The organism is Ramlibacter sp. MAHUQ-53 (assembly GCF_052600055.1).
In genome coordinates this window covers 112414-224812 of sequence record NZ_JBQWTS010000008.1, presented here as the reverse complement: position 1 = coordinate 224812, position 112399 = coordinate 112414, and the positions used below count along the sequence as shown (strand labels likewise).

Genomic DNA, 112399 nt, shown 5'->3' with positions numbered 1-112399 from the left:
GGGCTGTGCTCGCACAGGTAGACCACGCTGCGGGCGAAGGTCTCGTCCTCCAGCCCCGGCATCGCGATCAGGAAATGATGCGTGAGGTTCATGGGGGAGGCGTCGGCGGGCATGATCGCGATTTTACGCACCCCGTTCGGTTCCAGGGCATGCACGACAAACCCCACGACAAGCACTACCCCGCCGGCCTGGTCTGGCTGCGCCGCGACCTGCGCGCGCACGACAACGCCGCCCTGTACCGCGCCCTGCGCGCCTGCCGCAAGGTGCACTGCGCCTTCGTCTTCGACACCGCCATCCTCGACCCCCTGCCCCGGGCCGACCGGCGCGTGGAGTTCATCCGCGAGTCGCTGGTGCAGCTGGACGAGGCCCTGCGCGCCCTGGCCGGCCGCGAGGCCGCCGGCCTGATCGTGCGCCACGGCGTGGCGGCCGCCGAGATCCCGCGCCTGGCCCGCGAGCTGGGGGTGCAGGCGGTCTTCGCCGCCCACGACGACGAGCCCCCCGCCCTGGCGCGCGATGCGCGCGTGCGCGGCGCGCTGGCCGACATCGGCGTGGCCCTGCACACCACCAAGGACCATGTCATCTTCCAGCGCCACGAGGTGATGACCCAGGTCGGCAAGCCCTACGCGGTGTTCACCCCGTACAAGAAGGCCTGGCTGGCCAAGGTGGACGATTTCTACCTGAAGTCCTACCCCGTCGAGCGCCATGCCGGCGCGCTGGCGGACCGGCCCGAGGCGCTGCGCCTGCCGGTGCCCGCCCTGGCCGACATCGGCTTCGAGCCGACCAACCTCGCGCAGCTGCCCCTGCCCGTGGGCGCCGCCGGCGGGCGTCGGCTGTTCGAGGAGTTCCTGCACCGCATCGACCATTACCAGGAGGCGCGCGACTTCCCCGCAGTCAAGGGCCCGAGCTACCTGAGCGTGCACCTGCGATTCGGCACGGTGTCGATCCGCGAGCTGGCGCGCGAGGCCCACGCCCGGGCCCGGGCCGGCAGCGCCGGCGCGCAGACCTGGCTGTCCGAGCTGGTGTGGCGCGACTTCTACTTCCAGGTGCTGGCCAACTTCCCGCACGTGGTGGACGAACAGGGCGGCAGCCACAGCTTCCGGCCGGAGTACGACAAGATCCGCTGGGAGCACGGCAAGCCGGCCCAGGCGCTGTTCGCGGCCTGGTGCGAGGGCCGCACCGGCTACCCGCTGGTGGACGCCGCCATGCACCAGCTGAACCAGACCGGCTACATGCACAACCGCCTGCGCATGGTGGTGGCCAGCTTCCTCACCAAGGACCTGGGGCTGGACTGGCGCTGGGGCGAGCGCTACTTCGCCGAGAAGCTCAACGACTTCGACCTGGCCGCCAACAACGGCGGCTGGCAATGGGCCAGTTCCTCGGGCTGCGACGCGCAGCCCTATTTCCGCATCTTCAACCCGGTGAGCCAGAGCCGGAAGTTCGACCCGGAGGGCAGGTTCATCCTGCGCTACCTGCCGCAGCTGGCGGGCCTGGCGCCGCAGGCGCTGCACGAACCCTGGGCGGCGTCGCCGCTGGAGCTGGAGGCCGCGGGCGTGGCGCTGGGACGCGACTACCCGCTGCCGGTGGTGGCGCACGACGAGGCGCGCGAGCGCACGCTGGCCCGCTACGCCGTGGTCAAGAAGGCCGCGGCGTAGCCACCGCCTCGCCGGCCGCGTCCGCGGCGTCCGTGGCGTCCGCTGGGCCCGCTGAGGCTGCGGTGGCTGTGGTGGCTGTGGTGACCCTGGCGCCGCCGGGCTCGGCGCCGCGCGCGGCATAACGCCGCACCAGCCCGAGGAGCTCGTCCTCCGCGTAGGGCTTGCCGAGGTAGTGGTTGACGCCCAGTTCGGCCGCATGGTCGCGGTGCTTCTGGGCGATGCGCGAGGTGATCATGACCACCGGCAGGCCGGCCCAGCGCGGGTCGCCCCGCAGGTTGCGCACCAGGTCGAAGCCGTCCATGCGCGGCATCTCGATGTCCGACAGCACCACCGCCGGCGCCTCCTGCGCCAGGCGCTCCAGCGCCTGCAGGCCGTCGGCCGCCAGCGCCACGCGGAAGCCCTCGCGCTGCAGCAGGCGCTGGGTGACGCGGCGCACGGTGATGGAGTCGTCGACCACCAGCACCAGCGGGGCCTGGGCCGGCGCCGCCAGGGGCGTGCCCGCGACCGCCTCGCCGCCGCCCTGGCCCCAGGCCTGCGCCGCGGCCCCGTACACCGAGGCCAGCGCGACGGGGTTGTAGATCAGGACCACCGCGCCGGAGGCCAGCACCGTCATGCCCGCCAGCCCCGGCAGCCGGGCGAGCTGCGGGCCGAGGTGCTTGACCACCACTTCCTGGTGCCCCAGCACTTCGTCGACCCGCACCGCCACCCGCTGGGCCGCGCTGCGCAGGACCAGGACCGGGATCGAGCGACCCGGAGTCTCGGTGCTGCCCTTCGAGGCGCGCAGCAGCGCCCCGCCCCAGTGGAACGGCAGGGGCTCACCCCCCTGCAGCAGTCGGCCCTCGCGCGCGGCCTGCGCCACCTCGTCGGGCGTGGCGCGGTGGATGATCTCCACCAGGTGCGCCGGCACGCCGAAGGACAGCGCGCCGCAGCGCACCATGACGACCTGCGTGACCGCCGTGGTCAGGGGCAGCACCAGCCGGAAGCGCGTGCCCTCGCCGCCGCGCGAGGCGGTCTCGATGCGCCCGCCCAGGGCCTGCACCTCGGCGCGCACCACGTCCATGCCGATGCCGCGGCCGGCCAGCTCGGTCAGCGCGCCGGCGGTGGAAAAGCCGGGCGTGAAGATCAGGCTGGCGGACTCCTCCTCGCCCAGGGGCGCGTCGGCCGGCCACAGGCCCAGGGCCACGGCCTTCTCGCGGATGCGCTCGACCTGGAGGCCGGCGCCGTCGTCCTCGAAATCGACCGAGACATCGTTGCCCTCCTGCGCCAGCGCGATGCGGATGCGGCCCACCGCCGGCTTGCCCGCCTGCGCGCGCTGCGCCGGCGCCTCGATGCCGTGGGCCACGGCGTTGCGCAGCAGGTGCTCGAAGGCCGGCGTCATCCGGTCGAGGATGCCGCGGTCCATCTCGATGGTGCCGCCCACCAGCTCCAGGGCCACCTGCTTGCCGGCATCCGCCGCGGCCAGGCGCACCACGCGGTGCAGGCGGTCGGCGATGGACTCGAACTCCACCATCCGCGTGCGCAGCAGGTCGCGCTGCAGCTCGCGGGTCTGGCGCGCCTGGGCGGCCAGGCCGTCCTCGGCCGCCTCGACGGTGCGCTGCAGGGTGCGCTGCACCGTGGCCACGTCGTCGACGGACTCGGCCATCATGCGCGTGAGCTCCTGGACGCGGGTGAATCGGTCGAACTCCAGCGGGTCGAAGCCGGCGGTGTCGCGGGCGTGGGCCAGGCGCGACTGCATCTGCAGCTCGGCCTGCAGCTCCACGTCGCGCAGCTGGCCGCGCAGGCGGTCGAGGTTGCCCGTGAGCTCCTGCAGCGCGCCGCGCAGGTGGCGCACCTCGGACTCCAGCCGCGAACGGGAGATCATGACCTCGCCGGCCTGGTTCATCAGGCGGTCCAGCAGCTGCGAGTTGACGCGTACCGCGTGGCCGGGGGCGCGCGCCGGCGGCGTGGTGGCCAGCGGCGCCGCGATGGGTGCGGGGGCCGGCTCGGCCTCGCCGGCGGCCTCCGGCGGCGCCTCGGGCTCGGGCTCGGTCGCGGCCGCCGCGCGGGACGGCTCGCCGGCGGGCTCGGCCGGGACATCGGTCCGGACATCGGCCGGTGCCAGGCGCAGGGCGTCGAACGCCGCCTGGAGCTCGTCGAAGGCCTGCAGCAGGGGCTGGACGTCGTCGGCTGTGGCGTCCTCCTCGAGCGCCTCGATGCGCGACTCCAGCGCATGCGCCTGTTCGCCCAGCGCCAGCGCGCCGGCCAGGCGGGCGCCGCCCTTGAGCGTATGCAGCAGGCGCAGGGCCTCGTCGCGCGGGCCACGCCGCTCGGGCTGGCCGTGCCACTGGCGCAGGACGCTGCCCAGGGCGGGGAGCAGCTCCAGGGCCTCCTCCTCGAAGAAGGGGAACAGGTCGCGGTCGGGCGCGGTCCGGCCTCGCGCGGTGTCGGGATCGCTGTCGGCGCGGGCGGGCTGGGCGCGCGCGGGAGGCGCGGCCAGGGTGTCCAGCGCGTCCAGGGCCGCGGCCACCTCGGGCCGCGCCGCGGGCAGGAAGCCGGCCGCGAACTGGTGCAGCAGCCGGCGGATTTCCTCGGCCGCGTCGGTCCAGGCCTGGGCATGCGGGGCCGCGGCGCAGGACAGGGCGCGCGCCGCGTCGAACGAGGACTCCAGGCGGCGGGCCAGCGCGGACAGCGCGACGAAGCCGACCGTCGAGGAGCTGCCGGCCAGCGAATGGGCCAGGGCAGCCAGGGTCGCGGGCACCGGCTGCTGCGGGTCACGCGCCCACTCGGCCAGCGACGCCTGCAGGCGCAGGGAGCCCTCGTCGGCCTCGCCGAGGTAGACATTGATCAGGGCCGGGGACGCGGATGCGGGCTCGGCGGGCGCGCCGGGTTCGAAGGCCGCGGCGGCCGCCTCCGCTTCGGCGGCGCCGGCCGGCGCCGGGGACTCCCGGACGTCGAAGGCCTCGGCGACCTCGCCCCCCTTGGCCGGATCCATCGAGTCCACCGGCTCGGGAACCTCCACCGGCTCCGCGACCTCCGCGACCTCGACAGCTTCGACAGCTTCGACAGCTTCGACAGCTTCGACAGCTTCGACAGCTTCGACAGCTTCGACAGCTTCGACAGCTTCGACAGCTTCGACAGCTTCGACAGCCTCGACAGCCTCCATGGGTTCCACGGACTCCACCAGCGCGGCCGCCTCGGCATCGCCGGGAAAGCGCCAGCGCACGGGCACCACACCGTCCCGCCAGGCCTGGGCGGGCGACTCGAACAGGGACGGCGACCAGCCCGGGTCACGGCCCGCGGCGATGTCGTCCGCCCAGCGCGCCAGCCCCTCCAGGCCACGGCCGGCGAAGCCGCGCATGGCGTCGCTGGCGGGCTGCTGGTCCGCCAGCCAGGCGTTGAGGACCTGCTCCATCGCCCAGGCGCCCTCGCCGAAGGCCTGCAGGCCGACCATGCGCGAGCTGCCCTTGAGCGTGTGGAAGGCGCGGCGCAGCGTGGTGAGCGCGGCGAGGTCCGAGGGCTCGGCCACCAGCACGTCCAGGGCCTCGCGGCCGGCGGCGATGACCTCGCGGGCCTCCTCGAGGAAGATGGCCAGCAGCTCGGCCTCCTCGTCGGCAGGGTCGACTTCCACGACCTCCACCGCCTCCAGCCCAGCCCAGGCCGGCACCTCCTCGACCTCCAGGGAACCGGCCGCCCGCTCGGCGCGGAAGGCCTCCATGAGGTCGGCAGCGCCGTCGGCCTCGACCGCCTCGATGGCTTGGATCCCCGCGACCGCCCCAGGCGCCTGGATGCCTGCGGCCGCCTCCGGCGCATCCACGGCATCCACGGCTTCGGAAGCCTCGACCGCGTCGGAAGCCTCCGCGGCGGCGGTGCTCCCGGCCGCCTCCGCCACCGTGGCCGGCAGCGCCCCCTGCTGGGCCAGCGCCTGCAGCTCCGGCAGGTCGGACAGCTCCGGCAAGGCCTCGGCCAGGGCCGCCTCCAGCGGCGGCTCGGGCTGCACGGCCGGCGGCGCACTGATGCGGCCCATGAGCGGGCGCAGCGCGCCCGCCACGTCATCGAACACGAACAACTGGCGCGCCAGCGCGGGCTGGTAGCCCAGCATGTCGACCAGCAGGCCCAGCGCGCCCAGGTTGTTGCCCAGGCGCTCGACGCCCGGCGGCGGCTCGTCCGGCGCGCTGGCGAGGATGGCCTGCACCGCCTCGCGCATCGCGGCCACGGCCTGGACCGCATGGTCCAGCCCCAGGACCGAGAGCACGCCCCGCATCTGCGACAGGTGGCCCGGCACGCCCCCCAGCGGGGTGCGGTCCCGCGGCTGGCGGAAAAAGGCGTCCAGCGACTTCTCGAGCTCGCCCAGCGTGGCCCGCAGTTCGCCGACCACGCTACCCATGGACTGGCGGTCGCTCACCTGGCGGTACAGCGTTTCCATCCAGGGCTCGAGCGGCCCGGGAGCCCCGCCGTGGCGCACCTGGTCGAGCCGCTGCGCGAGCTGCTGCGCGCGCTGGGCCAGCGCCTCGTCGGACGGGTCGAATTCCTGCAGCAGGGCCTCGAGGAACAGGATGGCAGTGGCCGCCTCCATGGCTTGCGCCGGGGGCGGCGCCTCGGCCACCACCACGGCCTCGCCCGCCACGGCCCCCAGGGCCTGCGCCAGCGGCGCCAGCGGCGGATGCAGCCGGGTGAGGGCCTCGCCCAGGCCGGTGAACAGCTCGCCGGTGGTGCGCAGGCGGCTGGTGTCACCGCCGGCCAGGGCCGACCAGCCTTCGCGTGCGGCGGCCACGCGCTTGCGCACCTGGGCCAGCAGCCCGGGGTCGTAGCGGCCGTAGCGCTCCTGCTCGTAGTCGACCGGCGCATGCTGCTCCAGGCGCCAGGCCCGGCGCACCGCGGCCAGCCGGGGCGCCCGGCCCGCCTCGGCCGGCGCGGCCTGGGCGCAGAAGAAGGCCAGGTCCTGCGCCAGGCGCTCGGACACGCCGGCCTCGCCGCGCGCCAGCTGCGCGTACTGCAGCAGCACCCGCGAGGCGGCGCGCTTGGCGTAGACATCACCGGACAGCAGCCCCTGCGCCAGCGCCTCGAAGAAGCCGGTGGCCACCGCCCAGAAGCCGCGCACCTCGCGCGCACCCGGCGCAGCGGCCAGGGCGGCGCAGATGCCGGCAAGCTCGCCGGCCGCGGCCGGGTCGGCCGACTTGACCACGCGCAGGACCGACTGGTCCATGCGCGCGCGCACCGCGGCGCCCTCGGCCAGCGGCGCGCCGCCGAGGTCGGGCGCCTCCAGCCACTGCCAGTCGAACGGCCACAGGTCGGCCGGGTGGATGCGGTCCGCGCCCCACAGCGCCTGGACGTCACGGTATTGCGGGAACAGCGCCACCGGCTGCTGCGGCTTGCCGTGCAGCAGGCCCTCGAGGTAGTCGGCCACCGCGAAGCCGGCGCGCTCCACGCGCGCAGCGGCGGCCTCGTCGCACAGGGCCGGGCGCTCGGTGAAGCGGTGCACCGCCTGCTCCATCGCGCGCAGCACCTGGGCCGGCGCGGACAGGCCGACCATCTCCAGCGCCCCCACCGCCTGGTGCAGCTGCTGGCGGGCCTGGCGCAGCGCGCCGGTGTCGGGCACCGCGCCCTGGGCCACCTCGCGCACGAAGCGCCGCAGCGCGTTCGAGGCGCCCTCCAGCGACTTGCGCAATTCGTCCATGACCCAGGCCAGCGGCCCGAGGTCGTCCGCGGCGAGTCCGGTGTCGGGCGCGGTCTGGCTCATGGCGGGCGGCATCAGGCGATCTTGAAGCGGGCGACCGACTGGCGCAACTCTTCGGCCATGCGCGCCAGCTCGCGCACCTGCTGCGCGGTGGAGCGCGTGCCTTCGCCGGTCTGCTCGGTGACCGCGAAGATGTGCTGGATGCTGCCCGCCACGCTGCTGGCGGATTCGGCCTCATGGGAGGCGGCGGCGGCGATCTGCTCGATCAGCTCGGCGAGGCGGCGCGAGACGTCGTCGATCTGCTGCAGCGCGGCGCCCGCGTTGTCGGACAGCCGCGCGCCCTCGACCACGCCCTGGGTGGAGCGCTCCATGGCGGCCACCGCATCCTGGGTGTCGGTCTGGATGGCCTTGACCAGCGCCGCGATCTGGCGCGTGGCGTCGGCCGAGCGCTCGGCCAGGCGCTGCACCTCCTCGGCCACCACCGAGAAGCCGCGGCCCGCCTCGCCCGAGGCGGCGGCGTGGATGGCGGCGTTCAGCGCCAGCACGTTGGTCTGGTCGGTGATGTCGGAGATCAGCTCGGTGATCTCGCCGATCTCCTGCGAGGACTCGCCCAGGCGCTTGATGCGCTTGGAGGTCTCCTGGATCTGGTCGCGGATCACGTTCATGCCGCCGATGGCGTCCTGCACCGCCTGCAGGCCGGAGGCCGCGGCCTGCAGCGACTGGCGCGCCACCTGCGCCGAGTCCTGGGCCTGGCCCGAGACCTGCTGGATGCGGCCGGCCATCTCCAGCACCGACTGGCCGGTGGCGCGGATCTCGCGCAGCTGCTCGGTCGATGCCGCCAGCAGCTCGGTGGAGGTGGACTCCACCTGGCCGGTGGTCTGGCCGACGCGGCTGGCGGTGTCCTGCACATGGCCCACCAGCTGGCGCAGCTCCTCGACCGTGTAGTTCACCGAGTCGGCGATGGCGCCGGTGATGTCCTCGGTCACGGTGGCCTGCCGGGTGAGGTCACCCTCGGCCACCGACTGCAGCTCGTTCATGAGGCGCAGGATGGCCGCCTGCGTGGCGTCGTTCATGCGCTTGGCTTCCTGCTCCTGCAGCTCGGCCTCCAGGCGCTGCTGCTCGGCGACGACCTGGCGGCGCCGGCTGTCCTGCAGCTGCACGTAGGCCAAGCCCAGCGCGCTCAGGATGGTGGCCGCCGCCGACAGCACCAGGGCCAGCAGCATGCCCGCGCCGAGGCCGGCGCGGTCCGACAGCTTGCCCTGCAGGGCCTCGAGGCCGCGGCGCAGCGGCTCGCTGTCGGCGAGGATGACGGTGTGCGCCTCGCGCGAGGCCACCAGGCCCTGCAGGTTGCCCAGGATGGCGCTGGCCTGGTTGCGGGTCTCGTCGTACAGGCGCAGCAGCGCCTCGAGGCGCTCGCGCACCTGCGGGTCGCGCGCCGCGCCCAGGCGCATCTCGGGGTTGCCGCCGAGCAGGCCCTGCGCGGTCTCGCGGAAGGTGTTGAGGTCCTTGCCCAGGAGGAACACGGCCTCGGGGCTGACGCCCTCGGCGGTGAGGAATTCGTTGGCCGACTTGCCGATGCGCTGCGTGAGCATCACCAGCTGGCCGGCGGCGGAGATCTCGGCCGCCGGTGCGCCCTGCTGCAGCTTGAGGGCGGCGATGGTCTCGGCCACCTCGAGCAGGTCGGACGACTGCCGGTTGATGGTGTGCAGGGCCGCGCCGACCTGCGTCAGCACCTTCTGCTGGCCCATCACCACGCCGGCGGCGCGCTCGGCGCGCTCCACCAGGGGCAGCACGCCGGTGACGTCCGCCTGCAGCGCGCCGGACACGGGCTGCAGCTGCAGGCCGGCATCGCCGGCGAGCAGGCCGCGCACGTTGCGGGCCAGCACGTCGCCGCTTTCCTTGACATCGGGGAAGGCCTGCGGGCTGCCCACCAGGGCCTGCGAGACCGACTTGGCCAGCCGCTGCGACTGCATCAGGGCCTGGCCGGTGCCGGCGACCTGGCGCGCGAGGCGGTCGGCCTGGCGCGTGGCCAGCACGGTGACGGTGGCCAGCACCAGCAGCGAAGCGGCCAGCAGCACGTACAGCAGGCGCTGGTGGCGGGCGACCGGGCGGCGCCCGAGCAGGGGCAGGGCCACCAGCTCGGACTCGGCGACCGGGCCCATCGGGCCGGGGGCGAACACGGTGCGCGCCACGCCGGCGAGCCCGGGCGTCTCCAGCGCCATGGCATCACCCATCGAGGCCACGAAGCGCGGCTTGCGTTTGAGCAGGGCGATCAGGGGATCGAGGACGGACATGGTGGCGGCCTTCTCAGGTGCGGGTGTCGGGGGTGGCGGCGGGGGTGGGGGCGGGGTCCTCGGCGATGTCGAGGAAGGCCGGGTCGCGCGCCAGGGCCTGCAGGTTCAGCTCCTGCCAGGCCTGGCCCTGGGCGTCGGTGTAGCGGCTGCCGAACCAGGCCGGGTCGGACTCGGCGCGGGAGGCGCTGGCGCGGAAGGCGTCGATGCCGCGCAGGCCGGCGAGGCGGTCGATGCGCAGCGCGCAGTTCACCTCCAGGACGGCGCCGAGGGCGACCAGCCGGGCCTGCGTACGGTCGGCGGGCTCGGCCCGCGGCGGCTCGCCCGCGACGAACGCGGCCAGGTCGGCCACGCCCCACAGGCCGCCGCGCAGGTTGGCCACGCCGAGGAACCAGGGGCGGGTGTAGGGCACGGCCTGCGGCGCCTGGAAGGCGCTGATCTCGCCGGCCTGGGCCAGCGGCAGCAGGTAGCGCGCGCCGCCGGCCTCCACGGCCAGCCAGGCGGCCTGCGCGCGGTCGCCGCGCGGGGCCTGGAGGCGGTCGGCCAGCCGGCCCTGGAGTTCGCGCAAGGCTTCGCGGTTCGCCATGGCGCGCCGCTCAGCCCAGCGCCCGGATCTTGGTGACGAGTTCGCGCGCGTCGACCGGCTTGGTGATGTAGTCGCGCGCGCCCTGGCGCATGCCCCAGACCCGGTCGGTCTCCTGGTTCTTGCTGGAGCAGATGATGACCGGCAGGCCCGCGAAGCGCGGGTCACGCGTGATCGTGCGGGTGAGCTGGAAGCCGTTCTGGCCGGGCATCACCACGTCCATCAGGATCAGGTCGGGCCGGGCCTGCTCGATCTGGCGCATCGCCTCCTCAGCGTTCTCGGCGGTACGCACGGTGTAGCCGGCCTTGGCGAGCACCTCGGACAGGTGCATGAGCTCGGTTCGGGAGTCGTCCACGACGAGGACGGTGGAGATGGGCATCAGTGTCCTTTCGGCACGGCGGCGCCGAACTGCAGCACAGTCTGCAGCAGCTGGTCCTTGGTGAAGGGCTTGGTGAGGTAGTCCTGCGAGCCGACCATGCGGCCGCGGGCCTTGTCGAACACGCCGTCCTTGGAGGACAGCATGACCACGGGCGTGGCGGAGAAGCGCGCGTTGCGCTTGATGATGGCGCAGGTCTGGTAGCCGTCCAGCCGCGGCATGAGGATGTCGCAGAAGATCAGGTCGGGCTGCCAGTCGCTGACCTTGGACAGGGCATCGAAGCCGTCCTCGGCCAGCAGGACCTGGTGGCCCCCCTGCTTCAGGAAGATTTCCGCGCTGCGGCGGATGGTGTTGCTGTCATCGATGACCAACACCTTGAGGGCTGGTGGGCCCTCTTCATCGTCTGTCTCGCTCAATTGACGCCGCTCCCTGGTTGGCAACCCGGGCGGGAGCGCGTCGACCGGTCAGGTCAGCGGCGTCCCAGCGTCAGATCTGCACCATCTCGAAGTCTTCTTTGCGGGCGCCGCACTCGGGGCAGGTCCAGTTCATGGGAACGTCGGCCCAGGCGGTCCCGGGGGCGATACCATGGTCAGGCGCGCCAGCAGCTTCGTCGTAGATCCAGCCGCAGATCAGACACATCCAGGTTTTTTCTTCAGTCACAGCTTACGGGGGCTTCCAATAGAATGCAACGATTGTATCTATCGCGCCGCTGGCACCCCCCGATTTGGGCACACGCCTGATGTTCCGAGGCCCATGACCACGCCCAATATTCCCGACTCCGACGAGCCCGAGGCCGGCATCGACGCCGGCCCGCCCTGCGTCATGACCTTCAACGCCAGCGACCCCAGCGGCGCCGGCGGGCTGGCAGCGGACGTCGCCACCATGGCCTCGGTCGGCGCGCATGCGCTGCCGGTGGTCACCGGCGCCTACGCGCGCGACACCGCCGAGATCTTCGACCACTTCGCGTTCGATGAGGAGGCGGTCGCCGAGCAGGCCCGCGCCATCCTCGAGGACGCGCCGGTGCAGGTGATGAAGGTGGGCTTCGTCGGCTCGCCCGAGAACATCAGCACCATCGCCGAGATCGCCGCCGACTACGCCGACGTGCCGCTGATCGCCTACATGCCCAACCTCTCCTGGTGGGACGAGAACCAGATCGACCTGTACCTCGACGCCTTCCGCGAGCTCATGCTGCCGCAAACCACCGTGCTGGTGGGCAACCACAGCACGCTGTGGCGCTGGCTGCTGCCCGACTGGAGCGGCGACAAGAGCCCCGGCGCGCGCGACATCGCCAAGGCCGCGGCCGAGGCCGGCGTGCCCTACACGCTGGTCACCGGCGTGCCGCTGCCCGACCAGTTCATCGACAACGTGCTGGCCACGCCGCAGGCGGTGCTGGCCAGCCAGCGCTTCGAGCGCTTCGAGGCCGTGTTCTCCGGCGCCGGCGAGACGCTGTGCGCGGCGCTGGCGGCCCTGGTGGCCAACGGCACCGACCTGGCCGCCGCCACCACCGAGGCCCTGGGCTACCTGGACGAGGCGCTGGACGCGGGCTTCCGCCCCGGCATGGGCAATGTCATCCCCGACCGCCTGTTCTGGGCGCAGCCCGATGTCGGCGAACCCGAACCCCTGACCGAAGAAGAAGCCAAGGCCCTCCAGGTCCTGGACATGCCTGCCCATGACACCAAGCACTGACCGCAACCAGCAACTGTTCGACCGCGCCCGCGCGCTGATCCCCGGCGGCGTGAACTCGCCCGTACGCGCCTTCCGCGCCGTCGGCGGCACGCCGCGCTTCGTGCAGCGCGCCCAGGGCGCGCATTTCTGGGATGCCAACGGCACCCGCTACATCGACTACATCGGCTCCTGGGGCCCGATGATCCTGGGCCACGGCCACCCCGCGGTGGTCGAGGCGGTGCAGAAGGCGGCGCTCGACGGCTTCTCCTTCGGCGCGCCCACCGAGCGCGAGGTCGACCTCGCGCAGGCCATCATCGACCTCGTGCCCTCGATCGAGATGGTGCGCCTCGTGAGCTCCGGCACCGAGGCCGCCATGAGCGCGCTGCGCCTGGCGCGCGGCGCCACCGGCCGCAAGCGCATCATCAAGTTCGAGGGCTGCTACCACGGCCATGCCGATGCCCTGCTGGTCAAGGCCGGCTCGGGCCTGGCCACCTTCGGCAACCCCACCAGCGCCGGCGTGCCGGAGGAAGTGGCGCAGCACACCGTCGTGCTGGAGTACAACAACCTGGCCCAGCTCGAGGAGGCCTTCGCCCTGTACGGCGCGGAGATCGCCTGCCTGATGATCGAGCCGATCGCCGGCAACATGAACTTCGTGCGCGCCAGCGTGCCCTTCATGACCCGCTGCCGCGAGCTGTGCTCGCAGCACGGCGCGCTGCTGGTGTTCGACGAGGTGATGACGGGCTTTCGCGTCGCCCTGGGCGGCGCGCAGGGCATCTACGCGAAGCTGATCCCCGGCTTCAAGCCGGACCTCACCGTCATGGGCAAGGTGATCGGCGGCGGCATGCCGCTGGCGGCCTTCGGCGGCCCGCGCGCGATCATGGAGCAGCTCGCCCCGCTGGGCCCGGTCTACCAGGCCGGCACGCTCTCGGGCAACCCGGTGGCCACCGCCTGCGGCCTGGCCACGCTGGCCGAGATCTCGAAGCCCGGCTACTTCGACGCCCTGGCCGCGCGCACCCGCAGCCTGGTCGACGGCCTGAAGGCCGCCGCCGCCGCGGAGGGCGTGCCGTTCGCGGCCGACTGCGAGGGCGGCATGTTCGGCTTCTTCCTGCTGCCGCAGCTGCCGCAGGACTACAAGACGGTGATGACCAGCGACGGCGCGAAGTTCAACACCCTGTTCCACGGCCTGCTCGATCGCGGCGTGTACATCGCCCCGGCGCTGTACGAGGCCGGCTTCGTGAGCTCGGCGCACAGCGACGAGGACATCGCCATGACGATCGCCGCCGCGCGGGAGTCGTTCCGGCTGCTGGCCGGGTGACCCGCCACACGCCCGCGACGAACCGGCGCCCCCGATGAACGAGCCCGCTTGCCGCGGGCTTTTTCATTCCCGGTTCAGCCAGGCGATCTGCCGGTCCTGCGCCGGCGCCAGCAGGACCCAGGACCCGCGCGCGGAAGGAGCGCCGCGCCGCTCAGGCCAGGCTGGTGGGGCGCGGGCAGCGGTCGGCGTGGTGCACCAGGGTGCGTGCCAGCTCCTCCACCAGCGACTGGCGCAGCGCGCGCGCCTCGGGCGCATCCCAGAGGTTGTGCTGCTCCAGCGGGTCGTCGACGAGGTCGTAAAGCTCGCCCCAGTCCCCCTCGTGGTACAGGCTCAGGCGGTGGCGCTGCGTGACCAGTGTGCGCACCTGCACCGGCGTCTCGAAGCCCACGTAGGCGCGCTGCTGCGCCTCCTCGATCAACACCCCGCTGCGGCCCGACGCCAGCGCCTTGCCCGCTTCGTCGAACAGCGCCACACCCTGCACGCCATTGGGCGGCGCGATGCCCGCGCGGCGCAGGATCGTCGGGCCCAGGTCCATGCTGCTGGCGAGGTCGGCACGGACCTCGGGCGCCCCGCCCTGCGGCTCCTTCCAGATGAACGGGACGCGCACCAGCCCCTGGTAGTGGAGCGGCCCCTTGAGCATGATGCCGTGGTCCCCCATCAGGTCGCCGTGGTCCGAGGTGAAGACCACCACCGTGTCCCGGTCCAGGCCGAGATCGCGCAGCGTGTCGAGGACCCGGCCGATGCGGTCGTCGATGTTGGTGATCATCCCGTAGGTCAGGGCGATGATCTCGCGGATCTCGCGCTCGTTCGCCGCGAACATGCGCGGCGAGTCCAGCCGGGCCCGCCCGCTCGCGCGCTCCTGCCGCAGCCACTCGACATGCCGCGCCGACGCCGCAGGCGAAACCGCGGTCCCGGGCACCTCGATCGTGTCGGGGTCGTACATGTCCCAGTAACGCCCGGGCGGTGTCCAGGGATGGTGCGGGTCGGGGAAGGAGCACACCATCGCGAAGGGCTGGTCGGCGCTGTCGCGCGCGTGCCGCTGCAGCCAGCCCATGGCCTGCTCGGCGACGTAGTGCGTGGGGTACTGGAATTCGTCGAGGCGCGTGTGCCAGGCCTGCGGCGCGACGAAGCGCGGGTCGGGCCGGCCGTGCGCGCGGCCGATGCGGCCCGCCACCCCGGGGTGCTCCGCGGCGAGCCAGCGCAGGTAGTCGCCGAAGCACTCGTCGGCATGGTGGTTGCACAGGACCACGTCCTGGAACCCGTAATACGGCAGGCGCAGGCGGTGCGCGGGGTCATCCCAGCTCGAACGCAGCTCCTGGCGGTAAGCCGGGTCGGCCAGGTCGATGCGCCGGGCCTCGGGGTGCCGCGCCGACACGCGCAACTGCGACGGCGGCGCGGGCGGCAGCGCCGGCGGGACATCCTCCATGTTCTGGAAGTGGGCCTTGCCGACCAGCGCGGTGCGGTAGCCGAACTCCGAGAGCACGTCGGCGAAGGTCACCGCGTCCAGCGGCAGTGGCGTGCCGTTGCCGCGCGCCCCGTTCACCGAGGGCATGCGCCCGGTGAGGATGGCCGCGCGATTGGGCATGCACACCGGGTTGGCGACGTAGGTGCGGTCGAAGCGCGAGCCGGCCGCGGCCAGGGCGTCGATGCGCGGCGTGCGCACGATGCGGTTGCCGTAGCAGCCGAGGTGGTCCGCACGGTGCTGGTCGGTGAGGAAGACCAGGAAGTTGGGGGCGCGCATGCGGCCGGCCCTCACTCGGGACGGACCTTGCCGGCCTTGAGCAGGCCGGCCCAGCGCGCCTCGTCGGCGCGGATGCGCGCCTGCGTCGCGGCGGCATCGCGATCGACCAGTTCCACGCCCTGCGTCTCGAAGGCCTGGCGCACCTGCGGGTCCTCCATGGCGGCGCGCAGTGCGGCGTCGAGCCGGGCACGCACGCTGGCCGGGGTCGCGGCGGGCGCGGCCAGCGCCCACCACACGTCGGTCTCGTCGCCCAGGCCGGCGATGCCCAGCTCCGCGAACGTCGGCACCTGCGGCAGGCGTGGCGAGCGGCGCCGGCCGGTGACGGCCAGCGGCACGAACTTCGGGTCCTGCGCGTGCTGAGAGGCCACCGGCATGCCGACGAACATCAGGTCCAGCCGGCCGCCGATGAAGTCGCCCATCGCCGGGCCGGCGCCGCGGTACGGGACGTGCAGGAGCTCGGTCCCGGTGGCGGTCTCGAACAGGGCGCCCACCAGGTGCGAGGGCGTGCCGTTGCCGGCGGAGCCGTAGCTCACCTTGCCGGGGCGGGCGCGCACCGCCCGCAGCAGCGAGGGCATGTCGGTGATGCCGGCCGAGCGCTGCGCCAGCAGCACGTTGCTCTGGCCCGCCACGGTGCGGACGACGGCGAGGTCACGCTGCGTCGAGTAGCCGGCGGCGGGCAGCAGCTGGGGCAGCAGGGTCAGCTGGCCGTCTCCCGCGAACAGGAGGGTGTAGCCGTCGGCGTCGGCCTTGGCGGTGGCCTGCGCCGCCAGGGCGCCGGCCGCCCCGGCGCGGTTGTCCACCACCACGCTCTGGCCCAGGGCCTTGCCCAGGGCAACGGCGACGACGCGCGCCAGGAGGTCGGTGGGGCCGCCCGGTGCGAACCCGACCAGCAGGCGCACGGGGCGCGAGGGGTAGTCCTGGGCCCAGGTCGAGGCAGGCACGGCCAGCAGCGAGGCAGCGCCAAGGAGGTGACGGCGGCGGAGGGTCATGGGCGGGCGGGCAGCGGTAGTGGCGAATCCGGCGATTGTTCGCGCACCGCGCCGCGGCCACAAGGCGGCCGACCGCCAACTCATAATCCAGACTTATGAATTTGGGACAACTGAGTCTCCTGCGCCTGGTCGTCGACACCGGCAGCTTCACCGCGGCCGCGCGGCAGGCGGGCATCTCCCAGCCGGCTGTGTCGCAGGCGATGGCGTCGCTGGCGCGCCAGGTGGGCGAGCCGCTGTTCGTGCGCAGTGGCCGGCAGGCCCGGCCGACGGTGCGGGCGCTGTCACTCGCGCGCGCCGCGGTGCCGATGGACGAAGCCCGGGCGCAGGCCGTCGAGGCGGTGCACGCCGCGCAGCGAGGCGATGCCGGGCGCCGGCGCCAGGTGCTTCGGGTCGGGCTGGCGCCGGCTGCGGGCCTGGTCTATGGGCCGACCATGGTCGAGGCCGTGCACGCGGCCCGGCCGCGGCCCCTCCTGAGCATCTCGACCGGCCCTGCGCCCGGGATGCTGGCCCAGCTGCTGCGCGGCGAGCTCGACCTGGTGATCGCGCCGCGGCCGCGCGGCCTCCAGGACCCGCGGCTGCGGCACCAGGTGATGTACACCAGCCACCCGACCATCTACGCCCGCGAGGGCAACCCGCTGGCGCGGGCCACCACGCTGCGCGCGATCGCCCGCGCCGAGTGGGCGGTGGCCGGCTCGGCGGGCACGCCGGGCAACGTGGTGGAGGAGGCCTTCCGCGTGCGACGCTGGCGCCCCCCGCGCATCGCGGTGCAGTGCGCGGACTACGCGATGCTGCTGAAGATCGTGAGCGCCAGCGACCTGCTGGGGGTGGTCTCGCACCCCGGCCTAGTCCCCGCGCCCCATCGCCAGGGGCTGGTCCCGGTGCGGGTCACCGAGGGCCTGCCGCATTACGAGGTCTGCCTGTTCTGGCAGGACGAGGCCCTGCACCCGTGGCCGGCGGGCATGGGGCGGGTGCTGGCTGCGCTGGGGGCCGGAGAGTCGGCGCGCCCATGAAAAAGGCCCCGGCATGCGCCGGGGCCTGGCGGACCAGCGAGGCCTTCAGGCCCGCTGGTACGGCGTGCACGTGCTCAGTGGCGGAAGTGACGCACGCCCGAGAACACCATCACCACGCCGCGCTCGTCAGCGGCGTCGATGACCTCCTGGTCACGCATGCTGCCACCCGGCTGGATGACGCAGGTCGCGCCCGCGTCCACCACCACGTCGAGGCCGTCGCGGAACGGGAAGAAGGCGTCGCTGGCCACGGCCGTGCCCTCGAGCGTGAGGTTGGCGTGCTGGGCCTTGATGCTGGCGATGCGGGCCGAGTCCAGGCGCGACATCTGGCCGGCGCCCACGCCCATGGTCATGCCGCCCTTGCAGAAGACGATGGCGTTGGACTTCACGTACTTGGCCACCTTCCACGCGAACAGCAGGTCCTGCAGCTGCTCGGGGGTGGGCTGCTTCTTGGTCACGACCTTCAGGTCGGACAGCTGCAGCTCGTGGTTGTCGGCGGTCTGCATCAGCAGGCCCGAGCCGATGCGCTTGACGTCCATGAAGTTCTGGCCCTTGTCCCAGGGCGTGGCGCCGCCCGGGGGCAGCGCGATCTTCATCAGGCGCACATTTACCTTGGACTTGAACACCTCCAGGGCCTCGGGCGTGAAGTCGGTGGCGATCAGCACCTCGACGAACTGCTTGCTCACGGCCTGGGCGGCCTGGCCATCGAGCGGGCGGTTGAAGGCGATGATGCCGCCGAAGGCGGAAGTGGGGTCGGTCTTGAAGGCCTTGTCGTAGGCCTCGAAGGCATTGGCGCCCACGGCCACGCCGCAGGGGTTGGCGTGCTTGACGATGACGCAGGCCGGCGCGTCGAAGCTCTTGACGCATTCCCAGGCGGCATCGGCGTCGGCGATGTTGTTGTACGAAAGCTCCTTGCCTTGCAGCTGCACGCCGGTCACCAGCGAGCCGGGGGCCGGGTACAGGTCGCGGTAGTAGGCGGCCTGCTGGTGCGGGTTCTCGCCGTAACGCAGGTCCTGCAGCTTGACGAAGCGGCCGTTGCTCTGGGCCGGGAACATCGAGCGGGTGCCGTCGTCCAGCAGGCTGGAGAGGTAGTCGCTGATCGCGGCGTCGTAGTTGGAGATGCGGTTGAAGGCAGCGACCGACAGCGCGAAGCGGGTCTTGTCGGACAGCTTGCCGCCGTTGGCCTTGAGTTCTTCCACCACGCCGGCGTACTGCGAGGCGTCGGTCAGCACCGCCACGTCCTTCCAGTTCTTGGCGGCGCTGCGCACCATGGCCGGGCCGCCGATGTCGATGTTCTCGATCGCGTCTTCCAGCGTGCAGCCGGCCTTGGCCACGGTGGCCTCGAAGGGGTACAGGTTCACCACCAGCAGGTCGATGGTGTCGATGCCGTGGGCGGCCAGGGCGGCCATGTGCTCGGGCACGTCACGGCGGGCCAGCAGGCCGCCATGCACCTTGGGGTGCAGGGTCTTGACGCGGCCGTCCAGCATCTCGGGGAAGCCGGTGACCTGGGCCACCTCCTTCACGGGCAGGCCCTCGTCCTGCAGCAGCTTGGCGGTGCCGCCGGTGGAAATCAGGCCCACGCCCAGCGCGTGCAGGGCGCGCGCGAGGTCGACGATGCCGGTCTTGTCGGAAACGGAGATGAGTGCGTTCATTCTTTATTTCAGGAGCTTGTGCTCCACGAGTTTCTTGCGAAGGGTGTTGCGATTGAGGCCCAGCCAGTCGGCCGCGCGCGACTGGTTCTGGTCGGCCTTGGCCATGACCACCTCCAGCAGGGGTTTTTCCACCACCTTGACCAGCATCTCGTACATGCCGTCGGGTTCGGTTCCACGCAGGTCGCGGAAGTAGCCCTCCAGGCTGGTCCTCACGCATTCCTCGATGTGTTTCTTGCTCACGCGTCCTCCACGCTGGTGTGGGCTTGTCGTTGTGTGTTGACGGCAGGCAGGCGGTCGGTCGACGCACCGAGTTCGTCGAAGTAGTCCGCCACGGCCTGCCACTGCGCCTGGCTGTCTTCCAGCACGAGCATCCGCTCGCGGAACGCCTCGCCGCCCGGCAGGCCGCGCACGTACCAGCCGATGTGCTTGCGCGCGCTGCGCACGCCGGTGAATTCGCCGTACAGCGCGTAGTGGTCTTGCAGGTGCGCCAGCAGCAGGCGCCGCACCTCGGCCACCAGGGGCGGGGCGAGGTGGGTGCCGGTGGCCAGGAAGTGGCCGACCTCGCGGAAGATCCACGGGCGGCCCTGGGCGGCGCGGCCGATCATGAGGGCGTCGGCCCCGGTGCGGGCCAGCACCTCGCGCGCCTTCTCGGGCGAGTCGATGTCCCCATTGGCCACCACCGGCACCTTCACCGCGGCCTTCACCGCGGCGATGGTGTCGTACTCGGCCTGCCCCTTGTAGCCCTGCTCGCGCGTGCGCCCGTGCACCGTGAGCATCTGCACGCCCTCGGCCTCGAAGGCGCGCGCCAGGGTGACGGCGTTGCGCTGCGCGTCGCACCAGCCGGTACGCATCTTGAGCGTGACGGGCACGCCATGCGGCTCGCAGGCCTGCACCACGGCGCGGGCGATGGACACGGCCAGGGCCTCGTCCTGCATCAGCGCCGAGCCGGCCCACTTGTTGCACACCTTCTTGGCGGGGCAACCCATGTTGATGTCGATGATCTGCGCGCCGCGCTGCACGTTGTAGGCAGCGGCCTCGGCCATCATCGGCGCGTCGGTCCCGGCGATCTGCACCGCGATCGGGCCCGGCTCGCCGGTGTGGTCGGCGCGGCGCGAGGTCTTGAGGCTGTTCCACAGGTCCTTGCGCGAGGTGACCATCTCGCTCACCGCGTACCCCGCCCCGAACTGGCGGCACAACTGCCGGAAGGGCCGGTCGGTCACGCCGGCCATCGGCGCCGCGAACAGGTTGTTCGCCAGGACATGCGGGCCGATGTTCATGGGGGAGGCGGGGAGCGTCGTTGCTGAAAAATGAGGCACGATTGTAGTGGGTCCGGGCCGGGGGGTGCGGCGGCCGGATCCCTATACTCGTGCGCGATGGATGCGTGGTTCCAATCCCTGCTCGCGCTGCTCGCCCTGCCGGAGTTCAGCCTGGGCACGCTGTTCGTCGTCGCCTTCGTCTCGGCGACCCTGCTGCCCATGGGGTCCGAGCCGGTGCTGTTCGGGCTCCTCAGGCTGAACCCGGACCTGTTCTGGCCAGCCATCCTGGTGGCCACCGCCGGCAACACCCTGGGCGGCATGCTGGACTGGTGGATGGGCTACGAGGCCCACCAGGTCCTGGACAAGTGGAAGCACTCCAAGGTGCACGTGCGCGCGCTCGACTGGCTCGAGCGCCTCGGCCCCAAGGCCTGCCTGCTCTCCTGGCTGCCCGCGGTGGGCGACCCGCTGTGCGCCGTGGCCGGCTGGCTGCGCATGCCCTTCTGGCCCTGCGTCGGGTACATGCTGGTGGGCAAGTTCCTGCGCTACGTCGTCATGACCGTCGCCCTGCTGCACCTCTTCCCGGTCTGAGGCCTCACGGCGCGGGCGCGCCGGTGATGGCATCCAGGCGGTGGCGCCAGGCCATGTAGTACAGGATCGGGATCACCACCAGCGTCAGCACCGTCGACACCAGGATGCCGAAGATCAGCGAGATCGCCAGGCCGTTGAAGATCGGGTCGTCCAGGATGAAGAAGGCGCCGAGCATGGCGGCCAGGCCGGTGAGGACGATGGGCTGCGCGCGGGTGACGGCCGACTGCACGATGGCTGCCTCCAGCGGCACGCCGGCGCGCACCTGCAGGTTGATGAAGTCCACCAGCAGGATGGAGTTGCGCACGATGATGCCGGCCAGCGCGATCATGCCGATCATGCTGGTGGCGGTGAACTGCGCCCCGAGCAGGGCGTGGCCCGGCATGACGCCGATGATCGTCAGCGGGATCGGCGCCATGATCACCAGCGGCGTGAGATAGCTGCCGAACTGCGCCACCACCAGCAGGTAGATCAGCACCAGGCCCACCGCGTAGGCCGCGCCCATGTCGCGGAAGGTCTCGTAGGTCACCTGCCACTCGCCGTCCCACTTGATCGCGTAGTCGCGCAGGGTGTCCTCGGGCTGGCGGATGAAGGCCTCCTGCAGCGTGCCGCCGCCGGGCGTGGGCAGGGCGAGCAGCTGCGGCCGCATGGCGAACATGCCGTACAGGGGACTGTCCAGGCGGCCGGCCATGTCGCCCACCACGTAGTTGACCGGCAGCAGGTCCTTGTGGAAGACGGGCTGCTCGCGCAGCGTGTCGGTCACCGTGACCAGCTCGCGCACCGGCACCAGCCGGCCGCTGGCGCCGCGCACGGCCAGGGCCAGCAGCGCGTCGAGGTCGCCATGGCGCTCGGCGGGCAGCTGCAGCAGTGCCGGCGCCGGGTACTTCGACTGGTCGTGCAGCCAGGCCGCGGCCTCGCCCGCCAGGCCGGCGCGCAGCGTGGCCACGATGTCGGCCTGGCTCACGCCCAGGCTGGCGGCCTTGCGGCGGTCCACCAGCAGCAGGGTGCGCGGGGCGTCGGCGATGCTGCTGTCGTCCACGTCGACCACGCCCTCGTGACGCTCGAACACGGCGCGCACTGCGCGCGCCACCGCGCGGCGGCCCTCGGCCTCGGGGCCGTAGACCTCGGCCACCAGGGGCGCGAGGACCGGCGGGCCGGGCGGCACCTCCACCACCTTCACGTTGGCGCCGAAGCGCCGGCCGATGGCCTGCAGCTGCGGGCGCACGCGGGTGGCGATGGCATGGCTCTGGGCCTTGCGGTCCGCCTTGTCCACCAGGTTCACCTGCAGCTCGCCCTGCTCGCTGCCGGCGCGCAGGTAGTACTGGCGCACCAGGCCGTTGAAGTTGATCGGCGCGGCGGTGCCGGCGTAGGCCTGGTAATCGGTGACCTCGGGCACCGTGGCCAGGTGGCGGCCCAGCGCCTGGAGCACGGCGGCGGTCTGCTCCAGCGGGGTGCCGGCGGGCAGGTCCACCACCACCTGGAACTCCGACTTGTTGTCGAAGGGCAGCATCTTCAGCAGCACCAGGCCGGTGGCCGGCAGCAGCAGCGAGAGCGCGATCAGCCCGGCCACGCCCAGCCCCAGCAGGCGGCGGCTGCGTGCGCCGGTGCGCGGGTCCAGCAGCGGGCGGAAGACGCGCCCGGCCAGCGGGGCGAGGCGCGCAGCCAGGCCGCCGTGTGCGCCGTGTGCGCCGTCATGGCCAGGTCCGCCATGGCCCGCCGCCGCCCCGCCGGCACGGCCCTCCCCGGCCGGCACCGCCTTCATCCACAGGCGCGCCAGCCAGGGCGTGACGACGAAGGCGATGGCCAGCGACAGCAGCATGCCGAGGCTGGCGTTGATCGGGATCGGGCTCATGTACGGCCCCATCAGCCCCGAGACGAAGGCCATCGGCAGCAGCGCCGCGATCACGGTCAGCGTCGCCAGGATGGTGGGGCCGCCGACCTCGTCCACCGCCGCAGGGATGATCGCGGTGAGCGGGCGGCCCGGGTGCAGCTGCTGGTGCCGGTGGATGTTCTCCACCACCACGATGGCGTCGTCCACGAGGATGCCGATGGAGAAGATCAGCGCGAACAGCGACACCCGGTTCAGGGTGAAGCCCCAGGCCCAGGAGGCGAACAGGGTCACGGTGAGCGTCAGCACCACCGCCGTGCCGACGATGGCCGCCTCGCGCCGCCCCAGGGCGATGAAGACCAGGGCCACCACCGAGGCGGTGGCGAACATGAGCTTCTGGATCAGCTTTTGCGCCTTGTCGTCGGCGGTGGCGCCATAGTTGCGGACCTGGGCCACCTGCACCTCGGCCGGGATGACGGTGTTGCGCAGGAGGTCCACGCGGCGCATCACCGCGTCGGCCACGTCGATGGCGTTCTCCCCGGGCTTCTTCGTCACGGCGATCGTCACCGCCGGCGACTCGGTGGCCGGGCGGCCGTCGCGCGCCGCGGTGCCGTGCCAGGCGTAGCGTGCGGCCGGCGGCGCGCCGTCGCGCACCGAGGCCACCTCGCGCAGGAAGACCGGCTTGCCGCCACGCGCGGCGACCACCAGGTCGGCGACTTCCGCGGCGCTGGCCAGGAAGGGGCCGGCTTCCACCGCGACGGCGCGGTTGCCCGCGACCAGCTCGCCCACCGGCAGCCCCTGGTTGGCGGACTGCAGCGCGCCGCGCAGGTCGGCCACGGTGACGCCGGCGCCGGCCATGCGTGCCGGGTCGATCTCCACGAGCACCGCGCGGCCCGGGCCGCCGAGGGTGGTGACCTCGCGCGTGCCGGGCACGCGCTTGATCTCGGCTTCCACCGCGTGGGCGACCCGCTCCAGGTCGAAGGGGGTGGCGTTGGCCGCATGCAGGGTCAGGGCAACGATGGGCACGTCGTCGATGCCCTTGGGCTTGACCAGGGGCTCGCCCACGCCCAGGCCGCGCGGCAGCCAGTCGGCATGGGCGCGCAGGGTGTCGTGCAGGCGCACCAGCGCCTCGGTGCGCGGCACGCCCACCTTGAACTGCACGGTCAGCACCGCCAGGCCGGGGCGCGAGACCGACATCACGTGCTCGATGCCCGAGATCTGCGCCAGCACCTGCTCGGCGGGCCCGGCCACCATCTGCTCCACGTCCTTCACGCCGGCGCCGGGGAAGGGAATGAGCACGTTGGCCATGGTCACGTTGATCTGCGGCTCCTCCTCCCGGGGCGTGACCGCCACCGCGAAGACCCCGAGCAGCAGCGCCACCAGGGCCAGCAGCGGCGTGATCCGCGCCGCCTGGAAGAAGGCGGCGATGCGGCCGGAGAGGCCCATGCGGGTGTCGTTCCTGTCCATCGGCCCTCCTCAGCGCACGCGCGCCGCGGCCTGCGGGTCGGTGGCGACGCGCTCGCCCGGCGCGAGCCCGGCCAGCACCTCGACCTGGCCGCCCTCGGCGCGGCCCAGGCGCACCTGGCGCAGCACCGGCCGGCCCTGGGCGTCCAGCACGTACAGGCCGGTGAGCTCGCCGCGCCGCACCACCGCCTGCGCCGGCACGCGCGGGCTGGCGGCGGCGGCCGTCGCGGTGGCGCCGGCGGCGGGCACCGGCAGCCACAGGCGCGCGAACATGCCGGGCGACAACGGGGCGGCCGGGGCGCCGCCGGCAAGGTCGGCCCGCACCTGCACGGTGTGGGTGGAGGGATCCACCGTGGGCAGCACCTGGGCCCGCGTGACCGCCGGCGCCTGCGCCGCGCCGGGCACCTCGACCCGCGGCAGCAGGCCCGGGGCCAGCCGCGCCGCCACGCTCTGGGGCACGGCGGCCGTCACGCGCAGGGCGGCCGGGTCGTAGACGGTGACCAGGGGACGGCCCGGCAGGGCCATGTCCCCCAGCGTCACCGGCACGTCGGCGACCACGCCGGCATAGGGCGCCCGCACCCGGTAGAAGCCGCTCTGGGTACGGGCCGCGCCGGCCTGTGCCAACTGCGCGTTGACCTGGGCCTGGGTGGACCTGAACTCGGCCTCGGCCCGGTCCAGGGCCGCCTGGCTGATGTACTGCTGCTGGTGCAGGCGCCTCTGGCGCTCGAACTCCCGGGTGGCGACATCGAGCGCGGCGCGGGCCGCCTGCACCTGGGCGTCGCTGGCGGCGGCGGCCTGTTCGGCGGCGCGCGCGTCCAGCTCCAGCAGCACCTGGCCCGCGGCGACGCGGTCGCCCGCCCGGACCTCCAGGCGCACCACCGCGCCGGCGACCTGCGCCGCGATGGTGGTCTGGCGCACCGCCTCGACCGAGCCGTCGAACACCGAACTGGCGGTGCCCGCGCCCGGCTGCACGACGACGGCAGCCAGCTCCGCGGCGCGGGCGGGCACCGCCATCGCTAAGAGGGCGGCAGCCGCGGCCAGGACGGCGGCGCGCAGGGTCAGGGGCGTCTTCATCGGTCGGTCCTCCGGGTCGGGCTTCATATCAGCGGCCTATTATTTGCATGATTGTGCAAATATGCAAGTGAAGGGAAATTTCCCACCCTTGTTGCCAACTGCATGGTTGAGCAACAAAGTTCTTCTGCCTTGAGCCTTGTCAACCTTCGGCGTAGAAAAACGGTTGAGATGAAAGCCGACCCAGAAGCCGGCACGACCTTTCAAGGAGAAGCCATGACATCCCGCCTGACCCTCACCCTGCTCGCCTGCAGCCTCTCGGCCGCCCTGTCCCACGCCGGGGCGCAGACCGCCGCCGAGAGCAAGGAGCTGTCGGCCCGCTACCAGGCGGACCTGCAGATCTGCAACAGCGAGGCCAGTTCGGCCGGCCGCCTGCAGTGCAAGCGCGACGCCAAGACCGAATACGACAAGGCGGTGGCCGATGCCAAGGCCCGCGCCGGCGCCAGCACGGGCGCCAAGGGCGCCGCCAAGGCCGAGGCCCTGTGCGCCGACTGCGGCCGCGTCACCTCGGTCACCACACGCGAGAAGGAAGGCGAGCCGACCGCGGCGGGCCTGATCGCCGGCGGCATCGGTGGCGCGCTGCTCGGGCGCCAGATCGGCGGCGGCAGCGGCCGCGACATCGCCACGCTGGGCGGCGCGGCGGCCGGCGCCTATGCGGGCCGCGAGATCGAGAAGAAGGTGCGCACCCACACGGTGTGGGTGGTGGGGGTGACCTTCGCCGGCAACCAGACCGCGCAGTACGAGTTCGCCCAGGACCCCGGCTACAAGGCCGGCGACCTGGTGAAGAAGTCCGGCAACGGCCTGGCCCGCCCCTGAGCGAGCCAGGCGCGCCTGCGGGCACGGCGCGCCGCGGGGCGCCGGCCCGGCCTAGTGCGCCTCCAGGCCCAGGTAGGCGCGCTGGATCTCGGGGCGCTCCAGCAGCTCGCTGGCCGGCCCGTCGGCCACGATGCGGCCCTCCTCCACCACGTAGGCGCGCTGCGCCAGGGACATCGCCATGTGCACGTTCTGCTCCACGAGCAGGACGGCCGTGCCCTGTGCGTTGACCTCGCGGATCGCCCGGAACATGTCCTGCACCACCAGCGGCGACAGGCCCAGCGAGGGCTCGTCCAGCAGCAGCAGCGCCGGCTGCGCCATCAGCGCGCGGCCGATCGCCACCATCTGCTGCTGACCGCCCGAGAGCGAGCCCGAGGGCTGGTGCAGCTTGGCCTCCAGCGCCGGAAACAGCGAGAGCACACGCTCCAGATTGCGCGCCCGATGCGCCTTGGCGCCGGGGATGTAGCTGCCCAGCTCCAGGTTGTCCCGCACCGTCATCTGCGTGAACAGCCGCCGGCCCTCGGGGACGATGGCGATGCCGGCGCTGCAGAAGCGGTGGCCCGGCAGGTCGGTGATGTCCTGGCCCTGGAACCGCAGGCGCCCGCCGCTGACGCGGTGCAGGCCGGCGATGGCGTTGATCAGGGTGGTCTTGCCCGCGCCATTGGGGCCGACCACGCAGACCAGCTCGCCGTCACCGGCGCGCAGGCTCACGTCCCACAGCGCCGGGGCGGCGCCGTAGCGCACCGAGATGGCATCGACTTCAAGCATGGGCGACCTCCCGGGCGTCGTTGGCAGTGTCTGCGGGCGTGGCCGCGGTCCCGAGGTAGGCGCTCATCACCTCGGGGTTGTTCATCACGTCCTGGGGCAGGCCCAGCGCCAGCAGCTTGCCCTGGTTGAACACGGCGACGCGGTCGGCCAGGGCCATCACGGCGCGCATCACGTGCTCGACGAAGACGATGGTGGACCCGCGGTCGCGGATCTTGCGAATCAGCTCGATCGCCTCGTTGATCTCGCCGGGCGTGAGGCCCGAGAGCACCTCGTCCAGCAGCACCAGGCGCGGGCGCGCCGCCAGCGCGCGCGCCAGCTCGAGGAACTTGCGCTGGTGCAGGTTGATGTCGTCGGGCAGGCTGTGTGCCTTCTCGGCCAGGCCGGTGAACTCCAGCCAGGTCCAGGCCTCGCGCTCGGCCTGCTCGCGGGTCAGGCCCGCGCTGCCGAAGTGGGCGACCAGGGCCACGTTCTCCAGCACCGTGAGGTGGGGGAAGGGCCGGGGGATCTGGTAGGTGCGGGCGATGCCCGCATGGGCGATCTCGTGCGGCGTGAGGCTCTCGATGCGCCGGCCCTCGAACTCCACCTCGCCCATGGTGGGCGGAAAGTGGCCGCTGACCACGTTGATGAAGGTCGACTTGCCCGAGCCGTTGGGCCCCAGCAGGCCGAGGATCTCGCCGCGGCGCACATCCAGGTCCACGCCGTCCAGCGCGCGCACGCCGCGGAAATGCTTGCCGAGGCCGCGCGCACGCAGCAGCACCTCGCCGGGGGCGACGGTGTTGGGGATCTGCGCGTCGTCGGTGCGTGCGCCCGCCGGGGCGCCCGCGCGCCGCGCCGGCCAGCGCTTCTGGATCCAGCCCATGAAGCCTTCGGGCATGAACAGGATCACCACCACCAGCACCACGCCGACGGCGGCCTTCCCGAGCAGCGGGCTGTTGCCGGCGGTGAAGTAGTACAGCAGGCCGGTGATGAACACCGCCCCCAGCGCCGGGCCGGCCCAGTGCCGGCTGCCGCCCAGGATGCTCATGAGGACCACGGTCAGCGGCACGGTGATGTTGAAGGTCTCGCCCACCGTCACGTACTGCACGAACAGCGCGTGGATGGCGCCGGCCAGGCCGGCCAGCGCACAGGACAGGGCCAGGGCCATCAGCTTGTAGCGGAAGGTGGGCACGCCCATGACCTCGGCCACGTCCTCGTCGTCGTGGATCGCGAACAGGCCGGTGCCGAGCTTGGAGCGCTGCACCTTCCAGCCGGCCAGCACGGTGACCGTGGCCACCGCCACCGCCATCAGGTAGATGGAGGAGGCCTGGCTGGGCCCGAGCTTGGGAATCTCGACCGCGTTCAGGTAGACGCCGGGTCCGCCGTCGATGGGCGTGTTGATGACGATGGTCGCGATGACGAAGGTGATGGCCAGCGTGAGCAGCGCGAACAGTTCGCCGCGCACCGACTTGACCCGGAACACCACCGCGCCCAGGGCCACGCCCAGCCCGGCGGAGACCAGGGCCGCCATCGGCAGCGAGGCCAGGAAGGGCCACCCGAGCTTGCCGGCGAACACCGCCGCGCAGTACATGCCGACGCCGAAGAAGGCGCCGTGGCCGAAGGAGAAATACCCCGAGTACCCGGACAGGATGTTCCAGGACACCGCCAGGATGATCCAGTGGCACACCAGGTACAGGAGGGACTCGTAGAAAGGCGGCAGGCCCAGCCAGGGGACGCTGGCCAGGGCCGCACCGGCGGCGAGGAGGGCGACGACCGTTCGGTTCATGCGTGTGTCTCGTCGTGGGGAATGGCGCCGCGCTCAGCGCAGGCGGCCGGGGCGCAGCAGCAGCAGCGCGATCAGCAGGGAGAAGGAGACGATGGGGGCCCACGAGGGCGAGGTGACGGCCATGGTGACCGCCTCGCTCACCCCGATCAGGATGCCCGCCAGCAGCGGGCCCAGGGGGCTGCCCAGCCCGCCGATCATCACCGCCGCGAAGACCACGCCGACCCAGGCGAAGATCTGCGAGGGCGTGAGCGTGAAGGTCAGCGCGAGGCAGACCCCCGCCGCCGCCGCCAGCGCGGCGCAGACGCCGGCCAGCACGAGGGACAGGCGCTTCTCGTTGATGCCGTAGGCGCGGGCGATGGCGCCGTCCTCGGCCATGGCGCGCAGCGCCTTGCCCAGGTCGGTGAAGCGCATCGCCGCCCAGATGCCGACGGAGATCGCCACGGCCAGCACCAGGGTGATCAGCTCGGGCACCGGCACGTAGAGCGAGCCGACGGTGAACTTCATGTCCGCGTAGTGCGACTCGAGCTTGCGGAAGTCCGCCGTCCAGATGCCCTGGATCACGCTCTCGAGCACCACGGTGACGCCGAAGGTCACCAGCAGCGAGTTGAACGGGGTGATCGCGAAGCGCGAGAGCACCCACTGCATGCCGGCGCCGATCAGGAAGAACAGCGGCGGCAGCACCACCAGGCCCACCAGGGGGTCGATCTGCCACACCGTGGCCAGGTGGTAGCCGAGGTAGGCGGCCAGGAACACCAGGCCGAAGTGGGACAGGTTGATCTGTCGCAGCAGGCCCCAGGTCAGGCCCAGGCCCAGGCCGATCAGCCCGTACAGGCTGCCGATGAAGATGCCGGACAGGATGGACTGCAGCAGCAGGTTCAGGCTGGGCAAGGTCATGCCAGGGGCTCCTCTTGCTTCAGCGGACCTGCAGGGTGGCGCCCGGGGCGGCGGAGGCGCGCGGCCAGACCACGTTCCACTTGCCGTTCTGCACCTGCTTGATCTTCATCAGGTCGTCACCGTAGTTGCCCGGGCCGTTGAAGCGCAGGCGGCCGTGGATGGAGTCGACCTGGTTGGCCTTCAGCCAGGCGGCGATGGCCTTGTCGTCCAGGTTGCCCGCGCCGCGCACGCCGGCTTCCAGGATCTGCCAGGCGGAATAGGACGCCGCGGCCTGCACCTCCACGCTGGTCTCGGGCAGGCCCGCCTTGGTGGCGCGCTCGTTGAACACCTTCACGAAGGCGGCCGCCACCGGGTTGCTGGTGAAGGGCGCGTGCTCCTCGAAGATGGTCACCGCCAGGGCGTTGTTGCCGTCGGCGGCCTTGGACATCGGGCCGGGCGCCGGGTACAGGTGGAAGTGCAGCGGCGGCGTGTAGTCGATCTTCTTCATCGCGTCGAGCAGCATGTTGCCCTCGAGACCGATGTCGCCCATCCAGACCAGGTCGGGCTTGGCATCCTTGACACGCGCAGCGATCGGGCCGAAGTCGCGGTTGCCGAATTCCCACTCGAGGAACAGCACCTCCTGCAGCCCGCGCTTCTTCGCCACCTCGCGCCCGCCCAGGGACATGAAGTGGATCGAGGGGAACTTGCTGGTCACGATGGCGATCGTCTTGGGCGGCTTCGGCGAGGCGGCCAGCGCGTCGAACAGCGTGTTGGGCACCGTCTCCTGCGGGTTGGCGCCGAGCGACCAGGCGGGGAACTGCATGTCGTACTTGGCCAGCGACGGGATGCCGAAGGTGTGGTGCACCAGAACCTTGCCGTAGCGCTGCGCCACGCCCATCGCCGAGAGGATGGCGCCGGTGGCATAGGGGCCCATGAGCAGGTCCACCTTGTCGGAGGTGACCAGCTGCTCGTAGAGCGTGCGGGCCAGGTCCGGCTTGGACTGGTCGTCCTTGACGATCCACTCCACCCGGCGACCGAGCAGGCCGCCGCGGGCGTTGAGCTGCTCGATGTAGATGTCGCCCACCAGCTTGTGCGTCAGCGCGGTCTGCGACAGGGGGCCGGTCAGCGCCAGGGTGCTGCCGATGCGGATCGGCGCCTGCTGCGCGGCGGCGGGCAGGACGGTCGCGGCCGCTGCGGCAGCTGCCGCGGTGAGGACGCTTCGACGGGATGCTTGCATGGTTGTCTCCTTCGGTGGTTGTTTTCGCAGGGTCGCTCTGGGGTCCGGGTCGGCCGATGGATCACTCCACCCGCGCGCCCGACTTCTTCACATAGTCGGCGGTGCTGGCGGTCTCGGACCGGATCAGCGCCGCCATCTGCTCGGGGCTCATGACCATGGGCGCCATGCCCTGGCTGGTCATGTTCTTCTCGACGAACTCCTTGTCCGCGAGGATGGTGTTGACGGTCGCATTCAGTTTCGCGACCACGTCGCGCGGCGTGCCGGCCGGCGCGAGGAAGGCGTACCAGGCGCCCATGTCCATCTCCTTGAGGCCGGCCTCGGTGAGCGTCGGCACCTGGGGCGCCGCCGGCACGCGCTTGTCGCCGCTGACGGCCAGCAGCTTGATCTTGCCGCTGCCCAGGTGGCCCTGGATGGTGGGGAAGGCGGGGAAGGTCAGGAGGATCTGGCCGGACATCACGTCGGTGATGGCAGGCGCGGCGCCGCGGTACGGCACGTGCACCAGGTCCGCGCCGGTGAGCTTCTTCAGCATCTCCCCCATCAGGTGGGGCTGGCTGCCGGCGCCGAAGGAGCCGTAGCTCAGGTCCTTGCGGCTTCGCATGTAGGCGATCAGCTCCTTCATGTCGTTCGCCGGCGTGTTGCCGGCCACGGCCAGGGCCAGGGCCACGTAGGTGACGGGCGCCACCGGCACGAAATCGCGCTGCACGTTGTACGACAGCTGCGGGTACAGCACCGGGTTGGCGACGAAGGTGGCGTCGTTCGTGAACAGCAGCGTGTGCCCGTCGGGCGCGGACTTGGCCACCGCCTCGGCGCCGATGGCGGTGTTGGCGCCGGTGCGGTTCTCCACCACCACCGGCTGGCCCAGGAGCTCGGACATGCGCTGCGCCATGCGGCGACCGACGATGTCGGTGGTGCCGCCGGCGGCGTAGGGCACGATGACCTTGATCGGCCGGTTCGGGAACCCCGCCTGGGCCCGGGCCAGGCCGGGCGCCACGGCGGCGGCGGCCGTGGCGCCGGCCGCCTTCAGGAAATCGCGCTTGTTCAGACTGGAACGCATGAAGTCCTCCTGCGTGTTGAAGGTCAATCCACCTGGGCGCCGGAGCGGCGCACCAGCTCGGCCCATTTGGCGATCTCGGCGCGGTTGAAGGCGACGAGTTCGTCCGGCTTCATGGCGCGCAGCTCCAGGCCCTGGGCCCCGAGCTTGGCGACCATCTCGGGCTGCGCCAGCACCTGGGCGCAGGCCTCGCGCAGCCTGGCCAGCGCCGGCGCGGGCGTGGCGGCATGCGCGTACAGCATGAACCAGGCGACCAGGTCGAAATCGCCGTAGCCCTGCTCGCTGATGGTGGGGACGTCGGGCGCGGCGGCGCTGCGCCGCGCGCTGGACACGCCCAGCGCGCGCAGCTTGCCCGAGCGGATGTGGGGCAGCACCGCGGCCGGGTGATAGAACATGAAGCCGGCCTGCCCGCCCATCACGTCCGTGAGGGCCTGGCCGCCCTCCTTGTACGGCACGTGCACCATGTCGCCACCCAGGCGCACCTTGAGCAGCTCGCCGGCCAGGTGGCCGGAGGTGCCGTTGCCGGCGGAGGCGAAGGTCACGCCGCCGGCGCGGGCCTTGTCGGCCAGGTCCTTGAGCGTGCGGATCGGGGAATTCGCGGCCACCACCAGCAGCGTCGGGGTGTAGCCGGCGAAGGCCAGCGGCGCGAAGTCGCGCAGCGGGTCGTAGGGCAGCTTGCGGAACAGGGTGGCGTTGATCGCGTGGGTGCCCACCGTGCCCATGACCAGGCCATAGCCGTCGGCCGGGCCCTTGGCGATGGCGTCGGAGCCGATGGAGCCGCCGGCGCCGGCGCGGTTCTCCACCACGACCTGCTGGCCCAGGGGCCGGGCCAGGCCCTCGGCGATGGCGCGGCCCACGATGTCGGTGGTGGTGCCGGCGCCGAAGGGGACCACCATGCGCAGCGGGCGCGAGGGGAAGTCGCCGGCGGCCTGCGCGCGCGCCAGCAGCGGCACGCCCAGCGGGGCGAGCCCGGCGGCGAGCGCCGCAGATTTCAGGAGCCAGTCACGGCGGGCGTTCATCGGGGCGCTCATGCAGACTCCTTGCGGCGCGGCGACCAGCCGTGGCGCAGTTCCTCGGTGTGCTCACCCAGCACGGGCGGGGGCACGACCTCGAGGTCGCGCACGCCGTCGTAGGTCACCGGCGGGCGCACGGTGCGGAATTCGCCCATCACCGGGTGGCGGGCCTCCACGAACAGCTGCAGGTGCCTGGCCTGCGGGTCGTCGGGGACCTCGTCGGTGGCGTACATCGGCGCATGCGGCACGTCCTCGGCCACCAGGCGGCGGCACCACTCGGCGCGGTCATGCTTCTTGAAGATGCCGGCCAGCACCGGGATCAGCGCGTCCTGGTTGCCGATGCGCGCGACGCGGCTGGCGAAGCGCTCGTCCTCGAAGATGTCGGGCCGCTCCATCGCCTTGGCCAGGCCCTGCCAGAACTTCTCGGGCGAGGACATGTGCAGCGCGATCCACTTGCCGTCCGCGCACTCCAGCACGTAGGACTGCGAGACGCGGGCGCGGCTGAAGGCGTCCATCACCTCCTGCGCGGAGAACAGGTGCTGGAAGGCGTCGATGTTGAAGTAGGCCATGGCCTCGAACATCGAGATCTCCACGCGCCGGCCCTGCCCCGTCGCATGGCGCTCGTGCAGCGCGCCCAGGATGCCCTGCGCGGCGAAGATGCCGGTCATGGCGTCGGCGATCGCGGGGCCCACCACGCGCGGGTCCTTCGGGTTCACGAGCAGGCGCAGCAGGCCGCCGTAGGCCTGGGCCACCGAGTCGTAGCTCGGGCGCTCGACGTAGGGGCCGTCGGGGCCGAAGCCGCTGATGGCGCAGTAGATCAGCTTCGGGTTGATCTTGCGCAGGCGCTCCTCGCCGGCGCCGATCTTCTCGGCGAAGCCGGGGCGGAAGTTCTGGATGTAGACGTCGGCGTCGCGGATCAGGGCGTCGAAAGCCTCCAGGTCCGCCGGCAGGCGCGTGTCCAGCGCCACGCTGCGCTTGTTGCGGTTGTAGGTCTGGAAGTGCGGGCTGTAGAGGCCGCCCTTGAAGGCGCGGAACGGGTCGCCCGAGCCGGGGAGTTCGACCTTGGCGACGTCGGCGCCCAGGTCCGCGAGCATCATGCCCGCGGCCGGGCCGGTGATGAAGGTGCCGTGCTCGACGACGCGCACGTCCTGCAGGGGGCGCGGGGCCGTCATGCCTGGCCCCCACGCTCCCCGGCGGGCAGCCCGCCGGTGTACTCGTACTCGCGCACCGCCTGGTACGACAGGGCGAAGCCGATCGGGTCCTCGTACTCCTCGGTCATGTGGCCGATCAGGCCGGCCACGCGGGCCAGCATCGGCACGCCCTTGAGCGCATTGACCGGGAAGCCCACGTCCAGGAGCACCGCGGGGATGGCCGCCGAGACATTGAGCTTGAGCTCCTTGCCCACCACCTCGGGGATCACGGCCTCGACGGCCTGGGCGATCCCCACGTACTTCTGGCTGGCGCCGGCAGCGCGCGCGACCTCGAACAGGCGGGTCACCCGCGGGTCGAGGGTCTTGTGCTCGGGATGGCCATAGCCCGGGATCGGCGCGCGGCGCGCGCGCCGCTCGGCCACCACCGCGCGGGCGGCGGCCTGGATGTCGCCGCCCTGGCTGGCGGCGGCCTGCTCGATCTCCAGGAACATGCGGCCCGCCGTCTCCGAGGCGCCCAGGATCACCGAGCCGCAGCCCAGGATGCCGGCGGCCACGGCGCCCTGCAGGGCGTCGGGTGCGGCGGCCAGCGTCATGCGCGCGGCCTGCACGCTGGGCACCAGGCCGTGCTCGGCGATCGCCACCAGGGTGGCGTCGAGCACCGCGCTGGCGGCGGCGTCGGGGCGGCGGCCGGTGACCAGCAGGTGGAAGTAGTCGGTGAAGCTGATGCGGCCGATCAGTTCCTCGGTGAGGTTGGCGCCCCGCACCACGATGCGGTGTTCGTTCGAGGTGCAGATGGCCGAGCGTGGCGTGGTGGCCTTGCCGATTTTCAAGTGGGTTCTCCCGCGAAGAATGGACGGACCCGTGGCGCGACGCTGCGAGCGCCGGCCCCGGACGGAGGGGCTCCGGGGCTCAGGCCGAGGGCACGAGCCGGAAGTCGTACTGGCACTCGTACCAGGGCTGCTGCAGCTGGCGGCCGTCGGGCGCCTGGCCTGCGGGATGCTCCTTGAAGTCCACGATCAGGCTCTCGCGCACGCCGAAGACGGCGTCGGATTCGATGTAGGGGCTGTCCGAGACGAACAGGTGCGTGACCAGCGGCTCGTGGCCCTCGGCGCGCAGCCAGGTGTGCATGTGGCCGGGGCGGTTGGGGTGGCGGCCCATGAGGCGCAGCATCCTGCCCACCGGGCCGTCGTCGGGCACCGGGTAGTAGTTGGGGCGGATGGACCAGAAGCTGTAGCGGCCGTCCTGGTCGGTGTACATCGTGGCGCGCAGCTGCATGGGCGCGTCCTGGCCCTTCTGCAGGTCGTAGAAGCCCTCGTCGTCGCCGGACCAGACGTCGAGGCGGCAGTTGGCGACCGGCTTGCCGGCGGTGTCGGTGACACGGCCGTGGTACCAGGCGCGCGCGCCGGCCATGCCCTCGGCGATGTCGGTGCCCGCGGTGACCACGGGCGCGCCCTCCCAGTAGAACGGGCCCAGCACGGTGGCCTCGGTAGGCGGCTGCTCGCCGGGCGCGGGCTGGTGCCTGGCCGCGCCGCGGGCCTGGTCCAGGGCTACCACCAGCATGGACACGCCCAGCGTGTCGGACAGCAGGATGAACTCCTGGCGCTTCTCGTCGCACATGTGGCCGGTGTCGGCGAGGAACTGGATCGCGGTCATCCACTCCTCGGGGCGCAGGTCGACGTCCTGCACGAAGGCATGCAGGTGCTTCACCAGCGAAGTCATCACCTGCTTGAAGCGGGGGTCCTTGCAGTCCGTCATGCGGTCGATGACGGCCTGCGCGAGGTCCGTGGCGGCGTATTGACGCATCTCTTGTCTCCTGTTGTCGGGGTCCGCGGGCTCTTGGTGTGGCCTGTTGCGAGTCAGTCTAGGGTCGGGTTTCACCGATGGGAAGTGACTTATTTCGACGCATACGATCGATGCCATCAATCATCCGAGCCTCCTCAGGGAAAACCCATGGAACTTCGCCATGTGCGGTACTTCGACGCCGTCGCCGAGACGCTGAACTTCACGCGCGCCGCGCAGCGCCTGCACGTGACGCAGTCGACGCTGTCGCACCAGATCCGGCAGCTGGAGGAGGAACTGGGCATCACGCTGTTCGACCGCGTGGGCAAGCGGGTGCGCATGACCGAGGCGGGCGAGCTGCTTCGCAGCCACATGGCGCCGGCGCTGGCGCAGATCGACCGCGGGCTGCAGGCGGTGCGCGAGTCCGGCGGCGCGATGACCGGGCGCATCCGCGTGGGCACCACGCCGAGCTTCAACACGCGCATGATCCCGCGCTGCGTCTCGGCCTTCCTGGCCGACCATGCGGACCACGAGGTGGTGGTGGAGGAACTCACGGCCGCCGCCATCGCCGAGGCGGTGGAGGGCGACCGGCTGGACCTGGCCGTTTCCTACCGGCCCGAGGGGGACACGAACCTGTGGTTCGAGCCGCTGTACACCGAGGAACTGCGCCTGGTGGTCAACCCGGCCCACCCGCTGGCGCGGCGCCGGCGCGTGCGCATGGCCGAACTGCACCAGGTGCGCATGGTCATGCTGCCCGAGGGCTTCGCCACGCGAAAGCTGATCGACGACTGCCTGCAGGCCGCCGGCGCCAGCGTGGTGGTGGCCGCGCAGCTCAACTCCATCGCGCCGATGCTGGCCCTGGTGCGCCAGACGCAGCTGGCCGGCATCGTGACCGAGACGGCGGTGGAGCCCAGCGCGGACCTGCGCGTGATCCCGCTGGAAGACCCGACGCCGGTGCGCACGCCGGGCCTGCTGTGGAAACGCGGGGCGGTGAAGTCGCCGGCGGTGCGGCAGTTCGCGGACATCATCCGCAACGCCGTGGGCCTGGCGAACTGAGGCCCCGCGGGGTCCCTCAGAGGACCTGGCAGGCTTGCTCGAAAGCGAGGCGCTTGTTGCGGTCGTACAGCAGCTTGTCGTCGCCATAACCCAGGTTGATCAGGAAGTTGGCCTGCCAGCGGCCGTCCGGGAAGAACTCGGCGTTCACCTTGGCCAGGTCGACCCCGCTCATGGGGCCGCAGTCCAGGCCATGGGCGCGCGCGGCGAGGATGAAGTAGCCGCCGCCCAGCGTGCCGTTGCGGTTGGCGGTGGCGGCGGCCAGCGCCGGGTTCGCCTCGAAGTTCTCCTTGGCGCCCTCGCGGTGCCAGATCTGCGGCATGAACTCGTAGAAGCGGGTGTCGGTGGCCACGATCACGGTGACGGGGGCCGAGCGCGTCTTGTCCACGTTGCCGGGCGACAGCGTGGGGATCAGGCGCTCCTTGGCGGCCGGGGTGGTGAGGAACACGTAGCGCGTGGGCTGGGTGTTCATCGAGGTGGGCGCCATGCTGGCGGTCTCGTAGACCTTGCGCAGGAGTTCGGCGGGCACCGCCTTGTCGATGAAGCCGTTGGCGGAGCGGGCCTTGAAGAACAGGCGGTCGAAGCTTTCTTGGTTGATGGTCATGTCGGTCAGGGGGTCAGGGTGGTTGGAACGGTGCCGATTATTCACCCCGGACGCCGGCGTCCTGGACCAGGCGGGTCCAGCGCACCACGTCGCCCTGCACCAGCGCGCGGGTGTCGGCGGCGGCCAGAGAGAGCGGCCGTCCGCCCGCCTTGCGGAAGGTCTCCACCACGTCGGGCGCGGCGATCACCTTGCCCAGTTCGGCGCGCAGGCGATCGAGTACCGGCGCCGGCGTCCGCGACGGCGCGAACAGGCCGAACCAGGACTCCAGGTCGATCGCCGCCACGCCGGTCTCGGTCACGGTGGGCACCTCGGGGTGCATCGGGTTGCGCTGCGTGCCGGAGACGGCCAGTGCCTTCACGTGCCCGGCCTCGACCTGCGGGCGGGCGGTGGGACTGAGGTCGAAGAACAGGTCGACACGCCCGCCCAGGAGGTCCTGGTAGGCCGCCTGCGCGCCGCGGTAGGGGATGTGGTTCAACTCCACGCCGGCCTGCTTCCACAGCACCGCGGCGAGGACGTGCTGGCCCGAGCCCACGCCGCCCGAGGCATAACTGAGCTTGCCGGGGTTGGCCCGCGCGTGGGCGATGACGTCGCGCAGCGAGGCCAGGGGCAGGTCCTTGCGGGCGATCAGGGTGTAGCTGTAGGCCACGGCCAGGCCCAGCGGCTCGAAGTCGCGCAGGCTGTCATACGGCAGGTTGCGGTACAGGCCGGGGTTGAGGGCGATGTTCGAGACCGAACCCACCAGCAGCGTGTAGCCGTCGGGGGCGGCCTTGGCCACCGCGTCGGTGCCCACCAGGGTGCCGGAGCCGGGGCGGTTCTCCACCACGAAGGGCTGCTCCATCAGCTTGCCGAGGCGGTCGGCGAGCAGGCGGCCGACGAAGTCGAAGCCGCCGCCGGGCGGCTGCGGCACCACCACCTTCACCGGGCGCGCGGGGTAGGCCTGCGCGCGCGCCGCGGGCAGGGCCAGGGAGCCGGCGGCGGCCACCGCCAGGGCGGAGAAGCGACGGCGGTCCATGTCAGCGCTCCAGGGGGCCGCCGGCGAGCCAGCGCGCGCCGCGGGCGTACAGGGCCTCGACCTCGGGCCCGGTGAGCATGGGCATGTCGCGCTTGACGTTGTAGCCGATGCGCGTCTGGATGTAGGCCAGGTGCCGGTAGCCCACCGGGAACTGCGCGATCGCCTCCATGTCCAGCACCAGCCGGGCCGAGGGATCGATCGGGTCGATGCGGTCCTTCTCGTAGATCGGCTGGCGGTGCAGCACCTTCCACTCGCCCTCGTGCTTCTGCACGAAGTCGTAGAAGCGGCCGGTGCACACCACGTCGCAGGCCACGCCCTCGACCATGCCGCGCTGCGAGATCGTCATCTTGGTCTGGGCGATGGCGCGGTCCCCGTTCACCTCGATGGCCGAGCCCCCGAGGAAGTGCAGGATGCTCACGCCCTTGGCCCAGCCCTCCTGGGTCACGCGGATGAAGTCGCGGAAGGGCCCCTGGAACCAGGTGGCCATCATCACGCCGTCGGGGTGCCACACGGTGGCGAAACGCTCCCAGTCGCCGGCGTCGCGCCAGACGGCCCATCGCTCGATGGTGCGCCGGATCAGGAGTTCCTCTTGCAAGGTATCGGTCATGGGGTCTCCGTGGGGGGTGCGGGGGCTCAGGCCTGCGCCGGGTAATCGACCTGGTGGCGGGCGATGCGCATGTCGCCCAGCTCCTGCTTCACGCGCAGGTGCTCGGGGTGGCTGGCATAGGCGTCCAGCGAAGCCTGGCTGTCGAACTCGGTGTAGAGGACCACGTCGCAGGCGTAGTCGACGCGGCTGGTGTCCACGCCGACCTCCAGCCGAAGCAGGCCGGGCACGCGCCCGCGCAGGCTCTCGAAGCTGGCGCGCAGGCGATCGAGGTGGGCGGCCTTCTGCGCCTGGGTCTCGCCGCGCACGTTCCACATCACGATGTGGCGCATGGGCCGGTCGGGGCGCGGGGTGTCGGTCATGGCGTCGTTGCGGAATGCGGATGGGGGCCGACTCTAGAAGCGCGTCACAATTTGCGAAACGACGCCGCTGCAAATGACTTTTCCATGCAGCGGAACAAGAGAACGAGGGGCGCGGCCCGGCCGCCCCCGCTGGAGACGACGTGGACCGCTGGACCGAGATGGAGTTGTTCGTGCAGGTGGCCGAGACCGGCAGCCTGAGCCGCGCCGCCGAGGCGCTGGACCTGTCCAATGCCGCCGCGAGCCGGCACCTGGCCGCCCTGGAGGCGCGCCTGGGCGTGCGGCTGGTGGAGCGCAACACGCGCCGGCTGTACCTGACCGACACCGGCCGCGAGTTCTACGGGCGCGCCCGCAACATCCTGGCCGACCTGAAGGACGCGGAGGAAACCGTCAACGCCGCCGCCCTCGACCCGCAGGGCACGCTGCGGGTGACGGCCTCGCTGTCGTTCTCGGTGCAGCACATCGCGCCGCTGCTGGACGCCTACACCCGCCGCTACCCCAAGGTGAGCGTGCACGTGGAGGTGGCCAACCGCTACTTCGACATCATCGACAACAACATCGACGTGGCGATCCGCACGCGCGAGTTCGAGCCGGACTCCAATGTGACCATCCGCCGCCTGAGCCAGACCCGCCGCATCCTCGCCGCCTCACCCGGCTACCTGCAGGGGCGCGGCACGCCGCGCGCGCTGGAGGACCTGCAGCGCCACAGCATGCTGATCTACTCGCATGCGAACAACCCCCACGAGCTGCGCTTCACCCGCGACGGGCAGCAGCAGTCGGTGACGGTGCGCAGCCTGCTCGAGTCGAACGACGGCCAGGTGCTGCGCGCCGCCGCCCTCTCGGGCATGGGCATCCTGGTGCAGCCCACCTACATCCTGTACGAGGACATCATGGCCGGCCGCCTGGTCCCGGTGCTGGACGACTGGGACCTGCCGCGCCTGACGGTGAACCTGGCCTACCCGAGCCGCAAGCACCTCTCGGCCAAGGTGCGCAGCTTCATCGACTTCATGGCGGAACACTTCGAGCGCGAGGACTACGCGCGCAAGTGGACGCAGCGCTGGAACACGGCCTGAGCCGCCGGGCGAGCCCCGGCCCCGGCCCCGGCACCGACACCGGCACCGACACCGGCACCGGCTCCGGCCCGCGCCGCCCTCCCCCTCAGTCCGGCCGGCGGCCCTCGAAGGCGTCCTGCAGCAGCTGGCGCAGCGCTGCGCGCTCCAGCGGGCGCGGGTTCGGGTACTGGTTCTGCATCGCCTGGTCACAGGCGCGGTCCAGGTCCCCGGCCTGGAAGCCCAGCTCGCGCAGGGACACCGGCGCGCCGTTGTCGCGCGCCAGGTCGAAGGCGGCGCGCGCCGCCGAGGCGCGCCCGCCCAGGGCCTTCGCGGTCAGTGCCATGGCCCCGGGCGCGGCCGGGGCGTTGTAGGCCAGGGCATGCGGCAGGATCACGGTGTGCGTCTCCGCATGCGGCAGGTTGAAGCTGCCGCCGATGGTGTGGCACAGCTTGTGGTGCAGGGCCATGTCCACGCTGGCCAGCACGGTGCCGCACAGCCAGGCGCCATAGAGCGCGTCGCGCCGCGCCTGCAGCAGCGCCTCGCCGTGCTCGCCGCCGGTGCCGGGCGCGGTGTGGGCGATCACCGGCAGCGCCCGGGCGAAGGCGGCGATGCCCTCCTGCGCCATCAGGTCGATCACCGGGTTGGTGTTGACGGAGTAGAACCCCTCGGCCGCATGGGCGATGGCGTTCATGCCGCTGGTCACGCTGACCCGCGCGGGCAGGCCCAGGGTCAGCTGCGGGTCGTAGATCACGGTGCGCGGGAGCACACGCTCGTCCCGCCCGGTCTTCTTCACGCCGGCCTCGGTGATGCCGAAGATGGTGGTCATCTCCGAGCCGGCGTAGGTGGTGGGGATGGCCACGATCGGCAGCGGGGACTCCAGCGCGATGGCCTTTCCCAGGCCGATGGTGGAGCCGCCGCCGATGGCGACGGCGCAGTCTGCGCCCAGGCGCGCGGCCATCTCGCGGGCGGCCCGCGCCGCCTCGATCGGCACATGCATCGCCGCCGCGTCGAACAGGCCGGCGCAGCGCGCCCCCAGCAGGGCGGCGACGCGCTCGCCCTCGTCGCGCCGGGTCGGGGTGCACAGCACGAGCGCGCGCCGCGCGCCGACGAGGTCGACCTCGCGCTCGAGGTGGCGCAGGCTGCCGTTGCCGAAGATCACGCGGGCGGGCCGCCCGATGAAGACGAAGTCCTTCTGGTCCATGGCGCCAGCGTAGCGGCAAGCCCCGCACCGCGCCGGCCGGCCGCACGCGCGCAGCCGGAAATCAGTTTTGCGCGGGATGGAACACGGGCCGGCCCGGACGGCCTCAGAGCGTGTCGATCGGGGTGGAGACCGGCGCCGCCTGGTGGGCCTGGTCGGCCAGCGAGAAGCGGTCGTCGGTGCGCGTGTAGAAGCTGGCGCCGAAGCGGGCGATGGGGCGGTAGTCCCGCAGGTTGACGCGCCAGGCCTGGGTGTCGACGAGCCCGTCGCGCGCGGCCAGCCACTTGATGCGGCCGATGAACACGTAGCGGCTGGGCGTCTCCAGGGTCTCGTGCAGCACGCACTCGAAGGCGATCGGCGCCTCCCGGATGCGGGGCGGCGCCACGCAGCGCGAGGGCACCGGGGTCAGCCCCACGGCGGCCAGCTCGCTCACGTCGGGCGGGAAGCTCTCCCCGCAGGCGTGCATCTTCTGGGCCATCGGCTCGTCGGACATGTGGACCACGAACTCCCCGTTCTGGAGGATGTTGGCCGCCGTGTCCTTGAGGCGCCCGTCGTCGAGGCGGTTGATGCTGATCATCAGGATCGGGGGGTCCTCGCCGATCATGTTGAACATCGAGAACGGCGCGGCGTTGGCCACGCCCTGCGCGCTCAGCGTGGTCACCAGGGCGATCGGCCGCGGCACGATGAGGCTGGCCATCAGCTTGTAGCGCTGGTAGCTGGTGATGTCGTCGAAGTTGACTTCCGTCATGGGATTCCGGTCCTGGCGCGGCCGGGCGCCGCGCCTGCAAAAAATCAAGGCGGCGCCCAGTCTAGGTGAACCGGGACGCCGCCGAGGCGCCGGGGCCTTGCGCCCCGCGCGCTCAGGTGACCACTTCGACCTTGGCGCGCTTGGCCACGGCGGTCCAGCTGCCGATCTGCGAGCGAATCAGCTTGTTGAACTCCTCGCCGACCACGGGGGTCTTGCGCGGCAGGGTCTGCACCTCCTCGAGCCGCGCGATCACATCGGGCTTGGCCAGGATCTCGGGAATCAGGGCGGTCAGGCGCTGCGCGATGGGCGCGGGCAGGTTCTTCGGGCCGGACAGGCCGAGCCACTGCGAGCCGGTCAGCGAGGGATAGCCCAGCTCCGCGAAGGTCGGGATGTTGGGCAGGGCCGGCAGGCGGCTGGGCGTGGACACGGCCAGCGCGCGCAGGGAGCCCGCCTTGAGCTGGTTGACGTTGGTGGTCACCGGGTCGAACACGCTGTCGATCTGGCCGCCCAGCAGGTCCTGCATGGCGGGGGCGCTGCCCTGGTAGGGCACGTGGTCGTGCTGGTCGGCCTGGCCCTCGATCTTCAGCAGCTCACCATACAGGTGGTTGGCCGAGCCGATACCGGAGGTGCCGTAGCGCACCGGCTTGGTCTTGGCCGCGGCCACGTACTGCGCCAGCGTCTGGTACGGGGACTGGGCGCGCACCAGCAGCATCATCGGCGCCTCCACCAGCATGCCCAGGTGGGTGAAGTCGTTCACCGGGTCGAAGGGCATGGTGCGGCGGGTGGCCGCCGCGTAGATGTGGACCGAGGCGTGGCTCACGAGCAGCGAGTAGCCGTCGGCGGCCTGGCGGGAAGCGAACTCGGTGCCGATCAGGCCGCCCGCGCCCGCGCGGTTGTCGACCACCACGGTCTGGGACAGGGCCTGCGACAGGTGCGGGGCCATCAGCCGCGCCACGGTGTCCACCAGGCCGCCGGGCGGGTACTGGCAGATCAGGCGGATCGGGCCCTTGGTCGGCCACGCGGGGGACTGGGCGTGGACCCAGGGGGCGGCGAGGGCGGCAGCGCCGGCAGCCAGCAATTCACGGCGTTTCATGTCGGTTCTTTCTGGTTCAGGTTGAAGCGGTTCCCGGCGATGCGCTGCACTCGCCGGTTGGAAGCTCTTCAGCACGACCTGTGCCAGTCCGGGCCAACGCCTGTTCGTGCGAGCGAGGGCCGCGGCGCCAGGGGCCCGTCCGGTGCGGCCTGCGCCAGGACGGGGCGATCGCGCCCTGGCGCGGAACTTGAATGCCCCGTCTTGCAGATCCCGGCGCACCAATTCCGGACACGCCCCGGCCCGACAGCCCGAAACCCCACACGACATGCACCAGAAGAAGACACGCAGGTTCTTGCTGATCAACCCCAACACGAACCCGCTCACGACGCAGCGGCTGCAGGACACCCTGCTGCCCCGCCTGCCTGCCGACACGCGCCTGGACGTGCGCACGGCCCGCTTCGGCGCCAGCTACATCGCCTGCGAGGCCAGCCATGCGGTCGCGGCCCACGCCTGCCTGCAGGCCTGGGCGGAGGACCGGCAGGCGCAGCCCGAGCCCCTGGACGGGGTGCTGATCGGCTGCTTCGGGGACCCCGGCCTGTTCGCGCTGCGGGAAGCCAGCGGCTGCGGCGTCACCGGCCTGGCCGAGGCCTCGTTCCTCGTGGCGGCGGCGCGCGGGCCGTTTGCCATCGTCACCGGCGGCGAGCGCTGGAAGCCCATGCTGCAGCGCCTGGCGCAGAGCCTGGGGTTTGGCGACCTGCTGCGGCACATCGAAACGGTGGCGCCCAGCGGGGCGGCGCTGCAGGCGGATCCGGAGATGGCCCTGCGCTGCCTGGGGCAGGCCTGCGAGCGGGCGGCCCAGGCCGGCGTGCAGTCCGTCATCCTCGGCGGCGCGGGCCTGGCAGGCTACGCGCAGCGCCTGCAGGACCGCAGCCCCCTGCCCCTGATCGACAGCGCCCACGCCGGCCTGGACGTTTTGCTGGGCCGCCAGCTGCCGCCGGCGCCGCAGGCGCAGGACGGCTTCTTCGCGCGGTGGCAGGGCGTGGCGCCGGCCCTGGCGGGCCTGCCGGCCCGGGATTGAGCGGCGCCGGCGCCAGGCATGAAAAAGCCCGCATCGAGCGGGCTGGGCGGGAGGCGCCGGGGGATCAGACGTTGAACAGGAAGTTCATCACGTCGCCGTCCTTGACGACGTACTCCTTGCCTTCGCTGCGCATCTTGCCGGCGTCCTTGGCGCCCTGCTCGCCCTTGAAGGCGATGTAGTCGTCGAAGGCGATGGTCTGGGCGCGGATGAAGCCGCGCTCGAAGTCGCCGTGGATCACGCCGGCGGCCTGGGGCGCGGTGTCGCCGATGTGGATGGTCCAGGCGCGCACTTCCTTCACGCCGGCGGTGAAGTAGGTCTGCAGGCCCAGCAGCTTGAAGGCGGCGCGGATCAGGCGGTTCAGGCCAGGCTCGGTCTGGCCCATCTCCTCCAGGAAGATGGCGCGGTCGTCGTCCGTCATGTCGGCCATGTCGGCTTCCATCTTGGCGCAGATGGCCACCACGGGTGCGTTCTGGCCGGCGGCGTAGTCCTTCAGGCGATCGAGCAGCGGGTTGTTCTCGAAGCCGTCCTCGCTCACGTTGCCCACGAACATCGCGCGCTTGGCGGTGATCAGGCACAGGGGCTTGAGCAGGGCCTGCTCCTCGGCGGACAGGTCCAGCGTGCGCACGGGCTTGCCCTCGTTCAGCACGGCCTGCACCTTGCCCAGGATCTGCACCAGCTTGGCGGCTTCCTTGTCGTTGCCGCTCTTGGCGGCCTTGGTGTAGCGCTGCAGGCTCTTTTCCACCGTGCCCAGGTCGGCCAGGCACAGCTCGGTCTGGATCACCTCGATGTCGGCGATGGGGTCGACCTTGCCGGCCACGTGGATCACGTTGGGGTCCTCGAAGCAGCGCACCACGTTGACGATGGCGTCGGTCTCGCGGATATGGGCCAGGAACTGGTTGCCCAGGCCCTCGCCCTGGCTGGCGCCGGCCACCAGGCCGGCGATGTCCACGAACTCGACGATGGCGGGGACGATGCGCTCGGGCTTGATGATGTCGGCCAGCTGCTGCAGGCGGGGGTCCGGCACTTCCACCACGCCGGTGTTCGGCTCGATGGTGCAGAAGGGGTAGTTCTCGGCGGCGATGCCGGCCTTGGTCAGGGCGTTGAAGAGGGTCGACTTGCCGACGTTGGGCAGGCCGACGATGCCGCATTTGAGGGACATGGAAAAACCTTTTGGATTGGACGGCCCGGGCACGCGGGGCGCGGGACGCTGGACCTCGTCCACATGCCGCCTGGGGGCGGCGGAGATGGGGGCGATTGTACTAACCGGCGGGCACCGGCTCCGCCTGCCGCACCTGACCCTTGCCCAGGCGCTTGGCCTCGTACATCGCCAGATCCGCGCGCTCGATGAGGCGCCCGGCGCCGCCCGGCTGGCCGTCGGCTTCGACCGCCATGGCCAGCCCGATGCTGCAGCCGACGCGGACCTCGCCCTGCTCCAGACCGACCGGCGCGCAGACCGCCTCCAGGATCTTGGCGGCCACCGACTGCGCGATCCCCGCGTCGGGCAGCTCCCGCAGCAGCACCAGGAACTCGTCGCCCCCCAGCCGCGCCGCCAGGTCCGAGTGGCGGATGCAGCCGCGGATCCGGCGGCCAACCTCCACCAGCACCCGGTCGCCGGCCGCATGGCCCAGGCCGTCGTTGACCTGCTTGAAGCCGTCGACATCGATGAACAGCACCCCCAGCCGCCCGGCGTGGTACGGCGCCGCCGCCAGGGTGTCGTGCAGGGCGCGCAGGGCACCGGTGCGGTTGCACAGGCCGGTGAGCGGGTCATGGTGGGCCTGGTGCTCGGCGGCGGCCTCGCGCTGCTTGATGTCGGTGATGTCCATGAGGAAGCCGACCTGCACCTGCTGGCCCCGCTCGGTGATGCGCACCAGCGACAGGCGCAGGGGCAGCTCGCTGCCATCGGCCCGCACCGCCCGCACCTCCATCGTGTGCGACTCGACGCCGCTGAAATCGTCCGCCGCCGCGCGGGAGCGTCCCGCGTCCGAGGGCCACTCGGGCAGGATGCGGTGCACGTCCCGGCCCAGGATCTGGTCGGTGTGCATGCCGAACATCCACTCGAACGAGTGGTTGACCGACTGCACCTGGCCCTTGTCGTTCGTGGTCACGATGGCATCGATCGCGTTCTGGAAGATGGTGCGCAGCTCGCGCTCACGCAGGCGCAGCTGCGTCAGCATCAGCCGCAGGCGCATCAGCAGCCCGCCCGAGAAGACCACGCCGACCAGGCCGAAGGCGCCCATGGCGATCATCCAGGTCAGGAGCCAGCGGTCCTCGGCCGGCACCGGCACGGCGCTCTCGGCCGTACCCACGAAGCGCGCGGCCGCCATGCCGATGTAGTGCATGGCGGTGATCGCCGCCCCCATCACCAGGCCGCCCAGCGCATGGCGCAGGCGCTTGGCCGCGCCGCCCAGGCGCGCGATGAACTCACGCACCCACAGGGCCAGGGTGGCCAGCGTGACGGCCGCCACGACCGACAGGGCGAACAGCCACGGGTCGAAGCGCAGGGCCGGCGCCATGGTCATGGCCAGCATGCCGCTGTAATGCATCGCACCGATGCCCGCGCCCATGCACAGGCCGCTGGCGAGCAGTCGGCGCGGCCCCAGCCGACCGTGCTCGAGCGCGCGCAGGGCCACGGCCGCCGCCGCGAATGCGGGCAGGCTGGACAGCACGGTGATGGCCGGGTCGTAGCGCACGCTGGCGCACAGCTCGAAGGCCAGCATGCCGATGAAGTGCATGCTCCAGATCGCGCCGCCGAGAGCCAGCGTGGCAGCCGACAGCGCCAGCCACCGGTGGCGCGGCGAGGCCATGAGCTGCTGGGCCGAGGCGATGTACAGCGCCGTGCCCGAGCCGGCTGCGGCCACCAGGAGCGACAGCAGCACGAGCGGCCACTGGTAGCCGCCGGGCACCAGCGACGCGGGCCCGGCAGCCAGGAACCAGTCTGCGACGTGGGGGATCATGAGGTGGTGGACATCCATCTGCCCTGCATCTCGTTACTTCGGAAAGATGCGTCAGCAACAGTGGATTTTGCTCAGGTTATCACGATCCCAAAAGCGGTATCGGCGAGCCCGGCCAGGGCGAGGCCGTCACTTCGGCGCGGGCGCCGCCTGCAGGCATTTCAGGCGGGCCTGCGCCGCCACTTCGTCCTTGCTGCGGGTGTCGAGGACCACCTTGCCCTCCAGGCGCTCGAGGGCACGGGTGAGGTCGTTCTCGCCGGTGGCCTGCTGCTTGCGGCCGCTGGCGATGTCGTCCTTGAGGCGCTTCTGCTCCGCCTGCCAGGCGTCCACCTGGGCGGCGACGCATTTGTCCACCTCGCTGGAGCAGGCCGCCAGGAGCGAGGCGGCGGCCAGGAGCAATGCGGGTCGCAGGGTCTTCATCATGCGTCCTCCATGGATTCTTCGGTCGCCGGCTGCGGCCGGCGGGCAATCGCCATCATCTCGTCGAGGTGCGCCAGGACCACGTCGACCACCTGCGCGTCGATGGCGCCCTTGCCACGCAGGTCCCGCATGAAGTCCGCCAGCGCCTGCGGGCCCAGCCCCTGGCGGTACGGGCGGTCCTGCACCATGGCCTGGAAGATGTCCGCCACGCGCAGGATGCGGGACTCCAGCGGCAGCGCCGCGCCGTCCCGCCCGCGCGGATAGCCCTTGCCGCCAGGCGCCTCGTGGTGGTCCGCCGCCCAGTCGGCGATGGCCTCGAAGCCGCGGATCTTGCGCAGGATCTGAAGCGTGCCGAAGCTGTGGGCGTTCATCACCAGGCGCTCGTCGGCGTCGAGCGCGGCGGGCTTGTCCAGGATCTCGTCGGGGACCCGCAGCTTGCCCAGGTCATGCAGCAGGCCGGCGATCTCGATCTCGTCGCAGCGCTCGGCCTCCAGGCCCAGGCGCTCGCCCAGGCGCCGGGCCACCAGCGCCACGCCGCGCGAGTGGGCCGCGGTGAAGCGGCTCTTGGCGTCGACGATGGCGGCGAAGATCCGCGCCAGCTGCAGCATCTCGGCGTGGCTGGCCGCCAGCGGGCGGCTGGTGGCCAGCATGTCCGCGAGGTAGCCCGCCAGGGCCGCCGGCTCCAGCTGCAGCCAGAAGGCCTCGTGGGCCGAGATCTTCATGAAGGCCGCCACCAGCTCCGGCGAGAAATAGCTGCCGCTGCGCGACTCGATCTCGTGGCGGATGGCGTCGCGATGCTGCAGCACCTTCCCGCTGGCGTAGTGCGGCGCCGCCATCGCATCGACCCGGTCGGCCAGCAGCGTGAGGTTGGCGCGCCGGCGCACGTCGGCGTCGACACCCTCGGCCACCAGGCGGTCCCAGCGCGTATGGTGGTAGCGGATCGGCAGGGCCAGCGGCGCCAGCGGCCGGAAATCCCGCAGCAGCTCCCAGCCCACGATCGCATGCGCCTGCGAGCCGGCCCAGTCGAACTCCTCGACCAGGTGGCGGTGCATGGTGGTGGTCGACACGCCGATGTCGTGCAGCAGGCCGAGGTCGAAGACGAAGTGGACCTCCGCGTCCCCGAGCCCCAGGGTCCGCGCGCACTCGGCGGCCATCACGCCGACCCGCTTGCCGTGGGCGACGTCGTCCACGCCCACCAGGTCCAGGGCATCGGACAGGGCGTAGACGACCTGGCGGAAATCGGCGTGGATCATCGTTCTCCTCCTGCGCGTGTCAGCGGTGCGGCGGCCTCACGTGGGCAGCACGTAGCCCTTGTCCCGGACCAGGCGGATCGCGGCGTCCACCACCTCCGGCGCATACAGCGTGCCGCGGTTGGCGGCCACCTCGGCGAGGGCTGCCTCCAGGCCCACTGCCGGCCGGTAGGGGCGGTGGGAGGCCATGGACTCGATCACGTCGGCCACCGCCAGCACGCGCGCCTCGGGCAGGATCTCCTCGCCCTTGAGGCCGCGCGGGTAGCCGCTGCCGTCCATGCGCTCGTGGTGCTGCCAGACGATCTCGGCCACCGGGTACGGGAAGGGCACGTCCTTGAGAATCTCGTAGCCCGCCTGCGCATGGCCGCGGATCAGGTCCATCTCCGGCCCGGACAGCCGCGTCGGCTTGGTCAGGAGCTCCGAGGGCACGGCGATCTTGCCCACGTCATGCACCAGGCCCAGCATCTCCAGCGCCTCGCAGCGTGGCGCGGGCCAGCCCATTTCCTGCGCGATGGCGCTGGCGATCAGGCCCACCCGCCGCTCGTGGCCGGCGGTGTAGGGGTCGCGCAGTTCCACCATGTTCGAGACAGCCTGCAGGGTGCCGCGCATCGCGCCTTCGAGCTGCTTCACATAGGCCGCGATCTGTTCCTCGGTGCGCCGGCGCTCGGTGATGTCCTCGGCCAGGACCACGGTGGCCGGCAGGCCGTCGTCCCAGGTGATGACCTTGGCGGTGAGCCCCAGCTCGATGCGCCTGCCGTCCTGCCGCCGGTACGGCACCACGTAAGACACCGGCTCGTTGCGGCCGTCGTGCACCTGCGACCAGGCATGGCGGATGCGGTCCACGTTCTGGGCATCCGGGTCGGTGAACTGCAGCACCTCCTGCCCCACCAGCGCCTCGGCCGGCCAGCCGGTGATCTCGCAGTAGCGGGGGTTGACGTAGATGTAGCGGCCTTCGCGCCGCACGTACATGCCCGTCACGGTCTCCTCGACCAGGCTGCGGAAGCGGTGCTCGCTTTCGCGCAGGGCGCGCTCGCCCTCGCGCAGCTCGGTGAGGTCGGTCCAGGCGATGATGGCGTCCTCACCCACCACGGTCATGGTGCCGCGGGCGATGCGGGTGCTGCCGTCCTTGCGCCGCAGTGTGATCTCCGGCGAAACCACCGGGCCGCCCAGGCGCGCCTGCGCGATGCTCGCCTCCCAGTGGGCGCGCAGCTCGCTGCGAACCTGGTCGTCGGGGTAGACCAGGCGGAACCAGTCGTCGTCGGTGACGAGGTCGTCGTCCGAGTACCCGAGCCACTGGCGGTGGGCGTCGTTGAGGGCGCGCACGCGGTGCTGGTACAGGTCCATCAGCTGCATCGGCACCGGCGAGGCCTTGAACACCTCCTGGAAGCGCAGCTCCATCAGCCGCGCCTGCTGCGAGGTCTGCTCGAACCGCTCACGCTGCGCCAGGTGGTCCAGGGCGAAGCCCATGTCCCGCGCGATTTCCCGCAGCAGCTGGAGCTGCTCGTCGTCGAAGGTGGACAGGCCGCCTGCGTACAGGGCCACCATGCCCGTGAGCCGCCCCTGGCACAGGAGCGGCATCACCGCGCGCTGGGTGATGCCGCGCCCGTACAGGTACTCGCGCCACTGCGCCATGTCGCTGGCCTCGTCGCCGGCCGCCGCCCCGGGCAGGCGCGGCACCGGCTCCGCGAAGACCTCCCCGCCGGCCAGGTGGACCACCACGTCTTGGAGCGGGCTGCCACGTTCGCCGAGCAGCCGCCGCAGCAGCGGCAGCCGGTCCTCGGCGATGCCGGCATGCTGTTTCAGCTGCAGCGGCCAGGGGTCCTCGCGGGTCTCCGCGATGAACACCACGGGGAAGGCGCCGTGGGCCATGAGCACCTTGACCAGCGCCTCGAGCAAGGCGTCGCGGCTCTGGCTGTGGACCACCGTGCGGGTGGTGGCGCTGAGCATCTCGTACAGGTAGCGCAGGCGCTGGATGCGCTCCTCCGCCTGCAGCCGCTTGATCGCGTCGCACACCTGCCGGGAGATGTGGTGCAGGAGGTCCACCTCCTCGGGCAGGAACTGCGCATCCGCCGGGACCAGCGCGTCGTCATACCAGACCACGATGCGGCCGACGTCGCGGCCGTCGAGCCACAGGGGCTGGGACAGGCCCCGGGCCGGCGCCGTGCCGGGGCGCGCCGCGCCGAACTCGCCCCACTCGCTGACGATGCGCGCCCGCGCGGCCGCGGGATGCTCGAAGCCCGGGGGCAGCACCTCGGCCACTCCCTGGAGCAGCTGCGTGACCTGCAGGTCGGGCCGCTCGATGAGGGCGGCCACCGCGCCCATGCAGCGCAGCTCCTTGACCCGCTCGCCGAGCTGGTGCAGTGCCTGCTCCCGCTCGCGCCCCAGGCGCTCGCGCTCGCGGATCTCGTCCTGCAGCTGGAGGAAGGGCTCGTGCACGGAGTTGCGCACCAGCGCGAGATAGACGAACCAGTACGCGTGGATCTTCAGCAGGTGGCCCACCAGGTTCGCCGAGGCGTAGACGCCGACGTACTGGGTGAAGGCGAACTCCGACAGCATCATCGCCACGATGGCCGCGAGCATGCCGCCCAGCACCGGCCTGGACATCCGCGCGCGCTGACGCCACAGCAGGAGGGCCGACAGGGCCAGCAGGCCGATGACGGCGTACTCGCCGTAGACCTTGAAGTCGGTGAGGCCCTGGCCGTCGACGTAGGCGTCGGGGAAATACCCCAGGAAGATCAGGAGCGTGAACAGCGCAGAGACGCTGCCGAACACCAGGTGCAGCCAGGCCAGGCGCACCGGACGGCGCAGGAAGCAGGGGGCGGCCACCAGCGCCCCGGCCTGCATGAACCGCGCGGCGATCCAGAACTGGGTGGCCGGGTTGGCGCTGTCGGTGGGCAGCACGTTCATGCCCTTGAAGGCCAGCGTGTGCAGCAGGTCCAGGCCTGCGCACCAACCGATGGCCACCGAGATGAACACCACGAAGTGGTTGCGCGTGTAGCGCATGGCGCTGGACGCCACGACCAGCGCGGAGCCGGCCACGATGATGGAGAACGACTCGGCGAGCGAGTGGAACAGCAGGTAGTTCACCTGCGCCGCCAGCCAGCTGAAGACCGAGAGCGTGGCTGGCAGCCACAGGACTCGGACCAGTGTTTTCCAGGACGTGATCGGGTTGTCTGACTGCACCAGGCGGGTTCCCGGGTCTTGCGTGCGTTATTCGATGTTCATGGAGAGTATCTCCCATGAACATGTTAAATCACTAGCAACCGGGCCCGCAGGCTCCCGCCAGCCCCGGGCTTGGCCGGGGTGTCAGCGCCTCAGACGCTGAACTTCTCCACCTCGCGGCGGGTGCCGTCCGCGATCTTCGACAGCTCGATCACGGTGGCCGTGATCTCCTCGCTGGCCGAGGCGTTGGACTCGGCGATCTGGTTCAGGCTGGCCATGTTCTGGTTGATGGACTGCACCGCGGAACTTTGCTGCTCCAGGGCGGCGGAGATGCGCTGCATCATGCCGTCGGCCTCGCTGGCGCCCAGCTCGATCTGCTCCATGTCGGCGCTGACCTGCTGCACCGTCTCCACCGCGCGGCGGGCCTCGGCCACGGCCTGCTGCACCAGCAGCGCGATTTCCTGGGTGCTCTCGGCGCTGCTGGCCGCGAGCTTGCCCACCTCCTCGGCCACCACCGAGAAGCCCTTGCCATGCTCGCCCGCGCGGGCGGCCTCGATCGCGGCGTTCAGCGACAGCAGGTTGGTCTTGTTGGCGATGTTCTCGATCACCTCGGTGATCTTGTTGATCTTCTCGGAGTTGGCGGCGATGCCGTTGACCACTTCGACCATCGTGGCCATCTTGTCGCGGCCGGCGCGCACCAGCGCCATCGAGTCGCGCGAGCGGGAGCTGGCGGCCTCGGTGTTGCGGGAGACGTCGCCCACCGAAGTGGCGGTCTCGCGCACCGCGTTGGCCAGCTGGCCGATGGCATGCATCTGGTTCTGCGCGCCGTCGCTGATCTGGCTGATCGCCTGGCTGCTCTGGTTGGCGGCGGCGGCCACCTGGCGGGTGTTGCCGCTGACGGCGCGCATGGTGGCGCCCAGGGCGTCCAGCGAGTCGTTGATGTGGGTCTTGAGCTGCGCCAGGTCGCCGCGCGCCTCGGCGCCGACGCGCCCGCGCAGGTCGCCCTGGGCCACCGCGTTCATCACGCGGCCCACGTCGTCCAGCAGCACCTGCATGGCCTGCATGGCGTTGTCCACGGCGGCGCGCAGCTCGCCCTTGACCTGGGGCGACATGCGCTGGGCGAAGTCGCCGTTGTAGAGGGCCTTCATCATGGCCTGCAGGGCCTTCATGGTCTGGTCCACGCTCTGCGCGCTGGCGTTCACCGCGTCGCGCATGATGCCCAGGTCGCCGCGCAGGTCGGCGTTGACGCGCTGGCTGAAGTCGCCGGAGGCGATGGCCTTGACCACCGCGTTGACCTCGCCGATGGCGACCTGCTGCGCGGCCACCAGCTGGTTGAAGGCGCGGGCCGTGGCGCCGACCTCGTCCTGCGAGCGCACGTCGGCGCGACGGGAGAAGTCGGAGGTCTGCTCGATCGCGGTGACGGTGCTGCGCAGCGCCTCCAGCGGGCGGGTGATGCTGGTGATCTGCCAGCGGATCATCCAGGCGATGACCGCCATGGCCGCCAGCAGCACGAGGCCGTACTGGCCCGCCAGGCGCCAGAAGCGGGCGTCCAGGTCGTCGATGTAGATGCCCGAGCCGACGACCCAGTTCCAGCCGTCGACCTTCTTCACGTAGGAGAGCTTCTCGTAGGCCTCCTCGGTGGTGCCGCCGCCCTGCTTCGGCTTGGGCCACTCGTAGGTGACGAAGCCGTGGCCGGCCTGGGCGACCACCTCGTTGAAGGCGATGAAGAGGTTCTTGCGGCCGGTGGTGGCCACCACCGGGCCGTCGGCGCCGGCCTGCAGGCTGGTCGCGCGGTTGAAGTTCTCGCTGTCCAGCGTCTTGCCCTCGAGCGCGGGCGAGGTGGGATGCATCAGCATCCGCGGCGCCGGCGTGCCCAGGTCATGGATCCAGAAGTACTCCTTCTGCTCGTAGCGCAGGCCGCGCACGGCCTGCATCGCGGCGGCCTGGGCGTCGGCGGCGGACAGGCCCGCCTTCTCCATCGCCTGGTAGTGCGTCACGAGCGTGTGCGCGGCCTCGACGAGGTGGCGGGTCTTGACCTTGCGCTCCTCGAGCAGCGCCGCGCGCTCCAGCCACAGGGCCAGCAGGGCGACGACCAGCAGGCCGGCAAAAGAGATCAGTCCTCCCAGGACCAGGCGCGTCTTAACTTTCATAAGTACGGCAGTGTAGGGGCAAACCCTGCACGCACTCGCCCTGGGAGCCGGCCACGGGCCGGTGCAAACAAGAAGTTCTTATCCTGCAGTCACCGGCTTGAACTGGTAGCCGCTTCCGGACGGCTCCAGCGAGCCCAGCGCGGGGAAGGGGAAGTGGAAGCCGCCCACCAGCGCCTTCTCCTTGACCGCCAGGTCGAAGATGCGCCGGCGCGTCTGGCGGGCCTGCTCGGGATTCATGTCGAAGGTGACGGACCAGTCCGGGTTGCGCGCGAACAGGGAGGGGATGTTGGTCACGTCGGCCACGTAGGTGAAGGTCTGGCCCTCGGAGCGCGCGGAGAATACGCTCATGCCCGGGGTGTGGCCGAAGGCGGCCATCGAGCTGAGGCCCGGCAGCACGTCCTGCCCCGGCTCGAACCTGACCAGGCGGTCGGCAGGCACCGCGCCCAGGCGGTTGCGAATCAGCTGGAACACGCCGCGCAGGCCGGGGCCGGCGGCATTCATGCGGGCGTCGTCCATCCAGAAGGCGTACTCCGGCGCCGGCACATGCACCCGCGCGTTGGGGAAGACGGCCGAGCCGTCCTTGGCGCGCAGGCCGTTGATGTGGTCCGGGTGGAAGTGGCTCACGACCACATGCTGGATGTCCTCGGGCCGGTAGCCCGCCGAGGCCAGCAGCCCGCGCAGCCGTCCGGTGGTGGGCGGACCGTTGTCGGCGAAGCCCGTGTCCAGCAGGATGCGCGTGCCACCCTGAACGATCAGGAACGGGGTGTAGGGGATCTCGACGTAGTCGGTCGGCAGGTTCTGGGAGGCGAGCAGGGCCTTGACCTGCTCCAGGGGCGCATTGCGCACGAACTCGTCGTCCAGCGGGCGGCGGGTGGCACCGTCGTTGAGGGCGATGACCTCCATCGCCCCGACCTTCATGCGCCAGAAACCCGGCTCGGGCAGCGTGGGCACCCCCACGTTCGCGCTCGCCTGGGACCAGGACGATCCCAGCGTCAGAAGGCCTGCGCCCGCGATGCCGGCACCCAGAAATCCACGTCGATCCATGCAAATCTCCTGCAGAGGGTAGGAAGGGGGCGCGAGCTTCACATGCACGCGCCCGGGCCGCCGGCGGTAGCAATTTTCCTGACTTGCGTAGAAGGTTGTTTCGCACCTGGCCTGCAGGTTGGCCGGATGAGTACGATGGGGCCAGGCGCCGGAAAGGCTGGCGCCACGTACCCCCGGAAGAGACACCCCCATGCGCAAGACCACCCTCAGCCTGCTGCTGGCCCTGGCCGCCCTGCCCGCCCTGGCCCAGACCGCCGCACCCGCCGCCGCCTCGGCCCCGGCAGCCGCAGCCGCCCCCGCCGGCGCCACCTGCACGGCCAACGCCGCCGAGAAGAAGCTCGCCGGCGCCGCGAAGAACTCCTTCATGAAGAAGTGCGAGTCGGACGCCACCGCCAAGTGCGAGGCCGCGGCCGCCGAGAAGAAGCTGGCGGGCGCCGCCAAGGCCAGCAACGTCAAGAAGTGCGTGAAGGACGCGGTCGGCGCGTAAGGCCCCCGTGGCCGGCGAGCGCCCCGGGCGCATCCTCCCGGCGATCGTGTTCTCGCAGCTGGCGGGAGCTTCCCTGTGGTTCTCCGGCAACGCGCTGTTGCCGGACCTGCAGGAGGCGCTCGGGCTGCCGGCCGACGCCCTGGCCGGGGTCACCTCGGCGGTGCAGCTCGGGTTCATCGCCGGCACCCTGGTTTTCGCCGTCCTGAACCTCGCGGACCGCTTCCGGCCGCGGGACCTGTTCCTGGCCAGCGCCCTGCTCGGCGCGCTGGCCAATGCCGGCACGCTGCTGCTGCCGGCGCTGCCCGCCCCGCACGCCACGCTGCTGGCGCTGCGCTTTGCCACCGGGTTCTTCCTGGCCGGCATCTACCCCGTGGGCATGAAGATCGCCGCCACCTGGTACCGCGAGGGCCTGGGCGTCGCGCTGGGCTGGCTGGTGGGCGCGCTGGTGGCGGGCACGGCCCTGCCGCACCTGCTGCGGGGCGCCGGCGTGGGCGGGCTCTGGCCGCAGGTGGTGGCCGGCGTGTCGCTGCTGGCGGTGGCCGGGGGCGTGGCCATGCACCTGCTGGTGCCTGAAGGCCCCCACGGCGGCAGCGGCGCGCCCTTCGACCCGCGCGCGGTGGTCAGGGCCTTCGCCTCGCCGCAGTTCCGCGCCAGCGCCAGCGGCTATTTCGGGCACATGTGGGAGCTGTACACGCTGTGGGCCTTCGCGCCGATGATGCTGGCGGCCTATGCGCAGCGCCAGGCCCTGGCGCTGGACATCCCCTTCTGGAGCTTCTGCGTGATCGCCGCCGGCGCCGTGGGCTGTGTGGGCGGCGGGCTGGTGTCGCGCCGCGCCGGCGGGGCGCGGGTGGCCTTCGGCCAGCTCGGGTTCTCGGGCCTGTGCTGCCTGCTCTCGCCGCTGGCCTACGCGCTGCCCCCGGCGGGCTTCCTGGCTTTCATGCTGGCCTGGGGCGTGGCGGTGGCGGGCGACTCGCCGCAGTTCTCCGCGCTCAATGCCGCCCTCGCCCCGCCCGGCTACGTGGGCTCGGCGCTGACCATCGTCAACTGCATCGGCTTCGCTATCAGCGTGGCGAGCCTGCATGCCATGGCGTGGCTGGTGGAGCGGCTGCCGGCGCCGCTGTGGTTCGTTCCGGTGGCGGCGGGGCCGGCGCTGGGGCTGCTGGTGTTCCGGCGGCTGGTGTTCAGTCTAAGCGCCAGTCCGCGCTGACCGCCTGGCCCACCTTCAGCACGGCGCCGTCGCCGGCGCGCACGATGGCGTTCATGCCGAAGGTGATGGCGCCGTCCAGCCGCGGGTCCTGGCGGTAGGCGCGCAGCGCATCGCCCACCGCGGTGCCGGGCTGCGCGGTGGCGGGGTCGATGTCGGGGATCGGGCAGCGCGCGCAGGGCTTGACCAGCTGCAGGCGCGCCGGCACGCCGGCCGCGATGTCGAGGGTGGCGAGGCGGTCCTCGTCGTGCGCCTCGACGCCGGCGATCACCAGGTTCGGCCGGAACCGCTCCATGCCCGCCGCGGGCTGGCCGGCGGCGGCCAGCCGCTCATTGAGCAGGGCCAGCGAGGCCTCGCTGGCCACCAGCACCGGGAAGCCGTCGCTGAACTGGTTGGGTGCCTCGACGCCCCCGGTCCATTTCAGGCTGGACAGGCGACGGTGCTCCGGCTCGAAGCGCACCAGCCGCAGGCGCTGGCCGAGGAAATCCGAGAACCATTGCGCGGCGGTGTCGCCCATGTCCCACGCCGGCACCTCGTCGTCCCACACCCGCACCCGGGCCGGCTTCTCGACGCGGTCGATCTCCAGGTGCAGGGCCAGCATGCCCGGCGCGCGCAGCACCACCTCGTGCAGCTTCAGCGCCACCTGCACCAGGGCCATGCGGGGCAGCTCCCGCTGCGACACGAACTCGCCCTCCTCGTCGACCACCATCCAGGCGCGATCGAGGTCCAGCCCGGCCTCGGTGAGCACGGCCTCCTGGAGCGCCACGCCCGCGCAGGACTTGACGGGGTAGACGAACAGGCGGGAGACGGTGGCCTGCACTTCGGGGGCGCGGTCGCTCATGACGGAGTTCCTGGGGGTGTTGGACGGAGGCGCAAACAGGGCGAAAACAGGGCCCCGGGGCGCCGGCGCGATTGTGCCCCGCTCCTACAATGCCTCCATGGTTGCGCCCCTTGATGTCTGTATCCGCGGCGCCGGCGTCGTGGGCCGCACGCTGGCCCTGCTGCTGGCGCGCGACCGCCTGCGCGTCGGCCTGGTCGAGGCCCCCCCGGCCGGCCCCGCCGACGTGCGGGCCTATGCGATGAACGCCGCCTCGCGCGCGCTGCTCGAGTCCCTGCGCGCCTGGCCCGCCGAGACCGAGGCCACCCCCGTGATGCACATGGAAGTCCATGGCGACGAGGGCGGGCTGGTGCGCTTCGACGCCGGCGAGCAGGGCATGCCCGCCCTGGCCTGGATCGCCGGCGCCACCGCCCTCGAGCAGGGTCTGGCGCAGGCGCTGCATTACCAGCCCGGCGTCGAAATCCTGCGTGAGCCGCGGCCCGCCGCCCTGACCGTGGTGTGCGAGGGCAAGGCCAGCGCCACCCGCGCCGAGCTGGGGGTGCAGTACGAGGTGCGGCCCTACCCGCAGCACGCCATCGCGGCGCGCTTGGTGGGCGAGCGCCCGCACGGCCAGGTGGCGCGCCAGTGGTTCCGCGACGGCGAGATCCTCGCCCTGCTGCCCCTGGGCGGGGCGGACGGGAACTCGGCGGCGCTGGTGTGGTCTGTCAGGCAGGAGCGCGCCGCCGAGTTGCTGGCGCTGCCCGCCGAGGAATTCGAGGCGCGCCTGACCGAGGCGAGCCACGGCGAGATGGGCGCCCTGCGCCTGTCCAGCGAGCGCGTGCGCTGGCCCCTGGTGCTGGCCAAGGCCGACCACTGGTGCGGCCCGGGCTGGGTGCTGGCGGGCGACGCCGCCCACGCGGTGCATCCGCTGGCCGGCCAGGGCCTGAACCTGGGCCTGGCCGACGTGCAGGCGCTGGCGCAGGTGCTGCACGGGCGCGAGTACTGGCGGCCGCTGGGCGACATGAAGCTGCTGCGGCGCTACGAGCGCGCCCGCAAGGCGCAGGTGGCCACGATGCAGCTGGCCAGCGACGGCCTGCAGGTGCTGTTCGAGCAGGACGCGCGTGCCTGGAGTGTCCTGCGCAACTGGGGCATGCGGGGCTTCGAGCACAGCGGCCCGGTGAAGCGGTGGACGGCGCGGCAGGCGGCCGGCCACCTGTGACGAGTCATTGAGAGGAAAGCCACCATGGCACACACGACGCGGCGGCTGATCGCCGCCGCCCTGCTCGCCGCCGGCCTGGCCGGGGCGGCATCCGCCCAGGAAGCGGCGATCCGCAAGAACCTGGCCGAGCGCGTCCCGCAACTGGGCAACGCCATCGAGGAGGTGCGCAAGACCCCCATGGCCGGCCTGTGGGAGGTGCGCGTGGGCACCGACCTGTTCTACACCGACGCCCAGGGCAACTACCTGATCCAGGGCGCGCTGATCGACACCAAGGCCCGCAAGAACCTGACCGAGGAGCGCCAGGAGAAGCTGCTGGCGATCGACTTCGCCAGCCTGCCGGTGGCCGATGCCTTCACCATCGTGCGGGGCGACGGCAAGCGCAAGATCGCGATCTTCGAGGACCCGAACTGCGGCTACTGCAAGCGCTTCGAGCGGGACCTGCAGGCCGTGAACAACGTCACCATCCACCTGTTCCTCTACCCGATCCTCGGGCCGGACTCGGTCACCAAGTCGCGCAACATCTGGTGCGCCAAGGACAAGGCCAAGGCCTGGACCGACTGGATGGTGCGCGAGCAGCTGCCGCCCAATGCCACCTGCGACACGGCGGCCCTCACGCGCAACACCGAATTCGGGCGCAAGTGGCGCATCACCGGCACGCCGACCCTGGTCTTCGCCGACGGCAGCCGCATTCCGGGCGCGATCAACGCCGCGCAGGTCGAACAGAAACTCGCCGAGGTGAAGTGAGCCCCTCCCCCGCAGCCGCCCCCCTGCACTACAAGGTCGAAGCGGCCGACCTGCACGCCCATCTCTTTCGCGTCACCCTCACCATCGCCCGGCCCGCCGCGCCGCAGCGCCTGTCGCTGCCGGTGTGGATCCCGGGCAGCTACCTGGTGCGCGAGTTCTCCAAGAACCTGCAAAGGCTCGCGGCGCGCCAGGACGGCAAGCCCGTGCCGCTGCAGCAGGTGGACAAATGCAGCTGGCAGGCCGACTGCGTGGCCTCCGGCGAACTGGTGCTGACCTACGAGGTCTACGCCTTCGACAACTCGGTGCGCACCGCCTGGCTCGACGCCTCGCGCGGCTTCTTCAACGGCACCAGCCTGTGCCTGCGCGTGCACGGCCAGGAGAAGCAGCCGCACGCGCTGGAGCTGGTCTCGCCGGTGGCGGCCTGGGAGGCGGCCACCGGCCTGCCCCCGCACAAGGTGGGCAAGCGCGGCTTCGGCACCTACCTCGCCGAGAACTACGACGAGCTGGTGGACTGCCCGGTCGAGATGGGCAGCTTCTGGAGCGCCGAGTTCAAGGCCGGCGGCGTGCCGCACCGGCTGGTGGTGGCGGGCGCGCCCCCCTCCTTCGACGGCGAGCGCCTGCTGGCCGACACGCACAAGATCTGCGAGGCCGGCATCCGCTTCTGGCATGACCGCAAGAAGCCGCCGTTCCAGTCCTACCTGTTCATGCTGAACGTGGTCGACGACAACTACGGCGGCCTCGAGCACCGCAACTCCACCGCCCTGATCTGCGGCCGCCGCGACCTGCCCCGCGCGGGCGAGGCGCGCGCGTCCGACGGCTACACCACGCTGCAGGGGCTGATCAGCCACGAGTACTTCCACACCTGGAACGTGAAGCAGCTGCGGCCCGCCGAGTTCGCGCGCTACGACTACGGGCAGGAGAACTACACGCAGCTGCTGTGGTTCTTCGAGGGCTTCACCAGCTACTACGACGACCTGCTGCTGCGACGCTGCGGCCTGATCGACGACGCCACCTACCTCAAGCTCCTGACCAAGACCGTCAACCAGGTGCTGCAGGCGCCCGGCCGCGAGGTGCAGTCGGTGGCGCAGGCCAGCTTCGACGCCTGGGTGAAGTACTACCGCCAGGACGAGAACACGCCCAACGCCACGATCAGCTACTACACCAAGGGCGCGCTGGTGGCGCTGTGCTTCGACCTCACGCTGCGCGCCGAGGGCAACACCACGCTCGATGAGGTGATGCGCGCGCTGTGGGCGCGTTGCAAGGCCGGCCCCATGACCGAGGCCGACTTCGCCGCGGTGCTCAAGGAACTGGGCGGGCGCAGCTTCGCGCGCGAGATCGCGGCCTGGGTGCACGGCACCCGCGAGCTGCCGCTGGAGGACCTGCTGGCCCGCCACGGCGTCACCGTCTTCCAGGACCCGGCGCAGCTGCAGCAGCGGCTGGGCCTGCGCACCGCCGACAACGGCGGCACGGTGCTGGTCAAGACCGTTTTGCGGGGCGGCGCCGCCGAGCAGGCCGGCTTCGCGCCCAATGACGAATGGCTTGGCATCGAGGTGGCCGGCGAAGGCTGGCGCCTGGCCAAGGTCGACGACGTCACGCTCTACGCCGGCGCGCATCGCAAGCTCGTCGCCCTGGTGGCGCGCGACCGCCGCCTGCTGCGCCTGGACCTCACCCTGCCCGCGGCGGCCACCACCTGGCGCCTGGGCGTGAAGGACGCGGCCCGGGTGCAGCCATGGCTGGCGGCCCACGCCTGACGCCGCGCCGCGCCGCGGTCCCGCTCGCCGCGCTGGGCGCGGTGGTGCTGGCCCTGCACCTGCTGGGGCTGGAGTGGCTGGCCCGCGTGCAGGCCACGCCCTCGGCGCTGCGCGCCGTGGCCGACCCGATGTTCACGCGCGTGCTCACGCCCGAGGCACCGCCACCGCCACCGCCACCGCCACCGCCACCGCCGCCGGCGCGCGACGCGGACGCCGAGGCGGCGCCAGCGCAGCCGCCCCAGCGCGAAGGCGCCTTGCAGGTGGCCACCGCCGTGCCCAGCGTGCCGCGCACGGCCACGCCCACCACGCCCGCTCCCGCGCCGGCCCAGGAGGCGGCGCCCGAGCCGGCACTGGATGCGGCCGCGTCAGCGCAGGCAGCGCCCGAGACACCGGCCGCCGCGCCTGCTCCTGCCGCCGCACCTTCTGCCCTGCCGGCTGCCTCGCCCGATGCCGCCGTCGCGGCCCCTGCGACCCCTGCGACCCCTGCGACCCCGGCGACCCCGGCGGCCCCGGCGACCCCGGCGACCCCGGTGACCCCGGCGGCCGCACCGGCCGCACCACCGTCCCCGGCCGACCCGTGGCCGCGCGACACCCGCGTCACCTACCAGCTGCGGGGCGACTTCCGCGGCAACCCGCTGCATGGCAACGCCCGCGTGCAGTGGCAGCGCCAGGGGCCGCTGTACCAGGTGCAGGTGGTGATCGACTTCGGCCTGGTGGGCACGCTCACCCTCACCAGCCAGGGCGAGGCCACCGCGCAGGGCCTGGTGCCGCGCGCCTACGAGGAGGTGCGCCGCAGCCGCCGGCGCAGCGTGCGCATGACCGACGCCGAGGTGGTGCTGCAGGACGGCCGCAGCCTGCCACGCCCGGCCAGCGTGCAGGATGCGGCGAGCCAGTTCGTCGAGCTCGGCCAGCGTTTCGCCTCGGGCCGGCAGGCCCTGGCGCTGGGCAGCACCGTGGAGGTGTGGCTGGCGCGCCCCGGCGGCCTGGACGCCTGGACCTACGACGTCGTCGCGCAGGACCTGCTGCGCACGCCGCGCCTCGGCGAGGTCGCGGCCTGGCGGCTGCGGCCGCGGCCGCTGGCCACGCCGCGCGGCAACATCACCGCCGAGTTCTGGTTCGCGCCGAGCCTGCAGTACCTGCCGGCGCGGGTGCGGCTTTCCATGGGCGATGAGGCCACCATCGACCTGGTCGTCGAGGTCATCGAGCAGCGCTGAGGCGGCGGGCCGCGCGGCTTCCGCGAAGGTTTCATGCAAGGGGCCTTGGGTATAGTCGTCGGGACAACTACCCCCGAGGAGACGGCATGTCCTACGAATGCATCGAAGTGCGCACCGAAGCCGGCAAGGTCGGCATCATCCAGTTGAACCGCCCCAAGCAGCTCAATGCGCTGAACGGCCAGCTGATGGATGAACTCGGCGCCGCGCTCCAGGCCTTCGACGCCGACCCGGCGATCGGCTGCATGGTCATCACCGGCAGCGAGAAGGCCTTCGCCGCCGGCGCCGACATCGGCGCCATGGCCAAGTACACCTTCGCCGACGCCTACGGCGGCGACTACATCACCCGCAACTGGGAAACCATCCGCAGCATCCGCAAGCCGGTGATCGCAGCGGTCGCGGGCTTCGCCCTGGGCGGCGGCTGCGAGCTGGCGATGATGTGCGACTTCATCATCGCCGCCGACAACGCCAGGTTCGGCCAGCCCGAGATCAAGCTGGGCATCATCCCCGGCGCCGGCGGCACGCAGCGCCTGCCGCGCGCAGTGGGCAAGTCCAAGGCCATGGACATGGCTCTCACAGCCCGCATGATGGACGCCACCGAGGCCGAGCGCTCCGGCCTGGTGAGCCGCGTCGTGCCCCTGGACAAGCTGATGGAGGAAACGCTCGGCGCCGCGCTGGTGATCTGCGAGTTCTCGCAGCTGGCGGTGATGGCGGCCAAGGAGTCGGTGAACCGCGCCTTCGAGGGCGGGCTGTCCGACGGCGTGATGTTCGAACGCCGCATGTTCCACGCCCTCTTCGCCACCGAGGACCAGAAGGAAGGCATGGACGCCTTCGTGAACAAGCGCAAGCCGCAATTCAAGCACCGCTGACGCGGCGCCGGGGCTGCGCCGCGGCGCTCAGGCCCCGAGCGTGAAGGCCTCGTGCACGGCGGACTGCACCGAGCCGCCCAGCACCGCGCCGCCGCCCGCCACGTAGACCCAGTCACCGATGGTCACCGCGCCCACCGCGTGGCGCGGCGTCGGCATGGGCGCGTGGGACTGCCAGCGGTCGCTGGCCGGGTCGTAGCTCTCCATCTGGCCGAACACCGTCTGCTGCCCCGGCCGGTTGATGATGCCGCCCTCGCCGCCCATGGCGAACAGGCGGTCCCGGTAGACCACCAGCCCATGCCCCGAGCGCGGCGTGGGCAGCGGCGCGCGCAGCTCCCAGGTGTCGCGATCGGGCAGGTACACGTGGTGCAGGCCGGTGTTGTATTCGAAGGTGTTGAAGCGCCCGCCGATCACATGGAGGCGCCCCTGCCAGGCCACGCAGCCGACGTGGTCACGCGCGCCGGGCAGCGCCTTGCGGCGGCTCCAGGCGTCGGCCTGCGGGTCGTAGACCTCGTGCCAGCCCACGCTGGCGCGCTCCTCGGTCGGCGCCGAGGCGCCCCCGATCAGGTGGATCTTCCCGGCCAGGGCCACGGCTGCGGCTGCGCCGCGCGGGCGGGGCAAGGGTGCCACCGGGCTCCAGCGGTCGGCGGCCACGTCGTAGGCGTAGGCATGGGTGTCGGGGTTGCGGTTCTGCTCGATGAAGCCGCCGAAGGCATAGATGCGCCCGGCCGCTGCGGCCACCGCGACATGGTTGGCGCCGCGGGGCAGCGCCGCGCCGAGGTACCAGCGGTCGTCGCGCGGGTCGTAGATGTGGTGGTAGCCGCGGTCGACGCGGCCTTCGCCGTAGCCGCCGATCACGTGCAGCCGCCCGGCCCACTCGACGGCCCAGGCCATCTCGCTGCGGGGGATCGGCAGCGCCGCGCGCGGCACCCAGCGCCCGGGCGCGCCGGCCGGCGCGGGGCTGGCGAAGGAACGCTGCGCCTCCTGGTCGGGCGTGAGGTGGTGCGGCACGCCGCCCTGCAGGCGGGCATAGGGCTCGGGGGAGGACGGGGCGGCCGGCAGGGAGGGCGCGTGGCCCGCGTGGCCCGGCTGCGCGAAGGCGGTGGGCGAGGCGAGCAGGCTGGCGCCGGCTGCCAGGAGGTGGCGGCGGTGGACGGTCATGGAGTCTCCTGGTGCCCCGGTGGAGCCCGGGGTCTGGCTGCGGGCCATCATAGGCGGCGGGGGCTGTGCCACCATCGCGGGACTTCACCGAGACACTTCTTCTGCCATGCCCGTCATCGCCATCACCCTCCTGCCCGGCTACCCCGCGGATGCGCGCGAGCGCCTGGTCGATCGCGTGGCCACGGCCGCCCGCTCCGTGGTCCTCGCGCCGGAGGCCGGCACCACGGTCTTCGTCCATGAGGCCGCCACCTACCGGCGCGACGGCCGCATCGCCTCGGCGGGCGGCCCGGTCGTGCCCGAGGCAACGCCCGTGGTGCGGGCCTTCCTGGAGGCGATGGGCCGGCGCGACCTGGAGGCGGCCGCCCAGTGGCTCGCGCCGGGTTTCGAGATGGTGTTCCCGGGCGGGCGGGCCATGCACCGGCTGCACGAACTCGTCGAGTGGGCGAAGGGGCGCTACCAGTCGGTGGAGAAGCGCTGCGAGCGCTTCGAGGAGTCGTGGCAGGGGGATGTGACGGTGGTCCACTGCAGCGGCACGCTGCAGGGCCGGTGGCCCGACGGGCGCCCCTTCGAGGGGGTGCGCTTCATCGACCGCTTCGAGCTGGAGTCCGGAAAAATTCGCAGGCAGGAGGTCTGGAACGACCTCGCGGAAAGCCGCTTCGCAGATCCGCTATAATCTTGTTTTCTCGGCGCTTTAGCTCAGTCGGTTAGAGCGATGGAATCATAATCCACAGGTCCGCGGTTCGAGTCCGTGAAGCGCCACCAAATCAAAGCCCGCTGTGCCCGCACAGCGGGCTTTTTCTTTGGCCCGCGCCGCGCCCGCGTCAACCAAATGACGACTCCGGACCAGGGATTCAATTCGAACCCATTATCAGATTGATAAACTTGTTACCCATCCGTACAAGTCGATCCGGAAAGGATGTGCGATGGAGCGCAAGTGCCTGAAATGCGGTTTCGTGAAGGACGCCGCGCGCGGCGACTCGATGGAGCCCTGCCCCCGGTGCGGGGCCATCTACAGCCGGGTCGAAGCGGCAGCCGCCGCGGGTGCGCCCGTGGCGGGGCCGGCCCTGAAACGGGCCATGACCCGGCGGCGTGACGACTTCTGCGACCCGCAGACCTTCGCCGTGCGCATGCGCAAGGAAAGCCTGTACCCGGCCTCCCGAAGCCTGACCCAGATGGCCTACCTGCTGGGCCTCGCCCTGGCGGCGCTGTGGGTCGTGGGCGGATTGATCAACATCTTCACCAGTCGGGCCTCCGACCGGATCCTGACCCTCGCGGTGTGCCTGTTCATCGCGGTGGCGACGATCTTCCTGTCACGGCTGTTCCGCGAGATCTCGCTGATGCTGTGCGACCTGAGCGACGCCTCGATCCGCACCGCGGCGCATTTCGAGCAGTCGTGAGCGGCGCAGGGCCGGATGACCCGGCCCCTGCCCCGCGCGTGATCAGTTCTTCTCGTAGTACGGCGCGGCCTTCGCGTTCAGGTGGGCCTTGTCCATCGTCAGCTCGAAGGGCAGGCCCTGGTGGTAGCGCCAGCCGTCGAGGTCGGCGTTGGTGATCTTGCCGTCCTTGTCCAGGTCCAGGTAGGCCGGTTTGAAGCCCACGGCCTGCATGCCGTTCTCCAGCGTGATCGGCACCGTACCGCCCTCGGCCCCGATCACCGTGCGGGTGTCCGGATGGATCGGCACCAGCGGCATGCCGACGAAGCCTTCCCAGATGTTGAACACCTGCTTGTAGCCGCGGCCCGCATAGGCGGCGCCCAGGTACTTCTCCGGGTTCGACAGCACGTTGCCCGCCTTGGCCGAGCGCGAGCCCGTGCGACACAGGAGGGCGAAGGCCTGGTTCTTGTCCGGGTAGGCGGCCTCGAAGGCCTTGAACAGTTCCTCGTCACTCATGCGGACGACCGAGCCGCTCTTGGTGCCGTAGAGGCAGGTGCCGCCATCCTCCGAGCGCAGCACCGTGTCGCCGGGCGCCTTGGGGTTGGCGTTGCACTCCTGGAAGACGCGCGGGTAGGGGATGTGGCGGGCGCCGGCGGGGTGGCCGTTGCGGTACTCGGTGGCATCACGCACGTCGACGATGGCCAGGCGGCCGGCGCCGGTGCGCTGCGAGCGCAGGTAGGCCGAGGCGGCGCTGATGTCAGCGGCATAGAAGCGCTCGTGCATGTAGCGGTTGCCATCCAGCGGGCCGGAGGCCGGCTTCACGGCATCCTGTGCGGAAACGGACAGCGAGGCGCACAGGGCCGCACCGGCCAGCGCAACGCACTTCAGGACATGGGAGAACATGGCTCTTTCCTCGGGAGAATTCGAACGGGCGAGTATCCATGGGTCACGGTCAAAATGAATACCAAACGTTCGAACTTCTTTTCATTTGGATATTCCGCCTGCGGGCATGCCGCGGGCCACGGCCGCCCGCGGGCGCGGGCCACGCAGGCCCAGCCCCTGCCGCCGCGTCCCGGCGATTGATTTCCATCAACGCACGGGCAGGCCCGCAAGGTTCAAGATGGCGACCTGGCCACGCGGGCGACCCGCGCCCTGCATCCGGGCCGTCCTTGAAAGGTGATCCGATGTTTCCCGAATACCGCGACCTCATCACGACCCTCAAGCACCGGGACCAGCACTTCACCCGCCTGTTCGACAGGCACAACGATCTCGACCAGAAGATCCGCAACATGGAGGAGCGCATCGAGCCCTCGGCCCTGGGCGAGATCGAGGCCCTGAAGAAGGAAAAGCTGCGGATCAAGGACGACCTGTATGCCCTCCTGAAGAAGGCAGCGGGCCACTGACATCCACGCCGCGCGCGTGGCTCACCCTGCCAGTCAACCCGGGACAGAGCCGAAGAGGGGCCGCAAGGCGCGGGCCATGGCGTCGACGTGGCGAGTGTCGGTTCCGCAGCAGCCCCCCATGATGGTGAATGCGGGCAGAAGGGGCCGCAATTGCACATAGGACTGCGCGAGGTCCACCGGGTCGCCGTCGTCCAGGACCGGCGCCGCGTCGAGTTCGGCATGGCTCAGACGCGACGCATTGGCGCGGATGCCTCGCAGGCGCTGCAGCCAGGCGCCTGCGCCCGCCAGGGCCTCACGGAAATGGGTGGGATGCGCGCAATTGACCATGTAGTAGCCCGGGTAGCCGTCCGAGGCTGAATCGACCTGCTGGATGGCTTCGCCCAGTGCCTGCCCGCTGGGCAGGCGGCCATCGGTCTCGGTGGTGAACGAGATCGCGACGGGCATGCCATGCGCCTTCGCCGCCAGGGCGACCCCGGCGGCCTCCTCGGCGCTGGTCATGGTCATGGCGCAGACCATGTCGGCCTGCGTGCGGGCCAGCACGCCAACCTGCCACGCGTGGTAGGCGCGTGCCTGGGGCACCGACATCACGCCGCCGGCGACATACCCATCACCCCGGGGCCCGATGCAGCCGCTCAGGACCCGGGGCTGCCCGGCGGCCACCGTGTCCGCCGCCACCTCCGCCAGCAGGGCCATGCCCTCGCGGTTGGCGGCGGCCAGCTCGTCGAGCGTGTAGCCCAGCCTCCAGCCCCAGTCCGGGTTGGCGCGCCAGGTCGGCGCCTCGAGGATGAGGCCGACACCATGCTGCACGGCGAGCTGCAGGTAGTCAGCGTAGTAGCGCCGCAGGGCCTCGCGCCCCTGCGGGGAACGGAGCAACGTGAAGACCGCGAACGACGGGATCTCCAGGCCCTCCCGGAACACCAGGGTGGTCTCGAGTCCGCCATCGGTGAGGAAGGGAACCGGTGCGAGTTGCGGCAGCGGGCGGGGCGAGGTCGACATGGGCAGTCCTCCCATCGTTGAAGGCGGCACCTGCCGAAGTCTGCGCCTCGCCCGGTGGGCTGTCCACGGCACGGCGCCGTGCCGTGGCGCCTGGCCCCGGCCCTGCAACGGGGCAGCATCCCGCAGGACGGCGACACCGTCATCCCGCTGCGGGACATCCGCAAGGCCTGGACCTCACCGCGGCAGGTAGTGCGCCGCCAGCGCCTGGAAGGCCGCCAGGCGCGGCTCGGCGATGCCCTCGGCGGCCAGGACCTGCGCCACGCGCGGGGCGCACGCCAGGGCCGCGCGGGCATCCGTGAACAGCAGGCGCACCCGCCGCGCGAGCACGTCCTCCACGGTCTGCGCGAACTCCTGGTGCACCGCGAAGCGCACGCGGGCCTCGGTGAGGCCGGGGCCCAGGGCGTCCCCGCCCGTGCGATCCACCACGTCGGCCATGTCGTGCGCATCCCCCGCGCCGACCCCGTCCGCACCAAGGTCCGGACCGGCGCCGCCGCCCGTGAGGCGGTAGTCCGCCGTGCGGCAGTCCCCCCGGGCCTGCAGCAGCCCGGCGCGCACGCAGGCCCGCACCACGTCGTCGGCGATGACGCGGTAGGTGGTCCACTTGCCGCCGGTCACGGTGACCAGCCCCGACGGGCCGATGGCGATGTCGTGCTCGCGGCTGATCGAGGCGCTGGCCATGCCCCGGGCCTGCGGCCTCACCAGCGGACGCAGGCCCGACCACTGGCTCACGATGTCGGCGCGCACCGGCGGGCGCTCCAGGTAGCGCGCCAGTTCGCCGAGGATGAAGTCGACCTCGTCCGGCGAGGGCTCGGGCGCGTCCTGCGGGCCGTCACAGGGCACGTCAGTCGTCCCGGCGAGCAGCCGCCCTTCCCACGGGATCGCGAACAGCACGCGGCCATCGCGGGTGCTGGGCACCAGCAGCGCCTCGTCCGAGGCCAGGCACTCGCTGGGCAGCACCAGGTGCGACCCGCGGCTGGGGCGCAGGCGGGCCTCGAACGCGTCGCCGGCGCCGGCCGGCTCGAGGGCCCGCACCGCATCCGCCCACGCGCCCGCGGCATTGACGACGCAGCGCGCGCGCAGCGTGTGCCCGCGGCCCGTCTGCGCATCGGCACACGCCACCCCGACCACCCGCCCGTCCTCGTAGGCGAAGGCCCGCGCCGCCAGGTGGTTCAGCACCACTGCCCCCTCGCGCGCCGCGCTGCGCGCGAGGGCCACGGCCAGCGGCGCGTCGTCGAACTGCGCGTCCCAGTAACGGATGCCGCCCCGCAGACCGGCGCGCTTCACCGCGGGCAGCGCGCGCAGGGTCTCGCCGGCGTCCAGCCACTGTGTCGGCCCCAGGCTGCGGGCGCCCGCCAGCAGCGCGTAGGCCGACAGCCCCAGCCCGTAGCGCACCCGGTCCCAGCCGCTGTAGACGGGGACCACGAAGGACAGCGGCCGGCACAGCCCCGGCGCGTTGGCCAGCACGATCGCGCGCTCGCGCAGGGCCTGGCGCACCAGGCCGAGCCGGCCCTGCGCGAGGTAGCGCACGCCGCCGTGCAGCAGCTTGGTGGAGCGCGAGGAGGCGCCCTGGGCGAAATCATGGGCCTCGACCAGGGCGACGCGGTAGCCGCGCAGCACGGCGTCGAGCGCGAGGCCCAGGCCGGTGGCCCCGCCGCCGACGATGGCGAGGTCCCAGGCCTGCGAGGACAGCCGCGCGAGCTGGAGGGCCCGGTCGGCCGGGCCCGTGCCTACAGAGCCCATGCCCGCGCCCGGTCCACCGCCTGGCGCCAGCGGTGGTGCTTCGCCTGGCGGCGCTCGGCCGGCCAGGCGGGCTCGAAGCGGCGGTCCACGCGCCAGAGCCCGGCGACCTGGTCCGCATCGCGCCACACGCCGGTGGCCAGGCCGGCGAGGAAGGCCGCGCCGCGCGCGGTGCTCTCGGTGACGGTGGGCCGCACCACGGGCACGCCGAGGATGTCCGCCTGCAGCTGCATCAGCAGGTCGTTGCGGCAGGCGCCACCGTCCACGCGCAGCTCGCGCAGCGGCAGGCCGGCGTCGCGGCCCATGGCGTCGAACACGTCCGCCACCTGCAGGGCGATGGCCTCCAGCGCGGCGCGGGCGATGTGCGCGCGGGTGGTGCCGCGGGTCAGGCCCACCAGGGCGCCGCGGGCCCGCGCGTCCCAGTCGGGCGCGCCCAGGCCGGCAAAGGCGGGCACGAGGTACACGTCGCCGGTGTCCTCCACCTGCGCGGCCAGCGCCTCCACCTCGCGCGAGGACTCGATCACCTGCAGCCCGTCGCGCAGCCACTGCACCGTGGCGCCCGCCGCGAACACCGAGCCCTCGAGGCAGTAGGCCAGGGGCAGGCGCGCGTCCTGCGCCTGCCAGCCCGCGGTGGCGAGCAGGCGGCTGGGACTGTCCACCGGCCGCGCCCCGGTGTTCATCAGCATGAAGCAGCCGGTGCCGTAGGTGTTCTTGGCCAGGCCGGGCGCGAAGCAGGCCTGGCCGAAGGTCGCGGCCTGCTGGTCGCCGGCGATGGCGGCGATGGGCAGGGCCTGCCCCAGCACCGCGGGGGCGGCCTGCGCGATCACGCCGCAGGAGGGGACGACGCGGGGCAGCACCTCACGCGGGATGTCGAACAGGCGCAGCAGCTCGTCGTCCCAGTCGAGGCGGTGGATGTCGAACAGCATCGTGCGCGAGGCGTTGCCGACGTCGGTGACATGGCTGGCGCCCTGCGTGAGGCGCCAGACCAGCCAGCTGTCGATGGTGCCGCAGGCCAGCTCGCCGCGCCCGGCGCGCTCGCGGGCGCCGGGGACCGTGTCGAGCAGCCACTGCAGCTTGGTGGCGGAGAAGTAGGCGTCGGCCACCAGCCCGGTCTTGCGGCGGATGGCGGCCTCATGGCCCTCGGCGACGAGGCGCTCGCAGCGGCCGGCCGTGCGCCGGTCCTGCCAGACGATGGCGTTCCACAGCGGCTCGCCGGTGCGGCGGTCCCACAGCACCACGGTCTCGCGCTGGTTGGTGATCGCCAGGGCGTCGACCTGCGCGGCCCCGCGCGCCTCGCGCAGGGCGGCCAGCGCCTGCAGCGCCACGGCGCGCTGGCTCTCCCAGATCTCCAGCGGGTCATGCTCGACCCACCCCGGCTGCGGGAAGTGCTGCCGGAACTCGCGCTGGGCGGTGGCGACCGCCTCGCCGGCTTCATCGAAGACGATGGCCCGGGAGCCGGTGGTTCCCTGGTCGAGCGCAAGAACATGTCGCATGCACACCCCGCCGAGGCAGCGGCGCGGCCCGGTGCGGGCCGGCCAGGGCCACAGGATAGTGCGTGCGGTGCGGGCGGGCTATCGGGACGGGGCCGGACCAGGGGCCGCCACCGCGCGCCCCGCAGCCGCGGAAGGCGTCAGGCCGGCAGCGCCCAGGTGCTGGCCATCGACGGCCGCTGGCTGAAGCCGGCATACCAGGCCGCCACGCCGGGGAAGCGGTGGCGCCAGCCGAGGTCGGGGAAGCGCAGGTCCAGGTACCACAGCGCACAGCCCACCGCCAGCGAGCCGATGTCGACGCGGCCCTCCAGCAGCTCGGGATGCGCCTCCAGGTGGGCCAGCGAGGTCTCGGCCTTGTCCAGCTGCGCGGCGCGCCATTCGGGCCAGCGGATCGCCTCGGGGCGGGCGACGTCCTCGTAGCGCGCGAGCAGCGCCGCGTCGAGGATGCCGTCGCCCAGCGACTGCAGGGTCAGCGCCTGCCAGCGCGCGCGGCCCGAGCGCGGGAACAGCGTGCCGCCGGCCAGCGTGTCCAGGTACTCGCAGATGACCCGGCTGTCGTACAGCGCCAGGCCGTCGTCGGTGAAGAAGGTGGGCACCTTGCCCAGGGGGTTGGTCTCGATGATCTGGCGATCGCGCTGCACCGGGTGGGCGTTGGAGGGCAGGAGCTCGAGGCGGTCGGCCAGGCCCAGTTCGTGGGCGGCCACCAGGCACTTGCGCACGTAGGGGGAGAAGGGGGAGAAGTAGATCTTCATCGCGTGGATTCTCGGTGAGGTCAGGCGGTGGCCACGGTGGCCGGCGCGGCGGCGGCTGTCGCCGCGCCATGCGCCGCATGCATCGCCGCGCGCCAGCCGAAGGTGAGCGCGGGGCCCAGGGTGATGCCGGGCGCGGGGTACTGGCCGCCCATGACGGAGTGCATGTCGTTGCCCGCGGCGTACAGCCCGCGGACCACGCGGCCCTGGGCGTCCAGCGCCTGCGCGTCGGCATTGCATCGCACGCCGCAGGCGGTGCCGATGTCGCCGGGGTAGACCTTGACGGCGTAGAAAGGGCCCTGGCGCAGCGGCCCCAGGCACTCGTTGGGCTGGTGCCCGGGATCGCCGAGGTAGCGGTTGTACGCGGTACCGCCCTTGCCGAAGTCCTCGTCGCGGCCGGTCGCGGCGAGGCGGTTGAAGCGCTCGACCGACTCCTGCAGGGCCACCGGGTCCAGGCCCAGCTGGCGGGCCAGGGCCTCCAGCGAGTCGGCCTTGTGCAGGTAGCCGGCGCGCACCAGGTGCTCGCGCGGGCGCCCGCCCGGCAGGGCCAGCCCCAGGCCCCAGCGCTCGATGAAGTCGCTGTCGCATACCAGGAAGGCCGGCACCGTGGGCACCGAGGCGTGCGAGGCGTACATGCCGCGCACGAACTCGTGGTACGAGGTGGATTCGTTGACGAAGCGGCGGCCGGCGCCGTTCACCGCCATCAGGCCCGGCTTGGCGCGGTCCCACACCAGGTGCGGGTAGCGGGTGACGCTGCCGTCGGGCTTCGTCAGCACCGAGACCGGCGCCCAGAACGCCGGGCTCGCATGGCCCTCGCCCAGCGCTGCGCCGGCGGCGCGGGCCAGCGCGATGCCCTCGCCGCGGTTCCCCTGCGGCGACATGGACCACGGCCCGGTGGGCTCCGGGTACTGCGCCGCGCGCAGCGGCTCGCTCCAGGGGAAGCCGCCGGTGGCAATCACCACGCCGCGGCGCGCGCGCACGCGCAGCAGGCGGCCCTGGTGGCTCACCTCGACGCCATCGACGCCGCCGTCCGCGCCGTGCAGCAGCCGCTGCGTGTCGGCCTCCAGCCAGTAGGGAATGCCGCGGTCGATCACACTCTTGAACAGGCGGGCGGCGAGCGCGTTGCCCAGCACCAGCCGGGTGCCGCGGTGGTAGCCGGCCAGGCGGTCGGCGAAGTAGCGCAGCACCAGCTTCATGCCCTCGCGCCAGGAGGTGAAGGACTTCGTGACCGCGAGCAGGTGCTTGGCATCGGTCATCGTGATCATCATCCCGCCCAGCACCAGGAACTCCGGCAGCGGGTCGCGCAGCTCGCGGAACTGCCGCTTGCCCAGGAGGCGGCCGTCGAACATCAGCGGGTCGAGCGAACGGCCCCCCAGCGCGGCGCCGGGGCGGTCGGGGTAGTAGTCGGGCGAGTAGGTGCGCGCGGCCAGCTTCACCTCGGTATGGCGGGCAAAGTAGTCGACCGCCTGCGAGGCCGAGTCGACGAAGGCGCGCTGCAGGTCCTGCGGCGAGGCGTCGCCCACGGTGTGGCGCAGGTAGGTCAGCACCTGTTCCCGGGTGTCGGGGTGGCCGGCCTGCGCGGTCTGCGAGTTCAGGGGCGCCCACACCGCGCCGCCGGAGACGGCGGTGGAGCCGCCGATGCGGTCGCTCTTTTCCAGCAGCAGCACCGAGAGGCCCTCGATGCGCGCCGCCAGCGCCGCGGCCATGCCGCCCGCACCGGCGCCGACCACGACCAGGTCGAACGCCTGGTCCCACGCCGCTGCACCCGCGGGTGCCCCCACGCCCTGCGCTGCGCTCATGCCGCCGACCCTCCCAGCGACTTGCCGCCGTCGAGGAACAGCACCTGGCCGGTGATGAAGTCGGTGGCGGGCGAGGCGAGGAAGGAGACCGCGTGGGCGATGTCCTCCGGCCGGCCGGCCTTGCCGGTGGGCTGCAGCGCGAGCTGCGCCGCCATGCGCTCGGGCGTGAGCGCGCGCAGCAGGGGGGTGTCGATCAGTCCCGGCGCGATGGCGTTGACCAGGATGCCGCGCGGGGCCAGCTCCATCGCGCTGGCGCGGGTGTAGCCGACCACCGCCGCCTTGGAAGCCACGTAGTGCGGGTGGTTCTTCGCGCCCAGGTAGGCGCGCGAGGCGATGTTCACGATGCGCCCGCCCTCGGGCATGGTGCGGGCCACCTCCTGCGTGAGCGTGGCGACCGCGACGAGATTGACCTCGTAGACGCGGCGGAAGTCGTCGTTGGTGACCTCCAGGAACTTGCGCTCGTCGAACACGCCGGCGTTGTTCACCAGGGCGCGGACCGGGCCCAGCGAGCGCACCAGCGCACGTACGGCGGCCTCGTCGGTGAGGTCCACCACCGCGCAGCGCACGTCCAGGCCCAGGCTGCACAGGCGCGCCGTCTCGCGCTCGGCGAGGTCCGCCACGCGGTCGACCATCACCACCGCAAAGCCGTCGCGCGCGAGGCGCTCCACCGTCGCCAGGCCCATGCCGCTGGCGCCGCCCGTGACCAGGGCCAGGGGTTTGCTGCTCATGTTCTCGATTCCCTTCATGCGGCGAGGAAGCCGCCGTCCACCGGCAGCACCACGCCATTGACGTAGCTGGCCATCTCCGAGGCCAGGAAGACCACCGGGCCGACGATCTCGTGCGGCTCGCCGCCGCGCGCCATCGGCACGCGGTCCATGTACCAGTCGGTGCCGCCGGGCACCTCCAGCTGCGGCCTCACCATCTCGGTGAGCATCAGGCCCGGGGCCACCGCGTTGGCGCGCACGCCGAAGGGCGCGAGGTCGCGCGCCAGCACCTGCGTGAGCGAGCGCACCGCGCCCTTGGAGGCGACGTAGCCGGCCGAGGAGATGCCGCTGACGAAGGCCACGATGGACGACAGGTTGACGATGCTGCCGCGGGTGGACTTCAGCGCCGGCACGAAGGCCTGCGTCACGTTGAACAGGCCCTCGAGGTTGACGTTGATGATGCGGTCCCAGACCTCGGCGGCCTGCGGATCGTCGATGCGGGCGCGGCCGGAGATGCCGGCGTTGTTCACCAGTACGTCGATGGCGCCGCGGCGCGCGCCGATGTCCTGCGCGAAGGCGTTGACCGCGCCGCGGTCGGTGACGTCGACCGCTTCGCCCCAGGCCTGGCCGCCGGCGGCGGTGATGCGGTCCGCCACGGCCTGCGCCCTGGCGCGGTCCAGGTCGGCCACGATGACCCGCGCGCCCTCGCGCGCGAAGCCCTCGGCGATGGCGCTGCCCAGGCCGCCGGCCGCGCCGGTGACCAGGGCCAGCTTGCCCTTGAGAAGATCCATGGGTTGACTCCGGTGGCGCCGGTCAGGCGCCGAGGTAGGCCCGCCGCACGGCGGGGTCGTTCATCAGCTGCCGTGAGGGGCCCTGCACGGTCACCTCGCCGTTCTCCAGGATGTAGGCGTGGCTGGCCACGGTGAGGGCCAGCTGGACGTCCTGCTCCACCAGCAGCACGGTCATGCCCTCCTCGCGGTTCAGGCGGCGGATGGCGGCGAAGATCTGTTCCACCAGCAGGGGCGACAGGCCCATCGAGGGCTCGTCGAACAGCACCATGCGCGGGCGCGACATCAGCGCCCGGCCGATGGCCAGCATCTGCTGCTCGCCGCCCGACAGGGTGGCGGCGCGCTGGTCGGCCCGCTCGCGCAGGCGCGGGAACAGGGTGAAGACCTTCTCGAAGTCCTGCGCGATGCCGCCGCGGTCGCGGCGCAGGTAGGCGCCCAGCTCGAGGTTCTCGCGCACGCTCATCTCGCGGAACACCTCGCGGCCCTCGGGAACCTGCACCAGGCCGCGGCGCACGATCTCGTCGGACGGCAGCCGCGAGATCACCTCGCCGTCGAAGCGCACCTCGCCCGCGGTGGGCTGGATCAGGCGCGTGATCGCATTGAGCGTGGAGCTCTTGCCCGCGCCGTTGCTTCCGAGCAGGGCGACGATCTCGCCCTTGGGCACGGCCAGGGACACATGGGACAGGGCCTGGATCGGCCCGTAGGCGGCGCTCACGCCGCTGACTTGCAGCATGGCTTCAGGCATCGGCCGTGACTCCCTTGCCCAGGTAGGCTTCGATGACGCGCTCGTCCGCCGCCACTTCCTGCGGCGTGCCCTCGGCGATCTTCTCGCCGAAGGACATGACGGTGATGCGGTCGGAAATGGACATGACCAGCTGCATGACGTGTTCCACCAGCAGCACGGTGATGCCGTCCTGCCGGGCCAGCTCGGTGAGCAGGCGATCCAGCGCCTCGATGTCGCGATTGCGCAGGCCGGCGGCCGGCTCGTCCAGCAGCAGCAGGCGCGGCTTGATGGCCAGCGCGCGGGCGATCTCCAGCAGCTTCTGGCGGCCGAAGTCCAGCTCGCGGGCGCGGGTGGCGCGGTCGGCGCTCAGGCCCACGCGCTCGATGAGGCTGTCCACCAGCTCGCGGGTATCGGCGCCCGGCCGGCGCAGCAGGCCGCCCAGGCTGGAGGCGCTGTGCGTGTGGCACCCCAGGAGCACGTTCTCGTAGACGGTGAGCTCACCGAACAGCTCCAGGTTCTGGAAGGTGCGGGCCACGCCCAGCGAGGCCATGCGCGAGGGCGGCAGGCGGGTGATGTCCTGGCCGTCCAGCGTGATGCGGCCGGCCGAGGGCGTGTAGTAGCGGGAGATGCAGTTGAAGGTGGTGGACTTGCCGGCGCCGTTGGGGCCGATCAGCGCGTGGATGCTCGCGCGCTGCACCTGGAACGACAGGCCATTGACCGCGGTGAGGCCGCCGAAGCGCACCGTCAGGCCGTCGATGTCGAGGAAGGGGGCAGCGCTCACGGCGTCACCTCCGCGGCGTGTTGCGCCGGGGCGCGGGCAGCCGCCGGGCTGGCGGCGGGCAACGCCGCGGCAGCCGCAGCGGCCGCCGGCGCGCGCACCGGTTCGGGCGCGCTGGCGCGGCGGTCCGCGAACAGGCCCTTGGGCTTGAACATCATGAATCCCATGAGGATGGCGCCGTAGATGATTTCCTGGATCGACAGCGCCTGGCGCAGCAGCTCGGAGATCAGGCCGAAGGCGATGGCCCCCAGCACCGCGCCGCGCACCGAGCCGATACCGCCCACCACCACCATGGTCAGCACCAGGATGGTGGTCTGGAAGCCCAGGCTCTCGGGGTGGATGAAGGAGGTGAACAGGGTGTACATGCCGCCGGCCATGCCCGCATAGGCGGCCGACAGCGCGAAGGCGCTCTGCTTCATGCGCTTGACGTTGATGCCCATGGCCATGGCGGCCACGTCGCTCTCGCGCACCGCGCGCAGCGAGGAGCCGTACTGCGAGCGCGAGAGGGCCACGGTGAGCCACAGCATCAGCGCCGTGAGCACGATGACGAAGGGGTAGGCCTGCAGGTCGTTGGTCAGTTTCAGGCCGAACAGCTCGGCGGGCTGCATGCGCATGCCGTTGGAGCCGCCGGTGACCTTGTCCCAGTTCAGGAAGACCCACTGCATCGCCTCGCCGAAGGCGAAGGTGGCCAGGGCCAGGTAGATGTCCCGCATGCGCAGGGCCAGCAGTCCGATCAGGTAGCCCAGCACCGCCGAGAGCAGCGCCCCGGCGAGGATGGACACCACGAAGGGCGGGTGCCAGGCGGTGTTCACCAGGCCGGCGGTGTAGATGCCGATGCCGTAGAAGGCGGTGTGCGAGAGCGCGAACTGGCCGGTCTCGCCGATCACCAGGTGCATGCCCAGGGCCAGCACCACGAAGACCATGAGCAGGTTGACCACGTACAGCACGTAGCCGGAGGTGGTGAACGGCAGGGCCGCGAGCACCACGGCTGCGGCGGCCAGGGCCGCCTTGTCGATCGGGAGGGACTTCATACTTTCTTCACCTGCGGCTTGCCGCCCAGCAGGCCCTGCGGGCGCACCACCAGGGTGACCAGGATCAGGAGGAAGGGCGCGACCACGATGGCGTTGGTCGAGACGAACAGGCCCACCAGGTTCTCCACGATGCCCACGATGAGGCCGCCGAGCACCGCGCCGGGCAGGCTGGTGAACCCGCCGACGATCGCCGCCGCGTACGCCAGGATGGCGATGTGCGCGATGTCGGGCGTGATCAGGATCTTGGGGGTGATGAGGATGGCGGCGACCGCCGAGACCAGCCCGGACAGCGCCCACACCATCATGCGGATGCGGGACAGGCGGATGCCCACGATCTGGGACGCCTTGGGGTTCATGCCCACCGCGCGCATGGCCTTGCCGATGCGGGTGCGGTTGAACATCAGGTACAGCAGCACCATGACGGTGACCGCCACGGCGAAGATCGCCAGGTCCAGGTGCGTGAGCACCGCGTCGCCCACGATGATGGGGTCGTTGGAGACCAGCGAGGGCAGCGAGCGCGGCGTGTCGCCCAGGCCGGTCTGGCGCACCAGGCCTTTGAGCAGGTAGGCCAGGCCGAGGGTGGCGATGACCAGCTGCACGCCCACGCCCTTGGAGTGGGTGACGCGCTCCATCACGACCTTCTGGAAGACGGCGCCGAGGGCAGCCACGGCCAGCACCGTGACCGGGATCACCACCGCATAGGACCAGCCCGCGATGAGCAGCAGCGACAGGGCGATGTAGCCCCCCATCATGAAGATCTCGCCCTGGGCGAAGTTGGGGACGTCGGTGGTCTTGAAGACCGAGACGATGGCAATGGCCAGCAGCGCGTAGACGCTGCCGGTCACCAGCCCGGACAGCACGCCCTGCTGGAGGAACAGCCAGATGTCACTGAAGCTCATGTCGTGCGGGCCGGGGGCGAGCCCCCGGCCCCTCCTTCCTTACTTGGGCTGGTAGGTCCAGGCGCTGCGGTAGCTGCCAGGGACCAGCGTCTTGTTCTCGCCGTCGAACTTCAGGTAGATGGCGGACTTCTGGCCGGCGTGGTCGGTGGCGGTCAGCTCGATCGGGCCGGCCATCACGCCGGAGTCGAACTTGGTCTGCGTGAGCGCGGTCAGCACCTTCTCGCGGGTCGGCTGCGGGCCGGCGGCCTTGAGCGCGTTGACCACGGCCATGGCCGAGGGGATGCCATAGGGCATGTAGGTCTGCGGGTAGCCGGGCTTGGCAGCCAGGTCCGGGTAGTACTGCTTGTACATGTCGTAGACCCACTTCAGCTTGGGGCCGCCGGGCACGTCGAGCATGACCTCCTGCAGGTAGACGTTCTTGAAGGCGTCCTTGTTGCCCACGTTCTCCACCAGCTGCTTGAGGTCGGCGGTGCCGTTCACGGCGATGACGATGGGCTTGTTCCAGCCCAGTTCGTGGGCCTTCTTCACCAGCAGGCTGACCGGGCGGGCGTAGGTGGTGATCAGCAGCACGTCCGGGTTGGCGGCGCGGATCTTGAGCATGGGCGCGGTGACGTCGGTCAGGTTCGGGTTGACCGACTGCACCTGCAGGTCCACGCCGATCCGCTTGGCCTGGAACTCGGCGGCCTCGAGGTTCCAGCCGCCGTAGGCGTCGTCGTGGTTGATGTAGCCGATCTTCTTGCCCTTGAGGTGCTCGGCGGCGAACTGCACCATCGAGCCGCCCACCGCGCGCTGCGAGATGGAGAAGGCGCCGAAGATGTACTTGGAGGGCGGGTACAGCGCGCCGTCGCCGGAGGCGTTGAGCATCACGTACGGGATCTGGGCACGCTCGATGTACTCGCGCGCGCCGACCACGGCGCCCGAGCAGGAGCCGCCATTGAGCAGGAAGACCTTGTCCTGCTCGGTCAGCTTCTTCACCGCGGCCAGCAGGTCGTTGGCGTTGCAGCGGTCGTCCTCGACGACCAGCTCGATCTTGCGGCCATGGATACCGCCTTCCTTGTTGACCTTGTCGTAGTACATCTTCGCGGCGTTGAGCACGTCGAAGCCATAGGCCATGGAGTTGCCGGACAGGGGCGCGAACGCGCCGATCTTGATGACCTTGTCGGTCAGGCCGGGCTCCTGCTGGGCCTGGGCGAGGCCGGCGGCGCACAGGGCGAGCGCCAGGGCCAGGGGTTTCATCAGTTTCATCGGTGTCTCCTTGTGTGGGATGGGTGCGGAAGGGAGCGGGAGGAAATGGCGCGGCGTCACTGCATGCGGTAGCCGCCGTTGACGTCGATCACGTTGCCGGTGATGTAGGCGGCCTGGGGCGAGACCAGGTAGGCGACGGCGGCGGCGCAGTCGTCCACCGTGCCGATGCGGCCCAGGGGGATGTTCTGGGCGGCAGCGGCCAGGGCCCCGCTGCTGGTGACGGTGGCGCGCAGCATGTCGGTGTCGATCAGGCCGGGGGCGATGGTGTTGGCGGTGATGCCCAGGTGGGCCGATTCGCGGGCGAAGGCCTTGGCGAAGCCCATCACGGCGGCCTTGGCGCCGATGTAGGCGGCGCTGGAGCGGTAGCCCCCGAGCTGGGCGGCCACCGAGCCGAAGAAGACCACGCGCCCGCCCGCCACCGGCAGCGCCTCGCGGCGGCGCAGGTACTCGCGGCTGCACAGGAAGGCGCCGCGGGCGTTGACGGCGAAGCTGCGCTCCCAGGTATCCAGGCTCATGTCCTTGATCAGGGGGCGCTCGCCGTTCGGCAGGATCAGCAGGCCCGCCACGTTGACCAGTACCGCGACCGGGCCGTGGGCGGCCTCGACCTGGTCGAACAGGCGGGTGACGGCGGCCTCGTCGGCCACGTCGACGGCGCAGGCGGCATGGCCCGGGCCCAGCGCATCGGCCACGCGGGCGGCATTGGCGGCGTCGAGGTCGGCCACCACCACGCGCAGGCCGTCACGGGCCAGCTGGCGGCAGATCGCCTCGCCGATGCCACGGCCACCCCCGGTGACCAGGGCCAGGCGCGAGGAGGGGGAAGAGGAGTTCATGGGAAGACCGGATCAGGACAACGGAAGGCATCATGCATACATGATTCCCTCAATTCGACCGGGTAAACCCTTAAATTCGGACATTTCCGACATACATGTATACACATGGCCGGTATCCCTGCTACGCTTCACCCCCATGGAAACGCTCTCCGAACATGTCACCGAGACGCTGCGCAGCTGGATCCTGGCGGGTCGTTTCAAGCCTGGGGAGCGCATCGAGGAAATCCCGGCGGCGGCGCTGCTCGGGGTGTCGCGCACGCCAGTGCGCGCGGCGCTGTCGCGCCTGGCCAGCGAGGGGCTGATCGACTACCAGGCCAAGCGCGGCTACCTGGTGCGGGCCTTCGACCTGGACATGATCCTGGCGGCCTACGAGGTGCGCTCGGTGCTGGAGGGGCTGGCCTGCCGGCGCGCGGCGCAGAAGGGCCTCACGCCGGCGCAGGCGCAGCGGCTGCAGGACTGCCTGGCGCTGGGCGACCGCATCCTGGCCAAGGGCGCCCTGCTACCCGAGGACCATGCGCCCTACCAGCAGATGAACGTGGACCTGCACGACACGCTGATGGCGGCGGCGGGCAATGCCTGGCTGGACCGCTTCGTCGAGCAGGCGCACCAGATCCCCTACGCCTCGGACCGGCTGGTGCTGTGGGACGTGTCACATGCGGTGATCCTGCGCTCGCATGGCGACCACCATCGCATCGTCGAGGCGGTGCTGGAGCGCGATGCCCCGCGCGCCGAGCAGCTGATGCGCGAGCACGTCTACTACGCGGGCGTGATCCTGCGGGACAACTACCAGGCGTCGGAGTCCCCGGTCGCCGCACAGGTGCCCGCGCCGACCGCCGCGGCCTGAAGGGCGCGCCGCCCGCGTGGAGGGGCCTGCCTCAGGCCGCGGCCACCACGTCGAAATGCTCGACGTGGGGCGGCTGCAGGAAGAACGGGCCGATGATGGCGCGCCACTCGGTGAAGGCCGGCGACTGGCGGAAGCCCACGGTGTGGTCCTCCAGCGTGTCCCACTCCACCGTGAGCAGGAAGCGGCCGGCGGTTTCCTGGCAGGCCAGGATGGTGTGGCGGCGGTAGCCGCCGGCCTGGGCCAGCACGCTGGCGGCGGCGCGGGTGATGGCCTCGGAGAACGCGGCGGCGTCCTCGGGCCGGACCTTGAAATCTGCAACTTCGACGATCATGGAAATCTGCCTCTGGGGTTGAGTGCGGCCGGCCCGTCCCGGGCCTGGGCGCCGACGAAAAAAAGGGCCTCTTGCGAGGCCCTTCGTGGGGAGCGGGGGATCAGCCCTTGACGCTGTCCAGTGCCGCGTTGAACGTGGCGCTCGGGCGCATCACCGCGCTGACCTTGGCGCGGTCGGGGAAATAGTAGCCGCCGATGTCCACGGCCTTGCCCTGGACGGAGTTGAGCTCCTCGACGATCTTCTGCTCGTTGGCGGCCAGGGTGGCAGCCAGCGGCTTGAAGCGCGCAGCCAGGTCGGCGTCCTCGGTCTGCTCGGCCAGCGCCTGGGCCCAGTACAGGGTCAGGTAGAACTGGCTGCCGCGGTTATCGAGCTGGCCGGTCTTGGGCGAGGGGTTCTTGTTGTTGTCCAGGAGCTTGCCGGTGGCGGCATCCAGCGCCTTGGCGATGATCTTGGCCTTGGCGTTGCCGGTCTTGATGCCCTCTTCCTCCAGGCTCACCGCCAGGGCCAGGAACTCGCCCAGCGAGTCCCAGCGCAGGTGGTTCTCCTCGACCAGCTGCTGCACGTGCTTGGGCGCGGAGCCGCCGGCGCCCGTCTCGTACATGCCGCCGCCCGCCATCAGCGGAACGATGGACAGCATCTTGGCGCTGGTGCCCAGCTCCATGATGGGGAACAGGTCGGTCAGGTAGTCGCGCAGGATGTTGCCGGTCACGCTGATGGTGTCCAGGCCGCGAATCACGCGCTCCAGGGTGTAACGCATGGCGCGCACCTGGCTCATGATCTGGATGTCCAGGCCGGTGGTGTCGTGGTCCTTCAGGTAGGCCTTGACCTTCTTGGTCAGCTCGGCCTCGTGCGGACGGTACGGGTCCAGCCAGAACACGGCGGTCATGCCGGAGTTGCGGGCGCGGGTCACGGCCAGCTTCACCCAGTCGCGGATGGCGGCGTCCTTGACCTGGCACATGCGCCAGATGTCGCCGGTTTCCACGTTCTGCGACAGCAGCACCTCGCCGGTGGCCAGGTCGGTGATGTTGGCGACGCCGTCCTCGGGGATCTCGAAGGTCTTGTCGTGCGAGCCGTATTCCTCGGCCTGCTGGGCCATCAGGCCGACGTTGGGCACCGTGCCCATGGTCTTCGGGTCGAAGGCGCCGTGCCACTTGCAGAAGTTGATGATCTCCTGGTAGATGCGGGCGAAGGTGGACTCGGGGATGACCGCCTTGACGTCCTTCAGGCGGCCGTCAGCGCCGTACATCTTGCCGCCCTGGCGGATCATGGCCGGCATGGAGGCGTCCACGATGATGTCGTTGGGCGAGTGGAAGTTGGTGATGCCCTTGGCCGAGTCCACCATGGCCAGCTCGGGGCGGTGCTCGTGGCAGGCGTGCAGGTCACGCTTGATCTCTTCCTGCTTGGACTGCGGCAGGGTGGAGATCTTGTCGTACAGGTTGGCCATGCCGTTGTTCACGTTCACGCCCAGCTCGTCGAACAGCTTGCCGTGCTTCTCGAAGGCTTCCTTGTAGAACATCTTCACGCAGTGGCCGAAGACGATGGGGTGGGACACCTTCATCATCGTGGCCTTGACGTGCAGCGAGAACATCACGCCGGTCTTGTGCGCGTCCTCGATCTGCTTCTCGTAGAACTCCACGAGCGCCTTCTTGGACATGAACATCGAGTCGATGATCTCGCCGGCCAGCAGGGAGACCTTCGGCTTGAGGACGAGGGTCTTGCCGGACTTGGTGATCAGCTCCATCTTCACGTCGCGGGCCTTGTCCAGGGTCATGGACTTCTCACCGTGGTAGAAGTCGCCGTGGAACATGTGCGAGACGTGGGTGCGCGAGGCGGGGCTCCACTCGGCCATGCTGTGCGGGTTCTTGCGGGCGTAGGCCTTGACCGCGTTGGGCGCACGGCGGTCGGAGTTGCCTTCGCGCAGCACCGGGTTCACCGCGGAGCCCAGCACCTTGCCGTAACGCTGGCGGATCGCCTTTTCCTCGTCGGTCTGCGGGTTGTCCGGGAACTCGGGGACCATGTAGCCCTTGGAGCGCAGCTCGCGGATCGCGGCCACCAGCTGGTTCTGCGAGGCGGAGATGTTGGGCAGCTTGATGATGTTGGCATCGGGCTGCAGGGTCTTCTTGCCCAGGTCGGCCAGGGTGTTCGGGACCTTCTGCGCGTCCGTCAGGAACTCCGGGAACTCGCCCAGGATCCGGTTGGCCACCGAGATGTCGCTCTCGACCACGTCGATGCCGGCAGCCCCGGCGAAGGCGCGGACGATGGGGAGGAACGAATGCGTCGCGAGATAGGGCGCTTCGTCGGTGAGGGTGTAGATGATCTTGGAGGTATCGGCAGCCACGGGCGTCTCTGTAAAAAAAGTTGGGCTCAGCGCGCCGGGTCGGCGCACGGAGCCCATTTTAAGGTCGGGCCGGCGGGGGGCCCAACCCGGGAGGTCAGAAGCGGTAGCCGAGGCGGACCACGTAGTCCGTCGTATTGAGCTTGAGGTCGCCGCGGGTGACGGTGCCGCCCGCGCCCACGAAGGTGACGGTGGTGCGGATCGGGAGGTAGGCCACCGAGGCGTTGACGCTCCAGCGGTCGTTGATGTTGTAGATGACCCCGGCGTTGTAGACGGGCGTCCAGTCCGAGCTGGCGCTGGCCGAGGTGCCGGCCACCTGGGCGACCATCGGGTCGGCCTTGTTCACGTTGAAGCCGTGGAAGGTCACCCAAGACAGGCCCAGGCCCAGGTAGGGGCGCACCGTGGCGCCGGGCTGGCTGAAGAAGTACTTGGCCACCACCGCCGGGGTATAGGGCTTGAGGGTCGCCGCGGCCGGGTGGAAGGCCGCCGAGGCGAAGGGCGACGGCGTGCGCAGGTCGATCGTGTGCTTGGGCGGCAGGCCGATCGTGGCTTCGATGCCGATCGCGTTCGAGTACATGTGCAGCCAGCTCAGGGAGCCGGTGATCTCGCTGCTCACGTCGCCGCTGGCGCCCGCGGTCACCGCGGAGAACGGCACGGCGAAGGGGCCGCTGGAGGACAGGCCGCCGAGCTTGGCGTCCGGGTTGATCGAGGCGAGGCCCAGGCCGACGATGTTGTCGCCCGCCTTCTGGGCAAACGCGCTGGATGCCGCCAGCGCCGCGACGCAGGCGGCCGCCTTGAACAGGTTCTTCTTCATCGTGCTTCCTGAATGGCCAGGGTTGGAGTTGCGTTCCGACACCCGGGGCCGGGTGCCGTCTATTTTCATTCTAGGCACACCTTATTTCGACCATGCACAGGAGTTGCCACTAGTAAGAAGCACTGATCTGCAAGAAATGATGACACTTTGAAAGTTGATAAGTTAAGGCATTTCAGGCGCCACCCGATCGCAACAACTACTACGAAATGCGCAGCCCCGCGGCGGCGCGCGACAATGCGAGTCTCTCCCCTCTGCGCCCCGACACCCGCCATGACTTCACGCCGCCTCGTCACCGCCGCCCTCGCCCTGGCCGCCGCCGCGCCCGCGCTGGCCCAGGCGCCCGCCTACCCCGCGCCCGGCAAGCCGATCCGCATGGTCGTGCCCTTCACCCCCGGCGGCAGCACCGACATCCTGGCGCGCACCATCGGCCAGCAGCTCACGCAGGCCTGGGGCGTGCCGGTGGTGATCGAGAACGTGCCCGGCGCGGGCGGCTCGATCGGCGCGGAGCGCGTGGCCAAGGCGCCGGCCGACGGCCACACGCTGCTGATGGGGCATATCGGCACCCTGGCCGTCACCCCCTCCATCTACCCGCAACTGCCCTACGACCCGGTCAAGTCCTTCGCCCCGGTGGCCTGGGTCGCCCGCGTGCCCAACGTGCTGGCCGTGCACCCCTCGGTGCCGGCGAAGGACGTCAGGGAGCTCGTGGCCTATGCCAAGGCCAACCCCGGCCGCCTGAACTTCGGCTCGGGCGGCAACGGCAGCGCCGCCCACATCGCCACCGAGTACTTCAAGCTCGTCTCGCAGACGTTCATGGTGCACGTGCCCTACCGCGGCACCGCGCCGGCGGTGAACGACGCGGTGTCCGGCCAGATCCAGCTGGTGTTCACCGGTGCGCCGGCAGTGATCCCCATGGTCAAGGCCGGCCGCCTGCGGGCGCTGGCCGTCTCCAGCCCGAAGCGGCTAGACAGCCTGCCCGACCTGCCCACCGTGGCCGAGACCGGGCTGCCCGGGCTGGCCGGCTTCGAGGCGGACCAGTGGTACGGCATCGTGGCGCCCGCCGGCACGCCGGCGGCGGTGGTGGCCCGGCTGAACGCGCAGGTCAACCAGGCCCTCAGCTCGCCCGAGGTGGCGGCGCGGCTGCGCAACGAAGGCGCCTACGCCACGCCCACCACGCCCGAGGCCTTCGGCCAGCTGATCGCCAGCGAGATCCAGCGCTGGAAGCCGGTGGTGCAGCGCGCGGGCATCAAGCCCGACTGAGCCCGCCGCCGCTCAGACGATCGACACGCCCCCGTCCATCACCAGCGTCTGGCCGGTGATGAGGCCGGAGGCCGGCGAGGCGAGGAACACGATGGCGTGCACGATGTCCTGGGCCGTGCCGTAGCGGCCCAGCGGGATGGTCCGCACCTTCGAGGCCACGTACTGCGGGTCGGAAAACAGGTCCTTCGTCATGCCCGAGGGAATGGCGGTCGGCGCGATCGCGTTGACCCGCACCGTCGGCGCCCATTCCGCCGCGAGCACCTTGGTCAGGTGGGCCACGGCGGCCTTCTGGATGCCGTAGGGCGTGCCCTTGCCCGAGACGACGACCCCGTTGACGCTGCCGATGTTGACGATGGTGCCGCCGCGTTCGCGCATCGGCCCGCCGAACACCTGGCAGCTGCGGTAGACACCGTTGAGGTTGATGTCGGTCAGCGTCATCCAGGTCTCCTCGTCGCAGCCGGCGAAGTCGCTTCGCAGCTGCAGGCCGTGGGCGTTCACCAGCACGTCGAGGCCCGGCGTGCCGGCGATCTCCGCCTGCACCGCCTCGAGCGAGGCGCGGTCACGCACGTCGGCCACCCGGTGGCGGATGCCCTCGGCATCGGCCGGCCCGGCGACCGGCGCGCGGTCCACCGACCACACGGTACAGCCCAGGGAGCGGAAGCCCTCGCACAGGGCCGTGCCGAGGGTGCCGCGCCCGCCCGTGACCAGGACCTGGCGGCCGGCGAGGGCCGCGTGGGGGCGGGCAAAGTCGCTGCCCGGCAGGTGCAGGGTCATGCGCGCCCCCTCAGTCCACGGTGGCGCCGGACAGGCGAACGCCCTCGCCCCAGCTGTCGATCTGCCGCGCCACGAAGGTGCGGAATTCGTCGGGCCGGCTGGCGACGATGGTGCTGCCCAGGTCCAGCATGCGCTGGGTCACGTCGGGCTGGCGCAGGGCCTCGGCCAGGTCGTTGGCCAGCTTGTCCACCACCGCGCGGGGCGTGCCCTTGGGCGCGAAGAAGCCGGCCCAGGGCGCCGCCGCATAGCCGGGGAAGCCCTGCTCGGCGACGGTGCGGTAGTCGGGCGTGCCCGGGGCGCGCTGCGCGGTGGTCAGAGCGATCAGCTTCAGCTTGCCCGCCTTGAGGTGGGGCTGCACCGCCGGCAGGCCGGTGATGCCCACGGGCAGGGTGCCGCCGAGCAGGTCGTTCATCATCGGCGCGCTGCCCTTGTAGGGCACGTGCGTGAGGTTCATGCCGGCGCGCGACTTGAGGATCTCCATGCCCAGGTGCGAGGCGGTGCCGTTGCCGTCCGAGCCGTAGGCGTACTTCCCCGGCTCCTTCTTCACCAGGGCGATCAGCTCCTGCAGGTTGCTGGCCGGCACCTGCGGGTGCACCACGATCGCGTTGGGGTAGATCGTGGCCTGCGTCAACGGCTCGAAGTCGTTGAGCGGGTGGTAGGCCATCTTCTTGTACAGGGTGGTGTTGATCGCGTGCGACCCCGTCACCCCCAGCACCAGGGTGTAGCCGTCGGCCGCGGCCTTGGCCACGAGCTCGGAGCCGAGGTTGCCGCCGGCGCCCGGCTTGTTGTCGATCACCACCGGCTGGCCCCACTTCGCCGTGAGCTTCTCGGCGACGGCGCGGGCCGTGATGTCGGTGGCGCCGCCCGCCGGGAACGGCACGACGATGCGCACCGCGCGCGAGGGGAAGGCGTCCGGGGCCTGCGCGAGGGCCGTCAGGGGAGCGCTGGCGGCGAGGCAGGCGATGGCCGCGGCCAGGCTCCAGGTTCTTCGATTCATGCGGGATCTCCTGTCAGTCAACGAGTGATTCACAAACCGATGGCCGCCATCGGGGTCGCGGGCGTCGCCCCCAGCACCCGGTCCAGCCAGCGCTGCGCCGCGCCGGCCTGGCCGCCGCTGTCGCAGTACGCAAGAAACTTGCCGCGCAGGTCGGCCTCGGGCAGCGGCATCGCCGGGTCCCCGGCGACCGCGGTGACCTCGCGGCGCAGCACCGTGCCGTCGTCCAGCGTGAGCGTGAGCACCGCCCCCCGGCGCTGGGCCGCCGTCCACTGCGGGTGCACCGAGACGGTGACCATCGCCTCCAGCGCCCGCAGGCGCTCGTCGTGGAACTGCGGGTCGCGGTAGACCCAGGGGTCCAGCCGGCCCCAGCGCAGCATCGCGGCGATGCCGAAGGACAGCGAGAACTGCGCCTGCAGCGGCGTGCGCGGCTGGCGGTTGCCGCAGTAGACGGTGGCCTCCTCGTAGACCTCCAGCGCGATGGCCACCGGCTGGCGCCCGCCGAGATCCTCGCGCAGCAGGCTGGCGGCCCAGGCGCCGTAGTGCACGTGGCGCACCGCGGCGTAGGGCTTGAAGTAGGCGTCCAGCACGTGGAAGGCGGGCGATTCGTCCAGGGACACGGCCGCGTGCCCGAGGCCCACCTGCGCATACGCGTCCACCGCATCCTGCGGCGCGGTCAGGCCGCTGGCCGCGCCGAGGGCGGCGAACTGGCCCAGGGCCGCGGCATGGCCCAGGTAGGTGTTGCGGGCGGTGTCGCCGGTCTGCACCGGGCGGTACAGGCTCAGGGGCATCTGGCAGGCCGCCAGGCGGATCGCGGTGGCCACGCCGGCGTCGTCCAGGCCCATCGCGGTGGCCACCGCCGCGGCGGCGCCCAGCGCCGGCCAGTTGCCGTCGACATGCATGCCCCGGCGGATCCGCAGCGCAGCGCCCATGCGCGCGCCGACCTCGTAGCCCACGAGCAGGGCGCGCCGGAACTCCCCCCAGCGCAGGCCGCCCGCGACCGGCAGCAGCGCGGCGAGCGCCGCCACCCCCGGCCGGCCATGCGCGCCGGCATGGCCTTCGCAGGCCTCGTCCCAGCAGGCCGCCATCGCCAGCCACAGGGCGCGCGCCTGCGGGGAGCCGGCCCCGCCGCCCTCGAGCAGCGACCCGGGCTGCGGCGGCGGCGCCAGCTGGCAGGCCAGGGCCGCGACGGGCGCGGCCTGGCTGCCGGCGACGACGCAGCCCCAGGTGTCCAGCAGCATCCAGCGCAGCTTCGCGTCGAGCGCGGGATGCGCCTGCGGGTCGGCGGACCGCAGGCGGGCGACCAGGGCTTCCAGGTTCATGGGCGACGAAGCTCCTCTTGCGGGAATGGCGGTTTCGTTCACAGCGTCTCAGGCCCCGGCGCGCCGGCGGCTCCACACCAGCATCACCGCCGCGGCCGATGCGGCCACCACCAGCGACAGGAAGCCGGCGCGGTAGGCGCCGAAGCCCGCCGACAGCGCGCCGAACACCGGCGGGCCGATCACCACGCCCAGGAAGGTGAAGGCCAGGGTGCCGCCGGTGGCCACGCCGGCCTGCCCGGGCGGCGCGCGCCGCGCCACCTCGGCGAGGTAGACCCCGTTCCAGCCGATGCCCGAGGCGCCGAACACCACCAGCACCGCGATCACCAGCCAGCGCGGCGTGTCCGGCGTGAAGGCGGCGGTGGCCAGCGCGCAGGCCACCATCAGCCCCGCCAGCGTCATCAGCATGGCGAAGGTGCCGAGCCAGCGGTCGGCCACGTAGCCCCAGGCGATGCGGCCGGCCACGCCCCCCATCTGCGCGAACGAGAGCACCAGGCCCGCCGCCACCAGGCCGTAGGCCAGGTCCTGGTTCAGGAAGGTGACCAGGTAGGTGCTCAGGGACATCTGCACCATCGAGAACAGGAAGGAGCAGGCCGCCATGGTGGCCAGCGCGCGGTGCGCCAGCACCATGCGCACCGGCGACAGCAGCGTGGTGAGCTGGAACGGCACGTGCTCGCGCGGGTCGTCGTCCAGCACCGGGCGCTGGCGCTCGCTGGCCCAGGCGCAGGCCACGCACACCGCCGCCACCACCACCAGGCTGGCCTGCCAGCCGGTGGCCAGCATCAGCGAGGGCACGATGGCGCCAGCCAGCACGCTGCCCATGGGGACGCCGGTCTGCTTGACCGAGAACACCAGCGACATGCGTTGCGCCGAGGTGGTTCGCGCGAGGATGTGCGAGCTGGCGGGCGTGATCGGGCCATAGCCCATGCCGATCAGGAAGGCGCCCAGCGCCATCGCCGGCAGCCAGGGCACCGCGCACAGCACCAGGCCGGCGGCGCAGGACAGCAGGCCCCACTGGCTCACGCGGATCGCGCCCCAGCGCCGCACGCCGATGCCCCCCAGCAGGCTGGAGAACATGGCGGCCAGGTAGGTGATGGACACGTAGGGCCCGACCAGCGCCGGCGAGACCCGCAGCGCGCGCGCGACCTGCGGCGCGATGACGGGCAGGGTGATGAGGGCCATGGAGACCATGGCCTGGATGGCGAGGGTGAGGAAAAGGGGCAGCCAGGGGCCGGGGGACGTTCGCGGGTTCAATCCAATCCTTGGGTCACGGTCAATCAGGCGAGCAGCCGGCGGCGGATCTCCGCCGGCTCCATCTCCTGCAGGGGCGGCTCGGCGCCGCCCGGGATGCCGACCTGCGTCGCATTCAGCACCATGGACACCATCACGTAAGTGCCGGACAGCACGGTGAGGTCGATCACCGCCTGTTCGCCCATGCGGTCGACGGCTTCATGCCACAGGCCTTCGGGCACGCGGTGGTTGAGGGTCAGCTCGGTGCAGTAATCGTAGACGAGGCTCTCGTCGGCCTGCATGCCAGTGGGGCGGCGGCACTGGCGCAGGTCGCGCATGACCTCGTCGGACAGGCCGGCGCGGCGGGCGATCGGCTCGTGGGCCCACCACTCGTACTGCGCGTTGGCGATGCGCGCCTGGATCAGGATGGCGAGCTCGTTGAGCCGCTTGTCCACCGAGGTGCGAAAGCGCAGGTAGTCGAGCAGGTCGAAGCAGCGCCGCGCCATGTCGGGGCTGCGAAGCAGCGCGTTGTAGGGGCCTCCGAGGGCGGCGCTGGAGACCTTGAGGATGTCGTCGGCCAGGGGCCGCACGGCGGGCGGCAGGTCCTCGTACGCGATCTGGGAAAGTCTCTCGGTCATGGCGCCTCCTGCACTGGCACCGGCACCTTACCAAGCGCGGCGGCGGCGGGCAGTCTCCCACACGACTGCGGCCCGCCCCGCCCCGGCCTCACTGGTTCAGGACGGTAATGCTCACGCGCCGGTTGCGCGGATCGGACGGGTTGGCCGGCACGAAGGGCGCCGTGTCGGCCACGCCCTCGATGCGCTGGAAGCGGCTGGAGGGCAGGCCCGAGGACTGCTGCATCAGCTGGCGCGTGGCGTCGGCCCGCTCGGTGGACAGCGTCCAGTTGTTCTTGCCGCTGTCCGCGGCGAAGCCCAGGCTGTCGGTGTGCCCGCGCACGGCCAGCTTGTTCGGCAGGTCCTTGATGGACTTGGCCACCTCGCCCAGGAGCTGGGCCGCCTTCGGGTCGAGCTGGTTGGTGCCCAGCTTGAACATGGAGTAGTCGGCCTTGTCGATGATGTCGATGCGCAGGCCGTCGGCCTCGCGCGAGATCGACACCTGGTCCTGCATCTGCTTGAGGGCCTTGTTCTGCGAGATCTTCTCCTTCAGCTCCTTCTCGAGCTTCTCGAAGTTCTCGCGGTCCTCCTTGGCCTTGGCGTCCTCGCCCGGCACGCCCTGGCCCTTGCCGTCGGTGCCGGACTCGCCCTCCTTGGTGCCGCCCTCGGAGTTGGGGGTCAGGCGCTCGAGCAGCGCGGTCTGCTTGGCGGTGAAGGGGAAGCCGTCGGGGTCGATGATGGACTTGCCGCCGAACAGGCCGTCCGAGCCCGCGAGCTCGCCGAACTTGATCTGGCTGTGGGAGGCCGGCCGGAAGTAGTCGGCCACGCTCTTGCGCTTGTCCTCGGGCGTCGCGCCCAGCAGCCACATCAGCAGGAAGAACGCCATCATGGCCGTCATCATGTCGGCCAGCGCGATCTTCCAGGCGCCGCCGTGCGCCCCGCCATGGCCATCCTCGAGGATGATCTTCTTGACGATGATGGGCGCGACCGGCGCCTCCGCCGGTGCCGCCGCCGCATCCGCGGCGCCGGCCGGCTTGTTCTCCTGGGCGGCTGCCTCTGCCATCACGCCCCTCGCAACGCGTCGAACACTTCGGAGAAGCTCGGCTGGTTGTCGTGGCTGATGCAGGCCCGCGCCGTCTCGATCATCACCGGCTGCGGGTAGCCGCGCAGGTTGGAGACGATCATCTGCATGATCACGTTGTAGATCTGGCCTTCCTCGTCGATGATCTGCGTGAGCCGGCCGGCCCACGGGTCGAACATGCCGTAGGACATGAACACGCCCAGCATGGTGCCCACCAGCGCGGCGCCGATCAGCGCGCCCAGCACCGGCGGAGGCTGGTCGATGGCGCCCATGGTCTTGATCACGCCCAGCACGCAGGCCACGATGCCCAGCGCCGGCATGCCGCCCGCGATGGCGGCCAGCGCGCCCGAGGCCTTGAGCGCGTCATGGTGGTGGACCTTGATCGCGGTCTTCATGATGTCCTCGACGGTGTCGGCCTCGAGGTTGCCCTGCGAGATCACCGCCAGGCGCAGCGGGTCGCAGATCATCTGCACGATGAAGTGGTCCTTCGCCAGCTTGGGGAACTCGCCGAAGATGGGGCTGGAGTCGGGGTTCTCCACATGCGCTTCCAGCGCCACCACGCCCTCCTTCTTCATCACCCCCAGCAGCTTGCCCACCAGCACCATCACGGCCAGGTAGTCGGCCTGCTTCCACTTGGAGCCCGAGATGCACTTGCCGATGCCGCCCATGGCGGACTTGAAGATCGGGAAGCTGTTGCCCATGAGCGAGGCGCCGATGGCGGCGCCCGCGATGATGATGATCTCGAAGGGCGCCGCCTTGATGATGGGCGCCATCTTGCCGCCGGCGGCGATGTAGCCGCCGAACACGGCGCCGAACACCACCGCGAGGCCGATGAAGAAGAACATGACTGACCTTCAGAACTAGAAAACGCACCAGAAGCCGACGCACCAGCCGAACAGCCACTGGATGAGAAAGTCGGCGAGATTCCCGAGCACCAGCACCGGAATCCCGAGATAAGCGAGACACAAAAGCAGCCCTGCGACGGTCATCCCGGCGCCCGGGTACTCCTGGCGATCGGGCTTGGCATGGCTGCCTTTCATTGCGGAACCCAACTCATCTCTCGCAGGTGAATCGGCCGGTGCAGCGATAACTTGACCCGCCGTGATTTCGTAGTCGCATATTATCGAGCGATGATGGTGACATGGAACTCCTGCCCTCGAGATAAGTGGGAGCTATTCCATAAGAAGTACAACGGCAGCCTGCAACAGGCCTGGGCGTACGGCGAAGCGCTTACCGCGCTGGGCGTACGCATCGATCGCGCCTGCGCCTGGGACGGCGAGCGCCTCCTGGGCGTGGCCCAGTTCATGACCCGGCGCATCGCCGGCTACCTCTCGCTGTCCTCCTGCACCCGCGGCCCGGTGTGGAGCGCGGACACCCCCGCGGCGCTGCGGGCCCAGGCCTGGCGCGAGATGCGCCGCGCCATTCCCACCCGCCCCCTGCGCGTCACCCTGGTCTCGCCCGACCTGCCGGCGGGCGAACAGGCCGACGCCGAGACCGCCGGCCTGTGGCGCGTGATGACGGGCTATTCCACCGTGCTGCTGGACCTGCGGCGGCCGCTGCCCGAACTGCGCGCGGACCTCGACGGCAAGTGGCGCAACCGCCTGGCCAAGGCCGAGGCCGATGCGGGCCTGGCGGTGCGCGTGGAGCCGAACCTGCCGGAGTGCCAGCGCCTGCTCGAGCGCGAGACGCAGCAGCGCGCGGAGAAGCGCTTCCATGGCCTGCCCACGAAGTTCGTGCCGGCCTACATCGAGGCCTGCGGCTCGCGCGAGCGGGCCTTCGCGGTGAGCTTCGCACAGGCCCGCAAGGAGACCCAGGCCGCGATGCTGTTCCTGGTCCACGGCAGCGTGGCCACCTACCACCTGGGCTGGGCCAGCGAGGCGGGCCGCAAGGCCAACGCGCACAACCTGCTGCTGTGGCGCGGCATCGAGCACCTGAAGAAGCAGGGCCTGGAGCGCCTGGACCTGGGCGGCATCAACACCCGCGCCCTGCCCGGGATCTCGCGCTTCAAGCTCGGCGCGGGCGGGCAGCCGTTGACGCTGGCGGGCACCTATTACTGACAATACCGTCCATGAACCTGCGCCGCCCCGTCCTCGCCGCCGCCCTCGCCGCCGCCCTCGCGGGCTGGCCGATGGCGAGCGCCGCCTCCTGGTTCAAGGTGGGCCAGACCGACCGGGTCACGCTGTACATGGACAAGAACTCCATGCAGCAGATCGGCGAGCACCAGTGGCGCGCCTGGGAGCTGCAGGACCTCAAGAGCCCCGACCCGGACGGCGTGCGCTCGCGCCGCTACCTGAACGAGTACGACTGCGAGCACAAGATGCACCGCATCGGCCGCATGGTCAGCTACTCGGGCCCGCTGCTCACGGGCGAGAAGCTGCACGAGGTGGAGGAGTTCGGCTACTGGCGCAACATCCCGCGCCGCGGGCTGTTCGCGCTGGCCTACGTGATCCACTGCGGGAAGTAGCGGGGACGGCTCGGACGCCGCACCCGCCCAGGCCGCCCAGGCCGCACGGACCGCGCTCGGGCCCGCGGGCTGTCCCGGCCTCAGGAGGCCGAGATCTTGCGGCCGTTCAGGGGCTGCACCGGGCGGGCGTTCATCTTGAACGGGAAGCTGTCCACCATCTCGCGCTGCACGCCGATCGGGTTCTTCATGATGAAGAAGCGCACGCCCTCGGTACACGGCGGGGTGGTCAGCGAACCCTCATAGCTGTAATGCGCCAGGCTTTCGGGCAGCAGGTTGGCCGGGTTGATCGAGACGCCGGAGACGACCTGCTCCGGGCCGGCCTCCTTGGGCATGTGCTTCCAGATCGACCACAGGGTGCGATTGAGCTGCGCCGACTCGCGCATCAGGACGCCCACCACCGCCAGCTTGCCGCTGGCGCTCTTGTGGACCAGGTGGACCACCATGGCCATGGGCTTGCCGTCGATCTTCTCCTCGCTGGGGCGGTGGAAGTGGAACTGCAGCAGGTCGTAGCTCTCGTCGCCCACCTTGAGCGTGCTGCCCGGGGGGACGTTGACCTGCACGGTGTGGCCGTTGTTCACGATCTTGAGCGCGCCGGCCTTGTACTCGGGCTTGATCGCCAGGCTGGCCTTCTCGAACGGGCCGGTGAGGTCCACCGGCGACTGCGACTTGCCGCTGCCGCAGGTGGCGAAATGCTTGCCCCAGTTCTCCGGGCCGAACTCGCCCTCGTAGCCCCAGTGCACCGGGCCGGCATGGGCGCCGCCGTGCGACTTCTTCTCCAGCGCCTCGAACTCCTCGCGCAGCTTGTGGAGTTCGCCCTCGTGCTCCTTGAGCTCCTTCTTGACCAGGACCACCTCCTTGCTCAGGTCGGCGGCTTTCTTGGTGTTGACGAAGCCCAGGGTGCCGAGCACCCCGAACAGGATGACGACGATGCCGATGGCGATCATTCGCAGGAACATGGTCCGACCTCAAGAAACTGGAAATTAGTCCGATTTATTTCGTGGCGGCCGGTACATCCGGCCCTCGGACACCCCGGGCATGGGGCGAATTATTGTTGGATAGAGCCAGTATGATCGGATCGAACCCACCAGGCTTGAGGGCAGCATGAGCAAATTGATGACGGGCGTGGCGATCGGCGCCGTGGCCACGGCCATTGCCGGGGCCGGGATCTGGGGCCTCTCGGCCATGTTCTCCAAGGGCGGCGAGGCCCCCGCGGTCACCGCCGAGAGCGGCACGCGCACCCGCGCAACCAGCGTCGGCAACCAGGCCACCGGCGTGGTCGACCTGATCTGCGAGCTGCACCTGGACGTGGAGGGCCAGATGGCCCTGGGCATCCAGGGCAACGAGCCCTCTCGCATCACCATCGCCCAGGTGGACCTGGACAAGAAGTCCGGCTGGTACCAGGGCAAGATCAGCATCACCGAGAGCCGCGCCGGCACGCTGTCCCAGCAGGGACGCAAGCTGGTGGTCTCGCGCCCGGCGATGTTCGAGCGCTTCGGCGTGATGATCACCCAGGAGCAGTTCACCGTGGACCGCGACACCGGTGACTTCGTCCAGGCCCTGACCCTGAACGACGGCCGCAGCATCAAGCTGATCAAGGGCACCTGCGCCAAGGTGACGAAGCCGCCGTTCTGAGGCGCACCGGCGGCACGGCCTTGGTCCTGTTCGACCTGCGCTGGCACCTGCGCGCCTGGCGCGCCCAGGCCCGCTGGGCCCGCACCCGCGCGGCGATCCGCGACTGGCTGCACACCGCGCCACCCGGCTACGACGAGCTGCTCCTGTTCGGCGCCAGCGCCGGCTGGATGATGCCGGACGACTTCCTCGGGCGCTTCCGGCGCATCGACGCGGTCGACTTCGAGTGGGCGGCCGCGCCCCTGTTCCGGTGGCGCCATGCCGGCGTGGTCCGCGAGCGGGGCATCTCCCTCACCTTTCACCGCACCGAGGCGATCGGCGCCCTGGACCGGCTGCTCGCCGCCCACCCGCGGGCCCTGGTGCTGTTCGACAACGTGCTGGGCCAGTACACCCTGACCTGCCGCGACATCGCGCTCGCCGAGGCGCGCCTCGGCGAGATCCAGCGCCGCCTGCGCGGGCGGGCCTGGGGCAGCGTGCATGACGCGCTCTCGGGCGAGGGCGCCCGCCTGGCGCTGGCCGACGAGCCCGCCCCGGTGCCGCTGGCGCCCGGCGCCCCCTGGCCCGACCAGCCCCTGCTGCGGCAGGTGGGCGCGCGCGGCGAGTGGCGCGACCACCTCACGCGCGGACTGCTGCCGCGGCAGGCCGGCTCGGTGATGGTCCCGTGGCAGCTGGCGCCGGGGTACTGGCACTGGCTGCAGGCGGGCTGGGTGCCGGCCTGAGCGACGCATGTCGCGGGGACGACAGTCGCGGCCCTGGGGCCATGCTGCACTCCCGGTCTCACGACAACGACAAGGAGACACCCCCATGGACCGCCGCGGACTCTTCACCACCAGTGCCACCCTGGCCGCCGGCGCGATCGCCGGCTGCGCCCTGCCGGTGCAGTCGCAATCGCGCGCGCGCACGCCGTTCGCCGTGCCCGAGACCCTGGTGCCCATCGCCGGCAGCGACATGATGTTCCCGGTGCGCCGCATCTACTGCATCGGCCGCAACTACGCCGCCCACGCCCGCGAGATGGGCTCGGACCCGACGCGCGAGCCGCCGTTCTTCTTCCAGAAGCCCACCGACGCCATCCAGTACGTGGCCCCCGGCACGGTGGCCGACCACCCCTACCCCACGCTGACCAAGAACTACCACTACGAGGTGGAACTGGTCGCCGCGCTGCACAAGGGCGGGCGCGACATCCCGGTGGCCAGCGCGCTGGACCATGTCTACGCCTACGCGCTGGGCCTGGACATGACCCGCCGCGACCTGCAGCGCGCCATGGGCGACGAGAAGAAGCCCTGGGAGATCGGCAAGAGCTTCGACCGCAGCGCCCCGATCGGCCCGCTGCACCTGGCCTCGCAGACCGGCCACTTCACCCGCGGCGGCATCTGGCTCAAGGTCAATGGCACGACCAAGCAGAACGCCAACCTGAACCAGATGATCTGGAACGTCGCCGAGCAGATCTCGCGGCTCTCGGCGGCCTTCGAGCTGCAGCCCGGGGACATCATCTACTCCGGCACCCCCGAGAACGTGGGCCCGGTGGTGCGCGGGGACGTGATCGCCTGCCACATCGACGGCCTGCCGGACCTGTCCGTGAAGATCACCTGAGGCGCCGCGGTCCCGCCGCCGGGTGGCGGCCGGTAAAATCGGCGGCCTTCGCCTGACCGGGCGGAGGCCCCTCAGCCTCTGGATCAACACCATGAACCGCTGGACCCGCCCGACCGCCATCCTCCTTTCCGCCCTGCTGGCCGCTGCCGGCGCCTTCGCGCAGTCCCTGGCGCGCGAAATCCCGGCCGACGCGCGCCCCGCGCGCCTGGTCGTCACCCTGGCGCCGCAGGTGCTGGTCAACGGCCAGCCCGCGCAGCTCTCGCCCGGCGCCCGCATCCGCGACACCCGCAACCTGCTGGTGCTCTCGGCCTCCCTCACCGGGCAGGACCTGCCGGTCGCCTTGCGGCGCGACACCCTGGGCCTGGTCCACGAGGTCTGGCTGCTCACCGAGGCCGAATACGCCCGCCTGCCGCGCCGCTGATTCGCGGCGCGCGCCTGCCGTTTTCCTTCCCGTTTTTTGTTTTCGCGAGAGAGGGCCGCCATGGCCAAGAAAGTTTTCATCAAGACCTTCGGCTGCCAGATGAACGAGTACGACTCGGACAAGATGGCCGACGTCATGAAGGCCGCCGAGGGCTACGAGCCCACGCAGGACCCCGAGGAGGCCGACCTGATCCTGTTCAACACCTGCTCGGTGCGCGAGAAGGCGCAGGAGAAGGTGTTCTCCGACCTGGGCCGGGTGAAGCACCTCAAGGACAAGGGCGTGCTGATCGGGGTGGGCGGCTGCGTCGCCAGCCAGGAGGGCGCGGCCATCATCGAGCGCGCGCCCTACGTGGACCTGGTGTTCGGCCCGCAGACTCTGCACCGCCTGCCCGAGATGCTGGCGCGCCGCGAGCGCGAGAAGGCCTCGCAGGTGGACATCAGCTTCCCCGAGATCGAGAAGTTCGACCACTTGCCGCCGGCGCGGGTGGACGGCCCCTCGGCCTTCGTCTCCATCATGGAAGGCTGCAGCAAGTACTGCAGCTACTGCGTGGTGCCCTACACCCGCGGCGAGGAGGTCTCGCGCCCATTCGAGGACGTGCTCGCCGAAGTCGCCGGTCTGGCGGACCAGGGCGTGCGCGAGGTGACGCTGCTGGGGCAGAACGTGAACGCCTACCGCGGGAAGATGGGCGACACCAGCGACATCGCCGACTTCGCCTTGCTCATTGAATACATCGCCGAGATCCCTGGCATCGAGCGGATCCGCTACACGACGAGCCACCCCAACGAGTTCACCCAGCGCCTGATCGACACCTATGCGAAGGTGCCCAAGCTGGTGAGCCACCTGCACCTGCCGGTGCAGCATGGCAGCGACCGCATCCTCATGGCGATGAAGCGGGGCTACACCGCCATGGAGTACAAGAGCACGATCCGCAAGCTGCGGGCGATCCGGCCGCAGATGTCCATGTCCAGCGACTTCATCGTGGGCTTCCCCGGCGAGACCGAGGACGACTTCCAGAAGATGATGAAGCTGATCGAGGACGTGGGCTACGACACCAGCTTCAGCTTCATCTTCAGCCCGCGCCCGGGCACCCCGGCCGCCAACCTGCAGGACGACACCCCGCAGCAGGTGAAGCTGAAGCGACTGCAGCACCTGCAGGCGGTGATCGAGGAGAACGTGCGCCGCATCAGCGCCAGCCGGGTCGGCACGGTGCAGCGGATCCTGGTCGAGCGCCCCGCGCGCAAGGACGCCAGTGAGCTGGCCGGGCGCACCGAGTGCAACCGGGTGGTGAACTTCAAGGGGCCGGCCCGGCTGATCGGGCAGATGGTGGACGTGACGATCACCGAGGCGCTGCCGCATTCGCTGAGGGGTGAAGCCGTGGTCAACGCCGATACCAGCGCCTGACCCCGGCACCGGGCTGGGTGCAGGGCCCAGGACTGTAGCCACAAGGATTTAATTTTTTCCTTGAATTGGCGGATGAGCCGACCTAAAAATGGGTCCTTAGTACTCATCCATGCAGGAGGTCGACGTCATGGCACGTTCACCCAGCCCCCCGAGGTACGCCAAGAAGGTCTACGCCACCTTGGATACGGTGTCCCATACCGAGTCCAGCCTGGATGGCAGCGGCGCCTTCGGCACCACGCCCGACGGCCGTCAGGTCGTCACGATCAACGTGCTTGCGAACGACCTGAACCTGCCCAAGGGCGGGATGCGCACGCTCTACGCCCTGGACGACGGCCTGGGCAACACCCAGTCCGACCTGCAGGCAGGCGATGTGACCTCGGTGGTGGACGGCCACACCGTCTCGGGCTGGGAGTCGACCGCGGGGATCAACAGGGTTCGCATCTACGACAACCAGGTCCAGCTGGACCTGGATCCCTGGCTGGCGGGCCGCACCCTCGACCAACTGACCAGCGCCGACCGCCTGAGCGACTCCTTCAGCTACGCGATCCAGATGGCGGACGGCACCCTGAGCTGGAACCGGGTGACGTTCACGCTGGCCGGCGAGGACGACCCCGCCTTCGTGGCCAACGCCGGGCAGTTCGGCATGTATGTCTCGCCCACGGACCCCACCTACACGCAGGGCGCGCCGCTCACCGTCACGGACCCGGACCTCGGCCAGGCGGCGTTCACCGGCTACTCGACGCAGACCCAGTTCGGGACCTTCACCGTCCACCTGAGCCCGGATTCGGCCACCTGGCGCTACGACCTCGCACCGCAGGCGGCCGTCCCCTTCGACTACGACCATGCCAGCTTCCGTGAAACGCTGACCGTCACCACCCAGGATGGCACCCAGGCCCTGGTGGAAGTCGTGCTGCAGGACCGCGCCGTGCGCACCAACGACTCCGTCTACAACGGGGGGGCGAACGACGACCTGATCCTCTGCGGGCCCGGCAACAACAACGTCGCGGGATTGGGCGGCAACGACACCCTGCGCGGCGGCGATGGCGACGACAGCCTCACGGGCATCGATGGCAACGACGCCCTGTATGGCGAAGCCGGTAACGATTTCCTCGAGGGCGGCGACGGCGATGACCTCCTGAGCACGGGGGGCGGCATCGATTTCGTGTACGGGAACGCGGGCAACGACACCTACGCGATCGACATCGCGGCGGGCTTTCTCGGCACGGACAAGGCCTTCATCAACGGGTTCGAGCCGGGCCTCGACAGGATCCGCCTCAGCACCGCGCCCGGCTCCGCCTTCGCACCGCTCGGCGGGCTGAACGAGGTGCTGGTGGGCAACTACATCTTCTACGACAGCAGCACGGGCTGGCTCTCGGTGGACCTCGACGGCTTCGACGGCCCCGAAAGTCCCGTGGCCTTCGCGCGACTGCAATCCGACGGGCTGGTCGGCGTGCCGGCCAGCCTGAGCGACCTCGACTTCCAGGTCGCCTGAGTCTCCCCCGCAGTCCCCCGTGATCCGATCCAGTCCCGGGCAGCACCGGGGCCGGCGGGTCGAACTTTCACCCACGTACCGGAGCGATCATGGCCACAACCACCTCGTACACCAATACCCCGCAGGCAACGACCGACACCTACGGATTCACAGAGTCGCAGCTCCTCGAGAGCGTTCTCTACGACCCCACCCGCGAGGTCATCACCCTTGACGTGATGGCCAACGACCTGGGCGGCAATGGCAAGACCCTGTACTCGGTCGACGGCGACATGGACGGCCTGACCGAGCTGCTGCAGCGAGACGCGGCAGGCGCCTGGGAAACGGCGCGGATCGCGTTGTGGACCCAGGGCGAGGATACGCCCGCCTACCACGACATCCTGGTCCGCACCTGCAACGGCAAGGTCGAGGTCGACCTGAGCGGAGCGATGGGCGCTGGCGGGCTCGCGGACCTCACCGCGGACCAGACGCTGCGCGGCTCCTTCGTCTATGCGATCCAGCTTGGCAACGGCACCCTCAGCTACGCCACCATCAACTTCATCGTGACCGGCGAGGGCCAGGCGCAGGACCAGCCAGCCGCGATCGGCGGCGCCATCGCGGGCGCGGTGACCGAGACCAACGCCGTCATGCACACCGGCGGCCTGCTCACCATCAGCGACCCGGAGGGCCAGGACACCTTCCAGGCCCAGGCTCACGTGGCCGGCTCCGGCGGTCATGGCTTCTTCACGCTCCAGGCCGATGGCGCCTGGACCTACACCACCTACGACTCCATGGACTGGATGACCGGCGGCCTGCAGCTCACGGACAGTTTCATCGCCAAGGCCGCCGACGACACCGAGCAACTCGTGACGGTCACAATCACGGGCACCGATGACAGGCCCGTGGTCACGGCGGCCGATCTCGAGGGCCATATCGTCGAGGGCGTGGGCATCAACCCGCAGGGCCAGCAGGTCGCTTCGGGCGCGTTCACCCTGACGGACCCGGACCTGATGCTGGACATCCAGATCGGCGAGATCATCGCCCCCGCCGGCGCACCCGGCACCCTTGCGGTGACCCGGGTCCTGACCCCCGACACGCTCAGCTTCCAGTGGACCTACACCGTCGACGCGTCAGCCGTCGAGGAGCTGGGGATGAACGACGGGCAGAGCCTGCCGCTGAACTTCGAGGTGCAGCTCCTGGGCAGCACCGACCCCCACCTCGGGAGCTTCGCGATCCAGGTCACCCTCGACGGCGCCAACGAAGGCGGCGGCGCAACCGTCAACGAGCCCCCGTTCCTAGCCACCGATATTGCGGACTTCGACCCGGCCACGGGTTTCAGCGGCGCGATCACCGAGGACGACACCGCCGCGTTGACCTGGTTCGCCATCCTGGGCGATCCGGACGGGGCCGACGAGAGCACGTTCCGGGTCACCGGCCTGGAAGACGGCCAGGTCGGCTCCTTCGCCTATGACCGTACCTCGAGTACCTGGACTTACACCCTGGACGCGCGCGCCCAGGCGCTGCCCTTGGGTCAATCGGTCGACGAGCACTACATGGCCGTATCGTATGACGGCTCCCTCAGCATTCCGATCAACGTCCACGTGGAGGGGCGCGACGATCCCGCGCAGGTGAGAGGCACCCTGACCGGTGAACTCAGCGAGGACGACCCGCCCGTGGAGGGCCAGATCACGATCACGGACATCGACGGGGACGGCTATCTGCTCGGTATCCGGAGCATGGATGCCGCCTATGGCGCCTTTGCACTGGAGACCGACGGCCACTGGACCTACACGCCGGACCCGGTGCTCACCCTGGCTCTTGGCAACACGACGGTATACGAGACCATGAATTTCGGCGCGTTCGGCGACCTGGGTTCCGGCGGCACCTACGGCACGGTCACAGTCACGCTCCACGGGATCGAGGACGCGGCCGCACCCCTCGTGGGTACCGAGGGCGACGACCTCCTGACCGGCACCGACTTCGGCGAAAACATCAATGCCCTCGGGGGCAACGATGTGGTCTTTGCCGGCCTGGGCAATGACACCGTGCACGGCGGCGACGGAGATGACGTGATCTGGGGCCAGGCGGGGGACGACGTTCTCTACGCCGACACGGGCAACGACGTCCTGGTCGGGGGCCTCGGCGACGATGCCCTGTTCCTGGGCGAAGCCAGCGTCGGCGTCCTGACGCGTCAAGGGGTGGACATCCTCCACGGAGTGACCTTGGGCACCCGTATCCAACTGGACGCGGCCTACTTCACCGAATTCGCCACCTCCGGGACGCTGACCGCCTCGCAGTTCTCGGACAACCCGTTCGCCCCCCTGGCACAGGGCATGGCCGGCATCGTCTACGACGGGGCCTCGGGCGCCGTCTACTACGACCCGGACGGCAGCAGCGGGTTCTTCGGCCCCCCGAACGCGCCGGCGGTGCTGGTCGCGACGGTGGCGAACCCGTTCACGGCCTGGGTCACCGCGGACACCTTCTTCGTGGCCTGAGGCTCAGAACGGCGGCTTGGGCATGCCGGGGGGCATCATCCCCTTCATCCCCCCGAGCCGCTTCATCATCTTCATCAGCCCGCCGCCCTTGAGCTTCTTCATCATCCCCTGCATCTGCTCGAACTCATTGAGCAGGCGGTTGACCTCCTGGACCTGAACCCCCGCACCCGCCGCGATGCGGCGCTTGCGGGTGGCCTTGATCAGGTCGGGCTTGCGCCGCTCCAGCGGCGTCATGCTGCAGATGATGCCTTCCTTGCGGCGGATGTCGCGCTCGGCCTTGTCCATGTCGACCTGACCGGCCTTGGCCTGCATCTGCGCGGGCAGCTTGTCCAGCATCTGCGACAGGCCGCCCATGTTCTTCATCTGGCGGATCTGGGAGAGGAAGTCGTTGAGGTCGAAGCCCTCGCCGCTCTTGACCTTCTCGGCCAGCTTCTTGGCGGCGTCCACGTCGACGCCCGCCTGCACCTGCTCCACCAGGGCCACGATGTCGCCCATGCCCAGGATGCGCCCGGCATGGCGCTCGGCGTCGAAGACCTCCAGGCCGTCGATCTTTTCGGAGACGCCCGCGAACTTGATCGGCGCGCCCGTGACCTGGCGCACGGACAACGCCGCGCCACCGCGGGAGTCGCCATCCATCTTGGTCAGGATGATGCCGGTCAGGGGCAGCGCCTCCTTGAAGGCCTTGGCGGTGTTCACCGCGTCCTGGCCCTGCATGGCGTCCACCACGAACAGGGTCTCCACCGGGTTCAGCGTGGCGTGCAGCTGCTTGATCTCGTTCATCAGCGCCTCGTCGATCGCGAGGCGGCCGGCGGTGTCCACCAGCAGCACGTCGAAATAGCCACGCTTGGCGTGGTCCAGCGCGGCGCGCGCGATGTCCAGCGGCTTCTGCTCCGGCGAGCTGGGGAACCACTCGGCGCCGGCCTGCGCCGTCACCGTCTTGAGCTGCTCGATGGCCGCGGGGCGGTAGACGTCGCCCGAGACCGTGAGCACCTTCTTCTTGCGCTTCTCGATCAGGTGCTTGGCCAGCTTGGCGGTGGTGGTGGTCTTGCCCGCGCCCTGCAGGCCGGCCATCAGGATCACCGCCGGGGGCTGGGCCGCGAGGTTGATGTCGCTCACGCCCTCGCCCATGGTGGCCACGAGCTCGCGGTTGACGATGCCCACCAGCGCCTGGCCGGGGTTCAGCGAGCCCACCACCTCCTGGCCCAGGGCCTTCTCCTTCACGCGGGCGATGAAGTCGCGCACCACGGGCAGGGCCACGTCGGCCTCGAGCAGGGCCATGCGCACCTCGCGCAGCATGTCCTGCACGTTGCTTTCGGTGATGCGGGCCTGGCCCCGCATTTCCTTGACCAGGCGGGAAAGTTTGTCGGTGAGTGCGGAGGCCATGGGGGTGGGAGGATGGGGTGTCGCGCAGGCCGGGAGGCCTGCAGCGAGGGACTACACTGAGGACCCATGATTTTACCCAGCGCCTCCCCCGCCGGCGTCGCCCTGTCCCTGGCCGCGGCGGCCGCCTACGCGCTGCCCGCGGCGGCGGCCTCGCGGCTGTCCGACTCCGCCGCGCGGCTGGCCCTGCTGGCGGCCTGGCTGCTGCACGCCGGCGTGATCGCCTGGTCCCTGCTCGGGGACGCGCCGCGCTTCGGCTTCGCGCCGGCGCTGTCGGTCACCGCCTGGCTGGTGCTCACGGTGTACGCGGTGGAGCGCCAGGTCTTCCCGCAGCTGCAGGCCCGCTGGGCCCTCGCCGGCCTGGGCTCGGCGGCCGTGGTGCTGGCCCTGGTGTTCCCCGGCACGCCACTGCACGTGGGCGCCTCGCCCTGGCTGCCGCTGCACTGGGCGCTGGGCATCGCGTCCTACGGCCTGTTCGCCGCCGCGGTCGTCCACGCCTGGCTGATGATGCGCGCCGAGCGCGCCATCCGCCACGCCGACGACGCCCACGCCGGCCTGCCCCTGCTCACGCTCGAGCGCCTGACCTTCCGCTTCGCCACCGGCGGCTTCGTGCTGCTGTCCGCCACGCTGCTGGCCGGCCTGGTGTTCGGCGAGGTCGGCGGCGGCACCCGCTGGCGCTGGGACCACAAGACCGTGTTCTCGGTGCTGGCCTGGTGCGCCTTCGCCGGCCTGCTGCTCGGGCGCGCGCGCTTCGGCTGGCGCGGCCGCAAGGCGGTGCGGGGGCTGTACGTGGGCTCGCTGCTGCTGCTGCTCGCCTACGTTGGCTCGCGCTTCGTGCTCGAGGTCGTCCTGGGCCGCGCCGCATGAAGTACCTCGTGCTGTTCGCCGTGCTGGCGGTGATCTACCTGGTGTGGAAGCACCAGCGCCAGACCGGCGCCCGTCCCGGCGCCGGCGCCGGCGCGCCGGGCCGCAACCAGGCGCCCCGCAGCGGCCAGCCCCAGGCCATGGTGCGCTGCGCCGCCTGCGCGGTGCACCTGCCGCAGGCCGACGCGGTGGCCGATGCCCAGGGCCGCCTCTTCTGCAGCCCGGAGCACCGCGAGGAGTACCGGGCGACCCCCACCGACACCCGCCGCTGACCCATGACAGGTCCCGTCTCCGTCGCGTCCTGGGCCCAGCCGCCCGCGTCGCCGGCGGAAGACTCCGCGCCGCTGCGCCTGTGGCGCTCCTTCGCCAGCGCCCGCGTGATCATCGGCGCCGGCCTGCTCGCGCTGCTGGCCGCGCTGCGGGTCGCCACGCCGGGGGCACCCGGTGACCGCGCACTGCTCCTGGCCTGCGTCGCCTACACCGCGGCGGCGGTGGCCGTGCGCCTGCTCACGCGCCCCCCGGGGCCCCGCCTCGACGTCACCTGGGTCGCCATCCTGGCCCTGGACCTGGGCGGCGCCTCCGCCCTGCAGCTGCTGCAGGCAGGCGGCCTGAACTTCACCCCGCTGCTGGCGGTGCCGGTGCTGATGGCCGCGGTCCTGGGCAGCAGGGCCATGGCCATCGGCACCGCCGGGGCGGCCAGCCTGCTGATGCTGGCCGAGGCCTGGCTGCGCGCGACGCAGGTGCCCGGCGACAGCGCGCTGCGGCTGCTGCAGGCGGCCGGCACGGGCGCGGGCTACCTGGCCCTGGCGCTGCTGGCGCACCACCTGGCCGCGCGGCTGGCCCGCGAGGAGGACCGCGCCCGCCGCAGCCAGGAGGCCGCGCGCACCCAGGCGCTGGTCAACGCGCTGGTGATCGAGACGCTGGCCGACGGCATCCTCGTCGTCGACGCCGACGGCCGCGTGCGCGCGGCCAACCCCACCGCCTGCCTGCTGCTCGGGGCGAACGCGGCGCACCCGCAGTTCCGCCTCGAGGGCGAGCCGGGCTGGCAGGCCCTGTGCGACCTGGCGGCGCAGACGCTGGCCACCCGCACCCCGCAGGTGCGCGAGGTCACGCTGGGCCGCGCCGGGCAGCAGCGGCGCGTCTCGGTACGCACCCGGGCAGCCGGCGATGGCGGGGACGGCAACCTGTGCGTCATGTTCCTGGAGGACCTGCGCGAGATGGAGGCACGCCTGCGCACCGAGAAGCTGGCGGCGATGGGCCGGATGTCGGCAGCCGTGGCGCACGAGATCCGCAACCCGCTGGCCGCGATCACCCAGGCCAACGCGCTGCTCGAGGAAGACCTGGGCGAGCCGGCCCACCGCAAGCTCAGCGCGCTGGTGGGGCAGAACGCACGGCGCCTGGAGCGCATCGTCGAGGAGATCCTCAATGTCTCGCGGGTGCAGCAGCAGGACACCGCGCCCTCACCGCCGCTGGCGCTGGACGCCAGCGTGGCGACCGTGTGCCAGGACTGGTCGCGCCAGGCCGGCCTGCCCGGCCGCCCCGCGATGGCGCTGCGCGCGCCGCTGGCGCGCGTGCCCTTCGAGCCGGAGCACCTGCGCCGCGTGCTGGTGAACCTCCTGGACAACGCCAGCCGCTACGCCAGCGACCGGGCCGACGCGATCCAGGTCACCACCCAGCCCGGCGCCGACCGCGCGGTGCTGGTGGTCTGGAGCGACGGCGCGCCGCTGGAGCCCGCGGTGCAGCGTCACCTGTTCGAGCCGTTCTTTTCGTCCGAGAGCCGCTCCAGCGGCCTGGGCCTGTACATCTGCCGCGAGCTGTGCGAGCGCCATGGCGCGCAGATCGGCTACCGGCGCGCGCCCTCGCCGCAGGACAACGGGCGCGAGGGCAACGCCTTCATCGTGAGTTTCCGCCCGCCGCCGGCGGATGTCGCCGGACCCTCGCCTGCCACAATACCCGTCTGATGCAGCAGCCTGCCTCCCACGCCGCGGCCCAGGTCCTCGTCGTCGACGACGAGCCGGACCTGCGCACGCTCTACGAGCTGACCCTGCTGCGTGAAGGCTACAGCGTCGACGCCGCCGCCACGCTGGAGGAGGCCCGCGCGATGCTCGCGGCCCGGCGCTTCGACGTGGTCATCTCCGACATGCGCCTGCCCGACGGCCTGGGCCTGTCGCTGCTGCAGGAGATCTCGCGCCAGCAGCGTCCCGAACGCTGCATCGTGATGACGGCCTACGGGTCGGCCGAGAACGCGGTCGAGGCCCTCAAGGCCGGCGCCTTCGACTACCTCACCAAGCCGGTGGACCTGCGCCAGTTCCGCGCCGTGGTGGCCTCGGCCGTCCACGAGGGCGACGCCGGCATGCGGGCCGGCGCTCCTCGGGCCAGCGCCGCCGCGCTGCCGCGCGGCGAATCCGCGCTCGAGCGCCTGGCCGGCGACTCCCCGGCGATGCGCTCGGTCAAGGACCGGGTGGCCAAGGTCGCCCGCAGCATGGCGCCGGTGCTGGTGCGCGGCGAGTCGGGCACCGGCAAGGAGCTGGTGGCGCGCGCCATCCACGCCTGCAGCCACCGCGCCGCCGGCCCCTTCGTGGCGGTGAACTGCGGCGCCATTCCCGAGTCGCTGCTGGAGGCCGAGTTCTTCGGCGCGCGCAAGGGCTCCTACACCGGCTCCACCCACGACCGGCCCGGCTTCTTCCAGGCCGCCCATGGCGGCACCCTGTTCCTCGACGAGATCGGCGACCTGCCCCTGGCGATGCAGTCGCGGCTGCTGCGCGCGATCCAGGAACGCCGGGTGCGCCCGATCGGCTCCACCCAGGAGGAGGCGGTCGATGCCCGCATCCTCAGCGCCACGCACAAGGACCTCGCCGCCGAGGTCCAGGCCGGTCGCTTCCGCCAGGACCTGTACTACCGCCTCAACGTCATCGAGATCCTGGTGCCGCCGCTGCGCGAGCGGCGCGAGGACCTGCCGGCCCTGTGCGCCGCGCTGCTCGCGCGCATCGCCCAGGACGCCGGCACGCCAGTGCCGCCGCTGACGCCCGGGCTGCTGGCGCAACTGCAGTCGCTGCCGCTCACGGGCAACGTGCGCGAGCTGGAGAACATGCTGCACCGGGCCGTGGCCCTGAGCGATGGACTGGACCTGTCGCTCGAAGCCGAGCCCGCGGTGAGCGCGCCGGCGCCCCTGCCCGCCGCGGCCGCCGCCGGTGCGCAGGCCGTCCCCGCCGCCGGCCTGCCCTCCGACCTGCAGGCCTGGCTTGACGAGCGCGAGCGCGAGATCCTGGTGCGGGCCCTGCGCGAGAGCGGCTTCAACCGCACCGCCGCGGCGCAACGCCTGGGCCTGAGCCTGCGCCAGATCCGCTACCGCATCGCGCGCCTGGGCATCGCCACGCCCGGCCCCGACGACGCGGCGGACGACCGCGCATGAGGGAAGCCCCCGCCGCGCCCCTGTTCCAGGGTGGCTGGTACCGCTTCGCGCGCCGGCTGGATTCGCCCAACTTCGGCGCGCGCCCCGCCGGCGCCTGCATCGACCTGCTGGTGATCCACTCCATCAGCCTGCCGCCCGGGCAGTACGGTGGCGACGAGGTGCAGCGCCTGTTCACGAACACCCTGGACTGGGACGCCCACCCCTACTTCCAGGGGATCCGCGGGCTGCAGGTCTCCGCGCATTTCTATATCCGACGCGACGGCGCGCTGTGGCAGTTCGTCAGCTGCGACGCGCGGGCCTGGCATGCCGGCGCCTCGCAGTGGCGCGGGCGCGGCAACTGCAACGACGACTCGATCGGCATCGAGCTCGAGGGCCTGGAGGGCGACCCCTTCGAGCCCGCGCAGTACGAGGCCCTCGCCAGCCTGGCCTCGGCCTTGCAGCAGCATTACCCGGTGCGCCACATCGCCGGGCACGAGCACATCGCGCCCGGCCGCAAGCGCGACCCGGGCCCCGGCTTCGACTGGGCGCGGCTGGCCCGCAGCCTGGGCGGGGCCGGCGACTCCCTGCCCTCCTGAACTCAGCGTGTTCCCGGGCCAGGGAATCCGATGACACACCCTAGGTTCTAGGCCGCCGCCGCGAGGTCGCGCGCGAAATTCTCGTCAATGGCAAGAACACTACATGTGGTGCCTTGCGATACACTCAGGCCCTAGATATAGTGCCTGCGTTGTTGACACGGAATCGCCGAATTCCGACCACAAAAGGTGAGCGGGCACTACCGCGCAACCCCCGGCGAATCCCAGCGCGTGCGCTTTGCGCCCATCCAAAACACACGAGAAGACACACCACACGAGGTCCCATGCAAACTGCCCTGAGCACCCCCTCCGCACAAGCCTTCACCGGCGCCGCTGCCTCGTCGGGCGCCGCGTCCCAAGCCGGCGCCGCCGGCCAGGGCCTGGCCAACTACCAGATCATCCGACGCAACGGCGCGGTCGTGCCCTTCGCGCCGGACAAGATCGCGATCGCGCTGATGAAGGCCTTCCTGGCGGTGCACGGCACCCAGGGCGCCGCCTCTGCCAGCGTGCGTGAGACCGTCGACGGCCTGACCCAGGCCGTGGTGCGCGCCCTGCTGCGCTCGCGCCCGGGCGGCGGCACCTTCCACATCGAGGACGTGCAGGACCAGGTCGAACTCGGCCTGATGCGCGGCGGCCACCACGAGATCGCCCGCGCCTACGTGCTGTATCGCGAGCGCCGCGCCCAGGAGCGCGCCGCCAAGCAGCCCGAGGCCGCCAAGCCGGCCGAGCCCCAGCTGCATGTCACCGACGGCGGCCAGCGCATCCCCCTGGATGTCGCCCAGCTCAAGGCCCTGATCGAGAGCGCCTGCGCCAACCTGGGCGCCGACGTGAAGGCCGAGCCCATCGTCGCCGAGACGCTGCGCAACCTGTACGACGGCGTGCCGATGGACGAGGTCTACAAGGCCTCCATCCTGGCCGCCCGCACCAAGATCGAGAAGGACCCGGACTACACCTACGCCACCGCGCGCCTGCTGCTGCACACGATCTTCAAGGAGGTCCTGGGCCGCGACGTCACCCCCGCCGAGGCCGCCGCCAGCTACGCCGACTACTTCCCCACCTTCATCAAGAAGGGCGTGGACAGCGAGCTGCTCAATCCCGAGCTGCTGCAGTACGACCTGGCCCGCCTGGGCGCCGCCCTGAAGGCCGAGCGTGACCAGCAGTTCGACTACCTGGGCCTGCAGACCCTGTACGACCGCTACTTCCTGCACGTGCGCAAGACCCGCATCGAGCTGCCGCAGGCCTTCTTCATGCGCGTCGCCATGGGCCTGGCCCTCAACGAAATCGACCGCGAAGCCCGCGCCATCGAGTTCTACGAAGTCCTCTCCAGCTTCGACTTCATGTCGTCCACGCCGACGCTGTTCAACAGCGGCACGCTGCGCTCGCAGCTGTCCTCCTGCTACCTGACCACGGTGCCGGACGACCTGGACGGCATCTACGAGTCCATCAAGGAAAACGCCCTGCTGTCCAAGTTCGCCGGCGGCCTGGGCAACGACTGGACCCGCGTGCGCGCCCTGGGCTCCCACATCAAGGGCACCAACGGCGAGTCGCAGGGCGTGGTCCCCTTCCTGAAGGTCGTCAACGACACCGCCGTGGCGGTGAACCAGGGCGGCAAGCGCAAGGGTGCGGTCTGCACTTACCTGGAGACCTGGCACCTGGACATCGAGGAATTCCTCGAGCTGCGCAAGAACACGGGTGACGACCGCCGCCGCACCCACGACATGAACACGGCCAACTGGATCCCCGACCTGTTCATGCGCCGCGTCATGGAAAAGGGCGAGTGGACCCTGTTCTCCCCCTCCACCTGCCCGGAC

102 protein-coding genes and 1 tRNA gene (2 of these 103 running past the window's edge) are annotated in these 112399 nt (G+C 71.3%); 37 read left to right on the top strand and 66 right to left on the bottom strand.

What is annotated here, in order from left to right; all coding sequences use genetic code 11:
• On the bottom strand, positions 1–113 hold the beginning of the coding sequence (locus tag ACT80S_RS13865) for a YqgE/AlgH family protein (RefSeq protein ID WP_377416736.1). Its footprint begins 487 nt before the window's first position; only the first 113 of its 600 coding nucleotides appear in the window; its start codon is at positions 111–113; the stop codon falls past the left edge of the window.
• Positions 114–149: 36 nt separating this feature from the next.
• Here ACT80S_RS13865 and ACT80S_RS13860 point away from each other — a divergent pair, with 36 nt between their 5' ends.
• Complete coding sequence (locus ACT80S_RS13860; protein ID WP_377416734.1) at positions 150–1652, top strand: cryptochrome/photolyase family protein; 1503 nt, start codon at positions 150–152, stop codon at positions 1650–1652.
• On the opposite strand, the gene ACT80S_RS13855 is transcribed toward ACT80S_RS13860, so the two are convergent.
• The 6 genes from ACT80S_RS13855 to ACT80S_RS13830 all read right to left on the bottom strand — a co-directional run bounded on the left by ACT80S_RS13855 (position 1633) and on the right by ACT80S_RS13830 (position 11194).
• Positions 1633–7368 carry a hybrid sensor histidine kinase/response regulator gene (locus ACT80S_RS13855; protein ID WP_377416732.1) on the bottom strand — a complete coding sequence of 1912 codons (5736 nt, stop codon included), beginning with the start codon at positions 7366–7368 and terminating at the stop codon, positions 1633–1635. The genes ACT80S_RS13860 and ACT80S_RS13855 overlap by 20 nt on opposite strands.
• 11 nt (positions 7369–7379) lie before the next feature.
• Complete coding sequence (locus ACT80S_RS13850) at positions 7380–9599, bottom strand: methyl-accepting chemotaxis protein (protein ID WP_377416730.1); 2220 nt, start codon at positions 9597–9599, stop codon at positions 7380–7382.
• A gap of 13 nt (positions 9600–9612) precedes the next feature.
• The gene (locus ACT80S_RS13845; RefSeq protein WP_377416728.1) at positions 9613–10182 is read right to left on the bottom strand and encodes a chemotaxis protein CheW; all 570 of its coding nucleotides are present in this window, start codon (positions 10180–10182) and stop codon (positions 9613–9615) included.
• Between the two features lie 10 nt (positions 10183–10192).
• Positions 10193–10558: a response regulator gene (locus tag ACT80S_RS13840; RefSeq protein WP_377416726.1), complete on the bottom strand. Its 366-nt coding sequence runs from the start codon at positions 10556–10558 to the stop codon at positions 10193–10195.
• On the bottom strand, positions 10558–10971 hold the full coding sequence (locus tag ACT80S_RS13835) for a response regulator (protein ID WP_377416724.1): 414 nt from the start codon (positions 10969–10971) through the stop codon (positions 10558–10560). Before ACT80S_RS13835 ends, ACT80S_RS13840 begins: the two co-directional genes overlap by 1 nt.
• A 70-nt stretch (positions 10972–11041) precedes the next feature.
• Positions 11042–11194 (bottom strand): rubredoxin, encoded by a 153-nt coding sequence (locus ACT80S_RS13830; RefSeq protein ID WP_276606534.1) that lies wholly within the window; start codon positions 11192–11194, stop codon positions 11042–11044.
• A gap of 114 nt (positions 11195–11308) precedes the next feature.
• Here ACT80S_RS13830 and thiD point away from each other — a divergent pair, with 114 nt between their 5' ends.
• A complete protein-coding gene (gene thiD / locus ACT80S_RS13825) occupies positions 11309–12241 on the top strand; it encodes a bifunctional hydroxymethylpyrimidine kinase/phosphomethylpyrimidine kinase (protein WP_377416722.1) in 933 nt (310 codons plus the stop codon).
• The gene (gene hemL, locus ACT80S_RS13820; RefSeq protein WP_377416720.1) at positions 12225–13535 is read left to right on the top strand and encodes a glutamate-1-semialdehyde 2,1-aminomutase; all 1311 of its coding nucleotides are present in this window, start codon (positions 12225–12227) and stop codon (positions 13533–13535) included. Before thiD ends, hemL begins: the two co-directional genes overlap by 17 nt.
• Before the next feature lie 151 nt (positions 13536–13686).
• Here hemL and ACT80S_RS13815 read toward each other — a convergent pair whose 3' ends face one another.
• Both ACT80S_RS13815 and ACT80S_RS13810 read right to left on the bottom strand, forming a co-directional pair.
• The gene (locus ACT80S_RS13815) at positions 13687–15276 is read right to left on the bottom strand and encodes a sulfatase family protein (RefSeq protein ID WP_377416718.1); all 1590 of its coding nucleotides are present in this window, start codon (positions 15274–15276) and stop codon (positions 13687–13689) included.
• An 11-nt stretch (positions 15277–15287) separates the two neighbouring features.
• Positions 15288–16265 carry a Bug family tripartite tricarboxylate transporter substrate binding protein gene (locus ACT80S_RS13810; protein WP_377416716.1) on the bottom strand — a complete coding sequence of 326 codons (978 nt, stop codon included), beginning with the start codon at positions 16263–16265 and terminating at the stop codon, positions 15288–15290.
• A 95-nt stretch (positions 16266–16360) separates the two neighbouring features.
• On the opposite strand from ACT80S_RS13810, the gene ACT80S_RS13805 reads away from it, so the two are divergent.
• Complete coding sequence (locus tag ACT80S_RS13805; RefSeq protein ID WP_377416714.1) at positions 16361–17275, top strand: LysR family transcriptional regulator; 915 nt, start codon at positions 16361–16363, stop codon at positions 17273–17275.
• A gap of 74 nt (positions 17276–17349) precedes the next feature.
• Here the strand turns inward: ACT80S_RS13805 and purH are convergent, their stop codons facing one another.
• Genes purH through dusB form a run of 3 tightly spaced genes read right to left on the bottom strand, consistent with a single transcriptional unit; the run spans position 17350 to position 20201 of the window.
• Positions 17350–18924: a bifunctional phosphoribosylaminoimidazolecarboxamide formyltransferase/IMP cyclohydrolase gene (gene purH / locus ACT80S_RS13800; protein WP_377416712.1), complete on the bottom strand. Its 1575-nt coding sequence runs from the start codon at positions 18922–18924 to the stop codon at positions 17350–17352.
• A 3-nt stretch (positions 18925–18927) separates the two neighbouring features.
• A complete protein-coding gene (locus ACT80S_RS13795; RefSeq protein ID WP_377416710.1) occupies positions 18928–19164 on the bottom strand; it encodes a Fis family transcriptional regulator in 237 nt (78 codons plus the stop codon).
• Positions 19161–20201, bottom strand: coding sequence for a tRNA dihydrouridine synthase DusB (dusB, locus tag ACT80S_RS13790; protein WP_377416708.1), 1041 nt, complete (start codon positions 20199–20201; stop codon positions 19161–19163). The genes ACT80S_RS13795 and dusB overlap by 4 nt, the downstream gene beginning before the upstream one ends.
• Positions 20202–20297: 96 nt before the next feature.
• On the opposite strand from dusB, the gene ACT80S_RS13785 reads away from it, so the two are divergent.
• Entirely contained in the window at positions 20298–20768 is a 471-nt protein-coding gene (locus ACT80S_RS13785) for a YqaA family protein (RefSeq protein ID WP_377416706.1), read from the top strand.
• Positions 20769–20772: 4 nt separating this feature from the next.
• Here ACT80S_RS13785 and ACT80S_RS13780 read toward each other — a convergent pair whose 3' ends face one another.
• Both ACT80S_RS13780 and ACT80S_RS13775 read right to left on the bottom strand, forming a co-directional pair.
• Entirely contained in the window at positions 20773–24060 is a 3288-nt protein-coding gene (locus ACT80S_RS13780) for an efflux RND transporter permease subunit (RefSeq protein WP_377416704.1), read from the bottom strand.
• 9 nt (positions 24061–24069) lie between these two features.
• Positions 24070–25131 carry an efflux RND transporter periplasmic adaptor subunit gene (locus tag ACT80S_RS13775; RefSeq protein ID WP_377416702.1) on the bottom strand — a complete coding sequence of 354 codons (1062 nt, stop codon included), beginning with the start codon at positions 25129–25131 and terminating at the stop codon, positions 24070–24072.
• A gap of 213 nt (positions 25132–25344) precedes the next feature.
• Between ACT80S_RS13775 and ACT80S_RS13770 the strand changes: the two genes are divergently transcribed.
• Positions 25345–25944 (top strand): glycine zipper 2TM domain-containing protein, encoded by a 600-nt coding sequence (locus ACT80S_RS13770; RefSeq protein WP_377416700.1) that lies wholly within the window; start codon positions 25345–25347, stop codon positions 25942–25944.
• A 51-nt stretch (positions 25945–25995) separates the two neighbouring features.
• Here the strand turns inward: ACT80S_RS13770 and ACT80S_RS13765 are convergent, their stop codons facing one another.
• The 9 genes from ACT80S_RS13765 to ACT80S_RS13725 form a co-directional block, all read right to left on the bottom strand.
• Positions 25996–26709: an ABC transporter ATP-binding protein gene (locus ACT80S_RS13765; RefSeq protein WP_377416698.1), complete on the bottom strand. Its 714-nt coding sequence runs from the start codon at positions 26707–26709 to the stop codon at positions 25996–25998.
• A complete protein-coding gene (locus ACT80S_RS13760) occupies positions 26702–28471 on the bottom strand; it encodes a branched-chain amino acid ABC transporter ATP-binding protein/permease (RefSeq protein WP_377416696.1) in 1770 nt (589 codons plus the stop codon). Before ACT80S_RS13760 ends, ACT80S_RS13765 begins: the two co-directional genes overlap by 8 nt.
• Positions 28472–28504: 33 nt before the next feature.
• Positions 28505–29365 carry a branched-chain amino acid ABC transporter permease gene (locus ACT80S_RS13755; protein WP_377416694.1) on the bottom strand — a complete coding sequence of 287 codons (861 nt, stop codon included), beginning with the start codon at positions 29363–29365 and terminating at the stop codon, positions 28505–28507.
• Positions 29366–29384: 19 nt separating this feature from the next.
• Positions 29385–30581: an amino acid ABC transporter substrate-binding protein gene (locus ACT80S_RS13750; RefSeq protein ID WP_377416692.1), complete on the bottom strand. Its 1197-nt coding sequence runs from the start codon at positions 30579–30581 to the stop codon at positions 29385–29387.
• Between the two features lie 61 nt (positions 30582–30642).
• Complete coding sequence (locus tag ACT80S_RS13745; protein WP_377416690.1) at positions 30643–31635, bottom strand: Bug family tripartite tricarboxylate transporter substrate binding protein; 993 nt, start codon at positions 31633–31635, stop codon at positions 30643–30645.
• Between the two features lie 23 nt (positions 31636–31658).
• Positions 31659–32663 carry a Bug family tripartite tricarboxylate transporter substrate binding protein gene (locus ACT80S_RS13740; protein ID WP_377416688.1) on the bottom strand — a complete coding sequence of 335 codons (1005 nt, stop codon included), beginning with the start codon at positions 32661–32663 and terminating at the stop codon, positions 31659–31661.
• Entirely contained in the window at positions 32660–33817 is a 1158-nt protein-coding gene (locus tag ACT80S_RS13735; RefSeq protein WP_377416686.1) for a CaiB/BaiF CoA transferase family protein, read from the bottom strand. Before ACT80S_RS13735 ends, ACT80S_RS13740 begins: the two co-directional genes overlap by 4 nt.
• Positions 33814–34626 (bottom strand): citryl-CoA lyase, encoded by an 813-nt coding sequence (locus ACT80S_RS13730; protein ID WP_377416684.1) that lies wholly within the window; start codon positions 34624–34626, stop codon positions 33814–33816. Before ACT80S_RS13730 ends, ACT80S_RS13735 begins: the two co-directional genes overlap by 4 nt.
• A gap of 79 nt (positions 34627–34705) precedes the next feature.
• A complete protein-coding gene (locus tag ACT80S_RS13725; protein ID WP_377416682.1) occupies positions 34706–35599 on the bottom strand; it encodes a dioxygenase family protein in 894 nt (297 codons plus the stop codon).
• A gap of 147 nt (positions 35600–35746) precedes the next feature.
• Between ACT80S_RS13725 and ACT80S_RS13720 the strand changes: the two genes are divergently transcribed.
• A complete protein-coding gene (locus tag ACT80S_RS13720) occupies positions 35747–36631 on the top strand; it encodes a LysR substrate-binding domain-containing protein (RefSeq protein ID WP_377416680.1) in 885 nt (294 codons plus the stop codon).
• Between the two features lie 16 nt (positions 36632–36647).
• Here ACT80S_RS13720 and ACT80S_RS13715 read toward each other — a convergent pair whose 3' ends face one another.
• The 4 genes from ACT80S_RS13715 to ACT80S_RS13700 are packed head-to-tail and all read right to left on the bottom strand — an operon-like array spanning position 36648 to position 39210.
• A complete protein-coding gene (locus ACT80S_RS13715; RefSeq protein WP_377416678.1) occupies positions 36648–37232 on the bottom strand; it encodes a malonic semialdehyde reductase in 585 nt (194 codons plus the stop codon).
• A gap of 37 nt (positions 37233–37269) precedes the next feature.
• Positions 37270–38244 (bottom strand): Bug family tripartite tricarboxylate transporter substrate binding protein, encoded by a 975-nt coding sequence (locus ACT80S_RS13710; RefSeq protein WP_377416676.1) that lies wholly within the window; start codon positions 38242–38244, stop codon positions 37270–37272.
• Position 38245: 1 nt separating this feature from the next.
• Positions 38246–38851: a nuclear transport factor 2 family protein gene (locus tag ACT80S_RS13705; protein ID WP_377416674.1), complete on the bottom strand. Its 606-nt coding sequence runs from the start codon at positions 38849–38851 to the stop codon at positions 38246–38248.
• Between the two features lie 26 nt (positions 38852–38877).
• Positions 38878–39210: a Dabb family protein gene (locus tag ACT80S_RS13700; protein WP_377416672.1), complete on the bottom strand. Its 333-nt coding sequence runs from the start codon at positions 39208–39210 to the stop codon at positions 38878–38880.
• A 140-nt stretch (positions 39211–39350) separates the two neighbouring features.
• Between ACT80S_RS13700 and ACT80S_RS13695 the strand changes: the two genes are divergently transcribed.
• Positions 39351–40280 carry a LysR family transcriptional regulator gene (locus tag ACT80S_RS13695; protein WP_377416670.1) on the top strand — a complete coding sequence of 310 codons (930 nt, stop codon included), beginning with the start codon at positions 39351–39353 and terminating at the stop codon, positions 40278–40280.
• Between the two features lie 85 nt (positions 40281–40365).
• Here the strand turns inward: ACT80S_RS13695 and ACT80S_RS13690 are convergent, their stop codons facing one another.
• The 3 genes from ACT80S_RS13690 to ACT80S_RS13680 all read right to left on the bottom strand — a co-directional run bounded on the left by ACT80S_RS13690 (position 40366) and on the right by ACT80S_RS13680 (position 43298).
• Complete coding sequence (locus ACT80S_RS13690) at positions 40366–41460, bottom strand: maleylacetate reductase (protein WP_377416668.1); 1095 nt, start codon at positions 41458–41460, stop codon at positions 40366–40368.
• Positions 41461–41563: 103 nt separating this feature from the next.
• Positions 41564–42205 carry a flavin reductase family protein gene (locus ACT80S_RS13685; RefSeq protein WP_377416666.1) on the bottom strand — a complete coding sequence of 214 codons (642 nt, stop codon included), beginning with the start codon at positions 42203–42205 and terminating at the stop codon, positions 41564–41566.
• 112 nt (positions 42206–42317) lie between these two features.
• A complete protein-coding gene (locus tag ACT80S_RS13680; protein ID WP_377416664.1) occupies positions 42318–43298 on the bottom strand; it encodes a Bug family tripartite tricarboxylate transporter substrate binding protein in 981 nt (326 codons plus the stop codon).
• Positions 43299–43590: 292 nt separating this feature from the next.
• Between ACT80S_RS13680 and ACT80S_RS13675 the strand changes: the two genes are divergently transcribed.
• Positions 43591–44316, top strand: a complete 726-nt coding sequence (locus tag ACT80S_RS13675) for an aspartate/glutamate racemase family protein (RefSeq protein WP_377416662.1) — start codon at positions 43591–43593, stop codon at positions 44314–44316.
• Positions 44317–44380: 64 nt separating this feature from the next.
• On the opposite strand, the gene ychF is transcribed toward ACT80S_RS13675, so the two are convergent.
• The 7 genes from ychF to ACT80S_RS13640 form a co-directional block, all read right to left on the bottom strand.
• Positions 44381–45475, bottom strand: coding sequence for a redox-regulated ATPase YchF (gene ychF, locus ACT80S_RS13670; RefSeq protein WP_377416660.1), 1095 nt, complete (start codon positions 45473–45475; stop codon positions 44381–44383).
• A 100-nt stretch (positions 45476–45575) separates the two neighbouring features.
• Positions 45576–47270, bottom strand: coding sequence for an MHYT domain-containing protein (locus tag ACT80S_RS13665; RefSeq protein ID WP_377416658.1), 1695 nt, complete (start codon positions 47268–47270; stop codon positions 45576–45578).
• Positions 47271–47396: 126 nt separating this feature from the next.
• Positions 47397–47687: a hypothetical protein gene (locus ACT80S_RS13660; protein WP_377416656.1), complete on the bottom strand. Its 291-nt coding sequence runs from the start codon at positions 47685–47687 to the stop codon at positions 47397–47399.
• Complete coding sequence (locus ACT80S_RS13655) at positions 47687–48940, bottom strand: HD-GYP domain-containing protein (protein ID WP_377416654.1); 1254 nt, start codon at positions 48938–48940, stop codon at positions 47687–47689. Before ACT80S_RS13655 ends, ACT80S_RS13660 begins: the two co-directional genes overlap by 1 nt.
• A gap of 36 nt (positions 48941–48976) precedes the next feature.
• Complete coding sequence (locus ACT80S_RS13650; protein ID WP_377416652.1) at positions 48977–52120, bottom strand: MASE3 domain-containing protein; 3144 nt, start codon at positions 52118–52120, stop codon at positions 48977–48979.
• A 131-nt stretch (positions 52121–52251) separates the two neighbouring features.
• Complete coding sequence (locus tag ACT80S_RS13645; RefSeq protein WP_377416650.1) at positions 52252–54249, bottom strand: methyl-accepting chemotaxis protein; 1998 nt, start codon at positions 54247–54249, stop codon at positions 52252–52254.
• A gap of 78 nt (positions 54250–54327) precedes the next feature.
• A complete protein-coding gene (locus tag ACT80S_RS13640) occupies positions 54328–55293 on the bottom strand; it encodes an MBL fold metallo-hydrolase (RefSeq protein WP_377416648.1) in 966 nt (321 codons plus the stop codon).
• A 190-nt stretch (positions 55294–55483) separates the two neighbouring features.
• Between ACT80S_RS13640 and ACT80S_RS13635 the strand changes: the two genes are divergently transcribed.
• Positions 55484–55780, top strand: a complete 297-nt coding sequence (locus ACT80S_RS13635; protein ID WP_377416646.1) for a hypothetical protein — start codon at positions 55484–55486, stop codon at positions 55778–55780.
• 7 nt (positions 55781–55787) lie between these two features.
• A complete protein-coding gene (locus ACT80S_RS13630; RefSeq protein WP_377416644.1) occupies positions 55788–56987 on the top strand; it encodes an MFS transporter in 1200 nt (399 codons plus the stop codon).
• Here ACT80S_RS13630 and ACT80S_RS13625 read toward each other — a convergent pair.
• Positions 56962–57825: an MOSC domain-containing protein gene (locus ACT80S_RS13625; RefSeq protein ID WP_377416643.1), complete on the bottom strand. Its 864-nt coding sequence runs from the start codon at positions 57823–57825 to the stop codon at positions 56962–56964. The two genes, ACT80S_RS13630 and ACT80S_RS13625, sit on opposite strands and share 26 nt — an antisense overlap.
• A gap of 97 nt (positions 57826–57922) precedes the next feature.
• Here ACT80S_RS13625 and ACT80S_RS13620 point away from each other — a divergent pair, with 97 nt between their 5' ends.
• From ACT80S_RS13620 to ACT80S_RS13600, 5 genes are all read left to right on the top strand, one after another.
• A complete protein-coding gene (locus tag ACT80S_RS13620) occupies positions 57923–59020 on the top strand; it encodes an FAD-dependent monooxygenase (protein WP_377416641.1) in 1098 nt (365 codons plus the stop codon).
• A 24-nt stretch (positions 59021–59044) separates the two neighbouring features.
• A complete protein-coding gene (locus ACT80S_RS13615) occupies positions 59045–59764 on the top strand; it encodes a DsbC family protein (protein WP_377416639.1) in 720 nt (239 codons plus the stop codon).
• Positions 59761–61515 (top strand): M61 family metallopeptidase, encoded by a 1755-nt coding sequence (locus ACT80S_RS13610; RefSeq protein WP_377416637.1) that lies wholly within the window; start codon positions 59761–59763, stop codon positions 61513–61515. The genes ACT80S_RS13615 and ACT80S_RS13610 overlap by 4 nt, the downstream gene beginning before the upstream one ends.
• Positions 61494–62729, top strand: a complete 1236-nt coding sequence (locus ACT80S_RS13605) for a DUF3108 domain-containing protein (RefSeq protein ID WP_377416635.1) — start codon at positions 61494–61496, stop codon at positions 62727–62729. Before ACT80S_RS13610 ends, ACT80S_RS13605 begins: the two co-directional genes overlap by 22 nt.
• An 86-nt stretch (positions 62730–62815) precedes the next feature.
• On the top strand, positions 62816–63595 hold the full coding sequence (locus ACT80S_RS13600; RefSeq protein WP_377416633.1) for an enoyl-CoA hydratase: 780 nt from the start codon (positions 62816–62818) through the stop codon (positions 63593–63595).
• Between the two features lie 27 nt (positions 63596–63622).
• On the opposite strand, the gene ACT80S_RS13595 is transcribed toward ACT80S_RS13600, so the two are convergent.
• Entirely contained in the window at positions 63623–64753 is a 1131-nt protein-coding gene (locus ACT80S_RS13595; protein ID WP_377416631.1) for a Kelch repeat-containing protein, read from the bottom strand.
• Between the two features lie 106 nt (positions 64754–64859).
• Between ACT80S_RS13595 and ACT80S_RS13590 the strand changes: the two genes are divergently transcribed.
• The 3 genes from ACT80S_RS13590 to ACT80S_RS13580 all read left to right on the top strand — a co-directional run bounded on the left by ACT80S_RS13590 (position 64860) and on the right by ACT80S_RS13580 (position 66150).
• Positions 64860–65426 carry a nuclear transport factor 2 family protein gene (locus ACT80S_RS13590; protein WP_377416629.1) on the top strand — a complete coding sequence of 189 codons (567 nt, stop codon included), beginning with the start codon at positions 64860–64862 and terminating at the stop codon, positions 65424–65426.
• A gap of 12 nt (positions 65427–65438) precedes the next feature.
• Positions 65439–65515, top strand: a tRNA-Met gene (locus ACT80S_RS13585).
• Between the two features lie 314 nt (positions 65516–65829).
• On the top strand, positions 65830–66150 hold the full coding sequence (locus tag ACT80S_RS13580) for a DUF4282 domain-containing protein (RefSeq protein WP_377416627.1): 321 nt from the start codon (positions 65830–65832) through the stop codon (positions 66148–66150).
• A 42-nt stretch (positions 66151–66192) separates the two neighbouring features.
• Here ACT80S_RS13580 and ACT80S_RS13575 read toward each other — a convergent pair whose 3' ends face one another.
• Entirely contained in the window at positions 66193–67029 is an 837-nt protein-coding gene (locus ACT80S_RS13575; RefSeq protein ID WP_377416625.1) for a rhodanese-like domain-containing protein, read from the bottom strand.
• Positions 67030–67310: 281 nt separating this feature from the next.
• On the opposite strand from ACT80S_RS13575, the gene ACT80S_RS13570 reads away from it, so the two are divergent.
• Positions 67311–67529 (top strand): YdcH family protein, encoded by a 219-nt coding sequence (locus ACT80S_RS13570; protein ID WP_377416623.1) that lies wholly within the window; start codon positions 67311–67313, stop codon positions 67527–67529.
• Positions 67530–67562: 33 nt separating this feature from the next.
• Here the strand turns inward: ACT80S_RS13570 and ACT80S_RS13565 are convergent, their stop codons facing one another.
• The 13 genes from ACT80S_RS13565 to ACT80S_RS13505 form a co-directional block, all read right to left on the bottom strand.
• Entirely contained in the window at positions 67563–68525 is a 963-nt protein-coding gene (locus tag ACT80S_RS13565; RefSeq protein WP_377416621.1) for a homocysteine S-methyltransferase family protein, read from the bottom strand.
• A gap of 174 nt (positions 68526–68699) precedes the next feature.
• Positions 68700–70265: a glycerol-3-phosphate dehydrogenase/oxidase gene (locus ACT80S_RS13560; protein ID WP_377416619.1), complete on the bottom strand. Its 1566-nt coding sequence runs from the start codon at positions 70263–70265 to the stop codon at positions 68700–68702.
• On the bottom strand, positions 70253–71755 hold the full coding sequence (gene glpK / locus ACT80S_RS13555) for a glycerol kinase GlpK (protein WP_377416617.1): 1503 nt from the start codon (positions 71753–71755) through the stop codon (positions 70253–70255). The genes ACT80S_RS13560 and glpK overlap by 13 nt, the downstream gene beginning before the upstream one ends.
• A 137-nt stretch (positions 71756–71892) precedes the next feature.
• Positions 71893–72504 carry a glutathione S-transferase gene (locus tag ACT80S_RS13550; protein ID WP_377416615.1) on the bottom strand — a complete coding sequence of 204 codons (612 nt, stop codon included), beginning with the start codon at positions 72502–72504 and terminating at the stop codon, positions 71893–71895.
• Between the two features lie 20 nt (positions 72505–72524).
• Positions 72525–74300 (bottom strand): FAD-dependent oxidoreductase, encoded by a 1776-nt coding sequence (locus ACT80S_RS13545; RefSeq protein WP_377416613.1) that lies wholly within the window; start codon positions 74298–74300, stop codon positions 72525–72527.
• Positions 74297–75028, bottom strand: coding sequence for an SDR family NAD(P)-dependent oxidoreductase (locus tag ACT80S_RS13540; protein WP_377416611.1), 732 nt, complete (start codon positions 75026–75028; stop codon positions 74297–74299). Before ACT80S_RS13540 ends, ACT80S_RS13545 begins: the two co-directional genes overlap by 4 nt.
• A gap of 14 nt (positions 75029–75042) precedes the next feature.
• Positions 75043–75795, bottom strand: a complete 753-nt coding sequence (locus ACT80S_RS13535) for an SDR family NAD(P)-dependent oxidoreductase (protein WP_377416609.1) — start codon at positions 75793–75795, stop codon at positions 75043–75045.
• Between the two features lie 22 nt (positions 75796–75817).
• Positions 75818–76537, bottom strand: a complete 720-nt coding sequence (locus tag ACT80S_RS13530) for an ABC transporter ATP-binding protein (protein ID WP_377416607.1) — start codon at positions 76535–76537, stop codon at positions 75818–75820.
• Positions 76530–77297, bottom strand: a complete 768-nt coding sequence (locus ACT80S_RS13525; RefSeq protein ID WP_377416605.1) for an ABC transporter ATP-binding protein — start codon at positions 77295–77297, stop codon at positions 76530–76532. The genes ACT80S_RS13530 and ACT80S_RS13525 overlap by 8 nt, the downstream gene beginning before the upstream one ends.
• On the bottom strand, positions 77294–78325 hold the full coding sequence (locus tag ACT80S_RS13520) for a branched-chain amino acid ABC transporter permease (protein WP_377416603.1): 1032 nt from the start codon (positions 78323–78325) through the stop codon (positions 77294–77296). Before ACT80S_RS13520 ends, ACT80S_RS13525 begins: the two co-directional genes overlap by 4 nt.
• Positions 78322–79224, bottom strand: coding sequence for a branched-chain amino acid ABC transporter permease (locus tag ACT80S_RS13515; protein ID WP_377416601.1), 903 nt, complete (start codon positions 79222–79224; stop codon positions 78322–78324). Before ACT80S_RS13515 ends, ACT80S_RS13520 begins: the two co-directional genes overlap by 4 nt.
• 39 nt (positions 79225–79263) lie before the next feature.
• Positions 79264–80469: an ABC transporter substrate-binding protein gene (locus tag ACT80S_RS13510; RefSeq protein ID WP_377416599.1), complete on the bottom strand. Its 1206-nt coding sequence runs from the start codon at positions 80467–80469 to the stop codon at positions 79264–79266.
• 56 nt (positions 80470–80525) lie between these two features.
• A complete protein-coding gene (locus ACT80S_RS13505; protein WP_377416597.1) occupies positions 80526–81299 on the bottom strand; it encodes an SDR family NAD(P)-dependent oxidoreductase in 774 nt (257 codons plus the stop codon).
• A gap of 136 nt (positions 81300–81435) precedes the next feature.
• On the opposite strand from ACT80S_RS13505, the gene ACT80S_RS13500 reads away from it, so the two are divergent.
• Positions 81436–82143 (top strand): GntR family transcriptional regulator, encoded by a 708-nt coding sequence (locus tag ACT80S_RS13500; RefSeq protein WP_377416595.1) that lies wholly within the window; start codon positions 81436–81438, stop codon positions 82141–82143.
• A gap of 31 nt (positions 82144–82174) precedes the next feature.
• On the opposite strand, the gene ACT80S_RS13495 is transcribed toward ACT80S_RS13500, so the two are convergent.
• The 3 genes from ACT80S_RS13495 to ACT80S_RS13485 all read right to left on the bottom strand — a co-directional run bounded on the left by ACT80S_RS13495 (position 82175) and on the right by ACT80S_RS13485 (position 85623).
• Positions 82175–82474 (bottom strand): antibiotic biosynthesis monooxygenase family protein, encoded by a 300-nt coding sequence (locus ACT80S_RS13495; protein WP_377416593.1) that lies wholly within the window; start codon positions 82472–82474, stop codon positions 82175–82177.
• Positions 82475–82574: 100 nt separating this feature from the next.
• Positions 82575–84812, bottom strand: coding sequence for an NADP-dependent isocitrate dehydrogenase (locus tag ACT80S_RS13490; RefSeq protein WP_377416590.1), 2238 nt, complete (start codon positions 84810–84812; stop codon positions 82575–82577).
• A gap of 94 nt (positions 84813–84906) precedes the next feature.
• Positions 84907–85623: an OmpW/AlkL family protein gene (locus ACT80S_RS13485; RefSeq protein ID WP_377416588.1), complete on the bottom strand. Its 717-nt coding sequence runs from the start codon at positions 85621–85623 to the stop codon at positions 84907–84909.
• A gap of 270 nt (positions 85624–85893) precedes the next feature.
• Here ACT80S_RS13485 and ACT80S_RS13480 point away from each other — a divergent pair, with 270 nt between their 5' ends.
• Entirely contained in the window at positions 85894–86880 is a 987-nt protein-coding gene (locus ACT80S_RS13480) for a Bug family tripartite tricarboxylate transporter substrate binding protein (RefSeq protein ID WP_377416586.1), read from the top strand.
• 12 nt (positions 86881–86892) lie between these two features.
• Here the strand turns inward: ACT80S_RS13480 and ACT80S_RS13475 are convergent, their stop codons facing one another.
• From ACT80S_RS13475 to ACT80S_RS13440, 8 genes are all read right to left on the bottom strand, one after another.
• A complete protein-coding gene (locus ACT80S_RS13475) occupies positions 86893–87654 on the bottom strand; it encodes an SDR family NAD(P)-dependent oxidoreductase (RefSeq protein ID WP_377416584.1) in 762 nt (253 codons plus the stop codon).
• 10 nt (positions 87655–87664) lie between these two features.
• Positions 87665–88651, bottom strand: a complete 987-nt coding sequence (locus tag ACT80S_RS13470; protein ID WP_377416582.1) for a Bug family tripartite tricarboxylate transporter substrate binding protein — start codon at positions 88649–88651, stop codon at positions 87665–87667.
• Between the two features lie 29 nt (positions 88652–88680).
• Entirely contained in the window at positions 88681–89970 is a 1290-nt protein-coding gene (locus tag ACT80S_RS13465; protein ID WP_377416580.1) for an MmgE/PrpD family protein, read from the bottom strand.
• Between the two features lie 48 nt (positions 89971–90018).
• Positions 90019–91221 carry an MFS transporter gene (locus ACT80S_RS13460; protein WP_377416578.1) on the bottom strand — a complete coding sequence of 401 codons (1203 nt, stop codon included), beginning with the start codon at positions 91219–91221 and terminating at the stop codon, positions 90019–90021.
• 23 nt (positions 91222–91244) lie between these two features.
• On the bottom strand, positions 91245–91835 hold the full coding sequence (locus ACT80S_RS13455; protein WP_377416576.1) for a carboxymuconolactone decarboxylase family protein: 591 nt from the start codon (positions 91833–91835) through the stop codon (positions 91245–91247).
• An 88-nt stretch (positions 91836–91923) separates the two neighbouring features.
• A complete protein-coding gene (locus ACT80S_RS13450) occupies positions 91924–92874 on the bottom strand; it encodes a flagellar motor protein MotB (protein WP_377416574.1) in 951 nt (316 codons plus the stop codon).
• On the bottom strand, positions 92874–93737 hold the full coding sequence (gene motA, locus ACT80S_RS13445; RefSeq protein WP_377416572.1) for a flagellar motor stator protein MotA: 864 nt from the start codon (positions 93735–93737) through the stop codon (positions 92874–92876). Before motA ends, ACT80S_RS13450 begins: the two co-directional genes overlap by 1 nt.
• Positions 93738–93752: 15 nt before the next feature.
• Positions 93753–93944 (bottom strand): hypothetical protein, encoded by a 192-nt coding sequence (locus ACT80S_RS13440; RefSeq protein WP_377416570.1) that lies wholly within the window; start codon positions 93942–93944, stop codon positions 93753–93755.
• Between the two features lie 81 nt (positions 93945–94025).
• On the opposite strand from ACT80S_RS13440, the gene ACT80S_RS13435 reads away from it, so the two are divergent.
• Together ACT80S_RS13435 and ACT80S_RS13430 are read left to right on the top strand one after the other, a co-directional pair.
• Positions 94026–94949 carry a lipid II:glycine glycyltransferase FemX gene (locus ACT80S_RS13435; protein WP_377416784.1) on the top strand — a complete coding sequence of 308 codons (924 nt, stop codon included), beginning with the start codon at positions 94026–94028 and terminating at the stop codon, positions 94947–94949.
• An 11-nt stretch (positions 94950–94960) separates the two neighbouring features.
• A complete protein-coding gene (locus tag ACT80S_RS13430) occupies positions 94961–95356 on the top strand; it encodes a surface-adhesin E family protein (protein WP_377416568.1) in 396 nt (131 codons plus the stop codon).
• An 80-nt stretch (positions 95357–95436) separates the two neighbouring features.
• Here the strand turns inward: ACT80S_RS13430 and ACT80S_RS13425 are convergent, their stop codons facing one another.
• On the bottom strand, positions 95437–96312 hold the full coding sequence (locus tag ACT80S_RS13425) for a carbonic anhydrase (RefSeq protein ID WP_377416566.1): 876 nt from the start codon (positions 96310–96312) through the stop codon (positions 95437–95439).
• 145 nt (positions 96313–96457) lie between these two features.
• Here ACT80S_RS13425 and ACT80S_RS13420 point away from each other — a divergent pair, with 145 nt between their 5' ends.
• From ACT80S_RS13420 to ACT80S_RS13390, 7 genes are all read left to right on the top strand, one after another.
• Positions 96458–96988 (top strand): hypothetical protein, encoded by a 531-nt coding sequence (locus ACT80S_RS13420; RefSeq protein ID WP_377416564.1) that lies wholly within the window; start codon positions 96458–96460, stop codon positions 96986–96988.
• A gap of 20 nt (positions 96989–97008) precedes the next feature.
• Entirely contained in the window at positions 97009–97704 is a 696-nt protein-coding gene (locus ACT80S_RS13415) for a hypothetical protein (protein WP_377416562.1), read from the top strand.
• Between the two features lie 85 nt (positions 97705–97789).
• The gene (locus ACT80S_RS13410; RefSeq protein ID WP_377416560.1) at positions 97790–98575 is read left to right on the top strand and encodes a fumarylacetoacetate hydrolase family protein; all 786 of its coding nucleotides are present in this window, start codon (positions 97790–97792) and stop codon (positions 98573–98575) included.
• 91 nt (positions 98576–98666) lie between these two features.
• Positions 98667–98996, top strand: coding sequence for a hypothetical protein (locus ACT80S_RS13405; RefSeq protein WP_377416558.1), 330 nt, complete (start codon positions 98667–98669; stop codon positions 98994–98996).
• A gap of 60 nt (positions 98997–99056) precedes the next feature.
• Positions 99057–100397 (top strand): tRNA (N6-isopentenyl adenosine(37)-C2)-methylthiotransferase MiaB, encoded by a 1341-nt coding sequence (gene miaB / locus ACT80S_RS13400; protein WP_377416556.1) that lies wholly within the window; start codon positions 99057–99059, stop codon positions 100395–100397.
• 127 nt (positions 100398–100524) lie between these two features.
• Positions 100525–101889, top strand: a complete 1365-nt coding sequence (locus ACT80S_RS13395; protein WP_377416554.1) for a calcium-binding protein — start codon at positions 100525–100527, stop codon at positions 101887–101889.
• An 89-nt stretch (positions 101890–101978) separates the two neighbouring features.
• Entirely contained in the window at positions 101979–104360 is a 2382-nt protein-coding gene (locus tag ACT80S_RS13390) for a VCBS domain-containing protein (protein ID WP_377416552.1), read from the top strand.
• Positions 104361–104363: 3 nt separating this feature from the next.
• Here the strand turns inward: ACT80S_RS13390 and ffh are convergent, their stop codons facing one another.
• Positions 104364–105743 (bottom strand): signal recognition particle protein, encoded by a 1380-nt coding sequence (gene ffh, locus ACT80S_RS13385; protein ID WP_377416550.1) that lies wholly within the window; start codon positions 105741–105743, stop codon positions 104364–104366.
• A gap of 66 nt (positions 105744–105809) precedes the next feature.
• On the opposite strand from ffh, the gene ACT80S_RS13380 reads away from it, so the two are divergent.
• The 6 genes from ACT80S_RS13380 to ACT80S_RS13355 form a co-directional block, all read left to right on the top strand.
• The gene (locus tag ACT80S_RS13380) at positions 105810–106607 is read left to right on the top strand and encodes a cytochrome C assembly family protein (protein WP_377416548.1); all 798 of its coding nucleotides are present in this window, start codon (positions 105810–105812) and stop codon (positions 106605–106607) included.
• Positions 106604–106876 carry a PP0621 family protein gene (locus ACT80S_RS13375; protein WP_377416546.1) on the top strand — a complete coding sequence of 91 codons (273 nt, stop codon included), beginning with the start codon at positions 106604–106606 and terminating at the stop codon, positions 106874–106876. Before ACT80S_RS13380 ends, ACT80S_RS13375 begins: the two co-directional genes overlap by 4 nt.
• Positions 106877–106879: 3 nt before the next feature.
• Entirely contained in the window at positions 106880–108565 is a 1686-nt protein-coding gene (locus ACT80S_RS13370; RefSeq protein WP_377416544.1) for a sensor histidine kinase, read from the top strand.
• On the top strand, positions 108565–110016 hold the full coding sequence (locus ACT80S_RS13365; protein WP_377416542.1) for a sigma-54-dependent transcriptional regulator: 1452 nt from the start codon (positions 108565–108567) through the stop codon (positions 110014–110016). Before ACT80S_RS13370 ends, ACT80S_RS13365 begins: the two co-directional genes overlap by 1 nt.
• Positions 110013–110591, top strand: coding sequence for a 1,6-anhydro-N-acetylmuramyl-L-alanine amidase AmpD (gene ampD / locus ACT80S_RS13360; protein ID WP_377416540.1), 579 nt, complete (start codon positions 110013–110015; stop codon positions 110589–110591). Before ACT80S_RS13365 ends, ampD begins: the two co-directional genes overlap by 4 nt.
• A 281-nt stretch (positions 110592–110872) precedes the next feature.
• A protein-coding gene (locus tag ACT80S_RS13355; protein WP_377416538.1) for a ribonucleoside-diphosphate reductase subunit alpha crosses the window boundary here: on the top strand, positions 110873–112399 show its 5' portion. It continues 1392 nt past the right edge of the window; 1527 of the gene's 2919 nt are visible here — the first part of the coding sequence; it begins with the start codon at positions 110873–110875; its stop codon lies beyond the right edge, outside the window.

Excerpts from the sequence above, each read along its gene's own strand:
- ACT80S_RS13860 (WP_377416734.1), top strand. The coding sequence starts at position 150 with ATGCACGACAAACCCCACGACAAGCACTACCCCGCCGGCCTGGTCTGG.
- ACT80S_RS13855 (WP_377416732.1), bottom strand. The coding sequence starts at position 7,368 with ATGAGCCAGACCGCGCCCGACACCGGACTCGCCGCGGACGACCTCGGG.
- ACT80S_RS13850 (WP_377416730.1), bottom strand. The coding sequence starts at position 9,599 with ATGTCCGTCCTCGATCCCCTGATCGCCCTGCTCAAACGCAAGCCGCGC.
- ACT80S_RS13845 (WP_377416728.1), bottom strand. The coding sequence starts at position 10,182 with ATGGCGAACCGCGAAGCCTTGCGCGAACTCCAGGGCCGGCTGGCCGAC.
- ACT80S_RS13840 (WP_377416726.1), bottom strand. The coding sequence starts at position 10,558 with ATGCCCATCTCCACCGTCCTCGTCGTGGACGACTCCCGAACCGAGCTC.
- ACT80S_RS13830 (WP_276606534.1), bottom strand. The coding sequence starts at position 11,194 with ATGTGTCTGATCTGCGGCTGGATCTACGACGAAGCTGCTGGCGCGCCT.
- thiD (WP_377416722.1), top strand. The coding sequence starts at position 11,309 with ATGACCACGCCCAATATTCCCGACTCCGACGAGCCCGAGGCCGGCATC.
- hemL (WP_377416720.1), top strand. The coding sequence starts at position 12,225 with ATGACACCAAGCACTGACCGCAACCAGCAACTGTTCGACCGCGCCCGC.
- ACT80S_RS13815 (WP_377416718.1), bottom strand. The coding sequence starts at position 15,276 with ATGCGCGCCCCCAACTTCCTGGTCTTCCTCACCGACCAGCACCGTGCG.
- ACT80S_RS13810 (WP_377416716.1), bottom strand. The coding sequence starts at position 16,265 with ATGACCCTCCGCCGCCGTCACCTCCTTGGCGCTGCCTCGCTGCTGGCC.
- ACT80S_RS13805 (WP_377416714.1), top strand. The coding sequence starts at position 16,361 with ATGAATTTGGGACAACTGAGTCTCCTGCGCCTGGTCGTCGACACCGGC.
- purH (WP_377416712.1), bottom strand. The coding sequence starts at position 18,924 with ATGAACGCACTCATCTCCGTTTCCGACAAGACCGGCATCGTCGACCTC.
- dusB (WP_377416708.1), bottom strand. The coding sequence starts at position 20,201 with ATGAACATCGGCCCGCATGTCCTGGCGAACAACCTGTTCGCGGCGCCG.
- ACT80S_RS13785 (WP_377416706.1), top strand. The coding sequence starts at position 20,298 with ATGGATGCGTGGTTCCAATCCCTGCTCGCGCTGCTCGCCCTGCCGGAG.
- ACT80S_RS13780 (WP_377416704.1), bottom strand. The coding sequence starts at position 24,060 with ATGGACAGGAACGACACCCGCATGGGCCTCTCCGGCCGCATCGCCGCC.
- ACT80S_RS13775 (WP_377416702.1), bottom strand. The coding sequence starts at position 25,131 with ATGAAGACGCCCCTGACCCTGCGCGCCGCCGTCCTGGCCGCGGCTGCC.
- ACT80S_RS13770 (WP_377416700.1), top strand. The coding sequence starts at position 25,345 with ATGACATCCCGCCTGACCCTCACCCTGCTCGCCTGCAGCCTCTCGGCC.
- ACT80S_RS13765 (WP_377416698.1), bottom strand. The coding sequence starts at position 26,709 with ATGCTTGAAGTCGATGCCATCTCGGTGCGCTACGGCGCCGCCCCGGCG.
- ACT80S_RS13760 (WP_377416696.1), bottom strand. The coding sequence starts at position 28,471 with ATGAACCGAACGGTCGTCGCCCTCCTCGCCGCCGGTGCGGCCCTGGCC.
- ACT80S_RS13755 (WP_377416694.1), bottom strand. The coding sequence starts at position 29,365 with ATGACCTTGCCCAGCCTGAACCTGCTGCTGCAGTCCATCCTGTCCGGC.
- ACT80S_RS13750 (WP_377416692.1), bottom strand. The coding sequence starts at position 30,581 with ATGCAAGCATCCCGTCGAAGCGTCCTCACCGCGGCAGCTGCCGCAGCG.
- ACT80S_RS13745 (WP_377416690.1), bottom strand. The coding sequence starts at position 31,635 with ATGCGTTCCAGTCTGAACAAGCGCGATTTCCTGAAGGCGGCCGGCGCC.
- ACT80S_RS13740 (WP_377416688.1), bottom strand. The coding sequence starts at position 32,663 with ATGAGCGCCCCGATGAACGCCCGCCGTGACTGGCTCCTGAAATCTGCG.
- ACT80S_RS13735 (WP_377416686.1), bottom strand. The coding sequence starts at position 33,817 with ATGACGGCCCCGCGCCCCCTGCAGGACGTGCGCGTCGTCGAGCACGGC.
- ACT80S_RS13725 (WP_377416682.1), bottom strand. The coding sequence starts at position 35,599 with ATGCGTCAATACGCCGCCACGGACCTCGCGCAGGCCGTCATCGACCGC.
- ACT80S_RS13720 (WP_377416680.1), top strand. The coding sequence starts at position 35,747 with ATGGAACTTCGCCATGTGCGGTACTTCGACGCCGTCGCCGAGACGCTG.
- ACT80S_RS13715 (WP_377416678.1), bottom strand. The coding sequence starts at position 37,232 with ATGACCATCAACCAAGAAAGCTTCGACCGCCTGTTCTTCAAGGCCCGC.
- ACT80S_RS13710 (WP_377416676.1), bottom strand. The coding sequence starts at position 38,244 with ATGGACCGCCGTCGCTTCTCCGCCCTGGCGGTGGCCGCCGCCGGCTCC.
- ACT80S_RS13705 (WP_377416674.1), bottom strand. The coding sequence starts at position 38,851 with ATGACCGATACCTTGCAAGAGGAACTCCTGATCCGGCGCACCATCGAG.
- ACT80S_RS13700 (WP_377416672.1), bottom strand. The coding sequence starts at position 39,210 with ATGACCGACACCCCGCGCCCCGACCGGCCCATGCGCCACATCGTGATG.
- ACT80S_RS13690 (WP_377416668.1), bottom strand. The coding sequence starts at position 41,460 with ATGGACCAGAAGGACTTCGTCTTCATCGGGCGGCCCGCCCGCGTGATC.
- ACT80S_RS13685 (WP_377416666.1), bottom strand. The coding sequence starts at position 42,205 with ATGACGGAAGTCAACTTCGACGACATCACCAGCTACCAGCGCTACAAG.
- ACT80S_RS13680 (WP_377416664.1), bottom strand. The coding sequence starts at position 43,298 with ATGAAACGCCGTGAATTGCTGGCTGCCGGCGCTGCCGCCCTCGCCGCC.
- ychF (WP_377416660.1), bottom strand. The coding sequence starts at position 45,475 with ATGTCCCTCAAATGCGGCATCGTCGGCCTGCCCAACGTCGGCAAGTCG.
- ACT80S_RS13665 (WP_377416658.1), bottom strand. The coding sequence starts at position 47,270 with ATGATCCCCCACGTCGCAGACTGGTTCCTGGCTGCCGGGCCCGCGTCG.
- ACT80S_RS13660 (WP_377416656.1), bottom strand. The coding sequence starts at position 47,687 with ATGAAGACCCTGCGACCCGCATTGCTCCTGGCCGCCGCCTCGCTCCTG.
- ACT80S_RS13655 (WP_377416654.1), bottom strand. The coding sequence starts at position 48,940 with ATGATCCACGCCGATTTCCGCCAGGTCGTCTACGCCCTGTCCGATGCC.
- ACT80S_RS13645 (WP_377416650.1), bottom strand. The coding sequence starts at position 54,249 with ATGAAAGTTAAGACGCGCCTGGTCCTGGGAGGACTGATCTCTTTTGCC.
- ACT80S_RS13640 (WP_377416648.1), bottom strand. The coding sequence starts at position 55,293 with ATGGATCGACGTGGATTTCTGGGTGCCGGCATCGCGGGCGCAGGCCTT.
- ACT80S_RS13635 (WP_377416646.1), top strand. The coding sequence starts at position 55,484 with ATGCGCAAGACCACCCTCAGCCTGCTGCTGGCCCTGGCCGCCCTGCCC.
- ACT80S_RS13625 (WP_377416643.1), bottom strand. The coding sequence starts at position 57,825 with ATGAGCGACCGCGCCCCCGAAGTGCAGGCCACCGTCTCCCGCCTGTTC.
- ACT80S_RS13620 (WP_377416641.1), top strand. The coding sequence starts at position 57,923 with ATGGTTGCGCCCCTTGATGTCTGTATCCGCGGCGCCGGCGTCGTGGGC.
- ACT80S_RS13615 (WP_377416639.1), top strand. The coding sequence starts at position 59,045 with ATGGCACACACGACGCGGCGGCTGATCGCCGCCGCCCTGCTCGCCGCC.
- ACT80S_RS13605 (WP_377416635.1), top strand. The coding sequence starts at position 61,494 with ATGGCTGGCGGCCCACGCCTGACGCCGCGCCGCGCCGCGGTCCCGCTC.
- ACT80S_RS13600 (WP_377416633.1), top strand. The coding sequence starts at position 62,816 with ATGTCCTACGAATGCATCGAAGTGCGCACCGAAGCCGGCAAGGTCGGC.
- ACT80S_RS13595 (WP_377416631.1), bottom strand. The coding sequence starts at position 64,753 with ATGACCGTCCACCGCCGCCACCTCCTGGCAGCCGGCGCCAGCCTGCTC.
- ACT80S_RS13590 (WP_377416629.1), top strand. The coding sequence starts at position 64,860 with ATGCCCGTCATCGCCATCACCCTCCTGCCCGGCTACCCCGCGGATGCG.
- ACT80S_RS13580 (WP_377416627.1), top strand. The coding sequence starts at position 65,830 with ATGACCCGGCGGCGTGACGACTTCTGCGACCCGCAGACCTTCGCCGTG.
- ACT80S_RS13575 (WP_377416625.1), bottom strand. The coding sequence starts at position 67,029 with ATGTTCTCCCATGTCCTGAAGTGCGTTGCGCTGGCCGGTGCGGCCCTG.
- ACT80S_RS13570 (WP_377416623.1), top strand. The coding sequence starts at position 67,311 with ATGTTTCCCGAATACCGCGACCTCATCACGACCCTCAAGCACCGGGAC.
- ACT80S_RS13565 (WP_377416621.1), bottom strand. The coding sequence starts at position 68,525 with ATGTCGACCTCGCCCCGCCCGCTGCCGCAACTCGCACCGGTTCCCTTC.
- ACT80S_RS13560 (WP_377416619.1), bottom strand. The coding sequence starts at position 70,265 with ATGGGCTCTGTAGGCACGGGCCCGGCCGACCGGGCCCTCCAGCTCGCG.
- glpK (WP_377416617.1), bottom strand. The coding sequence starts at position 71,755 with ATGCGACATGTTCTTGCGCTCGACCAGGGAACCACCGGCTCCCGGGCC.
- ACT80S_RS13550 (WP_377416615.1), bottom strand. The coding sequence starts at position 72,504 with ATGAAGATCTACTTCTCCCCCTTCTCCCCCTACGTGCGCAAGTGCCTG.
- ACT80S_RS13545 (WP_377416613.1), bottom strand. The coding sequence starts at position 74,300 with ATGAGCGCAGCGCAGGGCGTGGGGGCACCCGCGGGTGCAGCGGCGTGG.
- ACT80S_RS13540 (WP_377416611.1), bottom strand. The coding sequence starts at position 75,028 with ATGAGCAGCAAACCCCTGGCCCTGGTCACGGGCGGCGCCAGCGGCATG.
- ACT80S_RS13535 (WP_377416609.1), bottom strand. The coding sequence starts at position 75,795 with ATGGATCTTCTCAAGGGCAAGCTGGCCCTGGTCACCGGCGCGGCCGGC.
- ACT80S_RS13530 (WP_377416607.1), bottom strand. The coding sequence starts at position 76,537 with ATGCCTGAAGCCATGCTGCAAGTCAGCGGCGTGAGCGCCGCCTACGGG.
- ACT80S_RS13520 (WP_377416603.1), bottom strand. The coding sequence starts at position 78,325 with ATGAAGTCCCTCCCGATCGACAAGGCGGCCCTGGCCGCCGCAGCCGTG.
- ACT80S_RS13515 (WP_377416601.1), bottom strand. The coding sequence starts at position 79,224 with ATGAGCTTCAGTGACATCTGGCTGTTCCTCCAGCAGGGCGTGCTGTCC.
- ACT80S_RS13510 (WP_377416599.1), bottom strand. The coding sequence starts at position 80,469 with ATGAAACTGATGAAACCCCTGGCCCTGGCGCTCGCCCTGTGCGCCGCC.
- ACT80S_RS13505 (WP_377416597.1), bottom strand. The coding sequence starts at position 81,299 with ATGAACTCCTCTTCCCCCTCCTCGCGCCTGGCCCTGGTCACCGGGGGT.
- ACT80S_RS13500 (WP_377416595.1), top strand. The coding sequence starts at position 81,436 with ATGGAAACGCTCTCCGAACATGTCACCGAGACGCTGCGCAGCTGGATC.
- ACT80S_RS13495 (WP_377416593.1), bottom strand. The coding sequence starts at position 82,474 with ATGATCGTCGAAGTTGCAGATTTCAAGGTCCGGCCCGAGGACGCCGCC.
- ACT80S_RS13485 (WP_377416588.1), bottom strand. The coding sequence starts at position 85,623 with ATGAAGAAGAACCTGTTCAAGGCGGCCGCCTGCGTCGCGGCGCTGGCG.
- ACT80S_RS13480 (WP_377416586.1), top strand. The coding sequence starts at position 85,894 with ATGACTTCACGCCGCCTCGTCACCGCCGCCCTCGCCCTGGCCGCCGCC.
- ACT80S_RS13475 (WP_377416584.1), bottom strand. The coding sequence starts at position 87,654 with ATGACCCTGCACCTGCCGGGCAGCGACTTTGCCCGCCCCCACGCGGCC.
- ACT80S_RS13470 (WP_377416582.1), bottom strand. The coding sequence starts at position 88,651 with ATGAATCGAAGAACCTGGAGCCTGGCCGCGGCCATCGCCTGCCTCGCC.
- ACT80S_RS13465 (WP_377416580.1), bottom strand. The coding sequence starts at position 89,970 with ATGAACCTGGAAGCCCTGGTCGCCCGCCTGCGGTCCGCCGACCCGCAG.
- ACT80S_RS13455 (WP_377416576.1), bottom strand. The coding sequence starts at position 91,835 with ATGACCGAGAGACTTTCCCAGATCGCGTACGAGGACCTGCCGCCCGCC.
- ACT80S_RS13450 (WP_377416574.1), bottom strand. The coding sequence starts at position 92,874 with ATGGCAGAGGCAGCCGCCCAGGAGAACAAGCCGGCCGGCGCCGCGGAT.
- motA (WP_377416572.1), bottom strand. The coding sequence starts at position 93,737 with ATGTTCTTCTTCATCGGCCTCGCGGTGGTGTTCGGCGCCGTGTTCGGC.
- ACT80S_RS13435 (WP_377416784.1), top strand. The coding sequence starts at position 94,026 with ATGGTGACATGGAACTCCTGCCCTCGAGATAAGTGGGAGCTATTCCAT.
- ACT80S_RS13430 (WP_377416568.1), top strand. The coding sequence starts at position 94,961 with ATGAACCTGCGCCGCCCCGTCCTCGCCGCCGCCCTCGCCGCCGCCCTC.
- ACT80S_RS13425 (WP_377416566.1), bottom strand. The coding sequence starts at position 96,312 with ATGTTCCTGCGAATGATCGCCATCGGCATCGTCGTCATCCTGTTCGGG.
- ACT80S_RS13420 (WP_377416564.1), top strand. The coding sequence starts at position 96,458 with ATGAGCAAATTGATGACGGGCGTGGCGATCGGCGCCGTGGCCACGGCC.
- ACT80S_RS13410 (WP_377416560.1), top strand. The coding sequence starts at position 97,790 with ATGGACCGCCGCGGACTCTTCACCACCAGTGCCACCCTGGCCGCCGGC.
- ACT80S_RS13405 (WP_377416558.1), top strand. The coding sequence starts at position 98,667 with ATGAACCGCTGGACCCGCCCGACCGCCATCCTCCTTTCCGCCCTGCTG.
- miaB (WP_377416556.1), top strand. The coding sequence starts at position 99,057 with ATGGCCAAGAAAGTTTTCATCAAGACCTTCGGCTGCCAGATGAACGAG.
- ACT80S_RS13395 (WP_377416554.1), top strand. The coding sequence starts at position 100,525 with ATGGCACGTTCACCCAGCCCCCCGAGGTACGCCAAGAAGGTCTACGCC.
- ACT80S_RS13390 (WP_377416552.1), top strand. The coding sequence starts at position 101,979 with ATGGCCACAACCACCTCGTACACCAATACCCCGCAGGCAACGACCGAC.
- ffh (WP_377416550.1), bottom strand. The coding sequence starts at position 105,743 with ATGGCCTCCGCACTCACCGACAAACTTTCCCGCCTGGTCAAGGAAATG.
- ACT80S_RS13380 (WP_377416548.1), top strand. The coding sequence starts at position 105,810 with ATGATTTTACCCAGCGCCTCCCCCGCCGGCGTCGCCCTGTCCCTGGCC.
- ACT80S_RS13375 (WP_377416546.1), top strand. The coding sequence starts at position 106,604 with ATGAAGTACCTCGTGCTGTTCGCCGTGCTGGCGGTGATCTACCTGGTG.
- ACT80S_RS13370 (WP_377416544.1), top strand. The coding sequence starts at position 106,880 with ATGACAGGTCCCGTCTCCGTCGCGTCCTGGGCCCAGCCGCCCGCGTCG.
- ACT80S_RS13365 (WP_377416542.1), top strand. The coding sequence starts at position 108,565 with ATGCAGCAGCCTGCCTCCCACGCCGCGGCCCAGGTCCTCGTCGTCGAC.
- ampD (WP_377416540.1), top strand. The coding sequence starts at position 110,013 with ATGAGGGAAGCCCCCGCCGCGCCCCTGTTCCAGGGTGGCTGGTACCGC.